Source organism: Vibrio sp. THAF190c, from assembly GCF_009363355.1.
Classification (GTDB): domain Bacteria; phylum Pseudomonadota; class Gammaproteobacteria; order Enterobacterales; family Vibrionaceae; genus Vibrio; species Vibrio fortis_A.
Genome location: NZ_CP045338.1, coordinates 461,374 through 576,716 on the forward strand (window position 1 = coordinate 461,374; position 115,343 = coordinate 576,716).

Here is a 115,343-nt window from a genome sequence, read left to right on the forward strand (position 1 = left end):
GGTGGAAGTGGAAGTCAGTAAATTAGAAGCTGGCCAAATGGTTCGTGTCGAATGGCAAGGTAAACCTGTATGGGTTGTACGCCGTGCTGAATCGGTACTAGAAAACTTGAAAACCATTGGTGGTCAACTTCGAGATCCTCAATCGGAAGCTGAACAACAACCTGAATACGCTCAAAATGAGTTCCGCTCAATTAAGCCGGAATTCTTTGTTGCGGTTGGTTTCTGTACTCACCTAGGTTGTTCTCCAACTTACCTACCTGATTCTTTCGCAGAACAAGTACAAGGTGTTAAGTCTGGTTTCTTCTGTCCATGTCATGGTTCGAAATTTGATATGGCTGGTCGAGTATTCCAAGGCGTACCTGCACCGCTAAACCTTGTTGTGCCAAAGCATATGTATTTAAGTGACACCAAGATCCTGATCGGTATTGACGAGGGAGATGCATAATGCAAGGACTACTAGATTGGGTAGAGAAACGTATACCCGCGATGAATGCTTATAAAAAGCACTTATCTGAATACCCAATGCCTAAGAACTTTAACTTTTGGTACCTTTTTGGTTCTTTAGCAATGTTAGTTTTGGTTAACCAAATCCTTACAGGTATTTGGCTAACAATGAACTACGTACCATCTGGTGAAGGTGCGTTCGCATCTGTTGAATACATCATGCGTGATGTAGAATACGGCTGGCTACTGCGTTATATGCACTCAACGGGCGCATCTGCGTTCTTCGTTGTTGTTTACCTGCATATGTTCCGTGGTCTGATTTACGGTTCTTACCAAAAGCCTCGTGAGCTACTTTGGATCTTCGGTATGTTGATCTTCCTAGTGCTAATGGCTGAAGCCTTCATGGGTTACCTACTACCATGGGGTCAAATGTCATACTGGGGTGCTCAGGTAATCATTTCTCTGTTTGGTGCGATTCCAGTTATCGGTGATGACCTAACGCTTTGGATCCGTGGTGACTACATCATCTCTGGTGCAACGCTTAACCGTTTCTTCGCGCTACACGTTATTGCTCTGCCAATCGTACTTCTGCTGCTTATCGTTCTTCACGTTCTAGCACTGCACGAAGTAGGTTCGAACAACCCAGACGGTATCGAGACTAAGCTTCCTAAAGGCACAATGGGCGACGACTACAAAACTCAGTTCCCATTCCACAAGGATTACACGAAGAAATACGACATCATTGACTCTATTCCTTTCCACCCATACGGGACTGTGAAAGATATGGTTGGTGTTGCTGGCTTCTTGTTCTTCTTCTGTTACGTGCTGTTCTTCAACCCAGAAATGGGTGGATTCTTCCTTGAGCCGCCTAACTTTGAAGCTGCGAACCCGCTGAAGACTCCTGAGCACATTGCTCCGGTATGGTACTTCACACCGTTCTACGCAATCCTACGTGCGGTTCCTGATAAGCTGCTAGGTGTTGTAGCAATGGGCGCATCTATTGTTGTGCTATTCCTACTGCCATGGTTCGACCGTTGTAAAGTACGTTCGTACCGTTACCGTAGCAAACTGCATTTGATTAACATCATCCAATTCACAATAAGCTTTATTGCGCTTGGTATTCTTGGTGCGCTTCCAGCAACACCAACGTACACAATACTTGCACAAGTATTTAGCTTAGGTTACTTCATGTTCTTCGTACTACTGTGGTTCTACAGTAAGAATGAAGCGACGAAACCATTACCAGAAAGGGTGACATTCAAATGAAAAAATGGATTGTAATTTTATTTGCTATGTTGCCGTCATTAGCTATGGCAGCGGGCGCAAATGTTCCGCTAGACAAAGCGAACAATGACTTAACGGACCAAGCTTCACTGCAAAACGGTGCTAAGCTGTTCATGAACTACTGTTTTGGCTGTCACTCTACGCAGTACCAGCGTTACGAGCGAGTTGCTAACGACCTTGAGATCCCTGTGGATCTAATGAAAGAGAACCTAGTCTTCGATCCTGAAGCGAAGATTGGTGACCTGATGGTTAACGCAATGCCTGCGAAGCAAGCGGCAAACTGGTTCGGTGCTCCGCCACCGGATCTAACACTGGTTGCTCGTGTTCGTGGCGCAGACTGGCTATACACTTACCTTCGTACTTTCTACGAAGACCCATCTCGTCCATTTGGCGTAAACAACATTGTTTTCCCAAGTGTTGGTATGCCGCATGTGCTTGAAGAGCTACAAGGTATCCCAACGCCAATCTACGAAACTCACATCGTAGATGGTGAAGAGGTAGAGGTAGTTGTAGGTACTGAAACTGACGGTTCTGGTGAACTAAGTTCAGGTGAGTACGACGAAGCTGTACGTGATTTGGTTAACTTCCTAGTTTACTCTGGCGATCCAGTTCAACTTGAGCGTCACGCTCTAGGTTGGTGGGTAATGGCCTTCTTAGTATTGTTCACTATCGTTGTGATTCTACTGAAGAAAGAGTATTGGCGTGATGTGCACTAATTGTGCTATAATACCGTGCTAATTCCCAAATTATGTTAATGTACAATGGAGGCTTAGGCCTCCATTGTTTTTATTTAAAGTGTACTGGAGGGCTCCATGGCTGTAGCTGCCAATAAACGTTCTGTGATGACTCTTTTCTCAAGTGCTTCTGATATGTATAGCCATCAGGTGCGCATTGTTCTTGCTGAAAAAGGCGTAAGTGTTGAAGTTGAGTTGGTTGATGAAAATAATCTTCCAGCAGAGCTTGTTGAACTGAACCCGTACAAATCAGTACCCACTCTAGTTGATCGCGAGTTGGCTCTATACGACTCAAAAATCATCATGGAATACCTAGATGAGCGTTTTCCTCATCCACCATTGATGCCTGTTTACCCTGTTGCTCGTGGTAACAGCCGTCTAATGATGTACCGTATCGAACGTAACTGGTACTCAGTTGCTGAGAAGATTGTAAAAGGCAATGCAGAAGAGTCTGAAGCAGCACGTACTAAACTGCGTAACGACCTACTAACTCTGGCTCCTATCTTCGCAGAGTACGAATACTTCATGAGCGAAGAATTCAGCCTAATCGATTGTTACCTTGCTCCGCTACTATGGCGTCTTCCTGAGCTAGGTATCGAGCTAATTGGCCCGGGTTCTAAAGAACTGAAAGTTTACATGAACCGTGTATTTGAGCGTGATTCATTCCTAGCTTCTCTAACAGAAGCTGAGCGCGAGATGCGACTGGCTCGTTAATCGTTATGGATATCTCAACGATGACGCCACGCCGTCCATATATGCTTCGTGCATTTTATGATTGGCTGGTTGATAACGAACTGACACCACACCTTGTTGTTGAAGCAACATTGCCGGGTGTTCGTGTACCAGAAGAGTTTATTCAAGATGGTCAGATCATCCTGAATATTGCTCCTCGTGCGGTAGGCAATCTTGAGCTTGGCAACGAAGCGGTGACATTCAGTGCCCGCTTCAGTGGACGTCCTCACTCTGTGATCGTACCGCTTTATGCTGTTCAAGCGATCTACGCTCGTGAAAATGGCGCTGGTACTATGTTTGAGCCTGAAGAGGCTTACATGGATGTGCTTGAAGAAGGCATTGAAGAGGGGCCGTTTGAAGCTCCGGAGCAAGGTCCTTCACTGAGTGTTGCAACGGCAGAGGTTGAAGTTGATGCGGAAGATTCAGACCCTGAGCCTGAACCACCGCGCCCAACTAAAGGCCGACCAAGCCTCCGAGTTATCAAGTAACCGAATGACATTAAAAAAGCAGCGATGATTCGCTGCTTTTTTTATAATTCGATTTTTATTGGAGTTTATATACTTGGATGAAGTTAGTTCACGACAGTTTCTGCTTCAGTTTCAGCGGCCGCTTCAGCCTTCACCGTTGCCTCATCACCATATTCGAATGCTCGAATGACTTGTTTGACCCCAGAGATATTACGAGCAACATCGGTTGCAATATCAGCATGCTCACGAGTTACAAGACCAAGTAGGAACACTTCACCATCTTCGGTAATAACTTTAACCTTGATGCCATTCAGTTCGGCATTGGCTAGTAGAGCGGATTTTACCTTGGTCGTGATCCAGCTGTCTTTGCTGATCTCACTTACGCTCAATGGTGGCTTAACGCGTACTTGGTTATGGACATTGTTCACACCAGCTACTTTTCTTGCTTCACTCTCAAATGAGCGGCGCTCTGCCTCTGTTGATGCTTGTCCCATCAGTACCACTGTGCCACGGTAAGAGCTGGCAGTGATTCGAACATTACCGCGATATGGAGCCTTGTTAGTGATGGCTGCAACTTCGAACTCGATATTGTTGTCATTCCAAATCTCTTTGGTGGTGCGAGTATCGGTGACCAGGTTTGCTGTCGTTGCTGCGCCGGCAATGAACAGCCCAGCACATCCAGACAATGATAGCGTCAGCAGTGAAACGCTGAGCAACTTAACAATAGAAAACTTCATGTTACTCCAATTACTCCTCGTGAGCTGGGAATAGGACTTGGTCAATGAGATCGCACAAGCAATGTAGTGTGACCATATGAACTTCATGGATGCGAGCGGTGCGATGTGATGGGATTCGAATCTCTACATCGTGTTCGCCTAGAAGACCTGCCATCTCACCACCGTCTTTACCGGTAAAAGCGATGATGGTCATATCACGGGTTACTGCCGCTTCCATCGCCTTGATGATATTTTTGCTGTTACCACTGGTCGAGATAGCAAGAAGGATATCGCCAGTTTGACCAAAAGCACGTACCTGTTTTGAGAAGATCTCTTCGTAGTGGTAGTCGTTTGCAACTGCAGTTAGCGTAGTGTTGTCGGCGGTTAGCGCCATTGCAGGCAGGCTAGGGCGCTCGGTTTCAAAGCGATTAAGTAGGCAAGAGACAAACTGCTGTGCGTTCGAAGCTGAGCCACCGTTACCACAACATAAAATCTTATTACCATTAAGCAAGGTTGCAACCATGGCTTGAGCGGCATGGGTAATAGCATCTGGCAGGGCTTCTGCTGCCGCGATTTGGATCTGAATACTTTCTGTAAAACTTTCTTTGATGCTATCTAGCATGTTTATCCTTGGGTAATTGCATTTTCTATCCAGTTGATTTGTTCACTTGGCCCTTCAATAGCCACAACATCAAACCGGAAGTTAGTCGAGTGTACCGACATGCCTTGCTTCATCAGCCATAAATTGGCTGTGTTGATCAGCTTTTTCGCCTTACTGGCGGTGACCATTTCTGCTGCATGCCCATAACGTGTCTGTTTTCGGTATTTGACCTCAACAAACACAATAGTCTGTTTGTGGTGCATTATAAGATCAATTTCACCACATTTTGCTACGAAGTTTTGCTCTATTAAAGAGAGTCCGTGGCCTTCGAGGTGCTCTTTGGCCACGCGTTCGTATCTATCGCCCACTTGTCTGTGGGCGTTGAGTTTTTGTATCAGTTTGGTTCGGCTAAAGAGCCCCATGCTCAGCCCAGCTGATTTGACGCTGTACCACACAGTTATTGTCGATGGTCAGTACACCGGTTTCACCAGAAATACTGTGTCCTTCAACGGCTTTCATCTGTGGTAGTGCGTCCATTAGGTAGTACGCATCCATCCCTAGTGCTTGTAGACGTTTTTGACCATTAGAGTGTGATGGCCAAAGCTCGTTTAGCTGCCGGTTTAGCTCGCCTTTACCCTCTACAAGCAGAGGAATATCGCTGTAGAAAACGCCGGTTAAGTCTTCATACTGCTTGTCGCCACTGTTACTGCGAGAATTCGAGAATAACGCAGGCTGCTTCGCATCCGGGTTAATAGCTACCTCAATGAAAGGTTTGATCAGCGTGAGCTCAGAGTTCTTGGCTACGATGTATACCGCATCGACGTCGCGACGGCTGCGTGGTTCCGTTTCTAATGGCAAGTCAATCAGGTTATCCATCTGAGCAATGCGCTGTTGGCTCTCTTGCAGACCAAATATCTGATTCACATTGCGTTGCAGTTGGCGTTTATCAGCAAAGAAAGAGGTCGCGACCTCGTTACTGCTGTATTTCGACCACTCCTCTTTGAAGGCTTCTTGTACACGATCGCCCAGTCGGCCTTTCGGCGCCAAGATAAGTGGGTATTTGTAACCTTGCGTGAAGAGATGTTTAGCAGCTTGTGCGACTTCTTGCTCTGGTGATAGCGCAAGGTAACAGAGCTTAGTATCTGCCTCTAATTGATCGGGAATGTTCAGTGCAAGAGCTGGAATGGCATCTTCGTGACCTTTCTGAGCTTCCTGCAGCTTAGTAATATTGCTCTTAATCAGTGGGCCGACGATAAAGTCGACTTTATTATCAACCAGCGTTTGTTTGATCTCTTCTGCACTTTGCGTGTTGGTATCTAAAACCGTTAGCGTTGCGTCTTCTTCACGCTCTTTATCGTTCATCATCGCAAAGATGAAGCCATCACGAACCAACTGTGCCTGCTTGCTGTACTTACCAGTCAAAGGCAGTAGCAGGGCAGTGCTGGTTGGTTTACTGATCTCTAGCGCTAAGATGTCAGTGATCGCTTGCGGTGTATACTTCGCTGCTGGGTGATACGGGTTATCTGCCAACCAATCTTGTAGTGTGCTTTGCAGCTCAGGCAGATTACCGTTAAGAGTTTTCAAATAGATAGAAAGCTGTAACCAACCGGCCAAGACGTCTTCGTCTGGCGCCGTTTTCAGCGCTAGCACTTCATATTGCGAGTAGCTGCTGAGGTTTTGCCAGATACGGTCAGCGATCAACTGTTGGTCTTGGTTGTCATCAAATTCTTCAAGCTTGGTGAGCTCACGGCTCGCTTCGAAATATTGATTCAATACCTCAAGAATATCAGCGCGCAGGTTGTGGTAGTCTTTCCACTGCTCATTCGGTAGCTTCCACCACGGTTGGAAATTCAGTTGTTGGTACGCTTGCTCAGTCTGTTGATTGTTGAACAGCAGTTGCGCACGCGCTAATTGCCACTCAGCCTGTTGGGTTTCTGTGAGTGGTTGCTTTGCTAAACGCTTGATCAGCAAAGTCGCTTGATCGGTTTTGCCCGCTTGCACCGACGATTTAAGTGCCATGATCAGCCAGTCATTTTGCAGACTGCCTTGGCTGCTGTCGGCTTGCATCATATAACTTTCTGTCGATTGTGTCGGATCAAGTGTAATATCAACACGCGTCGGGGCTTGTGGCGTAGAAGAACAAGCCGCCAATGAAATTGCTAATGCAATTGGAGTTAGTAAGCGTGGTACACTGAGTCTCTTATGGTTCATTGTTGCCATGAGTTCTTTTTAATTCCGTATAAATTTGTATCTATATTAATCGTTGAAGTGATGGTAAACAAATGACAGATAACAAAACCTTGCTCACAGAGAGCCCAACTCTCTATATTGTGCCGACTCCTATCGGAAATTTGGGAGACATCACTCAAAGAGCAATTGAAGTATTATCAAGCGTCGATGTTATTGCAGCGGAAGACACACGTCACACGGGTAAGCTGCTTGCTCACTTCAATATATCCACCAGAACGTTCGCCTTACATGACCATAATGAGCAAACTAAGGCGCAAGTTCTAGTAGAAAAATTATTAGAGGGTCAGTCTATCGCATTAGTCTCAGATGCTGGAACCCCTTTAATCAGTGATCCAGGTTACCACCTTGTATCACAATGTCGTCAGGCTGGTGTGAGAGTTGTACCACTTCCAGGTGCATGTGCTGTCATCACTGCGTTAAGTGCGTCTGGCTTGCCTTCGGATCGCTTCAGTTTTGAAGGCTTCTTACCACCTAAGAGTAAAGGTCGTAAAGATAAGTTCCTTGAGATCGCGAAAGCGGAACGTACTTGTATTTTCTACGAGTCACCACACCGTATCTCAGATTCTCTACAGGATATGCTAGATATCTTAGGCCCGGAGCGTGAAGTTGTACTAGCGCGTGAGCTAACGAAGACCTTCGAAACCATTCAAGGTATGCCATTGGGCGAGCTGATTGAGTGGATTGAAGAAGATGCTAACCGCAAACGCGGTGAAATGGTGCTATTGATTCACGGTCACCGCGAAGAAGCAACAACCGACTTACCGGACGAAGCAACGCGTACTCTGGCTATTCTGACTAAAGAGCTACCACTAAAGAAAGCGGCGGCAATGGCTGCTGAGATCTACAACCTGAAGAAAAACGCACTCTACAAATGGGGTCTAGAGCACCTAGATAACTAATACTTGTTTAGTTACACAATTCAGATACAGATAAGCCAGTACTGAGCCGTTTATCTGTATCTCTACTTTGTTCTTAACTCTTTTCTCATCTCGAACCTCACTACTCTTATCTTCTTTTAGATCTTTTCGAATCTCGCATCCCGCCACCAGTATCTACTCCTCAGTCTCTTCGCATCTCGTCACTCGTATCCGCTCTTTCGCTCAATTCCCCACCAGTTAACACCCTGATTGCATCATATTTGTGATCTCGCTAGACACGTCTCTTTAATCTCTATACAATCCGCCCTCGGAGTTGACTGGGTAGTCGCTGCTTTGTTGATGTCCTTCGGGAGACTGACGCTGAAGTCCTTTGGGAGACTGGCGTTGACGTCCTTCGGGAGACTGACAAAGGGGAGGAAAGTCCGGGCTCCATAGAGCAGGGTGCCAGGTAACGCCTGGGGGGCGCAAGCCCACGACAAGTGCAGCAGAGAGAAGACCGCCGATGGCCTTAAGGCACAGGTAAGGGTGAAAGGGTGCGGTAAGAGCGCACCGGACGGCTAGTAATAGTCCGTTGCAGGGTAAACTCCACCCGGAGCAAGACCAAATAGGCCTCCACATTGCGTTGCTCGCGTAAGGAGGCGGGTAGGTTGCTTGAGCCAGTGAGCGATTGCTGGCCTAGACGAATGGCTACTACCGCGCAAGCGGAACAGAACCCGGCTTATATGTCGACTCCACCTATTCCAAGAACCCATCATTACTTAACAGTAGTGATGGGTTTTTTGCTTTATATTGACGTAAATTATTTAGATTTCCTTAAAATCCGCTTTTCTTGTAAAGACTTGGGTTAAAAATCCCAACTCGCTACACACAATGTAGTGGAGATAACGTGCGAAATCAGTACACTAAAACGTTAACAGAATCATTTGTAGCCGAACTAAAGGCTTAATCCACTCACTGAGAAGACTATGACAGAAGCGTTCAAACATATTTCAGTATTGCTTAACGAATCAATTGACGGACTGGCGATCAAACCTGATGGTACCTACATTGACGGTACTTTTGGCCGTGGTGGTCACAGCCGTACAATCCTGTCTAAACTGGGCGAGAATGGACGACTATTTAGTATCGACCGCGATCCACAAGCGATCGCTGAAGCACAAAAAATTGATGACCCGCGTTTTACTATTATTCATGGCCCATTCTCTGGCATGGCGGAATACGCTGAGCGCTACGATCTAGTGGGTAAAGTAGACGGCGTGCTTCTCGATTTAGGTGTGTCTTCACCACAATTGGATGATGCAGAGCGCGGCTTTAGCTTTATGAAAGACGGCCCATTGGATATGCGAATGGACCCAACTTCAGGTATGCCTGTGTCACAGTGGCTAATGGATGCAGAGCTAGATGACATCACTTGGGTTATCCGTGAGTTTGGTGAAGACAAGCATGCCCGCCGTATTGCTAAAGGCATCGTGGCTTACCGTGAGAACGAAGAGAACGAACCACTGACGCGCACAGGTCAACTGGCGAAGCTTATCTCGGATGTCGCACCAAAGAGTTTTAAAGAGAAAAAGCACCCAGCAACGCGTGCATTCCAAGCATTTCGTATTTATATCAATAGTGAGCTGGATGAGATCGCGACTGCACTAAAAGGTGCAACCAGCATTCTTGCTCCGGAAGGTCGTCTGTCAGTCATCAGCTTCCACTCTCTAGAAGATCGCATGGTAAAACGTTTTATCCGTAAAGAGAGCCAAGGCCCACAAGTACCACACGGTCTACCTCTTACTGAAGAGCAAATTAAAGCACTAGGCAGTGCAGTTCTTAAACCTGTGGGTAAAGCGATTAAGCCTTCAAAGAGTGAAGTGGATGAAAACACGCGTTCGCGCAGCTCAGTACTTCGTCTAGCCGAAAAGCTGTAATTAATGAAGACCGCTAAGCCAAACCTAGCCAAGATTATCTTCTTTGATCTGATTTCAGTGGGCCGTGTCCCGCTGTTATTGCTCATTGCTATCTTCGCGAGCGCTATGGCGGTTGTTCTTACTACACACATGTCTCGCCAAGCCATTACTAAGAAAGACATGGCTTTGGTGGAGCGCGAGCAGCTAGATGACGAGTGGCGAAATCTGATGCTTGAAGAGACCGCACTCGCCGAACACAGCCGAGTTCAAGCCTCTGCAATTAAAGAGCTTGATATGAAGCGTCCAGACTCAGACAAAGAAGTTGTGATCTCACTGAAATGACCGCTAAAAAGGAAAAAGCATCTGCGAAGAAAGCTGAAGCAGCCGCTTCCAAGGCAACCGCAGTGAATGAAAAGGACTCCGATCCTATCTTGATCAAATGGCGCTTTAACCTTGTTATTGCGTTTGTCTTCCTCGCATTTGCAGCACTTGTCTCACGTGTTGCTTACATTCAAATCATCGAACCCGATAACTTGATTCGCCAAGGTGACCTGCGTTCGGTTCGCGTCAAAGAGATCCCTTCTGCGCGCGGTATTATTTCTGATCGAAACGATGAACCTCTCGCTGTCAGTGTCCCTGTTGAGGCTGTCTGGGCCGATCCGAAAACCATTTTTGATAAAGATGGCCTCGCGCAGATTGATCGTTGGTATGCCCTTGCGGATGTATTGGGGCTAGAGCGTCAATCGATGATCGATAAGATCTCAGCCAATAAAAAGCGTCGTTTTATCTACCTCCAGAGGCAAGTGAGCCCAGCGATGGCGAAGTATATTCGCGATCTTAAGCTGGTGGGCGTTGGCCTTAAAGCGGAATCTCGTCGCTACTACCCTGCGGGCGAAATCAGCGCACACCTTATCGGTGTAACGGGTATTGATGGTCACGGCTTAGAGGGCGTTGAACGCAGTTATGACCAGTGGTTAACCGGTGAAGCGGGTAAGCGTACGATTCGTAAAGACCGCTATGGGCGTGTGGTTGAAAATATTGCCTTAGAAGAGCGTGAGCAAGGTAAACCTCTCACCTTGACCATAGATCAACGTTTACAAGCGATTGCCTATCGTGAAATCAAGCAAGCGGTAGCCGATCACCGAGCAACCTCTGGCTCGGCGATTCTTCTTGATGTCAAAACCGGTGCGGTGTTAGCCATGGTCAATGCGCCATCGTATAACCCAAACAACCGAGCCGACCTGCAAAGCTTTAAGATGCGTAACCGAGTACTGACGGATGCGATGGAACCCGGCTCTACCGTTAAGCCATTTGTTGTATTGGCAGCGCTAGAGAACGGTGCTGCGACTCCAGACACCGTGATAAACACCGGAAATGGCATCATGCAAATCGGCGGTAGCCGCGTGCGTGACACCTCCAAAGTCGGTAAGGCTGGCCTAGCCATGATCCTCAAGAAGTCAAGTAACATCGGTGTTGCGAAGCTGGCATTGGATATGCCGTTGGAAGCGCTGCTGGGGCTTTACAGTTCAGTTGGTCTTGGCGAAATGTCTGGCTTGAACTTAGTCGGTGAGACAACAGGTATCTTCCCAAATCGACGCCGTTGGTCAAAGTTTGAAATTGCCACCCTATCTTTTGGTTACGGCCTATCTGTAACCCCAATTCAATTGGCTCATGCTTACGCAACACTGGCGAATAAAGGTGTGTACGAGCCGATCCATATCATTGAAAACAACGAGCAAGATTTTTCTAAGCAGATCATTGATAGAGACAATGCGCAGCTTGTTTTAGAGATGCTTGAAGGGGTAACCCAAAAAGGCGGCACAGCAACGCGCGCGGCGGTACCGGGTTATCGCGTCGCGGCTAAAACAGGTACGTCTCGTAAAGCGGAAGCGGGTGGTTATAGCGATGAGTATATTGCGATTACTGCAGGTGTAGCACCTGTAAGCGACCCTCGCGTATCACTGGTTGTAGTGGTGAATGAGCCGCAAGGCGATCTCTACTACGGCGGTTCTGTTGCTGCACCGGTATTTTCAGAAATCATGAAGGGTGCACTGCAAATTCTTAATGTGCCAGCTGATGAAAACAAGTTTCAAGAATAGAACGAATCAGGATTCGATATGAGTAATAGCCTAACACTGTCTAACTTACTGAGCCCTTGGGGGCCATTTGACTGCGCTGAACTAGCGGAAGTCGAGGTCACGCACCTTGAGTTAGATAGCCGAGCGGTAAGTTCGGGGGACATTTTCGTTGCTGTTATTGGCCATGCTGTTGATGGACGCCATTTTATCGACAAAGCCATCGACTTGGGTGCCAGCGCTGTCATTGCTCAAGCGTGCGAAGAGCATGTTCATGGCAGTGTTGAGTTACGTAATGGCGTCGCTATCGCTCATGTCCAAGATCTGAATCAAGAGCTCTCTGCTCTGGCTGGTCGTGTCTATCAATCAGATGCGACTCAGCTGATTGGCGTGACAGGCACCAATGGCAAAACCACAATTACTCAACTTATCGCTCAGTGGCTTGATTTAGTTGGTCAGCGCTCTGGTGTTATGGGCACGACAGGGAATGGTTTTCTTGACGACCTGCAAACCGCAAAAAATACCACGGGTAGCGCGATTGAAATTCAACGTACTTTGAGTGAATTATCGGCTCAAAATGCGGCCTATACTGCAATGGAAATCTCATCACACGGCTTGGTTCAAGGCCGTGTTAAAGCACTCAAATTCGCAGCCGGTGTTTTTACCAACCTGAGTCGAGACCACCTTGACTATCATGGCACGATGGAAGAGTACGCGTTAGCCAAACAGAGTCTGTTTACCAAGCATCACTGCCAGCACGCCATCATTAATGCCGATGACCCAGTGGGTTTGGCGTGGTTATCAGAATTACCCGATGCCGTAGCAGTATCGCTGAGTCCAATCTCTGACTGTGCCAATGCAGTGTGGGCCTCAAACGTGGCTTATGCTGAAACTGGCATCTGCATGGATTTCGATGGTGCGTGGGGCACGGGGTCGCTGCAGGTACCTTTGATTGGTCAATTTAATGCATCTAATGTTTTGGTGGCGTTCGCAACACTGCTTGCTTTAGGTATTGATAAACAACAACTGGTTGATAGTGCACCCAAGTTACAGCCTGTGATCGGCCGTATGGAACTATTCCAAGCGCCGCAAAAAGCCAAGGTTGTGGTTGATTATGCGCACACGCCTGATGCACTGGAAAAAGCATTAGCTGCACTGCGCGTGCATTGCTCTGGTAACTTATGGGCCATTTTTGGTTGCGGTGGCGATCGAGATAAAGGCAAGCGTCCGATGATGGCGGAGACAGCGGAACAGTTCGCCGACAAGATCATTATCTCTGATGATAACCCTCGCAGCGAAGACCCGGCGGAAATCGTCAAAGATATGCTGGTGGGGCTTAAGCAGCCTCAAACCGCATACGTTGAGCATGATCGCTATCAAGCGGTGAAGTTTGCCCTTGAGCAAGCTGGTAACAATGACATTATCCTACTGGCAGGTAAGGGCCATGAGGATTACCAAGTATTAAAAGATGAAACTGTGCACTACTCTGACCGAGAGTCAGCACTGCAATTATTAGGTATTCACAATGATTGATGTATCACTAGAACAGGTCTGTCAGGCAGTTAATGGTGAACTAATTGAATCAGCGGAAGCAGGGAAGGCGACCATGATTCATTCGGTATCTACAGATACACGTACCGTTCAAAGTGGTGCTCTGTTCGTGGCTTTGGTTGGCGAGCGATTTGATGCGCATGACTTTTGCCATCAAGCGGTCGAAGCACAAGCCAGCGCGTTGTTAGTCGAACGAAAACTTGACCTAAATATTACTCAAGTGGTTGTTGAGGATACTAAACTTGCGTTGGGTCAGTTGAGTGCATGGGTACATGCTCAATGTGAAGTGCCAACCATGGCTATCACAGGTAGTTGTGGCAAAACCACCGTCAAAGAGATGGTTGCTAGCATTCTACAACAGCGCGGAAAAGTACTGTTTACCGCGGGCAACTTCAATAATGATATTGGGGTACCTCTGACGTTACTGCGCAGCGAGCCAAGTGATGACTTCGCTGTGATTGAGCTTGGTGCTAACCACATCGGTGAGATTGCTTACACGACACAACTTGTGAAGCCGCAAGTGGCGGTGGTAAATAATGTTGCCGCAGCGCACCTTGAAGGCTTTGGCTCAATGGATGGTGTTAAGCAAGCCAAGGGTGAAATTTACCAAGGCCTCTCTGCTGGTGATACCGCCATCGTCAACTTAGAGAGTAATGGTGGTGCATATTGGGAAGAAGTCTTGGTAGATAAGTCGGTGCTTACCTTTTCAGATGTAAACCCTGAGGCCGATTACTTTGCCGATGAAGTTGAGCTTAATGAGCAAGGCGAAGCCTGTTTTACAATGCACACCCCACAAGGGGGTATCGCTATTGAGCTAGGTATCATAGGTCAACATAATGTGGCAAATGCGCTTTGTGCAGCTGCATTAAGTATCCAGTTTGGTGCGAGTTTGAATGACATTCAGACTGGTTTAAAAAACTTAAACTCAGTAAAGGGCCGCGTTGAGGTTCAACAGCTGAGTGAACAAATTAAGCTAATTGACGACAGTTACAATGCCAGCGTGCCTGCGATGAAGGCGGCGGCAAAACTGTTGTCGAGCTTTAAAGGGCAGCGTTGGCTGATTTTAGGCAATATGGCTGAATTAGGCGATGAAAGCCTTGCACTTCACCGTCAAGTCGGTGAATATGCTGCCCCATTCGCTTTTGAGCATGTACTCACTTACGGTGATGATACAAAGGTGATCAGTGAGGTCTGCAACGGCATTCACTTCGCCACGCATCAAGCGATGATCGCACATATAGAGCAGCAGTTAAGCTTGCCAAATAATGCGTCGCACACACTGTTAGTTAAAGGCGCAAACAGTGCAGGAATGAGTAAAATTGCCGCTGCTTTAAAGGAGAACTTTTCATGATTATTTGGCTTGCAGAGCTGCTACAGCCACACTTTTCGTTTTTTCGTTTGTTTGAATATCTTTCGTTTCGAGCAATCGCGAGTATTTTAACGGCTCTATGCTTGTCACTGTGGATGGGACCTCGTTTAATCGAGCGTCTACAAATGCTGCAAATCGGTCAAGTTGTTCGTAATGACGGTCCTGAATCTCACTTCAGCAAACGCGGTACCCCAACCATGGGGGGGGTGATGATCTTGGCTGCGATCATCATTACTGTCCTGTTGTGGGCAGATCTTTCTAACCCTTATGTATGGGCTGTGATGGCAGTACTTGGCGGTTATGGTGCGGTCGGTTTTGTTGATGACTATCGTAAAGTTGTCCGTAAGAACACCGATGGCCTAATTGCTCGCTGGAAGTACTTCTGGCAATCAGCGATTGCGCTGGTTGTGGCGTTTGCATTGTACGCACACGGTCAAGATACAGCAGCGACTCAGCTAGTAGTACCTTTCTTCAAAGATGTGATGCCACAGCTTGGCTTACTCTACATTGTGTTGACGTACTTTGTTATCGTGGGTACCAGTAATGCGGTTAACCTAACAGATGGTCTAGACGGTCTAGCAATCATGCCAACGGTAATGGTAGCTGCTGGCTTTGCGGTTATTGCATGGGCGACGGGTAACGTTAACTTTGCTGAATACCTACATATTCCATATATCCCGTTTACGTCTGAGCTGGTTGTTGTATGTACCGCTATTGTCGGTGCTGGCCTTGGTTTCCTATGGTTTAACACCTACCCAGCGCAAGTATTCATGGGCGATGTCGGCTCTCTAGCACTCGGTGGTGCTTTAGGTACTATCGCGGTATTGGTTCGCCAGGAGTTGGTACTGGTTATTATGGGCGGTGTATTTGTAATGGAGACGCTATCAGTAATCTTACAGGTAGGCTCTTACAAGCTACGCGGTCAGCGTATTTTCCGTATGGCACCAATTCACCACCACTACGAGCTGAAAGGCTGGCCAGAACCGCGTGTAATCGTGCGTTTTTGGATCATTTCAATGGTTCTTGTTTTGATTGGTCTAGCGACACTGAAAGTTCGTTAATTCCACTTTAAGCCTCGTTAATACGGGGCTTTATCCACATTAAGAGCGTCTTGTTTAAATGGAACCTTGGCAAAATATTCAAAATGTAGTGGTTGTAGGGCTCGGTATTACCGGGCTCTCTGTCGTTAAACATCTTGTAAAATATCAGCCTCACTGCACGGTGAGAGTGATCGACACTCGCGATAATCCACCGGGCAAAGAGTCACTGCCTGATGGTGTTGCTCTGCATTCTGGGAGTTGGCAAAACGAATGGTTAGCACAAGCCGACCTTGTCGTTGCAAACCCAGGTATCGCACTGGCAACACCAGAGATTCAAACTGTGTTGGCACGCGGTGGTGCTGTTGTGGGTGATATTGAATTATTCGCTTGGGCAGTTGAGAAGCCTGTCGTGGCAATCACGGGCTCCAACGGTAAGAGCACTGTGACAGATCTTACCGGTGTGCTTGCCAAAGCTGCAGGTCTTAAGGTGGGCGTTGGTGGTAACATCGGTGTACCAGCTCTGGATCTACTTGAACAAGATGCCGAGCTCTATGTCTTAGAATTGTCGAGCTTCCAGTTAGAGACCACATCAAGTCTTAAATTAGCGGCAGCAGCGTTCTTGAACCTCTCTGAAGATCACATGGATCGCTATCAAGGCATGGCCGACTACTGTGATGCTAAGCGCCGTATCTTCAAACATGCGCAATACGCACTAGTAAACCGTGATGATCGCGAAACCTATCCACTGGATTCACAACAGGTCGTAAGCTTCGGATTTGATAACCAAGAGTTCGGCGTTGATGTGATTGATGGCGAAGAGTGGCTCATTGATCATGGTGCGCCAGTTATTCGCAGCCAAGACCTCACTCTGGTAGGTCGACACAATGTATCAAATGCCTTGGTTTCTTTGGCACTACTCAAACTGGCAAACATCGACTACGCCAACAGTCTTGATGCATTGAAAGCATATAACGGCCTGACTCATCGTTGCCAAGTCGTCGCAGACAAGCGCGATGTGAAGTGGGTTAATGATTCTAAGGCGACCAATGTTGCCAGCACGTTAGCGGCTTTGTCTGGTCTAGAGTGCGCAGGAACACTTTATTTGTTAGTCGGTGGTGTGGGTAAAGGGGCAGACTTCAGTGAACTTGCACCGGTACTTAACAATATCGCACGCGTTAAACTGTGCTGTTTTGGTGAAGATGCTGACCAGTTTATGCCTCTGCATCCATCGGCACAAAAGTTTGACACCATGCAGCAGATTATCGAAACCGTTTCACCAAAGCTAGTAGCGGGAGATATGGTGATGTTGTCGCCTGCGTGTGCAAGCTTCGATCAGTTTAGTAATTTCATGGCAAGAGGTGATGCATTCACCGAGCTTGCTCAAAAGTACGCATAATCGTTAAAGGACTGGAACCCAGTGCAGAAAGTGAGACAGCTCAACCACTCAATTTGGCAATGGCTTAACCGCTCTACGCCAGAGGCGCTTTATGATCGTCAATTGGTCTGGATCGCGCTTGGGCTGATGCTGACTGGGTTGGTAATGGTGACGTCTGCTTCGTTCCCAATCAGTGCTCGTTTAACCGATCAGCCTTTTCACTTTATGTTCCGCCATGCGATCTTTTTGCTGCTCGCGTTGGGAGTATCCAGTGTGATATTGCAAATCCCGATGAAGCGCTGGCTTCAATACAGTATGTATCTACTGGGATTATCCTTTTTCTTGTTGATAGTGGTATTGGCTGTTGGTAAGTCGGTGAACGGCGCATCGCGTTGGATTCCTTTGGGGTTATTCAATCTCCAGCCTGCCGAAGTGGCAAAACTGTCGCTGTTTATCTTCATGGCCGGTTACTTGGTTCGTAAGCAAGACGAAGTGAGAAAGACCTTCTTCGGTGGTTTTGCTAAACCCATTATGGTGTTTGGTGCCTTTGCAGTGTTGCTACTCGGCCAGCCCGACTTAGGTACGGTGGTTGTAATGCTGGTGACTCTGTTTGGCATGCTGTTCATTGCCGGTGCAAAACTGTCGCAGTTTATCGCTCTTATGGTTGCTGGTGTGGCTGCGGTTGTTGGCTTGATTGTGATAGAGCCTTACCGTGTGCGACGTGTGACTTCATTCTGGGAGCCCTGGAATGATCCATTTGGTAGTGGCTACCAGTTAACACAATCTCTGATGGCATTTGGTCGTGGGGATTGGATGGGGCAAGGCTTAGGCAACTCGATTCAAAAACTTGAGTACTTACCGGAGGCGCATACCGACTTCGTATTCGCTGTACTTGCCGAAGAGCTCGGTTTTGTGGGTGTGACCTTGGTATTGATGCTGATCTTCAGTCTGGTTTTCAAAGCGATTTTTATTGGTAAGAAAGCCTTTGAAAACGATCAGGTGTTTAGCGGTTATCTCGCTTTTGGCATCGGTATTTGGTTTGCTTTCCAAACCTTGGTTAACGTTGGTGCGGCATCGGGTATCGTACCGACCAAGGGCCTGACTCTTCCACTGATCAGTTATGGTGGCTCCAGCTTGATCATCATGTCAGTCGCGGTATCTATGTTGCTGCGGATTGACCATGAATGTCGCCTAATAGAACAACAGGATGCTGAGCATCAGAACGAACTAAATGAATAGTAACAGCATGAAAAAGAACAAAAGATTATTGGTGATGGCTGGTGGTACCGGCGGTCACGTTTTTCCAGGCTTAGCGGTCGCTAAAAAGCTACAGCAACAAGGTTGGGAGATTCGCTGGCTAGGTACGGCTGATCGTATGGAAGCGGATCTGGTGCCAAAGCACGGTATCGAGATTGATTTCATTAAGGTGAAAGGGCTGCGAGGCCAAGGCATCGCTAAGTTAATTAAAGCGCCTTTCCAAATTATTAATGCCATACTTCAAGCAAAGCAACACATTAAGGCGTGGCAGCCAGATGTGGTGCTTGGCATGGGTGGCTATGTGAGTGGTCCAGGTGGCATCGCAGCTTGGTTATCGGGTATTCCAGTAGTGCTGCATGAGCAGAATGCAGTGGCCGGTTTAACCAACCAATGGCTATCTAAGATCGCGAAAAAGGTGTTTCAAGCGTTCCCGGGCGCATTCCCTAGCGCGGATGTTGTGGGTAACCCGGTACGTGAAGATGTTGTTGCATTGCCTGAGCCAAGTGAGCGCATGGCGCAACGTGACGGTGATATCCGTATCCTAGTTATGGGCGGTAGCCAAGGTGCCAAGATCCTCAATGATACCTTACCAGTGGCTTTGGGCCAGCTTGGTGAAGGCTTCACAGTGATGCACCAAGCAGGCAAAAACAATCAACAGCAAGTGATTGAACAATATAATTCTCATTCTGTGAACAATGTTCAAGTGACTGAATTTATTGATGATGTAGCGCAAGCCTATGCATGGGCAGATCTATTAGTGTGTCGTTCAGGTGCGTTAACAGTGTCTGAAGTCTCTGCTGCAGGTGTTGGCTCTATCTTTGTGCCTTTCATGCATAAAGACCGCCAGCAAGCGCTTAATGCCGATCACTTAGTTGATTGCGGCGCTGCGTTGATGATCGAACAGCCAGATCTAACGGCAGAAAAGCTAGCGAATACTATCGCTCAGCTAGACAGAAATGAATTAAAAACGATGGCAACAAAGGCACGCCAAGCGGCGAAGCTGGACGCTGATGTGACCGTCGCTAAAGCCATTCAAGCTTTAGCAAAATAACGAGATAAATTTGATGACGATTGAACATACGCAAGACTTAGCGCAGATCCGTGCAATGGTGCCAGAGATGCGCCGAGTGAAATCTATCCACTTCATCGGTATTGGTGGCGCAGGTATGAGCGGGATTGCTGAAGTCTTGCTAAACGAAGGCTACCAGATTACGGGTTCTGATATTGCTCAAAACCCAGTAACAGAGCGTTTGGTTAGCAAGGGTGCAACGGTCTACATTGGCCATCAAGCGAGTAATGTTGCTAACGCAAGTGTGGTGGTTGTTTCGACTGCAATCAACGAAGAGAACCCAGAGATCGTTGCGGCTCGTGAAGCACGCACACCGATTGTACGTCGTGCAGAGATGCTCGCAGAGCTAATGCGCTTTCGTCATGGTATTGCCGTGGCTGGTACGCACGGTAAAACAACCACGACGGCTCTGGTTACACAGATTTACTCTGAAGCGGGTCTTGATCCAACCTTCGTTAACGGCGGTCTGGTAAAAAGTGCGGGTACTAATGCTCGTCTAGGCTCAAGCCGCATCTTGATTGCAGAGGCTGACGAGAGTGATGCATCATTTTTACACCTGCAACCTATGGTAAGCATCGTGACCAACATCGAAGCTGACCATATGGATACCTACGGTGGTGACTTCGAAACGTTAAAGCAGACCTTCATCGACTTCCTACACAACCTGCCGTTTTACGGTCAGGCTGTCATGTGTGTTGATGATCCAGTGGTACGTGAGCTTATCCCTCAAGTAAGTCGCCAAGTGATCACTTACGGTTTCTCTGAAGATGCTGATGTGCGTATTGAGAACTACCGCCAAGAAGGTCAACAAGGCAAATTCACGGTAGTTCGTGAAGGCAAAGCGAATTTGGATATCACACTTAACATCCCAGGACGCCACAATGCATTGAATGCATCAGCTGCGATTGCTGTAGCTACAGAAGATGACATCAGCGATGAAGCAATCCTGAAAGCAATGGCTGGCACTCAGGGTACTGGTCGCCGTTTTGATCACTTAGGTGAATACGAAACTGGTAAAGGTGTGGCAATGCTGGTAGATGATTACGGTCATCACCCAACTGAGGTCGACGTGACCATTCAAGCAGCACGCAGTGGTTGGGAAGATAAGCGTCTGGTTATGATATTCCAACCGCACCGTTATAGTCGCACCCGAGATCTGTTCGATGATTTTGCTAACGTTCTTGAGCAGGTTGACGTTTTAATTTTGCTTGATGTCTACTCAGCAGGTGAAAAACCGATTGCTGGCGCTGATGGCCGTGCGTTGAGCCGAACCATTCGTGGCCGCGGTAAAATCGACCCTATTTTTGTCTCAGACATTACTGCGCTACCTTCGACGTTAGCCAATGTTATCCAAGGTGGTGACCTCGTGTTAACACAAGGCGCAGGCGATGTTGGCCGTGTAGCGAAACAGCTTGAAGCGCTGCAGTTAGACATTAATAAAATGCAGAGCGCTTAATAGAATAAGTTCTCACATACTGTGGTCGAGCGCTCACTTCTTGCGCTTGACCCAAATTTAACCAAAAATCTGATTATCAACGTTTGATAGTTTGATTTTGCTCAGTATAATTCATAGGTTAAAGTAAGTGCTTTTACCTCTATTACGAAAAGATAGGGAATAGAATTGCGAACCAACGACAGGGACTGCGGGTTTTGGTAGAAAGTACTTTCAGCGAAAACCGCCACCTATTCAGCTTACCATCGTTAAAGAAACACGCCCTTGGTGGTTCTTTTCTGATTTTGGTAGTGCTTTTCATTGGGTTTCTTTTCTATACCACTCTGAGTTGGATGTGGGACGATCAACGATTGCCCCTCTCTAAAATTGTACTTCAAGGCGACTTAACATATGTCTCCGCCAGTGATGTTCAGCATGCGTTTAGCCAGCTTGAACATATTGGAACCTTCATGTCTCAAGACATTGATGTGTTACAAGACAGTTTAGAGGCACTTCCTTGGGTATCTGTTGTCTCTATTCGTAAGCAATGGCCTGACACGATTAAAGTTTTTCTGACTGAGCATCAAGCTGCCGCGATTTGGAACGGCAACATGCTGCTAAACGAAAATGGCGATGTGTTTAATGGAGATATAGGCCAACTTGAAGGTGACAGAGTCAAACTCTATGGCCCTCAAGATTCGAGTCAAGAAGTGATCGCCAAGTGGCGTCAGATTACCCCGCTGATCAATAGCGTGGGATTGAGTGTCACTTCATTGGTTCTGAATGAACGTAGAGCATGGCAAATCATCCTAGACAACGGCATTCGCCTAGAGCTAGGTAAAGATTCTTTAGATGAGCGTGTTGAGCGCTTTATTTCGCTTTATAACGAGTTAGGTGATAAAGCGAATCGAGTGAGCTACATCGACCTCAGGTATGATACGGGAGCCGCTGTAGGCTGGTTTCCAGAGCAAGAGTTAGAAGAGAGTACAGATGACTAAGGCCGCAGATGACAACATAATTGTTGGTCTTGATATAGGCACTGCAACCATATCAGCTCTAGTAGGTGAGGTACTGCCTGATGGTCAAATCAATATCATTGGATCTGGGCAGAGCCCATCCAGAGGTATGGATAAAGGCGGTGTTAACGACCTAGAGTCGGTAGTGAAATCGGTTCAGCGTGCTATTGATCAAGCGGAACTGATGGCTGAATGCCAAATCAGCAATGTATTTATCTCACTATCGGGTAAGCACATCGCAAGCCGAATTGAAAAAGGCATGGGCACCATCTCGGATGAGGAAGTGTCACAAGACGATATGGATCGAGCAATCCATACCGCGAAATCAATTAAAATAGGTGACGAGCAGAGAATTCTGCACGTGATTCCACAAGAATTTACCATCGATTACCAAGAGGGAATTAAGAACCCACTTGGCTTATCTGGGGTTCGAATGGAAGTGAGTGTTCACCTGATTTCTTGCCACAGCGATATGGCGAGAAACATTATTAAAGCTGTTGAACGATGTGGTCTCACAGTAGAGCAGATCGTGTTTTCAGGGCTTGCCTCAAGTAATGCGGTAATCACTGAAGACGAGAGAGAGCTTGGAGTGTGTGTGGTTGATATTGGTGCAGGGACGATGGATATCTCCATTTGGACCGGTGGTGCACTGCGACACACAGAAGTCTTTTCCTACGCAGGAAATGCAGTAACCAGTGATATTGCCTTCGCATTCGGTACACCCGTAAGTGATGCCGAAGAGATCAAAGTAAACCACGGTTGCGCTCTGAGTGAACTCGTAAGCAAGGATGACTCAGTTAACGTCCCAAGTGTTGGTGGTCGACCATCTCGTAGTTTGCAAAGACAGACACTTTCTGAGGTGATTGAACCACGTTATACAGAATTAATGGGGCTTGTTAACCAAACTATTGATACTGTTCAACTACAGTTAAGAGATGAGGGTATTAAACATCATCTTGCTGCCGGTGTAGTTTTAACTGGTGGTGCTGCACAGATTGAAGGATTAGTAGAGTGTGCGGAACGCGTTTTCCGCAATCAAGTTCGAGTGGGTAAGCCGTTAGAAGTTAGTGGCTTAACCGATTATGTTAAAGAGCCGTATCATTCTACGGCGGTTGGTTTACTTCATTACGCAAGAGACTGCCAAATAAACGATGAAGGCGATTACAGCGAACCAAAGCGTAGCGCGCCTTCGATGACAGGTTTGTTCGGTAAATTGCGTAATTGGATACAAAAAGAGTTTTAACCTGAGTTGCAGGAAAAACGGAGATAACACATGTTTGAACCGATGATGGAAATGTCTGACGATGCAGTAATTAAAGTCGTTGGAGTTGGTGGCGGTGGCGGTAACGCTGTTGAGCACATGGTACGTGAGTCAATTGAAGGTGTTGAGTTCATTAGCGTAAACACTGATGCTCAAGCACTTCGCAAAACTAGCGTGAGCAGCGTGATCCAAATTGGTGGTGACATCACTAAGGGTCTGGGCGCTGGCGCAAACCCACAAGTTGGCCGTGATGCAGCTCTCGAAGACCGAGAAAGAATTAAAGAAGTTCTAACTGGCGCCGATATGGTATTTATCGCAGCTGGTATGGGTGGTGGTACAGGTACTGGTGCCGCTCCAGTGATTGCTGAAGTAGCAAAAGAGCTGGGCGTACTAACAGTCGCTGTTGTAACTAAGCCATTTAGCTTCGAAGGTAAAAAGCGTCTAGCGTTTGCTGAACAAGGTATTGAAGAGCTTTCTAAACATGTGGATTCATTGATTACGATTCCAAATGAGAAGCTACTGAAAGTACTGGGTCGTGGTGTAACACTACTAGAAGCATTCGCAAGCGCGAACGATGTTCTTAAGAACGCGGTTCAAGGTATTGCTGAGCTAATTACTCGCCCTGGCATGATTAACGTCGACTTTGCGGACGTACGCACTGTAATGTCGGAAATGGGTCATGCAATGATGGGTAGCGGCATCGCGAAAGGCGAAGACCGTGCAGAGGAAGCGGCTGAAACGGCAATTTCTAGCCCATTACTAGAAGACATCGACCTAGCGGGCGCTCGTGGTGTGCTTGTTAACATCACAGCTGGTCTAGATATGCGTCTAGATGAGTTCGAGACCGTAGGTAACACAGTTAAGGCCTTTGCTTCTGATAATGCAACAGTAGTAATCGGTACTTCTCTAGACCCAGATATGACGGACGAAATCCGCGTAACTGTGGTAGCAACAGGTATTGGCACTGAGAGAAAGCCAGACATTACGTTAGTTGCTGGTGGTAAAGCAAAAGTGGCTTCGGCGCCTCAACCACAAGCTGCAGTACAAGCTACACCAAAAGTGGAAGAGAAAGTGGCACAGCCATTGCAAGAAAAAACTGAGGTTAAACCTCAAGTGAAACCACAGCCAACAACGTCACCTGTTTCTTCAGGTACAGGCGCTAGCCAAAGTGCAGCACCTAAGCCAGAAAAAGAGAGTGGGTACTTAGATATTCCAGCATTCTTACGACGTCAGGCTGATTAACAAACAACCAATATTTGACTATAGTCAATTTAGTGGTAAAATTCGCGGTCGGTAAATACTGGCCGTGATTTGTAGCACTGATAAGAGGCAGGCAGATGATCAGACAACGTACTCTGAAAGAAATTGTGAAAACAACTGGTGTGGGTCTCCACTCTGGTCGTAAAGTCACACTTACTCTTCGCCCGGCAGCTGCAAATACAGGCATTGTATATCGTCGTACCGATGTAAACCCTCCTGTAGATTTCCCAGCTGATCCAGCTTCAGTTCGTGACACTATGTTGTGTACAGCGCTTGTAAACGATGCAGGTGTGCGTATTTCAACGGTTGAACACTTGAATGCAGCATTAGCAGGTATGGGTATCGACAACATCATTGTTGAAGTAGATGCTCCTGAGATTCCAATCATGGACGGTAGTTCAAGCCCGTTTGTGTATCTAATCCAGCAAGCTGGTGTGGAAACTCAAAATGCAGCGAAGCGTTTTATTCGTATCAAAAAGCCAGTACGCTTTGAAGACGGTGATAAGTGGGCAGAGTTTGTACCATTTAACGGCTTCCGTATGGACTTCGAGATCGACTTCAACCACCCAGCGATTGAAGCTGATGAGCAGCGTCTTCTGTTTGACTTCTCTTCACAAGGTTTTGTTAAAGAGATTTCTCGCGCTCGTACTTTCGGCTTCATGCGTGACATCGAATACCTACAATCTCAGAACCTAGTTCTAGGTGGTAGCTTTGATAACGCTATCGTGCTTGATGAGTACCGTATTCTTAACGAAGAAGGTCTTCGTTTTGATAACGAGTTTGTTACTCACAAAGTGCTGGATGCGATTGGTGACCTTTACATGTGTGGACACGCTATCATTGGTGAGTTCCGTGCATACAAATCGGGTCACGGTCTAAACAACCAACTTCTACGTGCAGTTCTTGCTGATGCAGAAGCTTGGGAATGGGCAACATTCGAAGAAGAAGCAGGCTCACCAGTTGCCTTTGCAGAACCAGGAATGGTTTTAGCATAAAACTGCAATCAAAGATTTTAAAAACCAGGCAATGCGCCTGGTTTTTTTGTATCTGTAATAAAGCTAAAGTGCGATAAAGCATTGGAATAAGCGTTAGGCTAGCCTTGAGGTTGTTTATTCCATCGGCAATTGGTAATAAAAGTTCAAACCACATCAAACAAATGACCTCATAAATGGTCGTTGAGGTGAAAATTACTTACACTAGATGCCAATAATTTTAACTCAAGCCTTGAAAACTCTACTCTCCAACACAATATCAGAGGTACTAGATTTATCTCAGTATCCTTGGTTCGTAACTAACACTAGTTCACAACTGGTAGAGACTGACGGCATTTAAAATAGATCGCGGACGATCTGAGAACGAAGAGATTCCAAGCACATGATTACTAAGCTGCTGACAAAGGTAATTGGCAGTCGCAATGACAGAACACTGCGCCGCCTTAGAAAGATTGTAAAAGAAATTAATAACTACGAACCAACGTTTGAGGCTCTGTCTGATGAAGAGCTAAAAGCAAAAACTGTTGAGTTCCGTGAGCGCTTAGACAAAGGTGAAACACTAGACCAACTTCTGCCAGAAGCATTCGCAACAGTACGTGAAGCATCTAAGCGTGTTTACGGCATGCGTCACTTCGACGTTCAGCTGATTGGTGGTATGGTTCTTAACGCTGGTCAAATCGCAGAGATGCGTACTGGTGAAGGTAAAACACTAACAGCGACTCTACCTGCTTACCTAAACGCACTTCCAAGCAAGGGTGTTCACGTTGTAACGGTGAACGACTACCTAGCGAAGCGTGATGCTGAGACAAACCGTCCTCTATTTGAATTCTTAGGCATGACCGTTGGTGTTAACGTACCAAACATGGCTCCACCTGAGAAAAAAGCGGCTTATCAAGCGGATATCCTATACGGCACAAACAACGAATTCGGTTTTGACTACCTACGTGACAACATGGCTTTCCGCGCGGAAGACCGTGTACAACGTGAACGCTTCTTCGCAGTTGTCGATGAAGTGGACTCAATCCTAATCGATGAAGCTCGTACTCCTCTTATTATCTCTGGCCCAGCCGAAGATAGCTCAGATCTTTACACTCGAATCAACACACTGATTCCTCACCTAGAACTTCAAGATAAAGAAGATTCAGAAGAGTACCGTGGTGAAGGTCACTACACCATGGACGAGAAGTCTAAACAGGTTCACCTGACTGAAAACGGTCAGGAATTTGTTGAAGAGCTAATGGTGAAAAATGGTCTAATGGAAGAAGGCGACACGCTTTACTCTCCAACCAACATCAGCCTACTACACCACGTTAATGCAGCACTGCGTGCACACGTATTGTTCGAGAAGAACGTAGACTACATCGTTACTGAAGAAGGCGAAGTGGTTATCGTTGATGAACACACTGGCCGTACTATGCCTGGTCGTCGTTGGTCTGAAGGTCTGCACCAAGCGGTTGAAGCGAAAGAAGGCGTTAAGATTCAGAACGAAAACCAAACTCTGGCTTCGATCACTTTCCAGAACTTCTTCCGTCTATACGAAAAACTGTCAGGTATGACAGGTACGGCAGATACAGAAGCATTCGAATTCCAATCGATCTACGGCTTAGAAACAGTGGTTATCCCAACCAACAAGCCTATGGTTCGTAACGATATGCCTGACGTGGTTTATCGTACTGAAGCTGACAAGTTCAATGCCATCATTGAAGACATCAAAGAGCGCGTTGCCGCAGGTCAACCATCGCTGGTTGGTACGGTTTCTATCGAGAAATCTGAACTGCTGTCGAACGCTCTGAAAAAAGCCAAAATTAAGCACAACGTACTGAACGCGAAGTTCCACGAAAAAGAAGCAGAAATCGTAGCGCAAGCAGGTACGCCAGGTGCAGTGACTATCGCAACTAACATGGCTGGTCGTGGTACCGACATCGTGTTAGGTGGTAGCTGGCAAGCAGAAGTTGAAAAACTACAAGATCCAACTCAAGAGCAGATCGACAAGATCAAAGCAGATTGGAAAGTGGTTCATGACAAAGTACTAGAGTCTGGTGGTCTACACATCATCGGTACTGAGCGTCACGAATCTCGTCGTATCGATAACCAGCTACGTGGTCGTTCTGGTCGTCAAGGTGACGCAGGTTCTTCTCGTTTCTACCTATCAATGGAAGACTCGCTACTGCGTATCTTTACATCTGATCGTATGGCTGGTCTTATCCAGAGCGGTATGGAAGAGGGTGAAGCGATTGAATCTAAGATGCTATCTCGCTCTATCGAAAAAGCACAACGTAAAGTTGAAGGTCGCAACTTCGATATCCGTAAACAGCTTCTAGAATACGATGACGTAGCGAACGATCAGCGTAAAGTGGTTTACGAACTGCGTGATGAGCTAATGAGCTCTGAAGACATCAGCGAGATGATTGAACACAACCGTGAAGACGTGTTCACATCGGTTATTGATGAATACATCCCGCCGCAATCACTAGAAGACATGTGGGATATCCCAGGTCTTCAAGATCGTCTGAAGAACGATTTCGACCTAGACTTTGATATTCAAGGTTGGTTAGACGAAGACGATAAGCTATACGAAGAAGCGTTACGTGAACGCATCCTAGGCATGGCTGTTGATGTTTACAAACAGAAAGAAGAAGTGGTCGGTGAACAAGTTCTGCGCAACTTCGAGAAGTCTGTCATGCTACAAACTCTTGATGGTTTGTGGAAAGAGCACTTGGCGGCAATGGATCACCTTCGTCAAGGTATTCACCTACGTGGTTATGCACAGAAGAACCCGAAACAAGAGTACAAGCGCGAGTCGTTTGAGCTGTTTGAAGGTCTACTAGAAGTGCTTAAATCTGACGTGATTACTATCCTTTCGAAAGTTCGAGTTCAACAACAAGAAGAAGTAGAGAAGATGGAAGCGCAGCGTCAAGCTCAAGCGGAAGAGGCTGCGCGTCGTGCACAAGCTCAACACGCTTCAGCTGAAAACCAACTATCTGATGGTGAAGAGTCAGCAGAAGGGCATCAGCCAGTTGTACGTGATGAGCGCAAAGTTGGCCGTAATGAGCCATGTCCATGTGGCAGCGGCAAAAAGTACAAGCAATGTCACGGTAAAATCGCGTAAGTTTAATGAATCGTTGCTGTAGCGCATGATAGCTGCGTTGGTGGTACTCACTTACAGTCGTAAGCTCCGTGCCACCGCCTTGCTCTCAAGCACTACAACTTAGCTTCATAAAACTGACAAATAGAATATAAAGAGTCGCTTAGGCGGCTCTTTTTGTATGTGAAAATAATAAGGTTTCGATAGCGTCATCCTCGAGAGTGAGGGACGAGCGAGTCGGGGATCTTTCGAACTAACAAAAGAGCAGATTCCCTATCTAATTCGTTCCTCATTGTAGGGAATGACGGTAGAGACATAGAAGGAACACCATCAATGAAAAGAATCCATATTGTAGCGGGCATTATCTTCAATCAGGATAAATCGGAAATCTTTATTACCAAACGTCCGAGTGACAAACACAAAGGTGGCTTTTGGGAGTTTCCAGGCGGTAAGGTTGAAGAGGGCGAGACCATTGAACAAGCCATGGTTCGTGAGCTAGATGAAGAGATCGGAATTACAGTGACAGAGCAGAGCTTGTTTGAACACCTAGAGTTTGATTATCCAGAAAAGTCTCTTAAATTTGATTTCATCTGTGTTACTGCTTTCGAGCAGGAGCCTTATGGCAAAGAAGGACAACAAGGACAGTGGGTTTCTATTGAAGCATTGCCAAACTACGAATTCCCAGAAGCAAACGTGCCGATTTTACAGCGTGTAGTAAAAGAGTACTCGTAAGGGCTAGCCTGAGTCTGAGATTGTTGTTAGTTTAAAGAGATAGTGAACTTGAGTCGTTCTGCGAATGTATGCAGGGGACAAACCAAACAATGGAGATAAATGCAGTGGTAAGAATTGCAATTGCAGGAGCAGCAGGTCGCATGGGCCGTAACTTGGTGAAAGCTACTCACCAAAACAAAGATGCGACGGTTGGTGCTGGTTCAGAGCGCCCAGAGTCATCGCTGGTCGGTGTCGATATCGGTGAGCTGTGTGGTGAAGGTCGTTTTGAGGTTGCCCTAGTTGATGATCTAGCAAAAGTGGTAGAAGAGTTTGACGTGATCGTCGACTTTACTGCGCCTGTCAGCACTCTAGCGAACATTGAACTGTGCAAGAAGCATGGCAAAAAGCTCGTGATTGGTACAACCGGCTTCTCTGAAGAAGAGAAACAAGTGATTGCCGCTGCGTCTAAAGAGATGCCAATTGTTATGGCTCCTAACTACAGTGTTGGTGTGAACCTAGTATTTAAGCTGCTTGAGAAAGCGGCAAAAGTAATGGGTGATTACTGTGATGTTGAAATTGTTGAAGCGCACCATCGTCATAAAGTCGATGCGCCATCAGGCACTGCGATTGGTATGGGCGAAGCGATCGCGGGCGCTATGGGTAATGATCTGAATGACGTTGCGGTTTGGGCTCGTGAAGGCATTACCGGTGAGCGCACTAAAGATGAGATCGGTTTTGCAACCATTCGTGCCGGCGACATCATTGGTGAGCACACAGCAATGTTTGCAGATATCGGTGAGCGTGTCGAAATTACCCACAAAGCAACGGATCGTATGACTTTTGCTAACGGTGCGATAAAGGCGGCGGTTTGGTTGGATAGCAAGCCAGCAGGCTTTTATACCATGACAGATGTGCTTGGTTTGAACGAACTGTAAATAGATAATTATGCGCTGGCAATTGCCGGCGCTTTGTTTATTTAGCCAATTCTAATGATAATTAAACTTAACTAAGGTGGTGGAAATACGCTTAGTTTATTGTGTTTTTTGTCTTGTTTTGGTTGTTTTTTGTTTGAGATTGCCTTTATTTCTTGTTTCCTCTTGTTATTTAACGTTTGCGCTTTCTTATCAATATTTCTATCACTCTAACTTAGAGTGAAATGATAACGAGAGTTGAAAAAATCTCAATTTCCCCTCGTCACCCCTGTAAAACTAGTACTTTTGAAGCTTTAAAAGAGAAAGTTGGATAAGTGGCTACAAATGTTTAATTTCTTTTGCGTTAAATGTTGACACAAATCACGGGCATCACTAAAATACCGCCAATTTGTCTAATTTCCATAAACACGCAGTTTTGGGTGTTGCAGGAAGGTAGATTTGCAAATTAAATCAATTTTAATGCATTTTTATTTCTGGAGGTTGTCTTGAAAAAGTCAGCATTGCTAGTCCTAGAAGATGGGACAGTATTCCACGGTGAATCCATTGGCGCAGACGGTTCTGCTGTTGGTGAAGTCGTTTTTAATACCTCGATGACGGGGTACCAAGAAATCCTCACTGATCCTTCCTATTCTCAACAAATTGTAACTCTTACTTACCCTCACATTGGCAATACCGGAACCAATTCCGAAGACGAAGAATCCTCTTCAATCCACGCTCAAGGCCTTGTGATTCGCGATCTCCCTCTTATCGCTTCTAACTTCCGTAATGAACAATCCCTTTCTGATTACCTAAAGTCGCAAAACGTTGTTGGTATCGCTGATATCGATACTCGTAAGCTGACGCGTATTCTTCGCGAGAAGGGTGCTCAAAACGGTTGTATCGTAGCGGGTAACAACATCGACGAGGCTCTAGCGCTGGCTAAGGCTAAAGAATTCCCTGGCCTAAAAGGTATGGACCTTGCGAAAGAAGTTACAACAAAAGAAGCGTATCAATGGAAACAAGGTTCGTGGACGCTTACGGGTGGACTTCCTGAAGCGAAAGCAGACTCAGAATTGCCATATCACGTTGTTGCCTACGACTTCGGTGCAAAACGCAACATCTTGCGCATGCTTGTTGACCGCGGCTGCCGCCTAACAGTTGTTCCAGCTGAAACATCAGCGGAAGAAGTTCTAGCACTGAACCCAGACGGTGTTTTCCTTTCAAATGGCCCTGGTGACCCAGAACCATGTACTTACGCGATTGAAGCGACAAAAGTATTCCTAGAGAAAGGTCTACCAATCTTTGGTATCTGTCTTGGTCACCAAATCCTAGCGCTAGCTTCGGGTGCTAAGACGGTGAAGATGAAGTTTGGTCACCACGGTGCAAACCACCCAGTTAAAGATTTAGATCGTGATGTTGTGATGATCACTTCACAAAACCACGGTTTTGCTGCAGATGAAGAGACGCTGCCTGAAAACCTACGTGCAACGCACAAGTCGCTATTTGATGGTTCTCTACAAGGTATCCACCGCACAGATAAGCCAGCATTCAGCTTCCAAGGTCACCCAGAAGCGAGCCCAGGTCCAGAAGACGCGGCACCGCTTTTCGACCACTTCATTGAACTAATTAAACAGCACACAGCGTAATTCGGAGTAGTAGACAATGCCAAAACGTACTGACATTAAAAGTATTCTAATTCTAGGTGCTGGCCCGATCGTTATCGGCCAAGCATGTGAGTTCGATTACTCTGGTGCTCAAGCTTGTAAAGCGCTTCGCGAAGAAGGTTACCGAGTTATTCTAGTTAACTCGAACCCAGCGACCATCATGACTGACCCTGATATGGCTGATGCAACTTACATCGAGCCAATCCAATGGGAAGTTGTTCGCAACATCATTGCGAAAGAGAAGCCAGACGCAGTTCTACCTACAATGGGTGGTCAAACGGCTCTTAACTGTGCACTAGATCTTGAGAAGCACGGCGTTCTTGAAGAGTTCGGTGTAGAGATGATTGGTGCAACGGCTGACGCTATCGATAAAGCGGAAGACCGTTCTCGTTTCGATAAGGCGATGAAGTCTATCGGCCTTGAGTGTCCACGTGCTGACACTGCGAAAACCATGGAAGAAGCTTACGCTGTTCTAGATATGGTTGGCTTCCCTTGTATCATCCGTCCATCGTTCACTATGGGTGGTACTGGCGGTGGTATCGCATACAACAAAGAAGAGTTCGAAGAGATCTGTCGTCGCGGTTTAGACCTTTCTCCAACAAACGAACTTCTAATCGATGAATCTCTAATCGGTTGGAAAGAGTACGAGATGGAAGTGGTTCGTGACAAAGCGGACAACTGTATCATCGTATGTGCGATTGAAAACTTCGACCCAATGGGTATCCACACGGGTGACTCAATCACAGTTGCACCAGCACAGACTCTAACAGACAAAGAATACCAACTGATGCGTAACGCATCTCTAGCGGTACTGCGTGAGATTGGTGTTGAAACAGGTGGCTCAAACGTACAGTTTGGTATCAACCCGAAAGATGGCCGTATGGTTATCATCGAGATGAACCCACGTGTATCTCGCTCTTCTGCTCTAGCTTCTAAAGCGACAGGTTTCCCAATCGCTAAGATTGCAGCGAAACTGGCTGTGGGTTACACATTAGATGAACTGCAAAATGACATCACGGGTGGCGCAACACCAGCATCATTCGAACCAACAATCGACTACGTAGTAACTAAGATTCCTCGTTTTAACTTCGAGAAATTTGCAGGTGCTAACGACCGTCTAACGACGCAAATGAAGTCTGTTGGTGAAGTTATGGCTATCGGCCGTAACCAACAAGAATCGCTACAAAAAGCACTTCGCGGCCTAGAAGTTGGCGCGACTGGCTTTGACGAAATGGTTGACCTAGATGCGCCAGACGCACTAACAACAATTCGTCACGAACTAAAAGAAGCGGGCGCAGAGCGTATTTGGTACATCGCGGATGCATTCCGTGCGGGTATGTCTGTAGATGGCGTATTCAACCTAACGCAAATCGACCGTTGGTTCCTAGTTCAAATCGAAGACATCGTTAAGCTTGAGCAAGAGCTTAAAGCGAAAGGCTTTGCTGGATTGAACAAAGACGAGCTTAACAAGCTGAAGCGTAAAGGTTTTGCTGATGCACGCCTATCTAAGATTCTAGGTGTTGCGGAAAGCGAAATCCGTCGTCTACGTGACCAATACGACATCCACCCAGTGTACAAGCGCGTTGATACGTGTGCGGCTGAGTTCTCTTCTGATACGGCTTACATGTACTCATCTTACGATGACGAGTGTGAAGCGAACCCAACAGACAAAGACAAGATCATGATTCTTGGTGGCGGTCCAAACCGTATCGGTCAAGGTATTGAATTTGACTACTGTTGTGTACACGCATCACTAGCTCTACGTGAAGATGGTTACGAAACTATCATGGTTAACTGTAACCCTGAGACAGTTTCAACGGACTACGACACGTCTGACCGTCTGTACTTCGAACCAGTAACACTGGAAGACGTACTAGCAATCGCTCGCGTTGAGAAGCCAAAAGGCGTTATCGTTCAGTACGGTGGTCAAACACCACTGAAACTGGCTCGCGCACTTGAAGCAGCTGGCGTGCCAATCATCGGTACTAGCCCAGATGCAATCGACCGTGCAGAGGACCGTGAGCGTTTCCAAGTTGCAGTTGACCGTCTAGGTCTTCTACAGCCAGAAAACGCGACAGTAACGACGATGGAGCAAGCGGTAGAGAAATCTCGTGAAATCGGTTACCCACTGGTTGTACGTCCTTCTTACGTACTTGGTGGTCGTGCGATGGAAATCGTATACGACGAGCAAGACCTACGTCGCTACTTCAACGAAGCAGTAAGCGTATCAAACGAATCTCCAGTTCTACTAGATAGCTTCCTAGACGACGCAGTTGAAGTCGATATCGATGCTATCTGTGACGGTGAGCGTGTGGTTATCGGCGGTATCATGGAGCACATCGAGCAAGCGGGTGTTCACTCAGGTGACTCAGCATGTTCTCTTCCTGCATACACGCTAAGCCAAGAAATCCAAGACGTAATGCGTGAGCAAGTTGAAAAGCTAGCATTCGAGCTAGGTGTTCGCGGTCTAATGAACACGCAGTTTGCTGTGAAGAACAACAAAGTATACCTAATCGAGGTGAACCCTCGAGCAGCGCGTACAGTACCGTTCGTATCTAAAGCAACAGGCGCGCCAATCGCTAAGATTGCAGCACGTGTTATGGCGGGTCAATCTCTAGAAGCCCAAGGCTTTACTAAAGAAATCATCCCACCATACTACTCTGTTAAAGAAGTAGTACTACCGTTCAACAAATTCCCTGGTGTTGACCCACTGTTAGGCCCAGAAATGCGCTCTACAGGTGAGGTTATGGGTGTTGGTGCAACGTTCGCAGAAGCATACGCAAAAGCAGAACTAGGCTGTGGCAATGTTTACCCTGAAGGTGGTCGTGCGCTACTTTCTGTTCGCGCTGGTGATAAAGAGCGTGTTGTTGACCTAGCATCTAAGCTGTCTAAGCTAGGTTACCAACTAGATGCTACACACGGTACTGCGGTTATCCTAGGCGAAGCGGGCATCAACCCACGTCTAGTGAACAAGGTACACGAAGGTCGTCCTCACATTCTTGACCGTATCAAGAACAACGAGTACACCTACATCGTGAACACTGCAGCTGGCCGTCAAGCGATTGAAGACTCTAAAGTACTTCGTCGTGGTGCTCTAGCAGAGAAAGTGAACTACACAACAACGCTAAACGCAGCGTTTGCAACGTGTATGGCTCACACAGCTGACGCGAAAACAACGGTAACTTCAGTACAAGAGCTACACGCTCAGGTTAAAGCTTCTGAAGCATAATCGCTGTTAAACGGATATAAATGTCGCAAAGGCCGCTCAGTTGAGCGGCCTTTTTTATGTGAGGTGTACGAACTAAGAGCGTGAAAGTAACGATGAAAAAATGGAATAGGTCACTGTCTTGTGTTTCGTTGTTTTCATTTTTATTTCAGTGGTAATTTGTGCTCTCAACGTTAAGGAGTGAGACACATGGACATTACCATTGAGATTCTAGCCATACTGTTTTTTGTGGCGACAGCTGCAGGCTTTATTGATGCGATGGCTGGTGGTGGTGGACTGTTGACACTCCCAGCGCTTCTGGCCGCAGGCGTTCCGCCGACTCAAGCATTGGCGACCAATAAACTGCAGAGCTCGTTCGGCAGTTTTTCCGCAAGCTGGTACTTTGTGCGCAATGGTATCGTGAGTATCAAAGAGATGCGTTTCGCTATCTTGTGTACCTTTATCGGCTCCGCGATTGGTGCCGAGTTAGTCCAATACATCGATGCGAGTTTGCTCACTAGCTTGATCCCACTGCTACTGATTGCGATCTCACTCTATTTCCTGTTAGCCCCACAAACTAAGAGCAGCGAAGGGAAGCAACGTATCTCGGAGGCGATGTTTGCGCTGTGTGTTGGTGGTGGTGTGGGCTTTTATGATGGCTTCTTTGGACCGGGTACCGGTTCTATCTTCACGGTCTGCTTTGTCGCAATTGGTCACTTCTCTTTAGTTGATGCGACTGCGCGCACCAAAGTGTTGAACTTTACATCGAATATTGCCGCACTGATCTTCTTCATTATTGCTGGCCTACCAATCTGGGAGCTTGGATTAGTGATGGCTGTTGGTGGCTTTATTGGTGCACAATTAGGTGCCAAGGTAGTGGTCACTAAAGGACAAAAGTGGATTCGTCCTTTGGTGATTGTGATGTCAATGTTGATGGCTTCTAAATTGCTTTGGGAACAGCATCAACAATGGATTCTATCAGTGCTTTAACTCGCGGTGATTGATAGCTATTTGGTCGCACACAGATGTGAATCGGGCGAATCAAGTTTTTGAGCTCTTCAAAACTAAACAGATATTGAGGGGCAATATTGAGGGTTTTGACGATTGATAGAGGAATCAGTGCAGGGCCTGTTCCACCAAGCGCCAGCTGTGCGGCTGCGGTATAAGCATCCATCTCCATTAGCGGTTTAACACCAAACTTCTCAAGCACGGACAATTGATAGCTATTGGCTGGATTGGTCATGTCATTAGTGATGACACGCTCTGGTAGACACTCTAAATGTGTTGAACTCACAATGTAGAATGGTTCGTCGAATAGATGAAAGGTCATCAATCCGTGATGAGGGGGAAGTACCCCGGCACACAACCCCAGAGTCGCTTTCCCTGATTGCACTCGTTCTATGATCCGTGGTGTGTGGTTGGTGGTGATGGTGATGTATTTATCATGTTGGATAAAGTCGCCCATCATTTTACCTAAGTAGCCAGCAATCAGTGATTTAGAGCTATCTAAGGTGATTAGCGTGGTGTCTTCTAGCTCTTGCTGTTCATAGATCAGTCCGCGTAACTCATTAAACGCAGGGCCGATACTCTCGATAAGAGCAACGCCATCTGGAGAGAGTTTAATCTGTCGCCCATTGGGTTCGATCAGCTTTTTACCTAACTTCTTTTCTAAATTAGCAATGCGTTTGCTGACTGCAGATTGACTGATGTACAACAAGCTACCAGTGCGGCTCATGGTTTTTGCTTTGCTGAGCACCAGCAGTGTTTCAATACCTTCAAGTAGCATAGAGTTATTGATGAAAGTTGGGAATAATACCCCCCAACTTATCTCAATCAGACCTTGGGCTCTACTCTTTACTTGTCAGTTCTTGAACTAGCGTTGCGATTCTGGTGCCGTAATATCGAGCAGTGAGTAGGTCATTGCCATTAACGCTCTCCTCCCCATCATCGATACTCGACACCAAACCGATGTTAGAGCCTGTACGATTGAGGCCTAAATCATCGGTATGCTTAGAGGCATCGAGTCCAATCCATAACATTCCATGCTGACACGCCAGTGTGAAGAAACTCAATAGTGTTTGTTGTTGCTCTCCATTGAGACTGCCGCCCGTGGTAAAGCCTGCGGCGAATTTATTACGCCAAGCTTTAGCACAGTAGGGCTCACTGCTGGCGTCCATAAATGCCTTAAATTGCGCCGCTGGGCTACCCATGTAAGTTGGGGAGCCAAATACAATTGCATCGCACTCTCCAAGTCGCTTGAGCTTCTGTTCGTTGATGTAGCGACCCTCTACAATTTCACTGGGTAGCACCTCAATCATGGTGACGGATTGAGATTGAGCCTCGACACCTTCGGCGAGGGCATGGGCGACAGCTTTCGTTGCACCACACTTAGAGAAGAAAACAATACCGATCTGACTCATTGGTTAATCCTCGTAGCGATTTTTGTTTTCAGCATCCTGAGTAAGGTACTCAATGAACTCCCACTCAACACCGCTTGCATCGTAAAAATAGACGCGCTTGCGAAACGGATTGTCCTCTCCGATATCATTCTGTTCATAACCAGCAGCTAATAAGCGTTTCTGAACACGATCAACGTCATCAACAACGATACCAATGTGATTGATGCCTACGTCTAGATAAGGGGAGCGATCGGTTTGCTCTCTTGCAACGACCTCTTGAAGTGCAATGTAGCTGTCGTCAGTACCGATATGGCACCAGCGATAATTTGTTTGTCCACGGTGGCGCTCTTTAAATTCAGGGATCGCGGTTTGGATAAATTGGATGGCGTCATCAATGTTACTGACGGTGATATTTGCGTGTTCAACATAAGCCTGCATGGGAACCTCCAGTGTTCTCTAATTAGTAAATAAATAACTTTATAAAGCTATTTGTTTACTAATATAGTTCAAAAAATGACTAAGTAAATAAAAAACTTTATTTAATCTGCTTTGTTTTGCTAAGAGCAAGTTTGAGTGACGGAAGAGGATCGACAGGCACAAAAAAGGCTCCGGAGAGCCTTTGATTTTTGTTATGAGGTTCAAGCGCTTAGAGTACTATTTGTTGAGGGCAAATGTTGGCAGAGATAGGTGCCATCGAATTGCTCCTAGACGAATCAATAGGGTAGAGAAGACACCGGCTAGGAAAGCTGTCTCGGAGTCTTGTCCCATGCTAAGAGCCGTTGTGTGGAATACACCACCGATGATACATGCTGTTGCGTACACTTCGCTTCGTAGGATCATTGGTACTTCTCGAGCCAGTACATCGCGGATAATACCGCCGCCACAGCCAGTAATCACACCCATGATGATCGCAACCAGTGCTGAGTCTTGATAGCTCAACGATTTATCTACACCAATGCCAACAAACACAGCTAAACCGATAGCATCACACACAGGCAGAATCCACCATGGGAGACGTTTCGGACGTCTTACGATGATCATTGTCAGCAGACAGGTAATAAGGATAACCCACAGATACGTGGTATCGGTGATCCAGAATACGGGAGTCGCACCCAACGCCATGTCGCGAATAGTACCGCCACCAATAGCAGTCACACTGCCTAGAACGGCGACACCAAATGGGTCCATTTTCAAGCGGCCAGCGACAAATACGCCTGAGATGGCAAAAATAGCCGTACCGAATAAGTCGATAAAGTAAAGCAGCATGGAGTCCATGATACTGATGCTCTTAAAGTTTAAATTGTAGGGACAGGTATACGGCGAATTGTACGAAAAATCGCATCAAATAGTTAGCGATTTTGACGTGCTTTATCAAAGTAATCGCACACCTGTTGGATAGCTTGTAGTGTTCGTGTTGTAGGGCGGTTTATCCAGTCAGAATTGAGTGACCAAATCTGCTCTTTTTCAACTGCTGGGATCTCATCACCCCAATCGCTCCACATGGTGCCGTTCTCAATGGCATGGCGAGAGGTGAAGATAACCTCAGGCTTTTTCAGTACCACTTGTTCAATGCTCACTTGCGGGTAAGAGGTCGCAGCGTCTTCGAAAATGTTTTGGCCGCCACAGAAATCAAAGACCTCACTTGGCCAATGACCTTGTGCAACAGTGATGATCGGTTTCTCACTCAACTGGTAGAAGTATTGAACTGGCTCGGCGTCTTGATACTTAGCCCTGAGCTGCTCAAGCTGTTCCCGATAAGCTTTGGCGTTGCTGAGTCCAACGCTAGGGTTGCTAGAATATTGGCTGAGGTGCTCAATATTACTGGCGATACTGTCTAGGCTCTTGGTTTGTGAGTAGTAGATCTCTAAGCCAAATTGTTTGAGCTTCGCAAGCTCTCTCGGTGGATTGCCTGCGGGCCAAGCCAGAATCAGATCGGGTTGAAGCGCGATGATCTTTTCGACTTTTATCCCTTGATAGTTGGCGACCTTAGGCAGTTTATCAGCTTCGGGTGGGTAGTCGCTTCTTTCGCTCACTGCAATCAAGTTGTCACCCAGTCCAGCACTGTAAGCCAACTCTGTGGCGTGCGGGGCAAGACTAACGACACGCTTTGCTTCGCTATGAGTTTCTGCCTGTGCACTGGATTGCCATAAACAGAGTGAAAGTGCAGAAATAGCTGCACAAGAGAAAGAAAACTTCACATTAAATCCCTTGGTGAATAATCAGTAATAGAGCACTTTGAATCAGTAGCCACGCCAATATCCGCCAAGCGAGCATTTTTTGCAGTTGGGCTAAGTGCAGCGCTGATGGTGCAATTCGACCACCCAGTTTGGCTCTTACCGCTTTAACATTGTCATAGATTGCTGGACCACCCAGGGATAGTTCGAGTTTATTGCCCGCTGAAGTGATAAGCCAAGCAGGGCCTGGCAGTGGCCAAGAACGACTCTGAGTCAGCATCATCGAGAAGGTATTACTTGCGTTGTGCCCAACCACAATCATCAAGGCAAACAGTCGTAATGGAATAAACTCTAGAACCGCGACCACTTTCACTACGCTTGAACCAAATGGAGCAAAGCGTTGTCGGCTTGGTGACCAAGCGCGTGCCAACTCTGCGGTCAAACGATACATGAGCGCCGCAATGCCTCCACCAATGGCGTACCAAAAAAGCACGCAGATGACGTTGCGACCGTAACCCATAATCAGAGTTTCGGCAGAGGCTTTTCCAAGTCCCAATGTAGACAGCGTATCGGTTTGTCGATTAACCACAGGCGCGAGCAGTTTGCGTGCTTGCGGCTTATTATCCTGACTGAGTGCGCGAATCAGTTGGCTTGCAAGCTTCTCGTTGTTGCGCCAATCGATGGCAAGCAACAGAAGGGCAAGTTCAAATAGTTGCGGCTGCCACATCAGAGGCTTGAGGGCGATAAGCAGAATGAGAGCAGGAAAACACATCAACAACCAAGCTAAGGTTCCAGAGATTAAGCTCTGCGAGTAGTTGCGATTGTTGTTTACCTTGTCAGCGAGCAGTTCAGCGAACTTGTGCCAGAGAGTAACTGGGTGAGCGCTGTGAGGAATCGGTAAGATTAAATGAAAGAGCAGTGCCCCCCACATAACGAGGAGCACGCCATTTGCAAATACCTGATCAAACAGTGTTTGCATCTTGAGTGACTTATTTAAGTAGGTCTACCATCTTAATCACCATCTCAGAAGAGCTCTTCGCTGCTAGCGGTAGGAACTCTTCAAAGCTCATTGGTGACTCTTTGTCTGCTACGTCAGAGATGGCGCGAACGACAACAAACGGTACTTCGAATTGGTGACAAGCTTGTGCGATTGCAGATGCTTCCATCTCAACTGCTACTACAGATGGGAAGTGCTTGCGGATGAACTCTTGGCGCTCAGCCGTGCAAACGAAAGCATCACCAGTACAGATTAGGCCGCGCACTGCGTGTGTGTCTTCCATTTGTGCTAGTGCTTTCTCAGCAACGTCCATTAGCTTTGCATCTGCTTGGAATGCTGCTGGTTGACCTGCCATTTGGCCGATCTCGTAACCAAATGCTGTCACGTCTGCATCGTGGTGACGAACTTCAGTAGAGATAACCACATCGCCTAGGTTAAGCGTTGAATCAAAACCGCCTGCAGAGCCAGTGTTTAAAACCACGTCTGGTTGATATTCACTTAGCAGGATAGAAGTACCTACCGCAGCCGCTACCTTACCAATACCAGATTGCAGTAACACAACATCAACACCATTTAACTGACCTGAGAAAAAGGTACAGCCGCCTTTTTTCACTTCTGTCATCTCTGTGATTGCTGATTTTAGGATCGCAACTTCTTGCTCCATTGCGCCAATGATGCCGATTTTCATGTGTAGTCTCTTAATAAGGTTGTTTTTACAATAGGGTGAAATTGTAGCATGGAAGAGAAGCATCAAGCGACAGCACTTGTGCACTTCTCTTCGGTATCAAAAATAGTGGGTATGATTACTTAATTAGCCCAGCTTTTGTCAGCTCTGCTCGTAAGGTATCCACGCGTTTGCGGTTCACGCCAAAGTCCGAGTGACCGGTACGAGACTCTGAACGAACCAAAAGGTTATTGCCTTCAACTTTGAGTTCTAAGTCATCGACAAAACGCATGATCTTGCTAGTAAATTCAACACGTAAGTAATCGTCATTCTTTACGGCCGTTTTGGTTCTAGGCTGCTGCAAGATGACCGCTTCAATCTGAGACAGGCTGACGCCATCAGCGAGAGTAAATGGAGCAATGTTGTGTTGTTCACGAGAGTCTTGAGTTGAGACACAGTTAGGCTTGTCGCCACATGGGTTGTTGGTTCTGTCTTCCATTGTTTGATTTCCTTGACTACAGCCTGCGAGGCCGATAAGAAGGGTGGAGAGCAAGACGATTTTTTTCATTGTTTTTTCCTTTGTCTTTAATGGGAGTATACGGCTTACCCATTGATGATCGTCATAATACTAAGGGTTAATTATATGACTTAAAAAGGAAAAAGGATCCCTAATGAGATCCTTTTATTTTTAATGTGTTAGCTAGAACTTAAAGACCTATAGCAAAAGACCTAGTAAACATCACGGACGTAGCGTTTCTGTTTTTTGAGCTGATTGACGTACGCTTTAGCGCCATCATCATCGAGACGACCATGTTCAGCAACAATCTCATGCAGTGCTTTATCGACGTCTTTCGCCATGTAGTAGGCGTCGCCACAGACAAAGAAGTACCCGCCACGCTCTAGCCAAGCAAATAGCTCAGCGCCGCTGTCGCGCATCTTATCTTGTACATACACCTTCTGTTCTTGGTCACGTGAGAACGCGAGATCAAGTCGCGTCAGTACCTCTTTCTGTTGCAAAGCTTCGATCTCTTCTTGGTAGATATAATCGGTAGCGCTATTGCGGTCACCAAAGATCAACCAGTTGTCACCAGGAGACGCTTGCACCTCACGCTCTTCAAGGAAAGCGCGGAATGGCGCGATACCTGTCCCTGGACCTACCATAATCATTGGCGCTTTATCATCTTCAGGAACTGCAAAGTTTTTGTTTGGTGCAAAGTAGCAAGGGACTTTCTTACCCTCTTCAACGAGGTCTGCAAGCCATGTCGAACAAGTACCGTTGTAGTCTCGTTCACCACTGTTATAACGCACGCTGCCAATGGTGAGGTGAACTTCATCGTTATGTTTGTTTAAGCTTGATGAGATCGAGTAAGCGCGTGGTGCAATTGGTCTTAGCAAAGATAAAATCTCAGCCAGTGACAACGACACGGTTGGATAAGCTTTTACAAGATCGAGGATATCTTTACCCCATAGGAAGTCGTTCAGTGCACTGGTATCGTCACTGCCTAACATCTGGATCACTCGGTGATCGCTGGCTGCTTCTGCAAGAGCTTTGACTAGCTCTTTTGATGGCGTTCGGATATCTAGGTAACTGGTGAACAGCTCACGCAAGCTGTGGTTTTCGCCATTCCATGATGGCTTCTCATCACCGCTGAACTGGAAGTGATCGAGTAGCGCGCTCACTAACTCAGGTTGGTTTTCTGGGATCACATTAAGAGCATCACCCGGTTTGTAGAACTCGCCCGAGCCCTCTAGTGAAAGCTCATAGTGTACGATCTCTTTACTTGAGCCTTGTTTGGTCAGCATACGCTTATGTTTAAGTGTTGCTTGCAGAGGGTTCTTACGACCGTATTTGGATTTTTGCTTTGCTGCCGGTGATGAGCCAGATACCGCTTCGCTATCCACCCCCTGTGCTGCGATAGCTGGTAGGGTAGCGATCATCCACTCTTCTGCAGGTTGTTCAAAGTCGATGTCACAGTCGACACGGTCAGTTACACGTGTTGCCCCAAGCTCAACCAATCGCTCATCCCACTCTTTACCTGCCAAACAGAAATCGTCATAGCTGGTGTCACCCAGAGCCAGAACCGAGAAGTAGGTGTTACTAAGTTGAGGTGCATTGTCACTGCTCATGGTTTCCCACAAAGTCTCTGCATTATCTGGATGTTCACCCTCGCCGTAGGTACTGGTGACAATCAGAATACGCGATGACTTAACAAAGACTTGCGCGTCAACGTCATCCATATCTTGAACGGTGGCAGTTAAGCCGTACTCTTTAGCTTTCTCTGCAGTGTCATAAGCAACGCTCTCTGCGTTACCTGTTTGTGAACCATAGAGGATGGTTAGCCCTTTTACTTGAGGCTTAGACTCCGCATGTACAACGGACTCTTCTTTAACCAAAAGGCGTGAATGAAGGCCTGAAAAGAAGCCCGCCAACCAAGTCTTTTGGTCTTCATTAAATGGTATATCTTGTGGCAAATGAGGTACTTTCATTTTTCTTCCTATCTAATACTTCGCCTATCCCTTAGGCGATAATACTCGTCATATTTGAATCTACAGCGTTGTTAACTGCTCACGTTCACCCTAATCACATAACAAAACTATGCTCATAGGGCTGAACGTGCTTGTTGCCTAGCTGTAGACCCTATTATTTTGAGTATGGGCTTCTTGTTCTGCTTGTTCGATCTGCTCGCGGATCACATCGGCAAAGGTGTAGCAGTAGAGCGTTGCTAGGCGCTGATTGATTGGCTCAATCGCTTTCATCTCTTTGCTAATATCTTGTTCTCTCGCCATGATCCACACAGTTGTGCCGCGGCTGTGGGTATCCCACACATCGCGTCTCTCGAGTGACGCCTTGTAGTCTTGAATGCGTTTGTTAGCGAGCAGTACTGACAGTTCATCGTCGCTGTAGTTCGAGACCGCTTCCTTAACGTCTTTAAGCAGTTGGTCGTAGAGCTTTTTATCTTTCAGCTCAAACATACGTTGGATCACTTGAGCATCACCGGCGCTGTTTTTAGCGAGTTGGTGAGCGCGATGCAGCACGCCACTGTGGGTTAATAGATCACAGATGAGTGGTGTATCCATATCGCCATATTGTGGGCTCAATCCATTAGCCAGAGCCTTTTGATCACGGTAGGCAAAATGCACCGCTTCGATCAGGTTATTGGCTTGGCCTTGGATGAGTTCTTCCAGCATCTGCTTACGCGTGTGAGAGGTCAGAATACTCTCTGGGTGTTGGCTATGTAGCAGAGCAAATGGAACCACAAGCGTGAACAAGGTGCGACTGGTCGGCCAATCTTTGAGGATACGCTGCGCCTTGAGTGAACCAGTAAAGCGAACGTGCTGTTCTAGGTGCCACTTAAGTGCTTCTTCATATCCCGGGTTTTGTTCAATCAATGGCACGGTGAGTACCGAGTCGGCGCTGCAGCTATTTACGAATTGACCGTCGATGTCGTACTGGTAAGCAATACCACCAGACATGCCGTTGCCGAAGCCTTTACCAAAGCCTCCAAGGTTGATCACTGAGCCGTTAGTCATGTATTCACAACAGAAGTCACCAACCCCCTCAACGACAGCAACAGCACCAGAGTTACGTACTGCAAAACGGTCGCCCGCTTCGCCTTGAACAAAGGCTTGGCCGCCAGTTGCGCCAAACAGTGCAAAGTTGCCGATAAGGACGTTGTTGCCTGCTTTCAGTTTACGTTGACTTGGCGAGCGAACCACAATATGACCGCCACTTGAGCCTTTACCGACACCGTCGTTACAGGTACCAGTGTGCTCCATAACCAGACCGCTGTTATTAAATGCAGCGTAACTTTGACCGGCACTGCCGTGGCTTTTCACAACGATAGACTCGGCATCAAAGAAACGACGACCATTAGCCGCTGTGAGTGTTGCTGGGTGTTGTAGCGCCTTGCTTTGGTAGTTCAGTGCACGCTCGATGTCGATAGAGAGTTGACCACCTGTTGATTTGTTGCGGTTATTGAGCTTACCCGCATCCAGAACAATGTTGCGTTCTTCTTGTTCAAAGTAGTCAGCGAGTAACTGTTCAATAAGGTTGTCATCTGGCGTGAAGTCAGCTTCTAGATAAACGGGTTTCGCAACCTTAACAAGGTCGACTTCGCGCAGTAGGCCGGTGACATTGAGTTTACCAACAATGCTGTGGTGGTTAGCAAGGTGAAGCAGCTCACTCTTACCACGGATCTCTTGCAAGCTGCTGTAGCCGAGGCGAGCCAAGATCTCACGAACCTCGTGGGCAACGTTTAGGAAGTATTGAGCAAGGGCTCGTGGATCGCCTTGATACAGCTCTGGGTTGGTCGTCAGGCCGGCTGGACATTTAACATTACAGTTCTTAGCCATGACACACTTGAGCATCATCAGTGCTGTGGTACCGAACTCGAACGAGTCACCACCCATGATGGCAGACTTAATCACGTCGATACCGGTTTGGTGTGCGTTTGAACAACGCAGTATGACCTTATCGCGCAGGCCATTTTCACTTAGAGCCTGATGCACCTCGGCGATACCGATTTCTGCAGCTCGGCCAGTATTCTTCAAACTGGTTACTGCAGCAGCACCTGTACCGCCGGTATTACCCGCCACGTTGATGATGTCTGCGCCAGCTTTGGCTACACCAACGGCGATGGTACCAATACCTTCAGACGATACGAGCTTAACTATCACGCGTACACGTGCGGCTTTAGCGTCATGGATTAGTTGGCCTAAATCCTCAATCGAGTAGGTATCGTGGTGGGGCGGTGGGCTGACAAGTTCCACACCCGGCGTACCACCACGCGCAGCGGCAATTTCTACCGTTACTTTTGGTGATGGCAGCTGACCACCTTCGCCTGGTTTCGCCCCTTGTGCGATCTTTATTTCGATCTCTTCAAGCTGCGGATCTGCAAGGTAGCCGACCCAAACACCAAAACGACCTGAAGCAAACTGTTTAATTTTGCTCGATTTGATGGAGTTAAAGCGAGAAGAGTGTTCACCGCCTTCGCCCGAGTTACTCATCGCGCCAGCGATGTTAGTGCCTTGCGCAACGGCTTGGTGAGCGTTGGCATTCAGGGCACCGTGACTCATTGCGCCAGAAGCAAAGGCTGGCGTAATAAGGTGAGCGGGTTCGACTTGCTCAAGGGCAATTGGCTGCTTTGTCGTCTTAACGCGAGATAAGAAGGATTCAAGAACGGGCTTAGCAGTGAGCTCGATGGTTTCATTGACGACTGCGACATGTTCAATTTTATCTGACCAAGTGGTCTCAATCGCAATTCGTAGTGAGTTAACCAGCTCTCGGTTGTTGAGTGTCAGAATGAAGTGATTCGCGACGTCTGAAGAAGCTTGCACCTCTAGCCCTGACCACAAGTAGTTTACGTTGCCTTCAAAATGGAAGCGGTCGAGCAGGTGAGAGAACTCATCGGCACTTTGCGCCTGATTGAAGTTCAGAGGCAGTAATAAGATATCACGCAGTGTTGCAGGGCGAGTTTCACGCTCACGATACAAGTTGTCAGCAAAGGCGTGATAAGCAGGTGTTACTTGGAACTTATCGATCTCTTTAGAGCTGAGTTTCTCATAGCCAGTCTGCTTGTAGGCGATATCTTCGCTGGTGGCGACGGTGGATTCAAGCGCTTGCTCAGCAACAGGATCAACGTAGCGCACCTCTTCCTGCGTCATGTTGATGTATTCACGAACCGCGGTATTACCGAAGCTATGACCAGCGCCATCTTGACGTTCTTTAAACAGACCCAGTAACGGGATCTGATTTTCTTCGTTGATCGCTAGGGCTTTAAAATGCCACTTTGCTGAGCTCCACGCGAGATCATCAAACTGTGCACCGCCAACTGGCGAGCTGATATTCGGGAAGAAACTGTTGAGCTGTTCTGAGTCGGTATCAAGGAAGTTAGACTCGAAGAACTCACCACCGATATAACTCTCTACCGTACAAAGACCAAATTTACCCATGGTCTTCATCAGCGATTTTTCACAGGCTTTTTGGAAGTTCTTTAAGCCTTGCTCAATCGATTGGTTGTTACATAGCGTTTTGGCGCGGTGGTAGACAGAGATAGGGCAGACGGCTGAGATACCAAAACCTAATAGGCAGGCGATGTCATGGCTACTTGCTGCCTGACCCGTTTGATAAATCACGCTGGCATCGAAACGTAGACCGCGTTTGATAAGTCTTTGGTTGACGGCGGTAGCGACAAGAATCGCGGGTAGTGCAGCCTTACCATTGCCAATCTGTTTATCGCTCAGCACCACAATATTGGTGCCGTTCTCAACCGAAGCCTGAATCTGGTCACAGAGTTCAGTAAGTGCTTCCTCAACGCGCGCGGAATTATCTTCCCTGCTATTTAAAGTTGGATTGAAAAGGGCATCAAATGTTTCAACTTTGATTCGATCTTGCGAGAAAATTTGTTCAAGTTGTTGAGGTTGTAGAATTGGCGAGTTGAGAACCAGTTGTACGGTTTCGCTTGGGCTGAAATTAGGCTTCGCACCAAGAGCGACACGCAGCGTCATACCATCCGATTCACGTAAAGAGTCGAGAGGTGGGTTGGTGACCTGTGCAAAACGTTGGCTGAAGTACTTAGACATGCCACCTTCTTCATCGGTCAGCACGTTTGGTGCTAGGCCAAAGCCCATCGCCGTGATCTTCTCAGCGCCGTGCTCGATCATAGGATCGAGGAAGAATTTAAAGCTCTCTTGGTTCAGAGAGTAGGCCACATGACGGCTGTAGGCGCTGAAGTTTTCGTTCTCAGTCACGCTATCTAAAGATGCTGCCTCAAGATCGCCAAGGGTAATACGAGCCGACTCAAGTAGAGCGCCATAGTTACGCTCTTTAGCCAGAGTTTCGAGGATCTCGTTGGTCTCGTAGCTACGACCTGTCGCATGATCGAAGTAGATCATGCCACCGGCTTGAATTCGTCCAAAGCGCACAATCTCTTCTGCAGGAAAGTCGATCTGACCGGCTTCACTCATCACTGCAAGGTAGCGGTCTGTTTCAACACTACGCAGTGGACGCAGTCCTAGTCGGTCTAATCGAGCTCCGACTTTTTGGCCATCGGAGAAAATGAGAGCTGCTGGACCATCGTTTTTCTCTTCAGAAAGACTGAAGTACTCAAGCATCGCTTTCACTTCAGGAGAGAGACGCTCATCGTTTTCCCATGCTGGTGGCATCATCGCCAATACAGCGGTAACAATGTCTAGCTCATCTTCAACCACGCGGCGCGCCAGTGTTTGGTCGAGTCGAGCTGAGTCTGACTGACCTTTTGGAAAGATCACTCGCTTCTGTTGTTGACGTGCAATGGCATCTTCACTGAGTCGGTTTTTCTTGTCCGTGTTCAATTCACCGTTGTGCGCCATACGACGGAAAGGCTGAGCCATCATGGTAGCTGGCGCAGTGTTGGTTGAAAAACGTGTGTGGAAGAATAGGGTCGTGATGTGGTGCTCAGGGTGGCTGAGGTCACTAAAGTAGGGTACGACTTCCCACGAGTTTAGACGTCCTTTGTAAACCTGAGTTTTTGAACTCATCGACAGTGGATAGAAACCAGATAGAGCATCATCGGTGAAGCCTACAGATTCAATTTCACCCAACGCTAGGTTGATCTGATGTTCGAAAAGATCTGCGTTGCGAGACAAGTCACCATTTAAAAATACCACTTGCTGGATCGATTGCTGAACTTGGCGTGACGCATCGTTAACCGCAGATGGGTCGATAGGGACCTCTCGCCATAGCGCAATATCCAGTTGATACTTAGATAGATTTTCTTCTATGAGTTGTTTTGCTTGAGCATGGTGTTCACGATTGAAAGGAAAGAAGAAGTTCGCAACACCAAAGTCGCCAGACTCAAGGTTTGAGGATTTGAGTAGATGACGATAAAAGTTAATCGACAGGTCAATGTTGACCCCAGCGCCATCACCAATACCTTCTGCATTCATACCTCCACGATGTGGAATAGTACACAGAGCTTGGTGGGCCAGAGACAGCAGTTGATGGGTTTGTTCACCAGTTTTATCGGTGATGAAGCCCACCCCACAGCTGGAGTGTTCATGCTCGCGGTCATAAAGCGAGCGATATTCCTGATTCATTCGATCATTTCCTTGATTGCTTGCAGTTGAGACTGCGGGTTCCTTTGGCATGTATCACTACAGTGCCGAAGCCTCAGCTTATATCCCAATCGTGAGTGAAGCCTTTCACAACATCGAATGGGGAAACCAACTAGACTGCTCCTGCAGAAAATGTTGGTTTTCTTATTTGAACGATTCTTGTTCTTTTAAAGCGATCTCCATACTTATCATGTTAAAAAATTGATAGCAAGTAGTTGGTTTTCTAGCTAGGGGGATTTTGAATAGTTAATTAATCTGTAAATGCGCGCTAAAAATGACCAAGTTGTGATTTTTTCTATTGTTTTGTCGTGTTTTCTAGACTTATTAACCCAGTTGATAATGATTATTAATCATTGTTGTTACATGTCATTTTTTCGTCTTAATTCATAAAAAATGGATAAATAGATAAATAACAAGCGTACTGTATTGCAGAAACAAAAAAGGCCAACACAGAGTGTTGGCCAAAAGTTTGGAAGGAATTGTTATTAAAATTCTATGCAGAAAGCATCAAAGAGTCTGCTTTCGCTTCTAGGTTTGAGTTGCCCATTAGGAAGTCATCGATAGCAATAGCACATTCACGACCTTCGTTGATACAACGTACAACCAGAGATTGACCCGTACGCATATCACCCGCTGCAAACACACCTTTTTGGTTGGTTGCGAAGCCGTCAGTTGCTACGTTGCCGCGATCATCCAGTTTGATGTCCAATTGAGCAAGTACACCTGTTGGTTCTGGGTGTAGGAAGCCCATTGCTAGGAATGCCATGTCACATGGAATAACACGCTCTGAGTTTGCTACTTCTTCAAACCCTGGGCGCTCACCAGGCTTAGCATCTTGCCAAACGATGTCTGCGATACGTAGACCAGTGACTTCGCCTTTATCGTTACCGATAAACTCTTTAGTCAGAATGTTCCAGTGACGCTCACAACCTTCTTCGTGAGAAGTCGTTGTTTTCATGATCATTGGATACTGAGGCCAAGGCATGTTTGCAGGACGCTTCTCTGGTGGGATCGGCATGATCTCAACCTGAGTAACGCTTGCTGCTTTATGACGGTTAGACGTACCCACACAGTCGGAGCCCGTATCACCACCACCGATTACTACAACATGCTTGTCTTTCGCGTGAATTTCTTCACCTTTAAGATCCATGTCATTTGCGCGGCGGTTGTTCTGACCAAGGAATTCCATTGCGAAGTGAACGCCTTTCAGTTCACGACCTGGAACTGGAAGGTCACGTGGAACCGTTGAGCCACCTGTTAGCAGTACCACATCGAACTCTTGACGAAGCTGTTGTGCATTCACATCAACACCGATGTGTTGGTTTACTTTGAACTCAACACCCGCTTCAGCCATCAGGTTGATCTTACGATCAATCACGTCCATGCCCAGTTTGAAGTCTGGGATACCGAAGCGCAGTAGGCCGCCCACTTTCTCATCACGCTCAAATACCGTCACTGAGTGACCCGCACTGTTTAGCTGCTCAGCTGCTGCAAGACCTGCAGGGCCTGAACCGATGATCGCGATCGTTTTACCTGTGCGAGAGCGAGGTGTTTTAGGTTTTGCGTACCCTTCACGGTACGCAGTTTCTACAATCGTCTTCTCGATATTACAGATAGTGATTGGGTCTTGGTTGATACCAAGAACACAAGCGCTCTCACAAGGAGAAGGGCACACACGACCTGTGAATTCAGGGAAGTTGTTGGTAGAGCTTAGAATGTTCCAAGCCTCTTCCCAGCTGTCACGGTAAACCGCGTCGTTAAATTCTGGGATGATGTTACCAATCGGACAACCGCTGTGACAGAAAGGGACACCACAGTCCATACAACGAGAAGCTTGAGTATTGATCTTGTCGCCAAACTCTTCGTTAAGTACGAACTCTTTGTTGTTTTCGATACGAACTGATGGGTCGAGCTTCTTTGGAAGCTCACGACCATGCTCTAAAAATCCAGTAGGCTTACCCATTATACTGCCTCCACTTGTTCCGTTTGTGCTTGCTCTGCTTCAGCCTTACGCTTTTGAAGTACCGCTTTGTAGTCGCGCGGCATAACCTTAACCATTGAGGCTAGGCTTACTTCAAAGTTGTCTAGGAAAGACTGAGCAACTTCACTTCCTGTGAATTGAACCTGCTTAGTTAGCATCTCTTTCAGTAGTTCACGATCTTCTTCTTCGATTGGATCTAGGTCTACCAACTCAGGGTTTAGCTTAGTTTCGAAGTCACCAGACTTATCCCAAACGTAAGCCACACCGCCACTCATACCTGCCGCAAAGTTACGACCTGTTGAGCCAAGGATTACTGCGACACCACCAGTCATGTATTCACAACCGTGGTCACCAACACCCTCTACAACCACTTTCGCGCCTGAGTTACGTACACAGAAACGCTCACCCGCCATACCGCGGATGTATGATTCACCAGAGGTCGCGCCGTAGAAACATACGTTACCTACAACGATGTTATCTTCAGCAACGATGGTTGATTTCGCATCTGGGTAAAGTACTAGCGTACCGCCAGATAGGCCCTTACCCCAGTAATCGTTCGCATCACCTTCCACTTCGAACTTCACGCCCTTAGCAAGGAAAGCACCGAAAGATTGGCCTGCAGAACCATTGAACTTCACGTTCATTGGTTGAGGTAGACCTGCGTCTTTGTAAACCTTTGATATTTCGTTCGACAGCATGGTACCCGCAGAGCGGTCCGTGTTGATGATAGGGAATTCCGCATCTACGGCTTCGCCTTTTTCAAGTGCTGGAATCGCAGCTTGAATCAACTTACGGTCGAGAACTTCTTCTAGGTTGTGGTTCTGCTGTGTTTGGTTGTAAACACCATCTTCATCACGAGCTTGCTCAATGTGAAGCACAGGAGACAGATCTAGGTTTTTGTATTTCCAGTGTTGGATGTCTTCACGCACTTTCAGTTTGTGCGATTGACCTACCATCTCATCGATAGTGCGGTAGCCAAGCTCAGCCATCACTTCACGTAGACCTTCAGCCATGTACTGGAAGAAGGTCACTACGTCTTCTACGCGGCCGTCGAAGCGCTCACGTAGCGTTTTGTTTTGTGTTGCGATACCAACAGGACAGGTGTTCTTATGACACTTACGCATCATGATACAGCCTTCAACAACCAACGCTGCTGTCGCTACACCCCATTCCTCAGCACCCAGAAGTGTTGCTACTGCAAGGTCGCGAGGAGTTTTCATCTGACCATCAGATTGAACCACGATACGGTTACGTAGGCCGTTCTTCAGAAGCGTTTGGTGCGTTTCTGCTAGACCTAGCTCCCAAGGTAGACCTGTGTGACGGATTGACGACATTGGTGATGCACCTGTACCGCCATCGAAACCAGCGATAAGAACTACGTCGGCTTTCGCTTTCGCTACACCTGATGCGATGGTACCTACACCCGCTTCCGATACTAGCTTCACGTTAACGCGGCCAGCACGGTTTGCGTTCTTCAAGTCGTAGATCAGCTGAGCCAAATCCTCGATTGAGTAGATATCGTGGTGCGGTGGTGGCGAGATTAGACCTACGCCCGGAGTCGAGTGACGTGTTGCACCGATCCAGTCATCAACCTTATCACCTGGTAGTTGTCCACCTTCACCTGGTTTCGCGCCTTGAGCCATCTTGATCTGTAGCTCGTCTGCGTTCGTTAGGTAGTAAGACGTCACACCGAAACGACCTGAAGCAACCTGTTTGATTGCAGAGCGCTCCCAGTCACCGTTCTCTTTGCGCTCGAAACGCATTGGGTCTTCACCACCTTCACCAGAGTTCGATTTCGCGCCGATGCGGTTCATCGCAACTGCTAGTGTAGAGTGTGCTTCGTAAGAGATAGAACCGAATGACATTGCACCTGTCGCGAAACGCTTAAGGATGTTTTCGATTGGTTCTACTTCTTCTAGCGGAATTGAACCTGCTGGGTTCTTAACAAAGTCTAGCTGGCTACGTAGTGTTGCTGCGTTATCGCCTTGGTCGTCTACCGCTTTCGCGTATTTCTTGAACTGAGCGTAGTCTTTGTTGCGCGTTGATTCTTGTAGCAGTGAGATAGTCTCAGGGTTAAACAGGTGTTTTTCACCACGCTGTTTCCACTGGTAAACACCACCCACATCTAGAACTTGTACTGGGATTTCACGAGTCGGGAAGCCGATACGGTGACGTACTAGAACTTCCTTAGCGATATCATCGATCGTTAGACCTTGGATACGTGAAACTGTACCTGTGAAGTACTTATCAACCACAGACTTGCTGATACCCAATGCTTCGAAGATCTGTGCACCGTGGTAAGACTGCAGTGTTGAAATACCCATCTTCGAGAAGATCTTCAGAAGACCGCCATTGATTGACTTACGGTAGTTTTCGAACAGCTCGCGAATGTTTGTTTCCGGATCAAGCTTCTTCGTACGCTGCAGGTCAACCATAGTTTCGATAACTAGGTATGGGTTCACTGCGTTTGCGCCGTAACCGATCAGAGTTGCGAAGTGGTGCGTCTCACGAGCATCACCTGTCTCAACCACAATGTCACACTTCGCACGTAGACCCTTACGGATTAGGTGGTGGTGAACTGCGCCAACCGCCAGCATTGCTGGGATTGCAGCGTGGTTCGAGTTAACCGCGCGGTCTGTTAGAAGGATGATTGAGTAACCATCGATAACGGCATCTTCTGCGTACTGACAGATACGCTTAAGTGCACGCTCTAGTTTGCCTTCGTCTTCGCTTGCTTGGAATACGATGTCTAGCGTCTTCGCTTGAAGGTGCTCGTTATCGATAGCACGTAGCTTCTCAAGTTCAGAGTTAGATAGAACTGGCGACTCAAGCTCTACTTTTTGACAGTGCTCTGGAGACTCGGCCAGTAGGTTCTGATCTTTACCTAGGTAAGTGTTCAGAGACATAACCATACGCTCACGAATCGGGTCGATAGGTGGGTTAGTTACCTGAGCAAACAGCTGCTTAAAGTAGTTTGATAGATGTTGTGACTGGTGCGAAAGAATCGCTAGTGGCCAGTCGGCACCCATTGCAGAAAGTGGCTCTTTGCCGTCTTTCGCCATAGGTACAATGATTTCGTTAACTTCCTCTGAGCTGACACCAAACGCTTGTTGCTTGTGCAGAAGTTTCTCTGGTGAAGGCTGGCTGAATTCGTTGCTCGCATCTGGCAGTTTCTTCAGGCTCAGTAGATTCTCTTCAACCCATTTCTCGTAAGGTTGTGCTGATGCAATGCCGTCTTTCACTTCTTCATCAGAGATGATGCGACCTTGCTCTAGGTCAGCGACGAAGATACGACCTGGTTGTAGACGACCACGGAACTCAACGTTTTCTGGTTCGATTTCAACAACACCAGACTCTGAAGCCATTACTAGGAAGTCATCTTTGGTCACTGTGTAGCGAGAAGGGCGTAGACCGTTACGGTCAAGGGTTGCACCTACTTGAACACCGTCAGTGAAACATACAGATGCTGGGCCATCCCACGGTTCCATTACGTTCGCGTGGTACTGGTAGAACGCGCGACGAGTTGGATCCATGTTTTTGTTTTCTTGCCATGCTTCAGGGATCATCATCATCAATGCGTGTGGCAGGCTGCGACCAGATAGAACTAGGAGCTCAAGTGCCATATCGAAGTTAGATGAATCCGAGCTGCCTTCCTGACAGATAGGCAGTAGCATGTCGATCTCTGCCTGAGTGAACAGGTCAGATTCGATGATCGCTTCACGGGCTTTCATCCAGTTCAGGTTACCGCGAACTGTGTTGATTTCACCGTTGTGAGCGATGTAACGGAAAGGCTGCGCTAGACGCCAGCGAGGGAATGTATTGGTAGAGAAACGAGAGTGAACCAGCGCAAGAGCACTTACCATCGTTGGGTTTTGTAGGTCTAGGAAGTACTGAGGTACTTGTTCAGTGGTTAGCTGACCCTTGTACACAACCGTCTTGTAAGACATAGAGTTGATGTAGAAGTCATCACCAATGTTAGACACACTCTCAAGGCATACTCGAACCGTGTAGTTACGTAGAACGTACAGTTTACGCTCTAGCTCTTCAGGTGTGAGACCTGGACCACCAGAGATAAATACATGCTCGAATTGAGGCTCTGTGCTCAGTGGATCTGCGCCGATCATTGAGTTATCAGTTGGCAACACACGGTAACCGATCACTTCTAACTCTAGGCGTTGTGCATTGCGTTCCAGAATGTCGCGACATTGTGCACGTTTGTGTTCGTCTTTAGGGAAAAGTACAACACCAACACCGTATTTTTCAAAAGATGGCAGCTTAATACCCAGCTTTACCGTCTCTTCAAGTAGAAACTCGTGTGGTTTTTGCAGCAAGATACCTGCGCCATCACCTGAACACGGATCGCAGCCTTGGCCACCACGGTGTTCCATTCGAGCTAGCATATCTAGTGCTTGGGTCACTACTTCATGAGACTTACGGTTTTTGAGGTGAGCTACAAAACCGATACCACAAGCGTCATGCTCCAATTCAGGAGTATACAGACCCTGTGAGTTCTGCTCTTGATCTACCATAGATACATCCTTCCAGTTAAATCTAGGCGTAACTAGTTTGCACTTCGTCAGCCTTGTCCTTTTATATTTATGAGTCTAAACCTGCCCTGTGTTGGCGGTTTGAGTCCTTTCTGTCTCTCGCAGGAAAAATTTTGCGAGAAAAACAATCCTTAGTGATATCCGTTTTTTTTTGACCACAAACTAGTGGTTTATATAGGTGGGATTTGGATAACACCGATTTATTAGCAAGTTTGAGCTGTAATAAAATACTCAAAAAATGCCAATATGTGTAAGTATCCTACAATTTTGTTAAGGATAATTGCAATGAAAGTTGAACGATGTAGACCATTTTTTTCGTTTTGAATTGAATTTTTTGCATAACATTTGTGCAACATTAGGCAAATAGAGCCGTTTTTTTGCATTTTTATTGATATTTGTTAGGTGTCTCGCAAACGCTTTTCAGTAAGCTGCCCGGCTTAATTTATGAAATCCTGTAATTAACTTTCATAGATGAAATTGATATTCATTCTTATTTAGCTTGGTGCACCTCTCATGCAATTACACGAACTGGTCAATACGATTGGTCAAGATCTCCAGCGTCGCTATGGCGAAAAGGTCCATAAACTGACTTTACATGGTGGTTTCAGTTGTCCTAACCGTGATGGAACGATAGGGCGAGGAGGCTGTACTTTTTGTAACGTTGCGTCGTTTGCAGACGAAGAGACTCAAGTCCAAAGTATTGCAGCTCAACTCAACGATAGAGCGGGCGAAATTGCACGAGCTAAAAAGTATCTCGCTTATTTTCAGGCGTACACCAGTACCTATGCAGAAGTTCAGGTGTTGAAGAATATGTATGAAGAGGCGCTTAAAGCACCGGGTGCTGATATCGTTGGATTGTGTGTTGGAACGCGCCCTGATTGTGTGCCGGATTCCGTATTAGATCTGCTCGCTGGTTATGTAAAACAAGGCTACGAGATCTGGTTAGAATTGGGACTACAGACCGCAAATGATCAAACGTTAAAGCGTATCAACCGTGGTCACGATTTCGCTATCTATGAGAGTATCACCAAGCGTGCTAGGGCATTAGGTATCAAGGTGTGTACCCATTTGATCGTTGGTTTACCTAAAGAGACTAAAGTTGACAACCTTGAAACATTAGATCGTGTTTTAAACGTTGGTACGGATGGAATCAAACTGCACGGCTTGCATATTGTTGAGGGCAGCACTATGGCTAAAGCGTGGAAAGCCGGCAAGTTAGAGGCACCATCTTTAGAAGAGTATGTCGATATTGCTACGGATATGATTCAGCGTACTCCGGCTGAGGTGATTTATCATCGAGTCTCTTCTGCAGCGCGTAGACCAACTTTGTTGTCGCCATTGTGGTGTGAGAACCGTTGGCTCGCCATGACCGAGATTGGTCGTTCGCTAGATAAAAGTGGCGCTCAAGGCTGCAAGAATGGCGAGGCTTTTGTCTACACTTTGCCACAGCTAAACCCGACACCGAATTAACCTACAGCGGCTTGTAGAGATAAAAAGATCAATTAGTGATAAGATCGGCCCTTATTAGAGATGTATATAGACAGAGGGTAGATGGAACCATTGATGACTTGGTTGTGGGACAATGCGATTTGCTATGGATCGTTTATTGTTACCCTTCTGCTGTTTACCTTGTTCGGCTGGTATCTCTATTCCCGTTATCAAGCGCATATCGAACATCTGCTGCTCGCCACGCCTGCACCTTTGTGTATGGTCGATGTTAAGAGTGGCGAAATCGTGCATGCGAATCGTCAGGCTATGCAATTATTGGGTATCCGTCAGATGGGTACTCATTTCCGCTACCCAACCAATGACTGTCAAACAACCTTTTCTGAAAATCTTTCTAATCATCAAAGTAGCCACTCTTTTGAACAATGCCTGATGTGGGCGTTGTCTGAGTTCGAATCTCGCAAGGTCAACATGCTAGGGCGCAAGATGATCTTTCGCGGTAAACGTGTATGGATGCTCTACGCAACGCCGCATAAACACTCCAGTGAAGAGCAATCTCAAGAATTGCGAGAGCTTAATGTTGCTCGTACCGCTTTGGATTCGCTGTCTGAATTGATTTATGTAAAAGATCAAAAGGGCGATCTCGTGGCGAGTAACCGATCGTTTAAGAAGTTTTGGCATGGTCGTCTAGAAGAGGGCACGCTGAGTGTATCGAGTGGCGCATTAAAAGGGCGAGTCAGCCAACGCAGCTGGACGACCGATCAAGAAGGAAAGAGCTGCCTGCTTGAGACCTATCAAAGTGTGTTGATTGATGGAAATGGGGAGAGGATTGGTACCCTCTCCATCAGCCATGATGTGACCGATTGGCATGACATGCAGCAACAACTGCGCGATGAGATGGAAAAGCGTAAAGACACTGAAGTGGCGTTAGCACAGAGAGACACCATTCTTCAAAACATCTTAGAGGCTAGCCCAGATTCGATCGGCATCTTCAATGAGAATATGGTTTATCAGGCGTGTAATAAGCCGTTTGTTGCCGCATTAGGGATTTCTGAGGTGAGTGACTTAGTCGGCAAGCGCCTACAAGACGTTGTGCCAAACAGCATGTACTTACGCCTTTCAGATTCTGATCATCAAGTGCTTCATCAAGGAAAATCACTGCGCTACATCGATAAGGTCGTCTCAAGTGATGGTGAACAGACTTGGTACGATGTGGTGAAATCTCCATTTAAAGATCCAGCATCAAGCACTAGCGGTGTGCTGATCATGGCGCGTGATATTTCAGAGCGTTACTTAGCAGAGCAGAAACTAGAAGAGGCGAACTTAGAGCTAGAGCGCTTGAGTTTCTTAGATAGCCTGACTCAAGTTTCTAACCGCCGCCGTTTTGATGAGCAACTTTCTACCTTGTGGCATTTCCATGTTCGAGAAAGGCAGCCACTCACCATCATGCTGTGTGATATCGACTACTTTAAAGGTTATAACGATTTCTATGGTCACCAACAAGGTGATGATGCACTGATACAGGTGTCAAAAGCCTTTAAACGAGTGCTGAACCGATCGTCTGACTGTGTTGCGCGTTACGGTGGTGAAGAGTTTGCCTTTATACTGCCAAACACTGCAACTGAAGGTGCTCAGCTAGTCGCGCAACGTATTCATGATGAGATTCAAAGCCTTGGCATTGTTCACGAAAAGTCACTGGTTTCTGAGTGGGTGACAGTGAGTATTGGGGTGGTTTCTTACATTCCAACGCTCGATGATGAGATGGAATCGGCGGTTGCATTGGCTGACAGTGCCCTCTATCAAGCTAAAGCGGATGGACGTAATCAAACCAGTGTTCATCCTAGCTCAACAGGGCGTCTTCATACCTTGGGTTTATGAGCCATCAACAGACACCAAGATAAGCGTAATTAAATGCCCGCATGGCTGTTGCATGTGATGTGGCTAGCTTACCTCCCTTGTCTAAACAGGGTAGAATATTGCTAGTCTTATCGCATGGAGCGCTAAATGAAACCCATGAAAAATCTCGCCCAGTATTACGTTGATCTTCTCGTAAAGCTGGGAATTGTCCGATTCTCTATTCTCCTCGCATTAGCACTGGTCGCACTCGCGGTCGTGGTTCAAGTTGGTATCACTCTGGCTCTCAAAGGTAATGTCGATGATATCGATATTGTCCGCTCTGTCTTCTTTGGTTTGGTTATCACTCCTTGGGCTGTTTATTTTCTCTCCGTCGTTGTTGATCAGCTGGAAGAGTCTCGTCAACGCCTCGCTAAATTGGTCTCTAAACTTGGGGACATGCGCGAGCGTGACCAAGAGCTAAACAACAAATTACAGCTCAATATCGAGAAGCTTAACCAAGAGATTGAAGAGCGTGAAAAGGCTGAAGAGGCGCGTGCTGAAGCAATGCATGACCTAGAGAACGAAGTCTTTCAACGCGAACGCACTCAGCTTGAATTGGCGGAGCGAACCGCTCTTTTGCGTTCTTTCATTGATGCTTCTCCTGACCTTATCTATTACCGCAACGAAGATGGCGTATTCTCTGGGTGCAATCGAGCCGTTGAAGAACTGACAGGTAAAACAGAGAAAGACTTGGTTGGCTTAACACCTTGGGATGTCTACAGCAAAGAGGTGGCTCAGCAAGTGGTTGAGACCGATGAGAAGGTCTTTGCTGACAATCAAGCTGTCACTTATGAGCAGTGGTTAGAGTACCCAGATGGGCGCAAGAACTACTTCGAACTGCGTAAGGTTCCTTTCTACAGCAAAGATGGTCGTCACCTTGGCTTGGTGGGTTTTGGACGTGATATCACTGAGCGTAAAGAACACGAAGAGTCGCTTGAGAAAGCTAGTCGCGATAAGACCACGTTCATTTCAACCATCAGCCATGAGCTGCGCACCCCGCTTAACGGTATTGTCGGTTTAAGTCGCATGCTACTCGATAGTCAATTAACGACTGAGCAGCGTAAACATATGCAGACTATTAAGGTTAGCGCTGTGACGCTTGGGAATATCTTTAACGATATTATCGATATGGATAAGTTCGACCGACGCAAGCTTGAGCTCTTCCCGACGCCAATTAACTTTGAAGACTTTGTTTCTGAGATGGAGAGCATCTCTGCATTGATGGCGGAGCAGAAAGGATTGAGATTCGACCTCGAACGATTATCTGATCTGCCAACAGCAGTAGAAGTTGATGGTACTCGCTTGCGCCAAGTGCTGTGGAATCTGGTTAGTAACGCGATGAAGTTCACCAAAGATGGTGGTGTGGTAATGACGGTGAGTGCGGATATCGAAGATGACTTCGCGCATATCACGATGGAAGTGGAAGACACCGGTATTGGTATTCCAGAGAGTGAAATCGACAAGATCTTTGCGATGTATTACCAAGTGAAATCCGGCTCTGATAATTTGCATGCCGTTGGGACGGGAATTGGATTAGCCGTCTCGAAGCAGTTGATTAACATGATGGACGGCGATATTACCGTAAGCAGTGAAGAGGGCTTCGGCAGTACCTTCACAGTCTCGATTCGTGTACCTGTTAATCACGATACTCAAGCTCTAGTGAAGACGCCAAGAAAGCAGTCGCAATTGAATATCTTTATGGTGGAAGACATTGAACTCAATGTTACGGTTGCCCGCTCGCTGCTTGAGAGTTTAGGTCACAAAGTGACGGTGGTCATGACCGGTAAAGAGGCACAGATTGCGTTCAACCCGCAAGAGTTTGATCTGGTTTTGCTAGATATTCAACTTCCAGACATGACCGGTTTTGATATCGCTAAGTACTATCGTGAGAAGTACGCAGAGTTACCACCGCTGGTAGCGTTGACGGCCAATGTGCTTAACAACAAGAAAGAGTACCTCAACAAAGGGATGGATGATGCCATCAGCAAGCCGCTATCTGTGAAAGCGATTCAAGATGTGATTGCTAAGCTGATAGAGAGCGAGCAACCGGATAAACCACAAGTGATTGAAGAGGCACAAGTGGTGGAACCGAAAACTACGTCCATAGACACCAGCTTGCTTGATATTGAGATGTTAGAGTCTTATGTTGATATTGTTGGCCCTAAGCCTGTGCTTGATAGCATTGCGATGTTTGAAGATATGATGCCTGACTACATGGATATCCTAAACTCAAACATGGTGGCAAAAGACCAAACCAATATCGTTTCAGAAGCACATAAGATCAAGGGTGCTGCGGGCTCAATTGGTTTGAAACGAATTCAACAAGTGGCGCAAAAAGCGCAATCACCGGATCTACCTGCATGGTGGGAGAACATCTCAGATTGGGTCGATGAAATTAACAACGAATATCAGAACGACATTGAAGTCTTAAAGAGTTGGTTAAATCAAAGGTAGAAGAATAATGAAAAAATTAGCATTCGCCGCCTGTGTCGTGGCATTAGCGGGTTGTTCTGCACCACAAGTAGAATGGCAACAAGACAACCAAGTCGAAGTTTCTACTACGACCATCACGATGAAAAGTAATCTTTGGCTAAATAAGATGCCAACCATTGGTGAAGCACAAGATAAGACACTGCATGGTGCCATTTACCTTGAATCAGATTCTCAATTACCAGCGACACTGGCTGTTGAGAGTGTCACTGTTAAACAGGGCGCGGACACGCTACTTATTACTGGTGATGACCTAGACCTAAGAACGCACAATGAAACGCAATGGGAAGTGGCGTTTGTGTGGCAGCTAGAGATCGACAGCGAACAACCTGTTGATGTTGCAGTGGAGCTGAAAGATGGTGAAGCGGTGAAGTGGCTAGTTGAGAAAGACGTTAAAGTGGATACGGTTTACTAAATAAGCGCTTCGTAAATCAAGAATAGCGTGCTCCGGCATGCTATTCGTGCCGCGTGAAACGGGTATTAAAAAAGGGAGGATGCTGAGCATTCTCCCTTTTTCTATTCACTGTGATGGTGTGAATTAGTCTTCTAGATCACCACAGAAACGGTAGCCTTCACCGTGAATCGTAGCAATGATTTCTGGCGTACCAGATACTGATTCAAAGTGCTTACGAATACGACGGATAGTTACGTCTACTGTACGGTCATGTGGCTTAAGCTCACGGCCAGTCATCTTCTTAAGAAGATCTGCACGTGTTTGGATCTTGCCTGGGTTCTCACAGAAGTGCAGTAGTGCACGGAACTCAGAGCGAGGCAGCTTGTAGCCTTCGCCATCTGGGCTTACTAGAGAGCGGCTGTTGATATCCAAAACCCAACCGTTGAATTCGTACTTCTCAACGCTGCGCTTCTCTTCTTGAACAGAGCTTGTGCTCATTGAACGGTTCAGAAGGTTGCGTGCACGGATAGTCAGTTCACGAGGGTTGAAAGGCTTAGTGATGTAATCATCTGCACCAATTTCTAGACCAAGGATTTTGTCTACTTCATTATCACGACCAGTTAAGAACATTAGCGCAACATTTGCTTGCTCACGTAGTTCACGAGCAAGTAGAAGGCCGTTCTTACCAGGTAAGTTGATGTCCATGATAACAAGGTTCACTTGGTTGTCAGACAGCACTTGGTGCATCTCTTCACCGTCGCTAGCCTCAAAAACAGCATATCCCTCTGCTTCAAAAATACTCTTAAGAGTGTTACGAGTTACTTGCTCATCTTCTACGATAAGAATCTGCGGGGTTTGCATTTTGGCGGTACCTAAATTTGTGACGAAACTGTGCTAATAGAATAAATTCTAGGCAAAAACATAACATACAGGTAATGTAATTTTGATGATAACTCAAAGTTTTCAAAAATACACTTACTTCCAGCTGTCTGCCTTCCTTGAAGTATTGCCAATAACGTAAATCCAGTACGCCTTTTAATCATTCTGTTAGTGATTGCTGAGAATTCTATAATGTTAACAGCATGCTAACAACGCGATAATGTTAATTCCATTCACTTTGTTGATTTATATCAATTGCTGTCTGGTATCAAACTTGATTAGTATGAGCTACTGCTTAATCAACACTATAAATGATTAAATAGCCATAAATATGGAATGGCTATTCGCACTGGCTCGTATATTTTGCTTTCATAGTCACACTTACCTACATCAAGAGTAGGCTGTGGGACCTAGGAAGCGATAAGCTGTCTTTTAATTATAGACGTATTGAAAACAAAGGATTTATTTTTACTTTAAGCATGGGACTCGCGGCATGGGCTGCCTGTCTCGCTCATGGAGGATATATGCACGATATAACACCGGACTTATGTGATGAGTTCGAAAGCAAAGTGACGCTACTCAATCTCCCTTTACAGAACTACGGCCAACGTGCTGCGTTCTGGGGCGAAATTGTAACAGTGCGTTGCTATCACGATAATTCTAAGGTTCGTGATGTGTTAGAAGGTGACGGAAAAGGTAAGGTACTGGTAGTCGATGGAAACGGCTCTTGCCAAAAAGCCTTGCTGGGTGATCAACTTGCCATATTGGCGATTGAGAATGGCTGGGAAGGCGTGATCGTTAATGGCGCTATCCGTGATGTCGGCATGATGTCGCAGATGGATCTTGGTGTTCAAGCTCTAGGATCTTCACCGTTCAAAACTGAGAAACGTGGCAGTGGCCAAGTGAATGTGACGCTGACGATTCATAACCAACTGATTCAGCCTGGTGACTACATCTATGCTGATTGGAACGGAGTGCTCCTCTCTTCAGAGCTTCTGATCAACCCGTAGCTAGCGATTTTTAAGTGGAAACGGGAAACAGATTGGAAGTTGAGGTGACCTAGAACCAGCAATCTGCTTAAAAACGGAAACCAATCCCAACTTCCACACCTTGCTGCCACTCTTCGTAATCGAGGGTGGCATGCAGGTCCAGGTTATCGGTCAGTTGAACTCGACTGGTCACTTCAGCTGCAATCGACTTTTCTTTTCCTTGCTCAACATCTTCTTCATTACTGTAGGTATGCAGGGTACTGTTGAAAGAGATGCGATCACTCAGTTGATAGCTTACGCCACTAAGGAATCCATTTTCATGCCTTAGAGCATCGCTATTGATACGAGCACCTACGAACAGATCGACGTTCTTAAACACCGAGTATGAGTAGCCACTGTCGACTTTCCAAACATCGAATGATTCATTGGTTGAACTTTGGCTAGAGATAAAAAACTTGTGTGCAGAGGTGTCGAGTTGGCTCGGTAAGAGAGGCAACGAATTCGCGTTACAAATAACAGGCATAGCAAAGGCTAAAAGAAATAGTAATCTTTTCACTTCCCACTCCTGATGTCGTTATTATTTGTTATATACGCTTGTCGTCTAATTAAAGCACAGATCTTGGTGGTTAGCTGTACGAACCAGATACCTTTTTGCTCAGAATTAATAAGCAACAGGTTGCTTTTGCGATCTAGAGCAAACTCTGTTCATTTTTTATGCCTTGCATTTCATGGCTACTTTCTGCTCTAAATAACGTCTTACTATGAAAAATGTCGTGAATGCGAAAAAAAAGTAACTTTTCATTGACGAGATGTAGCAAAACTTGATACACGTAGAGATAAGCAAACGCAGAGAATTGAATATGCAGCACTCAAGCCACCTAGTAATGACCACAACCATTATTATTACCGACATTACAATTGTTGGGGCAGGCTGCTAACTAACGGATTTACAAATAAAGGCCTGTATCCCACAAGATACAGGCCTTTTTTTATACCATTTTTACGACTTATGGAGAGGAAGGGATGCGAGTTTTAAAGTTTGGAGGTTCATCATTAGCGGACGCCGATCGTTTTTTGAGAGCGGCGGATATCATCGCTAATAATGCCCAGCAAGAAGAGCTAGCGGTCGTGCTATCAGCACCGGGCAAAACAACGAACAAGTTAGTTGCGGTGATTGAGTCGGCACTTAAACATGGTGAAGCGGAATCTCAAATCAAAGAGATTGAGTCCTCTTTTGTAGCACTATTTTCTGACATCAAAGCATTGGTTCCGGGCGTGGATGGGACGGCTTTCCAAGAGCAAGTTGAGACATCACTGACTCAACTACGTCAGTTTGTAAACGGTATTGACCTATTAGGCATGTGTCCTAACCATGTTAATGCGCGCATCATCAGTAAAGGTGAGCGTATCTCTATCCAGCTAATGAAGGCTGTATTAGAAGCAAAAGGTCAGCCAGCGAATCTTATCGACCCGGTTCAGTACCTATACGCGAAAGGTGATCACCTAGAAGCGATGGTTGATGTTGATGTCTCTACGCAGAACTTCCGTCAAAATCCTCTTCCTCAGGGACACGTTAACATTATGCCTGGCTTTACTGCCGGTAATGAAAAAGGTGAGCTAGTTACACTAGGTCGAAATGGTTCTGATTACTCAGCAGCGGTATTGGCAGCGTGTCTGCGTGCTGATTGTTGTGAGATCTGGACGGATGTAGACGGCGTTTATAACTGTGACCCTCGTCTTGTTGATGATGCTCGTCTTCTTAAGTCATTGAGCTACCAAGAAGCGATGGAGCTTTCATACTTTGGTGCTTCTGTTCTTCACCCGAAAACCATCGCACCGATTGCTCAGTTCCACATTCCTTGCTTGATCAAAAATAGCTTTAACCCTCAAGGTGCGGGCACACTGATTGGCCAAGACACTGGCGAAGACAACCTAGCGATCAAAGGCATCACTACCCTGAGTGACCTAACAATGGTTAACGTTTCAGGCCCAGGCATGAAGGGCATGGTGGGCATGGCGAGCCGCGTATTCGGTGCAATGTCTTCTGCTGGCGTTTCAATTGTTCTTATTACTCAATCCTCATCTGAGTACAGCATCAGCTTCTGTATCGAATCTGCAGATAAGCAGAAAGCGCAACAAGTATTGTCTGAAGCGTTTGAGCTTGAACTGAAAGATGGCCTACTTGAGCCAGTAGAGTTCATGGATGACGTAGCTATCGTTACTTTGGTTGGTGACGGCATGCGTACTTCACGCGGTGTTGCTTCTCAATTCTTCTCTTCACTGGCAGAAGTGAACGTAAACATCGTCGCGATTGCACAAGGCTCTTCTGAGCGAGCAATCTCTGCAGTGATTCCTGAAGATAAAATCTCAGAAGCGATTAAAGCGTGTCACGAAAACCTATTTAACTCTAAACACTTCCTTGATGTCTTCGTTGTTGGTGTTGGCGGCGTTGGTGGCGAGCTGGTGGATCAAATTAAGCGTCAGCAAGGTAAATTGGCAGAGAAAGGCATTGTTATCCGCGTATGTGGTTTAGCAAACAGTAAAGGCCTACTGCTTGATAGTGAAGGTCTACCTCTAGAGCATTGGCGTGACCGCATGAACAGTGCAACAGAAGAGTTCAGCCTGCCGCGTCTTGCTGCTTTGGTTCAACGTAACCACATCATTAACCCAGTACTGGTTGATTGTACTTCAAGCGAAGCGATTGCAAACCAGTATGCTGATTTCCTAGCGGCGGGTTTCCACGTTGTTACACCGAATAAGAAAGCAAACACAGCAAGCATGGCGTACTACCATCAACTTCGTGAAGTTGCACGAAACTCACGTCGTAAGTTGATGTACGAGACAACAGTAGGTGCTGGCCTTCCGGTTATCGAGAACTTGCAGAACCTTATCTCTGCGGGTGATGAACTTGAGAAATTTAACGGTATCCTATCGGGCTCTCTATCTTACATTTTCGGTAAGCTTGATGAAGGTATGACTCTGAGCCAAGCAACTAATATCGCGAAAGATAACGGCTTTACAGAACCAGACCCACGTGACGATCTATCGGGCATGGATGTGGCGCGTAAGCTCCTTATCTTGGCGCGTGAAGCGGGTATGGCTTTAGAGCTTGAAGATGTAGAAGTTGACCAAGCACTACCACCAGGTTTTGATGACTCAGGTAGCGTAGAAGAGTTCATGGCGCGTCTACCAGAAGCGGATGCTTACTTCCAAGAGCAGTCAGCAAAAGCGGCTGAAGAAGGCAAAGTGCTGCGTTATGTGGGTGAAATTGCCGATGGTAAATGTAAGGTTCGCATCGCTGCAGTTGATGGCGATGACCCAATGTTCAAGATTAAAGATGGTGAGAACGCGCTAGCATTCTACAGCCGTTACTACCAACCAATCCCACTAGTACTGCGTGGTTACGGTGCGGGTACTGAGGTAACAGCAGCGGGTGTATTCTCTGATGTAATGCGTACCCTTGGCTGGAAATTAGGAGTATAAGAATGAGTTCAAGTGATATGGATGTTGTAGTTTACGCTCCAGCTTCAATCGGTAACGTCAGCGTTGGTTTTGATGTCCTTGGTGCAGCTGTGTCGCCTATCGATGGCACACTGCTTGGTGACCGAGTGATGGTTAAAGCAGGTGATGAACCATTCTCTCTAAAAACAGCAGGCAGCTTTGTTTCTAAGCTGCCAACAGAAGCAAAAGAGAACATTGTTTACGACTGTTGGACAGTGTTTGCTCGTGAAATCGATAAGAAGGGTGTTGCTCTTAAACCACTAGAGATGACACTTGAAAAGAACATGCCGATTGGCTCTGGTCTAGGATCAAGTGCATGTTCGATTGTTGCCGCACTGGACGCTTTGAACCGTTTCCATGGTCAGCCACTAGACGAGACTGAATTGCTTGCGTTAATGGGTGAGATGGAAGGCAAGATTTCAGGTGGCGTTCACTACGATAACGTGGCTCCATGTTACCTTGGTGGCGTGCAATTGATGTTGGAAGAGCTGGGTATTATCAGCCAAGAAGTTCCTTGCTTTGATGACTGGTACTGGGTAATGGCTTATCCGGGGATTAAGGTATCGACGGCTGAAGCGCGAGAGATCCTACCATCTCAATACCGTCGCCAAGATATCATTGCTCATGGTCGTCACCTTGCGGGCTTTATTCACGCTTGCCACTCTGGTCAGCCAGAGCTTGCTGCAAAAATGATCAAAGACGTGATCGCAGAACCATATCGTGAGAAACTGCTACCAGGTTTTGCTGACGCCCGTAAATACGCGTTGTCAGCGGGAGCGCTTGCTACGGGAATCTCCGGCAGCGGTCCGACCCTATTTAGCATTTGCAAAGAAAAAGATGTCGCTGAGCGTGTTGCACGCTGGCTAGAACAAAATTACGTACAAAATGAAGAAGGATTCGTCCATGTTTGTCGTTTGGACAAGCAAGGCTCGATCGTTACAGGAAGTGAGTTATGAAGCTGTACAACATCAAAGAAAATGATGAACAAGTCTCTTTTGGCCAAGCCGTTCGCCAAGGTCTAGGTCGTAACCAAGGTCTATTTTTCCCATCCGAGCTACCAAAGTTTGATGATATCGATGCACTACTTGCAGAGGACTTTGTCCCTCGTAGCGCAAAGATCCTATCGGCACTGATTGGTGATGAACTACCAAAAGAGCAGATCGATCAAATGGTAGATGCAGCATTCCAATTCCCTGCACCTATCAACCAAGTGAAAGATGGCGTTTACGCACTTGAGCTGTTCCACGGTCCAACGCTAGCATTTAAAGATTTTGGTGGCCGTTTTATGGCGCAATCTTTAGCAGCTGTTTCAGACGGCGGCAAGATTACCATCCTTACGGCGACATCAGGTGATACGGGCGCAGCCGTTGCGCACGCGTTCTACGGTATGGAAGACATCAACGTTGTGATTCTTTACCCGAAAGGTAAGATCAGCCCACTGCAAGAGAAGCTGTTCTGTACACTAGGTAAAAACATCCACACTGTTGCTATCGACGGTGACTTCGATGCGTGTCAGGCACTGGTTAAGCAAGCATTTGATGACGCAGCACTGCGTGAAGAGATCGGTCTTAATTCAGCGAACTCTATCAATATCAGTCGTCTAATGGCGCAGATCTGTTACTACTTTGAAGCGGCTTCTCAACTGACTAAAGAGCAGCGTGAAAACCTAGTGGTTTCAGTACCAAGCGGTAACTTCGGTAACCTAACTGCGGGTTTATTGGCGAAAGCGTTAGGCCTACCAGTGAAGCGTTTCATCGCTGCGACCAATGAAAATGACACAGTGCCACGTTACCTAGAAACGGGCGAATGGGCTCCAAAGCCGACTGTTGCAACCACATCAAACGCAATGGATGTGAGCCAACCGAACAACTGGCCTCGTATCGAAGAGCTTTGCCAACTGAAAGGTTGGGGCTTGGATACACTGGGTAAAGGTAAAGTATCTGATGAGCAGAGCGCAGAATCAGTACGTGACCTAAAAGCACAAGGCTACCTATGTGAACCACACGGTGCTATCGCTTACCGTCTACTAGACGAGCAGCTGCAAGACGGTGAAACAGGCCTGTTCTTATGTACGGCTCACCCGGCTAAATTCAAAGAAGTGGTTGATGACATTCTAGGCTCAGACATCGATCTGCCAGGTCCGCTAGCGAAACACGCTGCGATGGAGCTGCTGTCTGAAGACCTTGCGAATGACTTTGATGCTCTTAAAGAAGTATTGCGTCGAGTTCAGCCATAGTTCTGAATACGCCAATTCTGATAAGAGTATGACAATGACAAACCAATGACGGTTTTGTTAGATTAAACGAAAAGGTGAGTGCCATGGGTATTCACCTTTTTTATTGGCTATTGATACGAGGAGAAGGTATGCACTTTTTGGTGTTTCTAGGCTCAGTACGAGAAAGCACGCCACCGAAACCTGCACGAGTGGGGGAGCGAGTCAGTCAGGCGTGTTTGAAGCTTTTGAATAAAACTTACCCTGAGCACACGGTGGAGATCATCGACCCTCTTGATTATGAGCTCGGGCCGATATTCAAGCCGGAGTTTTCTTACCGACGCTCCCAGGTGCCAGCTTCGTTAAGTGAGTTAGCGGAGAAGATAAAACAAGCTGATGGTTATGTGATGGTGAGTCCTGAATACAATCACTCGATGAGCCCAGCACTAGCAAATATTCTGAATCATTTTGGGAGTTCGCTGTTTTCTTATAAACCGAGTGCGATAGTGACCTATTCTGCGGGGCAGTGGGGAGGCGCTCGCGCAGCGGTATCGATGAGAACCTTCTTATCAGAGCTAGGATGTTTACCCGTGTCGGCGATGATTCATCTACCTAGAGCGCAGCAAGTTTTCAATGAAGAGGGAAGTGTGGCGGATGTATCAGAGCAGGATCAATGGGATGAATACATGAATCGAACTCTGCACCAGTTGGTGTGGTGGGCAAAAGGGGCTGCTCAGCAGCGAGATAAACTCGACCCTACCACGTTAGCCAAAGCGTTTCGCAAAGATCCTTCCCAAAGGAATGCGCCGTAAATGATAGACATAAAAAAAGCTTGGTCAGTAATGACCAAGCTTTTTAAATTTGGTTACGCTTAAGCTCTAAATTATAGAGACTCAGTGAACGTACGTGCGATAACATCACGTTGCTGTTCAGTCGTTAGCGAGTTGAAACGCACAGCGTAGCCCGATACACGGATAGTCAGCTGAGGGTAGTTCTCTGGGTGAGCAACTGCGTCTTCTAGCGTTTCACGCTTAAGAACGTTTACGTTTAGGTGTTGACCACCTTCGATGCGAGGTGCAGTTTCGATTGCAACTTCACGGCTCTCGTACTCACCTAGATCAGCAGCTGGGATAACTTGGTCAGCTTCGAAACCAGCAGTTGCTGCAACACAACGCGCTTCGTTCTTTTCGCTATCTAGTAGCCAGATTGAGTTAAGTAGTTCGTCGTTTGCTGCTTTAGTAATTTGAATACCTTGGATCATCACTATCTCCTAGTCCACTGAATGTGGTTTGATTTATGGTGTTAACTTTCGAATTTTGTTGAGCTGGCTTATATATACCTATTTTTAGCTAGTTTAATATTGATTTAAGTCAAAAAACAACCAAAAACCTTAATTTTTTAATGGTGATTATTTTGAGTTAAATCAATAAAAGCTTTGAAAACAATATAGTTACAAAATATTTTAAACTATAAAAAATATTTAACGGTCATTTTTGTTGTAAATTTACTACAAAAATAGGGCTTTTATTGAACTGATGCGGATATAAACAAGTATTTATCCGCCATTCTGTAAGTGTGAAGTGATTTAATGACAAACAGTAATTCTCTGGAAAAAAACGCCCCAAACTCTCGCCAAAAATTCATAGGTGCTCATGTTTCTGCGGCTGGCGGTGTCGATCAAGCTCCGATGCGTGCACGAGAAATTGGCGCCAACGCATTTGCGCTATTTACTAAGAATCAGAGACAGTGGGCGGCAAAACCTTTGGAGCCAAAAACCATCAGTGCATTTAAAGCCAACTGCAAGATGTTGGGTTTTGGCGCGGAGCACATTCTTCCTCACGATTCTTATTTGATTAACCTAGGTGCCCCAGAAGAGGAGAAGCTCGAAAAGTCTCGCGCGGCGTTTATTGATGAGATGGAGCGTTGTAACCAACTTGGTCTGACGCTACTTAATTTCCATCCTGGGAGTCATTTAAAGAAAATTTCTGAAAGTGACTGTTTGGCGCGCATCGCGGAGTCTATCAATATTGCTCATCGCGCGGTACCGGATGTGATCGCCGTGATTGAAAATACGTCTGGGCAAGGGACTAATTTAGGTTGGAAGTTTGAGCACTTAGCGGAAATCATCGATCAGGTTGAAGATAAAACTCGAGTGGGTGTTTGTTTAGATACTTGCCACACCTTTACAGCCGGTTACGACTTGAGAACCAAGGAAGCTTGTGAAGCGACCTTTGCTGAGTTCGATCGTATTGTTGGTATGCACTATCTGAGAGCAATGCACATCAATGATTCAAAAGCTGAGTTCGCAAGCCGTGTCGATCGACACCATTCGCTAGGGCAAGGGGAAATTGGTTGGGCGTGTTTCGAGTATATCGCGAGTGATTCGCGCTTTGATAACATGCCGCTGATCCTAGAAACGATCGATTCTTCGATTTGGAAAGAGGAAATTCAACAGCTTAGAATGTACCACCACGCATCTGTGAACGCAGAGTGATCATTGAGAACAGTAAACCTTAAAAAAGTTGTGGCTAAATGAGATTGTTGGCACCTTTCTTTCATAGTGTTTAATGAATATGTATTTCACTATGTAATAGAGGAGGGTGCCATTATGTATTCGACCACTTACACACCTAAAGCTAATCTTCATGTCTCGACGATTCATGCGACCCCACGCTTGCCGACTCCGAATCGTCATATTCACAGTCACGGTCATCATCGAACGCCTCAGAAAGGTCAATCGTGATTCCCTTCTTTTTATTCAGCGGTGAGTATCGATGAATCTCTATCTGCGAATTTGGACAATGATGTCTATTAATAGCGGTATGAGGTATAACTAGGCTTTACAGTCACAGTTATCACTCATACCGCTATTTTTATCTGAGCAACTCGCTTGTGTCATTTACTAGCGTTACTTGAGTGGCATAGTTCGGGAGCAATTCAATGAGTTCGTCGCAGACTTGGCAAGAGATTATTCGTCAGCAACAGAGCCAAGCTTACTTTCAGCACATCAACGACTTTGTAGAAAAGCAAAGACGAGATGGTAAGGTCATCTATCCACCCCAAGATCAGGTATTCAGCGCCTTTGATATGACGCCCTTTGAAGATGTGCGTGTGGTGATTCTTGGGCAAGACCCATACCACGGTGCTCAGCAGGCGCATGGGTTGGCCTTTTCTGTACTGCCTGGGGTTAAGATCCCACCTTCTCTGCGCAACATGTATAAAGAACTTGCCGATGATATTGAGGGTTTTGAGCCACCCACACACGGTTATCTTGAGTCATGGTCGAAGCAGGGCGTATTGATGCTTAATACTGTTCTCACAGTAGAAGAGGGTAAGGCACATTCGCATGCTAAATGTGGCTGGGAGACGTTTACCGATCATATCATCGCGCAACTTAACGAACGCAATGAACCGATTGTCTTCTTATTATGGGGTGCGCATGCTCAGAAGAAAGGGCAAGCTATTGATGAGAATAAGCATTTTGTCTTGAGTGCTCCGCATCCATCTCCACTTTCTGCGCGACGCGGCTTTTTTGGCTGTAAGCACTTTTCTCAAACCAATCAGCTGTTGAAGTCACAAAACTTGCCTGCAATTGATTGGTGTTTACCATTTGACGTCTAGTTTGATGGTTTTCTGAGCAGTATCAAACCAGATTATCCTATCTTCATATACACTTACAAAGAGTAGGTGTAATGGAGTGCAATACTATGATGATAGAAAGGATAAGAAGAGAGCATGGTTACATGGCTCGTCTGCTCATGATTTTAAAGACCAAACTTGAGCTTCTACAGAAAGAGCGAGCGATAAACTACAGCCTAGTGGCGGAAGTGGTGCACTATTTAATGAACCACTCAGATAAAGTGCATCACCCGAAAGAAGATATTATCTACCGTCACTATTTAAAACATTACGGTAAACAGCAGGCCATCGAAGATCTGGAACTTGAACATCAGCTGTTGGCGGAGAAGACCGCTGACTTCTTAGATGTGGTTGAGATGATTCTTCAAGATGCGGTGGTTCCTCAGCAGGTGTTTATTGATCAGCTTGCAGCATTTATAGAAGCGCAGCGAAAGCACATGGAATATGAAGAGAAAGTTATTCTACCGATTATTGTCGGAGCTTTTTCGGTGCAAGACTGGCGTAGTGTTGAAGAGCTTTGGCAACAACCAGAGGATGATCCTGTCTTTGGTGACACGATTGCCGATCAGTACCGTCAGTTGGCGATTCGAGTTCGCCAAAGTGAAGAAGAGTGTGTTTAGCTCTCTATAATAGTTGTAGAAAGAGAAAAGGCACCCAGTTGGGTGCCTTTATTTTATTTATCGTGTCTATTAAAGCTTAATATCGTCGAGGTCGAAATCTAAGCCAAGATTCATGTCCATGAGTTCCTTTTGAAGGCGTCGACGATCGTTAATCTCCTCAATCTCACGCCATTTACGCTTTAGAGGCTTTGAACGCGCTTTCTGCGTTGCACGAGGTAGATCAAGTTCAGTCATTTCATCGTATTGAAAGTTATCCATAAGCTATATCTCCTTCCGTGGGAATAGTCCTTTCGGACCCATTAAATACCATAATTAATGCCACCATAACTTTGATTTGTTTCTCATTTGTTTCATATTCATGAAGGTTTCGTGTGGTTTTTTGACTTACCATCACACATGCGGCTCATATTTGTGTTCAAAAATTAGGCAAACAAACTTAGGAAAACGATTAAATTCACTGTCTGAGAATGTTAATTCATTGTGCGAAGCTTATGCTCCTTTCGTTACAATGCAACCAAGCACTTATCAATGAGGTAGGTAGGAGTTTTACTTGATACTTCCAAAAACGGTGATTGTTCACTATACCTTGTAAAACCTAGGCTGATGGTTATTTTATGGGATGCTGTTCAGGTTAAGGAGAGATACTGTCCATTGTTGAGCTTATGTCCCGATAATGTGACTTTTATGAGGTGTTGTTGTTGCGGTTTGTGTTAACAAAAGGTGATTTTTTAGTGAAATGTCACTTTTATATGTGATTTTTTGCATATTGATTTTTGCTAAATCTCACTGCATTATCCGCCCGTCAAAAATACACTGATACGTAAAATGGATGCATGAAGCGACATTTACAGTCTCAATCGCCGCAAGAACATAACAACGAATGCCGACACAACATTGACAGAGGCATAGGCGATTAAGAGGAAGGCTAGGAAGCATGATCGGTGCTTAAACTCAATACGAGGTTCACGTGACAGATTTAATCAATTTAATGAACGATCTTCTTTGGGGATCAATCTTAGTTTACTTGCTCGTTGGTGTAGGTATCTACTTCACCGTACGACTAGGCTTCATTCAATTCCGCCACTTTGGCCACATGTTCTCTGTTCTGAAGAACAGCCGTAAAGCAGACAGCGCTGGTATCTCATCTTTCCAAGCTCTTTGTACTAGTCTTGCTGCTCGTGTTGGTACAGGTAACATGGCTGGTGTTGCTGTTGCTCTTACTGCTGGTGGCCCAGGTGCTATCTTCTGGATGTGGTTAATTGCGATGCTAGGTATGGCAACGTCGTTTGCAGAGAGCACACTGGCTCAGCTGTACAAAACGCGCGATAACGACGGTAACTACCGTGGTGGTCCTGCATACTACATGGAGAAAGGCCTAGGCATGCGTTGGATGGGGGTTTTATTCTCTATCTTCCTAATCATTGCATTCGGTCTTGTTTTCAACGCGGTACAAGCAAACGCGATTGCAAGCGCTATGAACACAGCGTTTGACTTTGAGCGCAGCTACACAGGTGTTGCGATTGTGGTTATCTCTGCATTCGTTATCTTCGGTGGTATCCGTAAGATTGCACGCACTGCTGAAATCATCGTACCGATCATGGCGCTAGCTTACCTTGCTATTGCTCTGTTCATCATGTTTGCGAACATCGAGAAAGTGCCAGAAGTCTTGGCTCTTATCTTCAAGAGTGCATTTGGTCTGCAAGAAGCAGCAGCGGGTGGTCTAGGCTACGCAATCGCTCAAGCAATGATCAACGGTATCAAACGTGGTCTATTCTCGAACGAAGCAGGTATGGGTTCTGCGCCAAACGCAGCGGCATCAGCAACGCCTTACCCACCGCACCCTGCGTCTCAAGGTTACGTTCAGATGCTAGGTGTGTTCATGGACACTATCGTTATCTGTTCAGCAACAGTTGCGATCATCTTAATGTCGGGCGAATACGTTCCTCATGGTGAAGTAACAGGTATCGAACTGACTCAACGTGCACTAACAGCACAAGTAGGTTCATGGGGTGGTATCTTTGTAGCGGTAGCGATCTTCTTCTTTGCTTTCACTTCAATCATCGCGAACTACTCGTACGCTGAAACAAACCTAATCTTCCTTGAGCACAACAACAAGAAAGGCCTAGTGCTTTTCCGTGTTATCGTTCTAGGTATGGTTATGTTTGGTTCAATGGCAACATTGCCAACAGTATGGGCATTGGCTGACGTATCTATGGGTCTAATGGCGATTGTTAACTTGGTAGCGATTATCCTGCTATCCGGTATCGTGATTAAGCTTGCGAAAGATTACAACCGTCAACTAGACGCGGGTAAAGTTCCAACATTTGATGCGAACGATTTCCCAGAGCTTAAGTCTCAGCTAGAAGATGGTATTTGGGACGGCAACAAGAAGTAGTCTTATGATGCGACGCTGAGCAATATAGAGCGTCCATCGTTTCTCAAATTGAAAGGCTAAGGTAGTGATACCTTAGCCTTTTTTATTGTGTGGACATTAGTGGAATAGGTGTTTATCTATCGAAGTAATAGGAAGAGTCATAAAGACAAATTGATGTTTTTTCTATACTCTATCAAGCATAAAGTTAGATAACCGATTAGGGTAAAGTTATGTTAGTTGTCGTATCACCAGCAAAGACATTAGATTATGAATCACCATTGGCTACCGAGCAGTTTACTCAACCAGAGTTTATTGAACACTCTGCCGAGCTGATTGAAGAGTGCCGTAAACTAACGCCTGCAGATGTTTCGGCGCTAATGAAGGTGAGCGATAAGATTGCCGGCCTTAACGTGGCGCGTTTTGAGCAGTGGAGCGAAATCTTCACTCAAGAGAATGCTCGCCAAGCTATTCTGGCATTTAAGGGCGATGTTTACACCGGGCTTGAAGCGGAAACTCTGACGGACGCGGATTTCGAATACGCACAAAAGCACCTACGCATGTTGTCAGGCCTGTATGGTTTGCTTAAGCCGTTGGACTTGATGCAACCTTACCGCTTAGAGATGGGTACACGTTTAGCGAATGCTCGTGGTACTAACCTTTACCAGTTCTGGGGCAACCTGATCACTGACAAGATCAATGAGACGCTAAACGCTCAGGGCGATAATGTGCTTATCAACCTCGCATCGAATGAATATTTCAAAGCAGTGAAACCAAAGAACCTAGATGGTCAGGTGATCACGCCAGTATTTAAAGACTGCAAGAATGGTCAATACAAGGTGATCAGCTTCTACGCTAAGAAAGCACGTGGCATGATGGCTCGCTACATTATTGAGAACAAAGTGGACTCAATTGAAGCGCTAACCAAATTTGACACTGCGGGCTACTACTTTGTAGAAGAAGAGTCGAACGCAAAAGAGCTAGTGTTCAAGCGCGAAGAACAGAACTAATCTTCGTTTTATCTCAATGACTAAAAAGCCCCTGACAGCGTTGCTATCAGGGGCTTTTGTTATTCTGTAGAGTGGGTTAGGTCACCGAATGAGTGACCCAAAGCGGCTACTTCTTCTTTTTCTTAGCGGCTTTTTTAGCTGCGCCTTTCTTATCGTCCTTCTTCACCTTTTTCTTCTTTTTGAAGACAGGTTTTTTGTGTGTAGGACGCATACCTTCGATGAAGCGCTCTTTGATGCTCTCTTTAGTATAACGCGCAACACGCTCAATCATTGGTTGGTCGTGCGCTTCGATTAGTGAGATAGCATTACCTTTCTTACCAGCACGAGCGGTACGGCCAATACGATGCAGGTAAACGTCAGCGGTACGTGGCATGTCGTAGTTAATTACGTGGCTCACGTCTGGTAGGTCGATACCACGAGCTGCTACGTCAGTTGCCAGTAGTACATTCACAGTGCCATCACGGAAGCGAGCAATCGCATTGTTACGGCGATCTTGTGGCATTTCACCTTGAATCCAAGCACATGGGATCTGTGCACTCTCTAATTGAGCTCGAAGGTCCGCTAGGCGCTCACGTGTTTTTAGGAACACGATAGTACGCTCTGCTTGTTCAGTGATGATGTGCTTAAGAAGATCCAGCTTGTGCTCAGCTGTGTCTGCGCGGTGGTACCACTGAGTGATCTTTTTACGCTCACGTAGAGAAGATTTAGCATCGATCTCTGCTGGGTTGTTTAGTAGATCTTCAGTGAAGCCTTCAACGCCTTTACCTTCTAGAGTTGCCGAGAATAGTAGCGTTTGTTTACGCCAGCGACACTCTGCAGATAGACGGTCAACGACTGGACCAAAGCCCATGTCCAGCATGCGGTCTGCTTCGTCTAGGATCAGCCATTCGATAGCACGGCAATCAAAGCGTTCTGCTTCGATGTACTCCATTAGACGACCTGGAGTTGCAACAACGATATCTTGAGTCGTGCCTAGGATATCCGCGTGCTCTTGATACATCACACCACCAGTAATGGTGAAGATATTAAGGCTGGTGTATTTTGCAAGATCACGAGCTTGGTCTGCGATCTGCATTGCTAGCTCACGTGTCGGCGTTAGGATCAGCATACGTGCTGGGCCCGCTTTCTTACGTGGGAAGTCCAGTAGGTATTGAAGTGCTGGTAGAACAAATGATGCAGTCTTACCAGTACCTGTTGGTGCAGAAGCTAAAACGTCTCGTCCATCTAACGCTTGTGGGATTGCTTCAGCTTGTATCTGTGTTGGGCGTTCGTAACCCATCTCGTCGATTGCTTTAAGCAGCTCTTGTTCTAGATCGAGTTCTGCAAAGGTTCTGATCACTGTTGTTTCTCCACAAGCAATAAATGTGTCTGCACGTCGTTGGCAGACGATAAAAAAGAGTAGTCGGACATTATAGAAGCATTAGTGATTAGGATCACATGGTATTTGCTACATCTTGAGATAAAAATCTTGGGTTAGGGCGATAAACGCCTCGCTGTAACCATTTTGATCGTGAATTAATAGCTGCTGGTGGTCGAGTTGCACATCGGGATCTTTAGATAGCTCAAACAAAAGACGTGTAGGCTGCTTTCTGGCGGTGGTTCTCACATCCAATCGGCGCGATAAGTGCCATCCACCCTGTTTGGCGAGCTCAATAAACTGTTCCCCTTCAACCATCGGCAGAATAAAGCTCGCAGTGGCCGATTCGGTCGTGAGTTCGTAGCAGCGTACAGCCAGCGCTTTGTGGTCAAGGCTGGCGGTATGACGAGCCGTAGCGCGTTGGCTATGTGCTGCTTGCTCTCCGGAATTAAAGTAGGGTGGATTACAGATGATGGCGTCGAATTGCTCTGGTAATTCAACCTCTAGCACGCTACCAAAATAGAGCTGTAGACGATCGCTCCAAGGGGAGTGGTCGAAGTTAATCTTAGCGGCATGAATGGCGTCAGGGTCGATATCTATTGCTGCAAGGTTTACCGAAGGGTAACGCTGCGCCAGCATCAGTGTTAACAAGCCAGTACCGGTACCAATATCCAGAACGTTTTGTTGGCGACTAAGTTTTGTCCATGCACCCAGTAGTACGCCATCGGTGCTGACAGGCATTCCACTCTGCCCACCATAAATAGAAAACTGTTTAAAATTAAAGCTTTTTGTCTCTAGCGTTTTTTCTTTCATAAATCTGCAGGTACCGGAATTTTTAACTATTTAGCTTTGTTGTTGATCTTTTGTACAGGCTTTTGTTCTGATTTGGTTTTAATTGTTGCAACTTATGAGTAGTTTATAATTGTGGCTAATTTTTCAAAACTAGTGAAATAAACTGCTTTTCGTATGAAATTGCAAATTAATATGGTGTTTTTCTGCGGTAGCTTGCAGCTGACTGAGTGTTTCGTCATTATGCGCGACTATTTTATAGATTGAATGGCAGTTTTTAGCTGTAACATTCACGCAAGCACAACATCATTTCAAAAATATAATTAAGGATTATCTGTGAAACAGAGTCTAAAACTAACAGATATTATGGCATTGGGCTTTATGCTTTTTGCGTTTTTCTTAGGTGCGGGTAACATCATTTTCCCACCTCTCGCCGGTCAATTAGCGGGCGAAAATGTCATTCCAGCGATGTCTGGTTTTCTTTTAACTGCGGTAGGTCTCCCTTTAATTACGATTGTTGCTATCGCGGTTGCTGGTGGTTCTTGGGGCCATCTAACTAAAGATCTTCCAAAACAAGCAGCGACGATCATGGCGGTGTTGATCTTCATCATCATCGGCCCAGCATTCGCAGCGCCACGTACTGGCCTAGTGGCGTACGAGATGGCGGTTAAGCCGTTCTTCATCGATGCAGCTCAAGCACACCTAACGATCTTCTCGATTGCATTCTTTGCGATTGCGATGTTCTTTGCATGGTCACAGGGTAAACTGATCGATGTGATTGGTAAGGTACTGACGCCGGCACTATTCATTGGTCTAGTGATTCTAGCGATTGCTGTTTTTGTTAACCCACAAGGCGAGATCGTTGCAGCACACGGTGATTACCTAACTCAACCTCTAACCAAAGGTTTCCTTGAAGGTTACAACACCATGGATACTTTCGGTTCTCTGATGTTTGGCATGCTGATCGTGGATGCGATTCGTAGCAAAGGCATCACGGATCGTGCAGCGACAACTAAGTACCTGATCAGCGCAGGTTGTATTGCGGCTGCGGGTCTAGCGTTTGTTTACATCTCGCTATTCTACCTTGGCGCGACAAGTGCTGCGGTAGCTTCTGGTGCAGATAATGGCGGTGTGGTTCTAAGCCAATACGTTCAATCTCTATTTGGTCCTTCAGGTCAGATCGTTCTGTCTGTGATTGTACTGCTAGCGTGTTTGACGACGGCTATCGGCCTTATCTCTGCATGTTCTGAGTACTTCAGCTCTCTAACACCGATGTCTTACAAAACTTGGGTAATCATCAACGGTGTAGCGTGTGCTACGGTTGCTAACGTTGGGCTAGCTCAGCTTATCTCGCTGTCAGTACCGGTTCTATTTGCACTATACCCAGTAGCGATTGCATTGGTAGCACTGACTTTCCTACGCAAGAAACTACCAAACCCTCAAATGGCATACCGTGTAGTTATCCTAGTGTCTCTATTGTTCGCTCTGATTGATGCAGCGAAAGTAGCGGGTGTAGATGTATCTGCACTGAAGATGCTACCACTGTTTGAAATTGGTATGGGTTGGTTACTACCAACAACAGCAGCTATCATCTGCATGTTCTTCGTAGGTAAATCGACAGCACCAGAAATGGCTGAAGAGACGGTTTAATCTCTGAGAGTTAATCTGTTTTCGAACTAAATAGAAAAGGCCCCGCGACTGATTAGTCGCGGGGCCTTTTTACATTCGCTGGTTTTAATGCTCATTACTCACGTGATAGCGAGTGGTTGATGAGTTAGATCTTTTCGCTGTATTCAACCAGAACTTGCTCAACCCAAGCTGCGATTCGCTCATCGCTCAGCTCGTATTGTGAGTCTTCATCAAGAGCAAGGCCTACAAACTGTGATTGGTCTTCTGTTAGGGCTTTTGATGCTTCAAACTCGTAACTGTCGTCGTTTGGCCAGTATCCAACAAACTCCGCACCTACGGTTTTTAGTTCGTCGTGTAATAGACCCATCGCATCAAGGAACCATTCGCCATAGCCTTCTTGGTCACCCAGTCCGAACAGTGCCACGACTTTGCCTTTTACTGGTGTGGTTGCTAGGTCATCCCAGATTTCATTCCAATCTTCTTGGATTTCACCAAAGTCCCAAGTTGAGATACCCAGTAGCAGTAGGTCGTAGTCGGCCATCAATGAAAGTGGCGTCTCTTTTACATTGTGAATGTCGACTAAGTCTTCGCCGATGATGCCGCGAATCTTTTCTGCAGCCATTTCTGTGTAACAGGTGGTTGAGCCGTAAAACAGTCCAATTTTCATAGCATGTGTTCGATTTTTATTTTGAGATGGCGAATTCTAACCATAAATTGAATTCGATTGCAGCGATTATCCGCCCAAGTCGTAATTTTTATAGCTTTCATCAGGTCTGTAGCTTAATCTCAAAACAGTTTCCAATATGATGAGAATAGCTATGCAGTCGCCTCAAGGGCAGAACGCCGATCATGGTCTTGTTGAACAATTTTTAGATGCGATGTGGATGGAGAGAGGGCTTTCGGAAAATACGCTCACCTCCTATCGTACGGATCTTGCCAAGCTACTTGATTGGATGGAAAAGAATAATTATCGCTTGGACTTCATTAGCTTATCCGGCTTGCAGGATTATCAGAGTTGGTTGGTCGATGCGAACTTTAAACAGACTTCGCGTGCACGTATGCTGTCGGCGATTCGTCGTCTATTTCAATATCTGCATCGTGAAAAGGTAAGGGCAGACGACCCGAGCGCTTTATTGGTGAGCCCAAAGCTGCCTCAGCGCTTACCCAAAGATCTCAGTGAAGAGCAGGTTGATGCCTTACTGGATGCTCCAGATCCGAACGACCCAATTGAGCTTAGAGATAAAGCGATGCTGGAGCTGCTATACGCAACCGGCCTTCGTGTTACTGAGCTGGTCAGCCTAACGATGGAGAACATCAGTCTAAGACAAGGTGTGGTGCGGGTTATTGGTAAAGGTGGTAAAGAACGCTTGGTTCCAATGGGTGAGAATGCCGTAGACTGGATCGAAACCTTTATTGAGCAAGGTCGTCCTCAGCTGCTTGGAGAGAATAGCTCGGATGTGGTTTTCCCGAGTAAACGTGCCAAGCAGATGACCCGACAAACCTTTTGGTACCGTATTAAGCACTACGCGGTGATCGCAGGTATAGATACAGAACTGCTGTCTCCGCACGTGTTAAGACATGCGTTTGCAACACATTTACTGAACTATGGCGCCGATCTCAGAGTCGTACAGATGTTATTGGGACATAGTGACTTATCGACAACCCAAATTTATACTCACGTGGCAACGGAAAGACTGAAGCAAATTCATGCTCAGCACCACCCACGAGCTTAGATTCAAATAATTTTAAGGTGAACTTAATGAGCGTATTACGCCGTCTTCCTCTATTAGCACTGCCTTTTGTCATCACTGCTTGTAACGCATCTGAAGAGAATGTTGAGCAGGTTAAGACTGCAGTAGAGGCAGCACCCACTCAAGCTTACGATATTAAGGCTTTGACTCAGCGTTTCGAAAAGATTGGCGTCAAAGTGACGGATGTTGTGCCATCGGATATCGATGGTCTCGTCGAGGTTCAAACCAATAGCGGTATTATTTTCTCGTCTCCATCGGGTGATCACTTTATCGCAGGTACGCTTTACTCATTGGATGAGAACGGCAAATTCAGCGACGTATTAGCGGAGCGTCAGGCTCCTATCAATGCAGCTAAGATTGCAGAGATGGCAGACTCGACCATCGAATACAAAGCGGATGATGAAAAATACGCGATTACGGTCTTCACAGACATCACCTGTGGTTACTGTGTGCGTTTACACAGCCAAATGCAGGGCTATAACGATTTAGGTATTACGGTTCGTTACATGGCTTACCCACGTCAAGGGGCAACTGGCCAAGTCGCTAACCAAATGGCGGCTATCTGGGGTTCAGATGACCCGAAAGCGGCAATGCACGATGCGAAAGTGAATCGTCAAATGCCAGACTCTGCGAAAGCAACGTCTGAAACCAAATCTGTGATTGCTAAGCAATACCAATTAGGTCGCGAGCTTGGTATCAGCGGCACGCCAGCTATCTTCTTACCAAGTGGTGAGCTTGTGAGTGGCTACCTGCCTCCTGCGCAACTTATCCAACGCTTAGAGCAGTAATTCGCTGCTTAGCAACACGCATTTCCAAATTTACACATAAGGAATGGCCCAACTTGGTTTGGGCCGAATAGGTCATGATTGAGATACAACGTCGCCCTGAAGTCGATACCTCCGTTCTTCCTGCTGATTTGCCAGAACTACTCAAACGTATCTACGTGAGTCGTGGAATCAATAGCCCAGCTCAGTTAGAGACGGCAGCCAAAGGCTTACACTCGTACCAAAAGCTTGGCGGGATCGATGCGGCAGTTGAGTTGCTATTCAAAGCTATCCAGCAGCAGAAACGCATTATTGTCGTGGGCGACTTTGACGCGGATGGCGCGACCAGCTCTGCACTTTCTGTGTTGGCGCTGCGTATGCTTGGCAGTAATAACGTTGACTACTTGGTGCCAAATCGTTTTGAAGACGGCTATGGTCTGAGCCCGGAAGTGGTAGAGCAGGCGATTGAGATTGGCGCGGAAGTGATCATGACCGTGGATAACGGTGTCTCATCGATTGAAGGGGTGCGCTTTGCCAAAGAGAAAGGCTTAGATGTACTTGTTACCGACCACCACTTACCGGGACATGAGTTGCCGATGGTGGATGCCATGGTCAACCCAAACCTAGAGAGTTGTGCGTTTCCTTCTAAAGCTCTGGCAGGAGTGGGGGTTGCTTTCTACCTGATGATGGCGCTATGCGTTCACATGCGAAAACTCGGTTGGTTTGCCCAGCAAGGCATGGCTGAACCGAAACTTATGGAACTGATTGACCTCGTAGCACTTGGCACTGTAGCTGATGTTGTCCCTCTTGATGAGAATAACCGTATCTTGGTACACCAAGGCCTACAGCGTATTCGTGCAGGCAAGGCGCGTCCGGGAATTCAGGCGTTGATTGAAGTGGCGAAGCGCGATGCTCGTCGTTTGGTTGCGTCTGATTTCGGTTTTGCTCTTGGGCCACGTATCAATGCTGCTGGACGCCTTGACGACATGTCATTTGGTGTGGAACTGCTCATGAGTAATAACATCCACGCGGCGCGTCGTATGGCGAGTGAGTTGGATGGCCTGAACCAAACTCGTAAAGAGATTGAAGAGGGCATGAAGCAGGAAGCGATCGCTTTCTGTGAACGTCTGGAGTTTGGCGAAGCAGATCTACCGTGTGGTTTAGCACTGTTCCAACGTGATTGGCACCAAGGTGTGATTGGTATTTTGGCATCACGCATCAAAGATAAATATCACCGCCCAGTGATTGCGTTTGCTGATGGTGGAGAGGGCAGCATTAAAGGCTCTTGTCGCTCGATTCCTGGCTTGCACATGCGTGATACTCTGGACCGTATTGATACGCAGAACCCAGGTCTGATTGTTAAGTTCGGTGGCCACGCAATGGCAGCAGGCTTAACCATCATGGAAAAAGATTTCGAACGCTTTAGCAAACTGTTTGATGAAGCGGTCAAACAAGATCTTGGTGAAACGGCACTCAAAGGCATTATCTTGTCGGATGGAGAGCTGCTTCCTGAAGAGTTTTCGATGCATACCGCTGAGTTTTTGCGTGCTGGTGGTCCTTGGGGACAAGCCTTCCCAGAACCTATCTTTGATGGTGAATTTAAAGTGCTTCATCAAAAGCTAGTCGGTGAGAAGCACCTGAAATTGATGCTGGAGCCACTTTACAAAGGTCACCCGACCAATGTGATGATTGATGGTATTGCTTTTAATGTCGATTTGCGTCGCTGGCCAGATGCATCGGTTAAAACCGTGCACCTTGCCTATAAGCTCGATATCAATGAGTTCCGCGGCAATCAATCTCTGCAGTTGATGATCGACAATATCGAAGCTAAGTAGCGACCAATTCGTTTACGCTAAAAGCAAAATTGAACGCGTGCCCCAGCTCCTTTGGGGCGCGTTATTGTTGTTTTTAACCTCATGTTAACCCCATTCTTATCTCGCTGATTTCCTTTTGCGCATTCATCAGCGATTGTTCGACTTTCTTATCTAAAAATTCCTGTATCTCCGTCACACTTTTGAGTACAATTCTTCGGTTAAATTCTACTCATAAATGATGAGCTAAAATGTTTGAAATCAATCCAATCAAAAACCGTCTGCAGGATGTGTCTGAGCGCACAAATATCCTGAGGGGGTACCTTTGACTATGACGCTAAACAAGAGCGTCTAGAAGAAGTAAACGCAGAACTAGAACAACCGGATGTATGGAACGAGCCTGAGCGTGCGCAAGCACTGGGTAAAGAGCGTGCATCACTGGAAGCTGTGGTAGAGACTATCGACCAACTTGACCAAGGTGTTGAGGATGTGGAAGGTCTACTTGAGCTAGCGGTTGAAGAAGAAGACCAAGAGACATTTGACGAGATCGAACCTGAACTGGCTGAGCTAGAAGCTAAGCTAGAGAAGCTAGAGTTCCGTCGTATGTTCGCAGGCGATCACGACGCATCTGATTGCTACATCGACCTACAATCAGGTTCAGGTGGTACAGAAGCGCAAGACTGGACTTCAATGATGCTACGCATGTACTTGCGTTGGGCTGAAGCGAAAGGCTTCAAGACCGAAGTAATTGAAGTTTCTGAGGGTGAAGTTGCTGGCCTGAAAGGGGCTACGGTTCGCATCTCAGGTGAGTACGCTTATGGCTGGCTACGTACAGAAACGGGTGTACACCGTCTGGTTCGTAAGTCTCCATTTGACTCAAGCGGTCGTCGTCATACGTCATTTGCTTCTGCGTTTATCTACCCAGAGATTGATGACAACATTGATATCGACATTAATCCTTCTGATCTACGTATTGACGTATACCGTGCATCTGGCGCGGGTGGTCAGCACGTAAACACCACGGAATCGGCGGTTCGTATTACTCACGTTCCAACCAACACTGTGGTGCAATGTCAGAATGACCGTTCTCAGCATAAGAACAAAGACCAAGCGATGAAGCAGCTTCGTGCAAAACTGTTTGAATTAGAGATTCAAAAGCAGAACGCAGAGAAGCAAGCGAACGAAGATGCTAAATCTGACATCGGTTGGGGTAGCCAAATCCGCTCTTACGTACTGGATGACTCGCGCATCAAAGATCTACGTACTGGCGTTGAAAACCGCAATACTCAAGCGGTTCTTGATGGCGACCTAGACAAATTTATTGAAGCTAGCCTGAAATCAGGTCTGTAAGCTTTTCACCGAAAAACAATTTTCATAAAGAAAGACAGGATACATCGAAAATGACTGATGCTGTTCAAAACGAAAACGCACAAGAAGAGAATAAGTTGATCGCCGAGCGTCGTAGCAAGCTGGATCATATCCGCAAGAGCTGCAAAGCAAACGGTCACCCAAATGATTTCCGTCGTGAGCACCTAGCTGGCGACCTTCAAGCGGAATTCGGTGAAAAGACTAAAGAAGAGCTAGAAGAGCTAAACCACGTTGTTGCAATCGCTGGCCGTGTAATGGCTAAGCGTGGTCCATTCCTAGCAATTCAAGAAACATCTGGCCGTATCCAAGCATACGCTGCGAAAGATGTTCAAAAAGAGCTTAAAGAGAAATACCAAGGCCTAGATATCGGTGACATCATCGGTGTTAAAGGTGCACTTCACAAGTCAGGTAAAGGTGACCTTTACGTGAACATGGAGTCTTACGAGCTGTTAACTAAAGCACTTCGTCCACTTCCAGAGAAGTTCCACGGCCTGACTGACCAAGAGATGCGTTACCGTCAGCGTTACGTTGATCTAATCGTGAACGAAGACTCTCGCAACGCATTCATCGTGCGCTCTAAGCTTGTATCTTCAATCCGTAACTTCATGAGCTCAAAAGGCTACCTAGAAGTTGAAACGCCAATGATGCACGTGATCCCTGGTGGTGCGACTGCTCGTCCATTCATCACTCACCACAACGCACTAGACATCGACATGTACCTACGTGTTGCTCCTGAGCTTTACCTGAAGCGTCTAGTTGTGGGTGGTTTTGATCGTGTATTCGAGATCAACCGTAACTTCCGTAACGAAGGTCTATCGCCACGTCACAACCCTGAATTTACAATGATGGAATTCTACCAAGCGTACTCTGACTACAAAGATCTAATGGATCTGACTGAAGAGATGCTAAGCACAGCGGCTATGGACGTTCTTGGTTCTACTTCTATGCCTTACGGTGACGAAACAGTAGAGTTCGGTGGCAAGTACGCTCGCATGAGCATGTTTGATGCAATCAAGCACTACAACCCAGAGCACGCAGAGATCCAAGCGCTAACAGAAGCAGATCTACAAGACCGTGAGAAGATGGTAGCTATCGCGAAATCTGTACACGTAGAAGTAGAAACGTTCTGGACATGTGGTCAACTTCTAGAAGAGATCTTTGGTGAAACGGCTGAGCCTCAGTTAATTCAACCAACGTTCATCACTGGTTACCCAGCGGACATCTCTCCTCTAGCACGTCGTAGCGATGACAACCCATTCTTCACAGACCGTTTTGAGTTCTTTATCGGTGGTCGTGAAGTAGCAAACGGCTTCTCAGAGCTAAACGACGCACAAGACCAAGACGAGCGTTTCAAAGCGCAAGTTAACGCGAAAGATGCAGGTGATGACGAAGCAATGTACTACGATGCAGACTACATCACAGCACTTGAGCACGGCCTACCGCCAACAGCAGGCCAAGGTATCGGTATCGACCGTCTAGCAATGCTGTTCACTAACACGCACACAATCCGTGACGTGATCCTATTCCCAGCGATGCGTCCACAAGCGTAATCTTTCGCTTTCGCATTTAGCGTGAATTCTAAAAGCCACCTTCGGGTGGCTTTTTTATTTCTAGGCGTATCAAAACCTTACCTACTCCGCACTCTGAGTTCGAAAAATCATTATTTGTGACATAGTCTTACTATTGAGACGAAGAATCTTAGATAGTCTCACTACTAAACGTCTTTGGCGTGAATATGAACTTGCTTGCGCAGTGAATTTCCCATATATAGGGAAGAGCAATAGTTAGTACTCGGCCAAATAAATAGAAAATTGAATAAGGAAGAAGGATGGGAACTCAATTTAAGATGGATTCCTTACCAGGCTCTCTTATCGTCGTTGGTGGTGCGTACGAGCCTTGGTTATCTGTATTAGAACAAGTGGGTTGGCAATGCACTCAGTGTGCTGACCTACGAAAGGCAGATGCACTCTTTACGGAAACCGGTCCTTGTATTGGGATCGTTGATCTAAGTCATGATGAGTTTAGTCTTAATGGCGTCGCTAATTTAGTGAGTAATAACAAACAGGTAAGATGGTTAGCTCTGATTCGTGAATCACAATTAAGTTCAGACACTATCTGCCAGTTTATCGTGAATTTCTGTATCGACTTCTTCACGACTCCGATCCCGGATGCTCAGCTACTTAGCACGATAGGGCACCAGTTAGGCATGTTAAAGCTTGAGAAGAAGGTGTGGCCAAATTACGGTTTGAACAGTGATATGGGGCTTTTAGGGGACTCTGTAGCAGTCAAACGACTGAGAGACCAAGTTAAGCGAATTGGTCCGACAGACGTTAGTATCTTGATTTCAGGAGACCGTGGGGCAGGCAAAGAGACCGTTGCCCGTTCAATTCACAGACACTCTTCTCGTGCTAAGCACCCTTTCTTGACTGTGAACTGTCGTGCGCTTTCAGAGTCAAGAATCGAAAGTGAACTGTTTGGCTTGGCAGGTAAAACAGGTGATACCCCATGTATGCTCGAAGAAGCGGATGGTGGAACGATACTGTTTAACGATATCTTAGCCATGCCTAGAAATCAGCAGATGAACCTGCTTAAGTTTTTGCAAGATGGTAAGGTTGAGACCTCAAAAGGTCTGCGCTCAGTGGACGTGCGTATTCTGGCCTCAAACTCTTCAGATATAGAAAAGGCCTTGATTGAAGGGGACTTTAACGAGGAGCTTTATCATTACATTAATGTGTTGCGAATCCATGTCCCTAGCTTGAAGGAACGTGTCAGTGATATCCCTATCTTGGCAAACCACTTCTTGCATGATTACTCCAAAGAGTTCAACGCACAGGCTAAGAACTTTTCAGAGTCGGCAGCCACTGCATTGTCTCGTTATCATTGGCCAGGCAATGTGCGTGAGTTGATGAATCAAATTAAGCGTGTGGTATTGATGTCTGACTCGATCATTATTGATGAGGAGCATCTTGATTTACCAAAGCAACAAGATGAGAAACGCAGCTTGAAGAGTATCCGAGAGCGCTCTGAGCGTGATGCCTTGATCGTCGTATTAGAGTCGCACGCGGGGCAGGTTTCGTTGGCAGCCAAGGAGTTGGGTGTTTCACGCGCTACCATGTATCGCTTGCTCAATAAGCACAGCCTGATATCTGAAGGACTAGTCTAAGCAATACCATTATTTGAAAGCCACGCACTGCGTGGCTTTTTTTGTTTTTGGTCGAAGCTTTCTATCTGACTGAAAAGTTTGAACAGAGATAAGCTCTACAGATTTATATAATCATAGTGAATATCTTATGCTTGATGTTATATGCAACTATGATTTTAGGTGAATGCTTTGTTTTCAGATTGTTAATAGATAAGTGGTTGAATAATGTTCTCATTTGGATAGAATTTAACCGTGAAAGCAATGGTTTAATATCAAACCAAAAGCATTCGAATCACATCTTTTTGGATTAATTAATTAGCTTGGAGGCGCAAATGAAACATTTCGATTTTATTCAGCACATTTGCGCGTCGTTTGATCCTAGCACTGACATGGTGGCCGCTATGCCACGTCTATCAGTGATGGCCGATCGCAACACCCAAGATAAATCTAACTAATTAATCCGTATCCTTACTTGGCTGCGGAAAAATAGCAGCTAAGACATCTCTATCTCTTATTTCACGCTATTTTTCCCCAGTTTAATTCCACTACTGGAGAATTCATTATGCGTCACTCAGTTTACCTAAAATTAGCCACAGTCCTTATTCGCGCCGATCTTCGTCATGAAGAGCGAGCCTGGAAACGGAAAGTTCGTCGTAGTGCTTACGATCTTCCATGGGAGAACGCACACTTACTTAAAGATATCGGTCTAGAAGCCGATGGACGACCAATCGGATTTTCAGAGCCTGAAGCTGTCACTATTGAACGTCGTGTTCGTCACCTTCGTCGTGTTCTAAGTGCGCGAATACTGACGTAATCAGAGGGAGTGATGGCACCTGTCACTCCCTAGGATAATGAAATAGGTGCTGGTTATGGCGTCGGAGGGAGATCTCTGAATCAGTACCGCTAAAAAGAGGAGCAATAGGCTCCTCTTTGCATATTTTTTAAAGGGTTATTTAGCAAACAAAAGCAGTTCGACTAAGCTAAAGATATTGAGGGAGGTGAGGTATGCAAAAGCATCAACTAGATATGTGGTTGCATGGCGATCACAAAGACTCTTATCGAACACCTAAGGTTTATGTTATCGGGTGTTCCGATATCCCAGAGTATCTACTAGCAGTGGAATATAAGCATAAATTAGAGCCAGTGAAGCAAGGTGGAGAACCAGTACATTTTGGATCACTTGATCAAGTCAAAGAGGAGCTCCTCAGACTTGGTTTCGATAAGGCCTATTTACGCCTCCACAACACGTATGACGAGTTTGGTAGTGAGCCAAGTCAACGCTATTGCGATATAGAGTTAGCGCTTAATCCACATTAAACACAAGTAGTTGCAAAGTAGCTCGTTATCAAGCGTAGTGTTTTGTCAGTAGCTGATGAGTAAACTGAGTTCTCAGATAGAAGCCGCGTGGCTTGGTCTTAATTGGCTTGCCACTCGCGCCGTACGCCTCAGTTAAGACTCGGCTGTGCGCTGCTTTTGGACGAAGATGCAATGCTTCACCGTGACGTGCAGTGATCTGCTCGACGTTACCTAAAACGATCAACTCCATCAGTTCTTCCCAATCTCGCTTGAGAATCTCTTCTTCCTCTTCACTTGGTGTCCACAACAGTGGTGATCCTACGTGACGATCTGCCAACGGGATCTCACGCTCTCCCTCAACTGGGATCCACAAAACTTTGGATAACTTGTTGCGAACATGACTGGTTTCCCAGGTCAGGCCTTGAACGCCCATCAAAGGTGCCACACACACAAAAGTGGTCTCTAATGGCTTGCCACTGTAACTGATCGGAATGCTTTTAAGCTCAATACCTAGATGCGCGAAGTCCTGCTCTGGTTTACTCCCAGCGGGGGCGCCTAGGTGCCACTCCAATAGCTGCCCAACCCACCCTTTATCTCGCTTAAGATCTTTAGGCATGGTCATTTCAGCTTCCTCTGCCAGTTCTTGAAAGGTCATACCGGCAATGGCGTAGGCTCGGTCTAGCAGCTCAGCTTCAGTTTGTGGTTCAGGTTTCATAAGACTTCGAGTTGGTAAAACGCCGATTTTATCAGATTCAACTGAAAATGCAGTGTGGTTAATAAATGATCACAGTGGCGATTTACGGATCAATCCTACGGTTATCCACAGGCTGAGAGGCTAAAATCCAATAAAAACAAACTAATGGATAAATAAACAGGGGTTTTAAGGGGATAAAATGCTTGCTAAATGGCGTGCAAAATGAATCTTTTAGTGATGAGTGTGGATAAAGCTAAGGGTGGTTGATCTTTAACCATGTTGAGTTTTTAAAAGATCATTTGAAAAATGTAATTTTTGTTTAGCGTGATATTTTCTTTAAGTTCATGATTATTATGTTTTATTTACTTTGGTTGGTTGCAGCTTGTTTTGGTTGTTGACGAAAGTATGGATTAAAAAAAACGTTTGCGGTGAATTCTTCACATAGTTATTCACAGAAAAGGTGAATAAATGTGGTCTATGTCTCACTATTGTGTGGGTAACTATTTTATGAGCAAAAGTTATCCAGTTTTAAGAAATTATTCATAAATATCGCCCTAATCACGTCACGAAGTTTGCTCCGCTTGGGGATATGTGGAAAAATCAGTGTAATTAAAAATTTAAATAGAGGTTGGCCAGTGATAGATGGCGATGGTTACCGATTAAACGTTGGTATTGTAATCTGTAACAACCATGGTCAGGTCTTCTGGGCTAAACGATACGGGCAACATTCATGGCAGTTCCCTCAAGGGGGAATCGATGAAGGTGAAACTCCGGAACAGGCAATGTACCGTGAGTTATATGAAGAGGTTGGCCTTACCAAAAAGGATGTAAAGATCGTCGCGACAAGTCGTCATTGGTTACGCTATAAGCTACCCAAACGACTGGTTCGATGGGATTCAAAACCTGTCTGTATTGGACAAAAACAGAAGTGGTTTCTTCTGCGCTTAGACTGCGATGAATCGCGTATTAACATGCAGCGCGGAAGTACACCTGAGTTTGATGGTTGGCGTTGGGTAAGTTACTGGTACCCAGTTCGACAAGTTGTTTCTTTCAAGCGAGATGTTTATCGTCGTGCAATGAAAGAGTTCGCTTCTTTAGCTATGCCATTTAAAGAGCGAAAAATAAAAGGAAAACGCAAACAGCGTAGAGGTTAAGCATGCTCAGTCAACTAAGGGAAATAGTTGAACACGTATCTAGGGTTGAAGATGTCTCAACCGCATTGGATATTTTAGTTAAAGAGACGTGCAGCGCGATGCAGACTGAGTGCTGCACTGTGTACTTAGCCAACAATGATATGCAGCGCCTTGAGTTGATGGCAACTCAAGGCCTCATTTTTGAAGGGAACAGCATCCATATTGGGTTTAACGAGGGCTTAGTCGGCTTGGTTAAACGCAGTGCTGAGCCTATCAACCTAGCGCAAGCTTCTGCGCACCCTGCTTATAAGTTTTTCCCAGAACTCGGGGAAGATGTTTATCACTCATTTCTTGGTACTCCTATCATTCACCGCAAGCAAGTGCTTGGGGTTCTGGTCATTCAGCAAAAGTCACCACGCTTGTTCAGTGAAATGGAGGAGTCGTTTCTCGTTACTCTCTCTGCACAGCTGGCGGTCATTGTCGCTCACGCGCAAACGCAAGGTCTGTGGCTGCTTGAGCATCAAGATCAACCATCGACTAAAGGTATCGCTGCTTCATCAGGTGTCGCCATTGGTGAGTTGTGGTGGGATAACACCCAGCCAGAGTTAACCGATGTTTACCCTGCTTCAACGCTTGATATCGAACGCGAACATGAATTGCTAGCGGTCGCAGTTGAGAACGCACTGAATGACTTTAAGCGCATGCGTAAGCGTTTAGACAGTGATATTAACAAAGACGCTCTGGCGATTTTCGACCTGTTTACTCACCTTTTGAATGACCCTATGCTGCGAAATGATCTCAAGGCACAGGTTCAGAAAGGGGATAAAGCCGATTGGGCACTGAGACAAGTGGTGGAGAGCTACTCAAGTCGTTTTGCTCGTATGTCTGATCTCTATCTGCGTGAACGAGCGCAAGACATTAGAGAGCTTGGACAGCGTCTGCTCTATTTCTTACACAACTCAGAGCAAGAGCAGCGTTCTTTAGAGAAGCCTATCGTATTGGTTGTACGTGAACTCACCGCCTCTGTGTTGGCTTCGATCCCGAAAGAGAAGCTGCTTGCGGTGATCTCGCTAGAAGGTGCGGCTAACTCTCACGCTGCGATTTTGTCACGAGCATTAGGCATTCCATCGGTGATGGGGGTGACTCTTAATCTTGCTAATGTGAATGGCAAGCAGGTGATTGTTGATGGCTACAGTGGCGAGATCTTCATTGAGCCTACCCAGAATCTACTGAAAGAGTACCGAGAGCTGATCCTTGAAGAGACTGAACTCTCTTCAATGGTGAACCGTGATATTCACCTACCAGCCAAAACGCAAGACGATCATCAGGTCGAGATTCTCCTAAATGCTGGCTTGAGTGCCGATACCAACATCGCGCTCAATCAAGGGGTTGATGGTGTCGGTTTGTATCGAACTGAGATCTCTTTCCTTCTGCAACAGCGTTTTCCTTCCGAAGATGAACAAGTAAAGCAGTATCAATCGGTACTCGAGAGTTACCCGGATAAACAAGTGGTGATGCGTACTCTGGATATCGGTGGTGATAAGGCTCTGCCTTACTTCCCGATTGAAGAGGACAACCCATTCTTGGGCTGGCGTGGTATTCGATTCACGCTCGACCATCCAGATATCTTTATCATTCAGCTAAGAGCCATGCTGAGAGCCAGCTGTGGTAGTCAGAACCTCAGCATTCTTCTGCCGATGATTTCTGGTGCTCGCGAGCTTGATGATGCATTGCAGCTTATCGAGCAGGCTTACGAAGAGGTGCATGAGCTTGATAAGCGTGTTCGTATGCCACGTATCGGAATAATGCTTGAAGTTCCGTCAATGCTCTACTTGTTGCCATTGATTGCTGACCGTGTCGACTTCGTATCTGTCGGTACCAATGATTTAACCCAATATTTATTGGCGGTTGATCGGAACAATTCTCGTGTCTCTGATGTCTATGAATCCATGCACCCTGCAGTGATCATGGCGCTCAAGCAGATTCATGATACTTGTAAGCAGTATCAACTGCCGGTGTGTATCTGTGGTGAGTTAGCGGGTGACCCGATGGGCGCGCTGTTATTGATCGGTCTTGGTTATCAAACCTTGAGTATGAACACCTCGAACGTGGCAAGAACCAAATATTTGATACGTCAGTCCTCATTGAGTGATTTACAAGATTTAGCAAATAATGCACTTGTACAGCCGTACGGCAGTGACATCTATAGTATGATGCTGTCCTATTTCGAACAGCGTGAATTTACCGGCTTTATCAGAGCGGGCAAAAAATAGGATTAAACGTGTCATACGAACTCATTGGTTTGCTAGCGGGCCTTGGCGCCGTCGTTGGTGTATTGGCTGGCTTATTGGGCATTGGCGGTGGCTTATTGGTAGTCCCTGCATTGTTGTTCTTACTGCCTAAGGCGGGTATCGCTCAAGAGATTGCGATGCAAATGGCGCTGGCAACTTCCTTGTCGACCATTATTGTCACTTCTGGCTCTTCAGCATTGAACCACCTTAAACTTGGCAATGTTGAGATGTTCGTGGTGAAGTGGTTGATGCCTGGCGTTGTGGTTGGCGGCTTTATGGGTTCTTTTATTGCCGATTCGATTCCGTCTCAATATCTACCTAAAGTGTTTGGCATCATCGTGTTGCTACTGGCATTACAAATGCTGCTGTCGATACGTTCTCGCAGTCAAAAGACTATGCCTGCACCAGCAAAAACGGTCGCGTGCGGTGGCGGTATTGGAGTGGTCTCGAGCTTAGCTGGAATCGGTGGTGGTTCATTGTCTGTGCCTTTCCTCAATCACCATGGAGTTGAGATGCGCAAGGCGGTCGGCTCTTCGTCGGTCTGCGGTTGTGTGATTGCTATATCAGGTATGATTGGCTTTATTTGGCACGGTTCGTCGGTTGAATCTTTGCCTGCGTACAGCTTGGGTTATGTTTACGTACCTGCGCTGGTGGCTATCTCTTGTACTTCGGTTCTCACCACTCGCATTGGTGCTAAGTTAGCAACACAACTGCCAACGCCCGTATTAAAGAAAGTGTTCGCCGTCTTTTTAATGTTTATAGCCGCAACCATGCTGCTGTAGTGTATTCCTCTTAGCCGTTGGCTAATTCTTTTATATTAGATAGAGAGCTAAATATGTCTCAGGGTTTTATCGAATTCCCCAATATCGATCCTGTTCTGATTGAACTAGGGCCAATTTCTGTTCGTTGGTATGGCTTGATGTACCTTGTCGGTTTTGTCTTTGCGATGTGGCTGGCTAATCGTCGTGCAGACCAACCAAACAGCGGCTGGACTCGTGAGCAAGTATCAGATCTGTTGTTTGCTGGTTTCTTAGGGGTTGTCATCGGCGGCCGTGTTGGTTACGTGCTGTTTTACAACTTCGACCTTTTCTTAGCGGATCCTCTGTATCTCTTTAAAGTATGGACTGGCGGCATGTCATTCCACGGTGGTCTGCTAGGCGTTATCACTGCAATGTTCTGGTATGCGAAAAAGAACGGTCGAACCTTCTTTGGCGTAGCCGACATGATCGCGCCATTGGTGCCGTTTGGCTTGGGTATGGGGCGCTTAGGTAACTTCATGAACAGCGAGCTGTGGGGCCGAGTGACGGATGTGCCATGGGGTGTCGTATTCCCGAATGGTGGTCCGCTGCCTCGCCACCCATCTCAACTGTACGAAATGGCGCTTGAAGGTATTGTCCTGTTCTTCATCTTGAACTGGTTTATTAAGAAGCCTCGCCCATTAGGTTCGGTTTCTGGCCTGTTCCTTGCGGGTTACGGAAGCTTCCGTTTCCTAGTAGAATACGTGCGCGAACCTGATGCTCACCTAGGTCTGTTTGGCGGATTTATCTCGATGGGGCAAATCCTGTCTCTACCTATGGTCATTATCGGTGTTCTTATGGTGGTTTGGGCTTACAAGCGCGGTCACTACAAAGATGAAGTCCCACAACAAACGAAGTAAGGAATTGGTGTGAAGCAGTATTTAGAACTCTGTCAGCGAATCGTTGATGAAGGCACGTGGATTGAAAACGAGCGTACAGGCAAACGCTGCCTAACGGTGATCAATGCAGACCTGACTTACGATGTTGGCAACAACCAGTTCCCACTTGTGACGACGCGTAAGAGCTTTTGGAAAGCGGCAGTCGCTGAGCTGCTAGGCTACATCCGTGGTTATGATAACGCGGAAGACTTTCGTAAGCTGGGTACCAAAACATGGGACGCGAACGCAAACCTCAATGAGGCATGGCTGAACAACCCTCACCGTAAAGGTGAAGATGATATGGGCCGTGTTTACGGTGTTCAAGGTCGCGCATGGGCAAGGCCTGACGGCGGGCACATCGATCAGTTAAAGAAGATTGTCGATGACCTAACGCGTGGTGTTGATGACCGCGGTGAGATCCTAAACTTCTACAACCCTGGCGAATTCCACATGGGTTGTCTTCGTCCGTGCATGTACAGCCATCACTTCTCGCTACTCGGTGATACTCTGTACCTGAACAGCACACAGCGCTCTTGCGATGTACCTTTAGGCCTTAACTTCAATATGGTTCAGGTTTACGTATTCCTAGCGATTATGGCGCAAATCACAGGCAAGAAAGCGGGTGTGGCTTATCACAAGCTAGTGAATGCTCACATCTACGAAGACCAGCTTGCGCCAATGCGTGATATCCAGTTGAAGCGTGAACCTCTAGCACCAGCAACCTTCCACATTAACCCTGAGATTAAGTCTCTAGAAGATTTAGAAACATGGGTAACACTGGACGACTTCTGGGTAGAAGGTTACGAGTGCCACGAAGCAATTAAGTACCCATTCTCGGTATAACTCGCTCATGAAACGATTTGAAAGGCTGCCATGGTGCAGCCTTTTTTGTATCTGAAGGGCAGCGGAAAGATACGAGTAAGCGAGATGCGGGATGAGAAGAGCTAAGGGGGAAACGAGTCAGCGAAATTAGGGATACGAAGAGCAAGCGCATTCTAAGTGAGTGATGCGTTGGAGACTAAATATGACGAATCACAGTTAATGCTTTTCGTTACTCGCTCACACCTAATCCGCTACGGGCTCTTCGCTACTCGTTCACTCGCATCCCGTATCTGCTTTTGCCCCGTCATTCCCTAGACTGACGAAGGAAGGAGTAGGGAATCTCTTTCGTTGCACGTCTGTAAGATTCCCTATCACGCTCGTCCCTCGCTGTAGGGAATGACGGTTCTTTTAGATAAGAGTAAACGTGATTCGAGATGCGAAGAGCTAAGAGCGGATACGAGTAGACAAGATTAGGGATACAAAGAACGTGTTCAATCTGAGTGAGCGAAACGTTAGAAACTAAATATGACGAATCACAGTTAATGCTTTTCGTTGCTCGATCACACCTAATCCGCTGCGGGCTCTTCGCTACTCGTTTACTCGCATCCCGTATCTGCTTTTATCTCTTCGCCACTTGTTTACTCGAATCTCATGTTTGCTTTTATCTCTTCGCCACTCGTTCACTCGCATCTCGTATCCGCTCTTAAATACAAAAAAGCCCGCAACTCTCGTTGCGGGCTTTGATTATGCGATGGACTTTTTGCTTAAGCAGTTAGCGCTAGGATAGAACCTGGTAGCACTAGGAAAACAGCGATTAGGTAACCTGCTACGACTGCTTTATTCTTCACAGCCATGTCTGAAATCATGTCTGCTGCTTTAACTGGTAGTTCACGTAGGAACGGAATACCAAAGATGAATACTGTTGCCATGATGTTGAACACTAGGTGTACTAGAGCAATCTGTAGTGCGAATACTGCGAACTCACCAGATACCGCTGTTGCTGCTAGTAGTGCTGTGATACACGTACCGATGTTTGCACCTAGAGTGAACGGGTAAACGTCACGTACTTTAAGAACACCTGAACCTACTAGTGGAACCATTAAGCTTGTTGTCGTAGAAGAAGACTGAACAAGAACAGTAACGATTGAGCCAGAAGCGATACCGTGAAGTGGACCACGACCGATAGCGTTCTTTAGGATTTCACGAGCGCGGCCTACCATTAGGCTCTTCATTAGTTTACCCATCACTGTGATAGCAACGAAGATAGTTGCGATACCAAGAACGATAAGTAGTACGCCACCTACAGTATCACCGAATGTAGATAGTGGCTCTTTGATTGCACTTACTACAGGCTTAGTGATTGGTTTGATGAAGTTCAGGCCTTTCATGCTCATGTCGCCAGTTGCAAGCATTGGCGATACCAACCAGTGAGATACTTTCTCAAGAATACCAAACATCATCTCTAGCGGTAGGAAGATCATTACAGCTAGTAGGTTGAAGAAGTCGTGAATCGTTGCACTTGCAAACGCACGCTTAAACTCGTCCTTACAACGAACGTGGCCAAGACTTACAAGCGTGTTAGTTACCGTTGTACCGATGTTTGCACCCATGATCATAGGGATAGCAACTTCAACAGGTAAACCACCCGCAACTAAGCCAACGATAATAGATGTCACGGTGCTTGATGATTGGATAAGTGCTGTTGCAACCAAGCCGATCATTAAGCCTGCAACTGGGTGTGAAGCAAATTCAAAAAGAACCTTTGCTTGCTCGCCTGTTGCCCATTTAAAGCCAGTACCTACCATTGATACAGAAAGAAGTAGTAGGTAAAGCATGAATGCCAAGTTAGCCCAGCGTAGCCAGCGAGTAGTGCTCGAGATTGGCGCTGCTGCAGTAGTAGCTTGGTTCATAATGTTTTCTCCATGGACCGTTAAAGTCTGTGTTTGGTCTGTTAGTTAATCTGAGCGTGATGTTAGAGGGGAAATATTTCAGTAATATTACATTTTTATTGGTGCGGCTTTTTTTTGTGATGATTTGCTGTTTAAATATTTTGACAGCTGATTGTATCGATCTAAGTTTTTGTGTTGTAGGGTTTTTATATCCTTTGGTTTATTGCGGACTTGATCGAAAAAAATGAAAAAAAATCGATTTTCTATCATCAAATATGACAGTGTGAATCTTAATGTTTCGGTAAATGTATTGGTTTTTGTGCCTAACAAGTGTAAAAACCGAAATTATTGAGGCGAGGTGTCATATTTGCTATAAAAGAGTGTCACATAACTCTATACGGCTTTAATCATGTCGCATCTTAATTACAACCACCTCTATTATTTCTGGATGGTGTGCAAGCAAGGTTCAATCACTAAAGCAGCTGAAGCGCTCTTCTTAACGCCTCAAACCGTCACCGGGCAAATTAAAGCTCTTGAAGAGCGGATGGATGGCAAGCTTACTAAACGTAATGGACGAAGTGTCGAGCCAACAGAACTTGGCCAACTGGTTTTTAAATACGCCGATCGTATGTTTGGTCTGAGCTATGAGATGCTGGATATCGTTAATTACAGCCAACACTCCAATATTTTGTTTGATGTCGGCGTTGCAGATGCGCTGTCAAAAAGGCTTGTCAGTAAGATCTTAATGTCGACCATTCCTGAAGATAACAGTATCCACTTACGCTGTTTTGAATCGACCCACGAAATGCTATTAGAACAGCTGTCTCAACATAAGCTCGATATGATCTTATCCGACTGCCCAGTTGACTCAAGCCAGAGCCCAGGGTTATTCAGTAAGAAACTGGGTGAGAGTGGTATGAGCTTTTTCTGTACAGGTAAGGTCGACAATGTCAGTTTCCCTGCAGTACTCGAACAGAGAAAGCTATTAATACCAGGTAGCCGCACTTCGATGGGGCGTAAGGTTTTGCAATGGTTTGATAGACAGGGTCTAAAACCGGATATTTTGGGCGAGTTTGATGATGCCGCATTAATGAAAGCCTTTGCGCGTTATCACCACGATGCCATTTTCTTAGCACCGACACTCTACTTATCTGAAGTAGAAGAGGATACCTCGCTACAGATGTTGGGTGGTATTGATGAGCTGAAAGAAGAGTACTATGTCATTTTTGCTGAGAGGATGATCCAACATCCGGCAGTTAAAAATGTATGTGACGCAGATTTTAGTAATTTGTTCGAGTGAGTTAGTTTGTTAATGAATTGATATCGATTATCATAACTCTACAATATGCCGTAATTAGTACTGATAGCCCGTAGTTGGCGTTGAAGGTAGTAGGGAGCCAAACTATGAACTTGAAAGAAATGGAGAAAAACTCGGCACAAGCCGTTGTGTTGTTGAAAGCGATGGCTAACGAGCGCCGCCTACAGATTTTGTGTCTATTACATGATAGCGAGTTATCGGTAGGTGAGTTGTGCAGTATGTTAGAGCTGAGCCAATCGGCTTTATCGCAACATTTAGCATGGCTAAGGCGAGATGGTTTAGTTGAAACACGTAAACAAGCTCAAACGGTTTACTACACATTGAGTAGTGAAGAGGTGAAGGCAATGATTACGTTACTGCATGGTATCTATTGTAAGAAATAGAGCGGTGTTGGATGTGAGTTTCAGAACACATGGATGTGTGTCATCACGACCATTAAGAGAAAACGGCAAATCGCAGACATAAAAAAACCGGCCAAGGCCGGTTTTTTTCGTTTTGCTTTGAAATCAAGTATCTATTAAAGAGCTTTGATTGCAGCAGCGAAACGAGACTTATGACGAGCAGCTTTATTCTTGTGAATAAGGCCTTTAGTCGCCATGCGGTCTAGAAGTGGTGTAACTTCTACGAAAGCAGCAGTTGCAGCTTCTTTATCGCCAGCTGCGATAGCTGCGATAGTTTTTTTCATGTAAGTGCGCATCATAGAACGACGGCTAGCGTTGTGCTGGCGACGTTTCTCAGCTTGGATAGCGCGCTTCTTAGCAGATTTACTGTTTGCCAAGGGTCTAACTCCCAAAAACTTAGTTCGGTGACAATTTAAGGGCGAGGACTATCCCTCATTTGCGCTTAATTGTCAAATGATTTGTGCAAAAACCAATCGTAGCCAAACAAATTTTGGAATGGAAAGGTTATCGCGGTTAAGATGGCGGGGATTCTAACAGCATTTTTAGACCAATGCTAATAAATATGCTTCTAACGATCGGATAGTATTTATCCTCGCTTAGAACTAATCAATCAGTGTCAGAGGTTTTTGTGAGTAAACGACTATTAAAGTCAGGCATGATAGTAAGTGCGATGACTTTTGTTTCCCGTGTATTGGGACTTGTGCGCGACGTTGTCGTGGCCAATTTGATGGGTGCTGGGGCCAGTGCTGATGTCTTTTTCTTCGCCAATAAGATCCCTAATTTCCTACGTCGTCTGTTTGCTGAAGGCGCCTTCTCACAAGCCTTTGTTCCTGTTCTTACTGAGTACCACGCTGCGGGAGATAAAGATAAAACTCGCGAATTGATAGCTAGGGTGTCTGGTACGCTCGGAGTGCTGGTCTCAATTGTCACTCTTGTTGGTGTGATTGGTTCTGGTGCCATTACAGCGCTATTTGGTGCGGGTTGGTTTATCGACTGGCTTAATGGTGGCCCGTCGGCTCATAAATTTGAGTTAGCCAGTTTGATGCTCAAAATCACCTTTCCTTATTTATGGTTCATTACCTTCGTTGCTTTATCTGGGGCGATTCTTAATACCTTAGGTAAGTTTGCGGTCTCTTCTTTTACACCTGTGTTCTTGAACGTCATGATCATAGGCTCTGCACTGTTCATTGCGCCGAATCTAGAGCAACCTGAAATTGGATTGGCGATTGGTGTCTTTTTAGGCGGTTTGGTTCAGTTTCTGTTCCAATTACCTTTTTTAATTAAAGAGGGCGTTTTAGTTAAGCCTAAGTGGGGTTGGCGCGATCCTGGCGTTGTTAAGATCCGTACTTTGATGATCCCTGCGCTGTTTGGTGTGTCAGTTAGCCAAATTAACTTGCTGTTTGATACCTTTATTGCCAGTTTCCTAGCTACAGGCTCTATCAGCTGGCTTTATTACTCTGACCGCCTTTTAGAGTTTCCATTAGGCTTGTTTGGTATTGCTATCGCAACCGTGATTCTGCCTGCGCTATCTCGTAAACATGTCGATGCACAAGGTGAGGGCTTTGCTCATACTATGGATTGGGGGGTGCGCATGGTTCTGTTGCTGGGTATTCCTGCTATGTTCGGCTTGATTGTGCTAGCGAAGCCTATGTTGATGGTGCTGTTCATGCGTGGTGAGTTTAGCCCTCATGACGTAGAGCAGGCTTCGATGTCTCTGGTCGCTTATGCGTCGGGTCTTCTTAACTTCATGTTGATTAAGGTGCTAGCGCCGGGTTATTACTCACGCCAAGACACTAAAACTCCCGTTAAGTACGGTATTATCGCAATGGTTAGCAATATGGTGTTTAATGCCATCTTTGCTTATTTCTATGGTTACGTAGGTTTGGCGATTGCGACCGCGCTGTCGGCCTTTGTCAATATGGCACTGCTATATAGAGGCTTACATTTAGCTGGTGTTTACCACTTAACGAAAACAACCTTAGTCTTTAGCGGAAAGCTATTACTTGCGGGTGGCGCAATGGTTGCTGTGATTTTATGGCAACTAGAGAGTATGCAACAGTGGCTAGAGTGGAGCTTCAGTTACCGAGCGCTTATGCTCACTGGCTTGATTGCACTTGGCGGCTTTGCTTATATTGTCTCTGTGTTCGCTTTGGGTATCCGAGTAAAACATTTAAAAGCAGCGACAGAGTAATACTGATTAGTATATAATCCGTCGGTTTCACACAATGAATGATGCAAATAACAGATTTTAGCTGGTCGTAATGGAACTAATCCGAGGCATTCACAATATTAAAGCGCAGCATCACGGCTGTGTATTAACCATAGGCAACTTTGACGGTGTACATCTAGGACATCAGGAAGTACTGAGCCAGGTATCCAAGCAAGCTGCGGCATTGGGCTTACCCTCTGTCGTGATGACGTTTGAGCCTCAGCCTATGGAACTGTTTGCTCGTGACAAAGCCCCTGCACGTTTAACTCGTTTAAGAGATAAGTTCGTGCAGCTGAGTAAGCTGGATATTAGCCGTTTATTGTGTGTCAATTTTAACCACTACTTCGCGAACCTATCGGCGGATGCTTTTATTAAAGATCTGTTGGTGGACAAACTTGGTGTGAAGTTTTTGGTGGTGGGTGATGATTTCTGCTTCGGTAAAGGTCGCACCGGCAATTTCGCTATGCTTAAAGAAGCGGGTGAAAAGTATGGTTTTGAGGTGGTTAGTACCCAAAGCTTCTGCTTAAACCAGCTGCGTGTAAGTAGCACTGAAATACGCAATGCTCTGGCGGTTGACGATTTAACCTCTAGCGCAGCCATGTTAGGCCGTGATTACAGTATCAGTGGTCGTGTGTCTCATGGGCGTAAACTGGGAAGAACTATAGGCTTCCCAACGGCGAATATCCCACTTAAACGTTGTGTCTCTCCAGTCTCTGGGGTGTATGTTGTTGAAGCAGTCGACATCGATGGTTCACCTGTCGGTGGTGTTGCAAATATCGGACAACGACCAACCGTAAATGGAGTTCGTCAGCAACTAGAAGTGCATTTTTTTGACTTTAAAGCCAATTTATATGGTAAACAGTTAGAAGTACGTCTTTTGCACAAATTGCGCGACGAGAAAAAGTTTGAATCGTTCGACGCACTAAAGAATCAAATAGAATTGGATGCTGAAGCAGCAAGGGTGTGGCTGCGTCAGCTAAAGAATTAATCGGTTGATTCCACCGATTAACATAATGTCTAACTTCGCCCAATATAACGGAATTAAGAATCGATGAGTGATTATAAAGATACCCTGAACTTACCTGAAACAGGGTTTCCAATGCGCGGTAATCTGGCAAATCGTGAGCCAGAAATGCTTAAGCGTTGGTACAAAGAAGATCTTTACGGCGAAATCCGTAAAGCGAAGAAAGGTAAAAAATCTTTCGTACTGCATGATGGCCCTCCTTACGCGAACGGCGATATTCACATTGGTCACGCGCTAAACAAGATTCTTAAAGACATTATTATTAAATCTAAGACTCTGTCTGGTTTTGATGCTCCATACATCCCAGGTTGGGACTGTCACGGTCTTCCAATCGAGCTGATGGTTGAGAAGAAAAAAGGCAAACCAGGTCAGAAGATCTCTGCTTCTGAGTTCCGTGAAGAGTGTCGTAAGTACGCTGCGGGCCAAGTTGAAGGTCAAAAAGAGAGCTTTAAACGTCTAGGTATCATGGGCGAGTGGGACAAGCCATACCGCACTATGGACTTCGGCACTGAAGCAAACATCATCCGCGCTCTAGGTAAAATTGCAGACAACGGCCACCTACTGAAAGGTTTCAAACCTGTTCACTGGTGTACTGACTGTGGTTCTGCTCTAGCGGAAGCGGAAGTTGAGTACAAAGATAAAGTTTCCCCATCAATCGACGTGAAATTCACAGCGGCTGATGAAGCTGCGCTAGTTTCTAAATTCAAGCTAGCTGAAGGTCACGAAGGCCAAGGCGATATCTCTATCGTTATCTGGACTACAACACCATGGACACTGCCTGCAAACCGTGCAGTATGTCTACGTGACGATCTTGAATACGTTCTAATCCAAGTAGAAGCGAATGGCGATCAAGCTGCACAGCGTATTATCGTTGCTTCTGAGCTAGCTAAAGACGTAATGGATCGTGCGGGTATCGAGCACTTCCATAACCTAGGCTTTGCAAGCGGCGCTGATCTTGAGCTAACTCAGTTCAACCACCCATTCTACGACTTCACTGTTCCTGCGATCCTTGGCGATCACGTAACAACTGATTCAGGTACTGGTGTGGTTCACACTGCACCGGGCCACGGTCAAGAAGACTTCGCGGTTGGTAACAAGTACGGTCTAGAAGTAGCAAACCCAGTAGGTTCAAACGGTGTTTACCTACCTGACACGGAGCTATTTGCTGGTCAACACGTATTTAAAGCGAACGACTCTGTACTTGAAGTACTGAAAGAGAAAGGCGCTCTACTACATCACCACGCTTATGAGCACAGCTACCCACACTGCTGGAGACACAAAACGCCAATCATCTTCCGTGCAACACCACAATGGTTCGTATCGATGGATCAAGCTGGCCTGCGTGCTAAAGCTCTTGAGTCAATCAAGGGTGTTGAGTGGATGCCTGAGTGGGGTCAAAGCCGTATCGAAGGTATGATCGAAGGTCGCCCTGAGTGGTGTATCTCTCGTCAACGTACTTGGGGTGTGCCAATCGCTCTGTTCGTTCATAAAGAGACAGCAGAACTGCACCCGAACACGCTTGAGCTTATCGAGCAAGTTGCTCAACTTGTTGAGCAGAAAGGTATTCAAGCTTGGTGGGATCTAGAAATCTCTGACCTACTAGGCGAAGAAGCAGATAAGTACGAGAAAGTACTGGATACGCTGGACGTATGGTTCGATTCAGGTGTAACACACTACTCAGTTGTGGACGCTCGTGAAGAGTACAACGGCAACAAAGCTGACCTATACCTAGAAGGTTCAGACCAACACCGTGGTTGGTTCCAATCTTCTCTAATTTCATCTATCGCGATGAAAGACGAAGCGCCATACAAGCAAGTGCTAACGCACGGCTTCGTAGTAGATGGTAACGGCCGTAAGATGTCTAAATCTATCGGTAACGTTGTTGCACCTAAAGATGTAACCAACAAGCTAGGTGCAGATATCCTGCGTCTATGGGTTGCTTCTACAGACTACACTGGTGAAGTAGCGGTATCTGATGAGATCCTGAAGCGTTCAGCAGATGCTTACCGTCGTATTCGTAACACAGCGCGTTTCTTCCTAGCGAACTTGAACGGTTTCAACCCAGAAACAGACCTAGTTCCAGCTGAAGAGATGGTGGCACTAGACCGTTGGGCTGTAGGCCGCGCACAAGCTGCACAAGAAGAGATCGTGAAAGCATACGGTGAGTACAACACTCACGGTGTAACTCAACGTCTAATGCAGTTCTGTTCTATCGAGATGGGTTCTTTCTACCTAGATGTAATCAAAGACCGTCAGTACACAGCTAAGAAGGGCGGCCACGCTCAACGCAGCTGTCAAACTGCGCTTTACTACATCGTAGAAGCTCTGGTTCGTTGGATGGCACCTATCATGTCGTTCACAGCAGACGAAATCTGGAACGAAATGCCAGGTCAACGTGACAAGTTCGTATTCACAGGTGAGTGGTTCGAAGGTCTATTTGGTCTAGCGGAAGGCGAAGAGCTAAGCAACGAATTCTGGACTGAAATCCAATCTGTTCGTGGCGCAGTGAACAAGCTTCTTGAAGATGCTCGTAAAGAGAAAACTATCGGCGGCGCACTGCAAGCTGAAGTGACTCTGTACGCAGACGATGCACTAGCAGCGAAAATCAACAAGCTAGAAGACGAACTACGTTTTGTTCTTCTAACTTCAGCTGCTGTTGTTAAGCCTCTAAGCGAGAAGAGCGATGCAGCACAAGCGACAGACCTTGAAGGTCTATTCGTTGAAGTTGCAGCGACAGAGAACGAGAAGTGTGACCGTTGTTGGCACCACACGCCAGACGTTGGCACAATCGAAGGTCACGAGAAAGTGTGTGGTCGTTGTGTGACTAACGTTGCTGGTGAAGGTGAAGTGCGTAAGTTCGCATAATTGCTCGTCATTCTTGGCATTGTAACTGTGTTGACAGCATTTACTCACTCCATCACATAGGACAACTATGCTCAGGAGCTTCGTAAATTTGTCGCCTTGTTACAACACCAATAATTTAGAGCAGTGATCAATTAATTGAACTTTGCTTAGTTTTTATAGCCCCAGTATCTACTGGGGTTATTTTTAGCTGGGATAAAATGCCGAACGATACGGCTGGTCATTTTTATGCAGTGGCGCGCAACATCAAAGCGGATGGAGTTTCAACCACCATATTGGTCTTTCATGTGTGCATCTCGCTGTATAGAATAGAGAAGTTCATAGATTTATAGGAATAAGCATGAGTGATTTTTCACTAAAGCAGTCGGGCGTACGTTGGTTATGGCTGGCTTTATTGGTCTTTCTTGCGGACATTGGCATCAAGCTGTTTGTGATGGACAACATGGGTTATGGCTGGGCAAACCGTATTGAGGTACTGCCATTCTTTAACTTCTTGTATGTTCATAACTACGGTGCGGCTTTCAGCTTCCTGAGCGATCAAGGTGGTTGGCAACGTTGGCTGTTCACAGGTATTGCGTTTGTAGTCACGGGTATGCTGACCTACTGGATGAGCAAACTGCCGGCGACAGAGAAGTGGAATAACATCGCTTATGCAATCATCATTGGTGGTGCGGTAGGTAATGTATTTGACCGAGTTGTTCACGGCTTTGTTGTGGATTACTTAGACTTCTACTGGGGCACATACCACTGGCCTGCATTTAACCTTGCTGATATGGGTATCTGTATCGGTGCTGCGATGATCATCTTAGATGGATTCCGCAAAAAGGATGAGAGCAAATAAGCTCTACAAGTCACTTAATGACTCACAGAATATAATAGCCCTAAGCGCTGTCGGTTGATTCCGGCGGCGCTTTTTGTTTATCCTCTGTGAGGAAAAATAATAATTGATACAACCCAAGGAAAGTAACGTGACAGCAATTAAGAATGACTCAGCAGTAACACTTCATTTTACGATTAAGATGAAAGACGGTTCCGTTGCTGACAGTACTGAAAACATGGGCAAGCCAGCTAAATTTGTAATGGGTGATGGTAGCTTGAGTGAGAACTTTGAGCAGTGCCTATTAGGACTAGAAGCAGGCACGCAAAAGTCGATTGATTTAAAGGCAGAAGATGCGTTCGGTTTGCCTAACCCAGATAATGTTCATCACATGGATCGCGCACGTTTTGCTGGCGACACTGAGATTGAAGTCGGCACTATCATGGCTTTCTCTGGTCGTGATGGTATGGAAATTCCAGGCATCATTACGGACATTGCTGGCGACTCTGTCACTGTGGACTTTAACCATCCACTGGCAGGCCAAGACGTGACGTTTGACGTTAATATCTTAGCGGTAGAATAGACGGCGATTCATCTTTGCCAACAATTCGAAGCTTCACTGTCTTTGCGCTTCCCTGTAGAATGCCCGCTTCGCTAAACGCGAACTGTAGAATGATCTTGGTCGCGCTGTAAGCGATTCGCAATAAAAGAACTGAGCAATAAAATGAAAATAATGTTAGCTAACCCGCGTGGATTTTGTGCCGGTGTTGATCGAGCGATCAGTATCGTAGAACGCGCACTGGAATTGTATCAACCACCGATTTATGTTCGTCATGAAGTGGTGCATAACCGTTTTGTTGTCGAAGGTTTGAAACAACGCGGTGCGATTTTCGTGGAAGAGCTTCATGAAGTGCCAGACGATAACATTGTTATTTTTTCTGCTCACGGTGTGTCTCAAGCGGTTCGTAAAGAAGCTAAAGAGCGCGACCTAACGGTTTTTGATGCGACTTGTCCTCTGGTAACCAAAGTACATATGGAAGTGGCTCGTGCGAGCCGTAAAAATATGGAAGTGGTTCTGATTGGTCACGCAGGTCACCCTGAAGTTGAAGGCACTATGGGTCAATACGCGAGCGATACTGGTGGCATGTACTTGGTTGAGAAACCAGAAGATGTGTCAAAGCTAGTGGTCAAAGATCCAAGCAACCTTCACTATGTAAGCCAGACGACACTGTCTGTTGATGAGACGGCGGATGTGATCGAAGAGTTGCGTCGCGTGTTCCCTGAGATCCAAGGCCCACGTAAAGACGATATCTGCTATGCAACACAAAACCGTCAAGATGCGGTTCGTGATATGGCGAACGATGTTGATGTGGTGATTGTTGTTGGTTCTAAGAACTCATCAAACTCAACACGCTTGAAAGAGCTGGCTGAGAAGCTCGGTACTCCAGGCTACTTAACGGATTGCCCAGAAGACATTCAACCAGAGTGGGTTGAAGGTAAAAAGAAGGTCGGCGTGACGGCGGGTGCTTCGGCGCCAGAAGAACTGGTTAATCAAATTCTAGATCGTATCCGCGAGCTAGGTGCTGAAGGTATCGAAGAGATCCAAGGCCGCGAAGAGAACATGTTCTTCGAAGTACCAAAAGAGCTTCAGATTAAACAAGTTGATTAATCATCGCGTTTGATGAAAGTTTTGAACTAAAAAGCCAACCTTTGCGGTTGGCTTTTTTGATCTTGTTGTAAGTGAGTTGAAGTACATTGAATGAAAAGGTTAGTGGATACCAAGCTGCTCTTTGAGAGTCTTCAGATAGCGACGACTAACAGGTACCTCAAAGCCAGTTAGAGTGATGATCTCCGCAAGACCGTTTTCCAGAAGCTTGATCTCTTGGATCGCCTTTATGTTGATCAAATATTGGCGATGACAACGGATCAGATCGGTTTTCTCTTCTAAGACTTTTAGAGTCAGTTGAGAAGAGGCGGTTTGTGACGCGCTGCGAACGTGAACACCACTCAGGTCAGAATAGGCGCACTCGACCGTTTGGCTTGCCATGATCACAATGCGGTTGTGACCGATACACGGAATCTGCTCCAAGTGTGATGGCGCAATAGCATTGATGTCTTGTTCAGGCGGTTGTTGGCTCTGCTTAATCACCTTACATAAACGTGAAACGCTTTTGTTTAGTCTGCATGGTTCAACCGGTTTGAGGAGGTAATCGAAGGCGTTATCCTCAAAGGCTTGAATCGCATATTGGTCGTAAGCGGTAACGAACACCACGTAGGGCATGTTCTCAGGGTCGAGCATACTCAGTAGCTCGATACCGGTGATCTGCGGCATTTGAATGTCTAAATAAACGACGTCTGGCTTGAGGTGGTTGATCTGCTTTAGCCCTTCGATGGCATTACTCGCTTGACCTATCACATCCACTTTTTCTGTTTCAGTGAGCAGCTCAATCAACTCTTCACGAGCGAACAGCTCATCATCTATGACTAATGCCTTTAACATCCAAATACCTTAATTCCAATCTACTGTGTCAGTATACGCTGTTATGTTGAATCGCGCGTTACAGCGCCTTTGGAATGATAAAGCTCATACGCGTAAATTGCTGTGGCTGAGATTCTATTTTTAGAGCTGAGTCTTGTCCAAAGAAATTGGTTAGGCGTTTGTCCACGATCTCCATACCTAAGCCTACATGGTCGCTACTTGGCTTTTCGTAGCTACCTGCGTTGTCTTCCACGGTGATTCGGTAGTTGCCTTGATAGAGTTCGCTGTAGATCTTCACTTTACCTCCCTCGAGAAGATTAGATATCCCGTGCTTAATGGCGTTCTCAACCAGAGGCTGAAGGGTAAAGCTTGGTAGTTCAACTTCATAAAGTAGGGGATCAATATCCCATTCAATTTCCAAGCGGTCGGTAAAACGTGCTTTCTCGATCGTGAGGTAGGCATTAACGTGCGCTAACTCATCTTTCAGTTTGACGGTGTTGATGTTTTGTTTGAGGTTGCTTCTAAAGAAGTGTGATAAATGCTGAATCAGCTCTCGCGCTTTATCTGGTTCACGCCTTGTGACTGCACTGATGGTATTCAGAGCATTAAACAAGAAGTGTGGATTGACTTGCGCATGCAGTAGTTTAATTTCAGCCTGCGTCAGCAAGGTTTGCTGTTGTTGATAGTTGCTAAACAGAATCTGGCTCGATAGCAGCTGAGCGATACCTTCGCCCATCGACATATTGATGGTCGAAAAGAGTTTAAGCTTAGGTTCGTAGAGTTTGATGGTTCCGACAACCTCGTTCCCCGCACGCAGTGGGATAATCAAAGCAGAACCTAACTTACAATCTGCTGAGAGAGAGCACTGATATGGGTTCTCTTTACCATCTAAGTAGATGATGTCGTTCTTCTCCATTGCCGTTAAAGTGCTTTGAGACGAGATCGGAGTATTAGGGATATGGTGCTCATCGCCAATACCAACAAACGCGAGAATCTTCTCTCTATCGGTAATTGCCACTGCGCCAACGTTGGTCTCTTCATAAATAATACGGACAATCTTTTGTGCGTTGTCTGAGTTAAAGCCGCCATGAAGAATACCAACCGAACGCTCGGCAATGGTCAGTGCGCGGCGCGAAAAGGTCGCAGAGTATTTTTCAAAGATGGTTTTTCTATCTTGGATGATGCTCATGAACAGCGCAGCACCGACTGAGTTTGCAATGATCATTGGCGCTGCAATGTCAGACACCAGTGCGTACGCTTGGGCGAATGGCTTAGCGACTGCCAATAGAATCAGCATCTGAATGATTTCAGCAAACAGGGTCACGGAAAACACCACCATCGGATTGAACAGCTGACTCGCTTTGTTCTTACGCACCAGATAGACGTGCAGTAAGCCACCGATTAGGCCCTCTGCGGTGGTCGATATGGCACATGCAAGGTCTGTGAATCCACCTAAGGTGTAGCGATGGATACCGCCAGTTAAACCGACGGCAAAGCCAACTACAGGCCCACCAAACAGGCCGCCCATTACCGCCCCCATTGCGCGCGTGTTAGCGATGGCATCGTTGATCTGCAAGCCAAAGTAAGTGCCCATAATGCAGAACAGTGAGAACAGGATATAACAACTGACTTTATGACTGAGTCGTGAAGAGATACTCAGCAGTGGCAGGATCAGCGGTGTTTTACTGATCATATAAGCCAATACCAAATAGACACAGGTTTGTTGAAGTAACGAGAGAATCAGTTCCATATATCCACTAATAAAAAGTTCTGCATGGGTTAAGGCGAAGCGACATAAGCTTTAAGCACTAGGTAATACCGTATTAGTTATAGGTATAGTTTAAGGGCCATCTACCCAGTAACGCAAAGCCCATCACTAGGATGGGCTTTGTAGAGTTTCCAACCTTAATTTAAGGTGGAGCAAGCGAAGGGGTTTGACCCCGATAAGCTAGGCTGTTTTTGTTACGCCTTTTGTTTCTTTTTCTTCATCAGCAAGGTCAGTTTCGCCTTTGCCTTTTGAAATCTTGATTACGTAAGCCGCAACACCCAGAGCACTGATCACACCAACGATAGTTGAGATTTGCATTGGTAGACCGAAACCAAGTTGGCTGTTGTTCAGGATGAATGTGATACACACAGACGTCATGAAGATTGCTGGAACTGTCGTTACCCAGTGCAGTTTGTTGTGACGTAGTAGGTAAGCTGACGCTGTCCACAGCATCATTACTGCTGTTGATTGGTTAGCAAAACCGAAGTAGCGCCAGATGATGCCGAAATCGACTTGAGTCAGGATACCACCGATAACGAACAGCGGTAGCGCCATCAGTAGGCGGTTGCGCAGTGTCTTCTGTTCCATGTTGAAGTATTCAGCAAGGATAAGACGGCTTGAACGGAATGCAGTGTCACCAGAAGTGATTGGTAGGATAACCACACCAAGGAAAGCAAGGATACCGCCAAATACACCCAGTAGGCCAAATGAAGCGCTGTATACCACGTTACCTGGACCACCATTTGCTACTGCTTCAGATAGTGACTCAACTGAACCGAAGAACGATAGTGCAAGAGCACACCAGATAAGAGCGATGATGCCTTCACCAATCATTGCACCGTAGAATACGAAGCGACCGTTCTTCTCATTTTCCATACAACGCGCCATTAGTGGAGACTGAGTTGCGTGGAAGCCAGAGATAGCACCACAAGCGATAGTGATGAATAGAGCAGGCCAAAGTGGTAGGTCGTTCGGGTTCATGTTAGTGAACATGTCGCTGATTTCAAAACCACCCATGATTTGGTGTTCATCAGAGAAGCCAATTGCTGTGATTAGGCCAACAGACATAAAGATAAGTAGTGCGCCGAACAGTGGGTAGAAGCGACCAATGATTTTATCAACAGGGACAATTGTTGCGATGATGTAGTAAGCGAAGATAACCACAACCATCGTTGTTGCAGACATCGCGAAGTCAGTTTGGTCGTTTACTAGGTTAGTGATCATGCCTGCTGGAGCTGATACGAATACCACGCCCACAAGAAGAAGCAGAACAATGGCAAAGATATTCATAAAGTGTTTTGCGCCATTGCCTAGGTAACGTCCTGTGATGGTTGGAACCGAAGCTCCGCCATTACGGATAGATAACATACCTGAGAAGTAGTCGTGTACGGCACCTGCGAAGATACAACCTAGCACGATCCATAGCATTGCTGCTGGGCCGTATAAGGCACCCATGATAGGGCCGAAGATTGGACCAACACCTGCAATGTTAAGCAGTTGCACAAGGTAAACCTTTGGTGTCGACATTGGAACGTAATCCACACCATCTTGTTTTGTATGAGCCGGAGTTTGGCGTTTTTCGTTTATGCCGAACACCTTCTCAATGAAAGTGCCATAAAGAAAGTAACCGCCGATGAGTGCCGCAACACAGGTTAGAAACCACATCATAATCTGTTATCCCTGAATGTATTAATTAAGTCAGGGTGGATAATAAGCGAGCAGTTGGCGAGAAGCTTGTGCTTAAGAGGTTAGTGGTCGTATAGCGATTTAAGTGGCGCTGTGGTTGGTTGAGTGGTTTTCAGCTTTGTTAAGCGGTTGGGTGCCAGGTTAAGCGGTTGGGTGTCAGGTTAAGTGGTTTTGTCTCGAACTAAGCGGCGACTTAGGGGAAGCAGTGGACATTTTAGCGGGTTAAGCGGAGAATCGAGATACGTCGGCTAGTGATAGCACCTAATGAATAATAAGAAGATAAGGGATTCCAATGAAGAAAGTAACCGTAGCCTTGCTATTGGCTCTAGGTATGACAGGCTGCGCGACAAACGTACAAGACTTAGCAGCAGAGGGAAATTGGCAAGAGATTGGCTACCGTGATGGCGTAAGAGGTAATACTCAGCGTTCCTATTCTGAGATGAGCAAGCTGGGCGCTGTCGATCAAGCCGCATACAGCGAAGGTTACTACCAAGGTGTCAGTGAATACTGTAACCCTAATCATGCTTATCAGATCGGTCTTTCTGGTCAGGTTTATGAAGGTGTCTGTTCTGGTACTGAAGATGCGCAGCGCTTTCGTATGGAGTGGCAACGGGGCTGGGATGAATTCTCAAACGAGCACTAAGCTGACACACATCATCAAAAAAGCACCGATTCGTCGGTGCTTTTTGTATTCAGCCTTTGCTAGTTAGACTGGTTATGTTCAACCGCTTTACGAAGGAATCCATCTTGTTTCTTAAGTTGTTGCTTCGCGACTTCTAGGTCTAGTCCGG

Annotated in this window: 95 protein-coding genes, 1 other RNA gene and 1 other annotated feature (2 of these 97 only partly in view); of the genes, 66 read left to right on the top strand and 30 right to left on the bottom strand. The window is 46.3% G+C overall.

From position 1 onward, the window contains the following. The 5 genes from petA to sspB form a co-directional block, all read left to right on the top strand. Positions 1 to 445 carry the 3' portion of a ubiquinol-cytochrome c reductase iron-sulfur subunit gene (gene petA, locus FIV04_RS02085; protein ID WP_032553103.1) on the top strand. 146 nt of this gene lie to the left of the window's left edge, so 445 of the gene's 591 nt are visible here — the last part of the coding sequence; its start codon lies off the left edge, out of view; the stop codon is at positions 443 to 445. Beyond that, on the top strand, positions 445 to 1,710 hold the full coding sequence (locus FIV04_RS02090) for a cytochrome bc complex cytochrome b subunit (protein WP_032553104.1): 1,266 nt from the start codon (positions 445 to 447) through the stop codon (positions 1,708 to 1,710). The genes petA and FIV04_RS02090 overlap by 1 nt, the downstream gene beginning before the upstream one ends. Continuing rightward, a complete protein-coding gene (locus FIV04_RS02095) occupies positions 1,707 to 2,444 on the top strand; it encodes a cytochrome c1 (RefSeq protein WP_032553105.1) in 738 nt (245 codons plus the stop codon). The genes FIV04_RS02090 and FIV04_RS02095 overlap by 4 nt, the downstream gene beginning before the upstream one ends. A gap of 96 nt (positions 2,445 to 2,540) precedes the next feature. Then, on the top strand, positions 2,541 to 3,176 hold the full coding sequence (gene sspA / locus FIV04_RS02100) for a stringent starvation protein SspA (protein ID WP_032553106.1): 636 nt from the start codon (positions 2,541 to 2,543) through the stop codon (positions 3,174 to 3,176). A 20-nt stretch (positions 3,177 to 3,196) separates the two neighbouring features. Further along, on the top strand, positions 3,197 to 3,682 hold the full coding sequence (gene sspB, locus FIV04_RS02105) for a ClpXP protease specificity-enhancing factor (protein ID WP_172974259.1): 486 nt from the start codon (positions 3,197 to 3,199) through the stop codon (positions 3,680 to 3,682). Between the two features lie 83 nt (positions 3,683 to 3,765). On the opposite strand, the gene FIV04_RS02110 is transcribed toward sspB, so the two are convergent. From FIV04_RS02110 to FIV04_RS02125, 4 genes are read right to left on the bottom strand one after another with little or no spacing between them, the layout of a single operon-like run. Further along, positions 3,766 to 4,398 carry a BON domain-containing protein gene (locus FIV04_RS02110; protein WP_152468138.1) on the bottom strand — a complete coding sequence of 211 codons (633 nt, stop codon included), beginning with the start codon at positions 4,396 to 4,398 and terminating at the stop codon, positions 3,766 to 3,768. A gap of 10 nt (positions 4,399 to 4,408) precedes the next feature. Continuing rightward, positions 4,409 to 4,999 (bottom strand): phosphoheptose isomerase, encoded by a 591-nt coding sequence (locus FIV04_RS02115; protein WP_004729817.1) that lies wholly within the window; start codon positions 4,997 to 4,999, stop codon positions 4,409 to 4,411. 2 nt (positions 5,000 to 5,001) lie between these two features. After that, a complete protein-coding gene (locus FIV04_RS02120; RefSeq protein WP_152469513.1) occupies positions 5,002 to 5,400 on the bottom strand; it encodes a YraN family protein in 399 nt (132 codons plus the stop codon). Beyond that, positions 5,387 to 7,198 carry a penicillin-binding protein activator gene (locus tag FIV04_RS02125; RefSeq protein WP_150870869.1) on the bottom strand — a complete coding sequence of 604 codons (1,812 nt, stop codon included), beginning with the start codon at positions 7,196 to 7,198 and terminating at the stop codon, positions 5,387 to 5,389. The genes FIV04_RS02120 and FIV04_RS02125 overlap by 14 nt, the downstream gene beginning before the upstream one ends. Positions 7,199 to 7,260: 62 nt before the next feature. On the opposite strand from FIV04_RS02125, the gene rsmI reads away from it, so the two are divergent. The 22 genes from rsmI to FIV04_RS02240 all read left to right on the top strand — a co-directional run bounded on the left by rsmI (position 7,261) and on the right by FIV04_RS02240 (position 36,264). Then, positions 7,261 to 8,127 (top strand): 16S rRNA (cytidine(1402)-2'-O)-methyltransferase, encoded by an 867-nt coding sequence (gene rsmI / locus FIV04_RS02130; RefSeq protein ID WP_150895845.1) that lies wholly within the window; start codon positions 7,261 to 7,263, stop codon positions 8,125 to 8,127. Between the two features lie 288 nt (positions 8,128 to 8,415). After that, positions 8,416 to 8,843, top strand: an RNA gene (rnpB, locus tag FIV04_RS02135) — RNase P RNA component class A. A 228-nt stretch (positions 8,844 to 9,071) separates the two neighbouring features. Further along, complete coding sequence (rsmH, locus tag FIV04_RS02140; protein WP_150870873.1) at positions 9,072 to 10,022, top strand: 16S rRNA (cytosine(1402)-N(4))-methyltransferase RsmH; 951 nt, start codon at positions 9,072 to 9,074, stop codon at positions 10,020 to 10,022. 3 nt (positions 10,023 to 10,025) lie between these two features. Then, positions 10,026 to 10,343, top strand: coding sequence for a cell division protein FtsL (gene ftsL, locus FIV04_RS02145; RefSeq protein WP_152468139.1), 318 nt, complete (start codon positions 10,026 to 10,028; stop codon positions 10,341 to 10,343). Next, on the top strand, positions 10,340 to 12,100 hold the full coding sequence (locus FIV04_RS02150) for a penicillin-binding transpeptidase domain-containing protein (RefSeq protein ID WP_152468140.1): 1,761 nt from the start codon (positions 10,340 to 10,342) through the stop codon (positions 12,098 to 12,100). The genes ftsL and FIV04_RS02150 overlap by 4 nt, the downstream gene beginning before the upstream one ends. Positions 12,101 to 12,118: 18 nt before the next feature. Then, complete coding sequence (murE, locus tag FIV04_RS02155) at positions 12,119 to 13,609, top strand: UDP-N-acetylmuramoyl-L-alanyl-D-glutamate--2,6-diaminopimelate ligase (RefSeq protein ID WP_152468141.1); 1,491 nt, start codon at positions 12,119 to 12,121, stop codon at positions 13,607 to 13,609. Next, positions 13,602 to 14,978 (top strand): UDP-N-acetylmuramoyl-tripeptide--D-alanyl-D-alanine ligase, encoded by a 1,377-nt coding sequence (murF, locus tag FIV04_RS02160; RefSeq protein ID WP_152468142.1) that lies wholly within the window; start codon positions 13,602 to 13,604, stop codon positions 14,976 to 14,978. Before murE ends, murF begins: the two co-directional genes overlap by 8 nt. Next, positions 14,975 to 16,057 carry a phospho-N-acetylmuramoyl-pentapeptide-transferase gene (gene mraY / locus FIV04_RS02165; protein ID WP_032553116.1) on the top strand — a complete coding sequence of 361 codons (1,083 nt, stop codon included), beginning with the start codon at positions 14,975 to 14,977 and terminating at the stop codon, positions 16,055 to 16,057. Before murF ends, mraY begins: the two co-directional genes overlap by 4 nt. Positions 16,058 to 16,115: 58 nt before the next feature. Beyond that, positions 16,116 to 17,432, top strand: a complete 1,317-nt coding sequence (murD, locus tag FIV04_RS02170; protein ID WP_152468143.1) for a UDP-N-acetylmuramoyl-L-alanine--D-glutamate ligase — start codon at positions 16,116 to 16,118, stop codon at positions 17,430 to 17,432. A 21-nt stretch (positions 17,433 to 17,453) separates the two neighbouring features. Beyond that, positions 17,454 to 18,650, top strand: a complete 1,197-nt coding sequence (gene ftsW, locus FIV04_RS02175) for a cell division protein FtsW (protein WP_150895840.1) — start codon at positions 17,454 to 17,456, stop codon at positions 18,648 to 18,650. 7 nt (positions 18,651 to 18,657) lie between these two features. Further along, complete coding sequence (gene murG / locus FIV04_RS02180) at positions 18,658 to 19,719, top strand: undecaprenyldiphospho-muramoylpentapeptide beta-N-acetylglucosaminyltransferase (protein ID WP_152468144.1); 1,062 nt, start codon at positions 18,658 to 18,660, stop codon at positions 19,717 to 19,719. A 13-nt stretch (positions 19,720 to 19,732) separates the two neighbouring features. Beyond that, positions 19,733 to 21,193, top strand: coding sequence for a UDP-N-acetylmuramate--L-alanine ligase (gene murC / locus FIV04_RS02185; protein WP_152468145.1), 1,461 nt, complete (start codon positions 19,733 to 19,735; stop codon positions 21,191 to 21,193). A gap of 194 nt (positions 21,194 to 21,387) precedes the next feature. After that, entirely contained in the window at positions 21,388 to 22,167 is a 780-nt protein-coding gene (locus FIV04_RS02195; protein WP_032553120.1) for a cell division protein FtsQ/DivIB, read from the top strand. Continuing rightward, positions 22,160 to 23,428, top strand: a complete 1,269-nt coding sequence (gene ftsA, locus FIV04_RS02200; RefSeq protein WP_032553121.1) for a cell division protein FtsA — start codon at positions 22,160 to 22,162, stop codon at positions 23,426 to 23,428. The genes FIV04_RS02195 and ftsA overlap by 8 nt, the downstream gene beginning before the upstream one ends. Before the next feature lie 30 nt (positions 23,429 to 23,458). After that, positions 23,459 to 24,688 (top strand): cell division protein FtsZ, encoded by a 1,230-nt coding sequence (gene ftsZ / locus FIV04_RS02205; protein ID WP_152468146.1) that lies wholly within the window; start codon positions 23,459 to 23,461, stop codon positions 24,686 to 24,688. A 95-nt stretch (positions 24,689 to 24,783) separates the two neighbouring features. Continuing rightward, entirely contained in the window at positions 24,784 to 25,701 is a 918-nt protein-coding gene (lpxC, locus tag FIV04_RS02210; RefSeq protein ID WP_032553123.1) for a UDP-3-O-acyl-N-acetylglucosamine deacetylase, read from the top strand. Positions 25,702 to 26,080: 379 nt separating this feature from the next. After that, entirely contained in the window at positions 26,081 to 28,807 is a 2,727-nt protein-coding gene (secA, locus tag FIV04_RS02215; protein WP_032553124.1) for a preprotein translocase subunit SecA, read from the top strand. Between the two features lie 309 nt (positions 28,808 to 29,116). Further along, positions 29,117 to 29,515, top strand: a complete 399-nt coding sequence (gene mutT, locus FIV04_RS02220) for an 8-oxo-dGTP diphosphatase MutT (RefSeq protein WP_152468147.1) — start codon at positions 29,117 to 29,119, stop codon at positions 29,513 to 29,515. Positions 29,516 to 29,604: 89 nt separating this feature from the next. After that, on the top strand, positions 29,605 to 30,429 hold the full coding sequence (gene dapB, locus FIV04_RS02225) for a 4-hydroxy-tetrahydrodipicolinate reductase (RefSeq protein WP_172974216.1): 825 nt from the start codon (positions 29,605 to 29,607) through the stop codon (positions 30,427 to 30,429). A 482-nt stretch (positions 30,430 to 30,911) separates the two neighbouring features. Then, a complete protein-coding gene (gene carA / locus FIV04_RS02230; RefSeq protein WP_032553126.1) occupies positions 30,912 to 32,051 on the top strand; it encodes a glutamine-hydrolyzing carbamoyl-phosphate synthase small subunit in 1,140 nt (379 codons plus the stop codon). Between the two features lie 16 nt (positions 32,052 to 32,067). Then, complete coding sequence (gene carB / locus FIV04_RS02235; protein WP_152468148.1) at positions 32,068 to 35,298, top strand: carbamoyl-phosphate synthase large subunit; 3,231 nt, start codon at positions 32,068 to 32,070, stop codon at positions 35,296 to 35,298. Between the two features lie 186 nt (positions 35,299 to 35,484). Next, positions 35,485 to 36,264 carry a TSUP family transporter gene (locus FIV04_RS02240; protein WP_152468149.1) on the top strand — a complete coding sequence of 260 codons (780 nt, stop codon included), beginning with the start codon at positions 35,485 to 35,487 and terminating at the stop codon, positions 36,262 to 36,264. On the opposite strand, the gene FIV04_RS02245 is transcribed toward FIV04_RS02240, so the two are convergent. From FIV04_RS02245 to gltB, 12 genes are all read right to left on the bottom strand, one after another. Continuing rightward, positions 36,215 to 37,060 (bottom strand): LysR family transcriptional regulator, encoded by an 846-nt coding sequence (locus tag FIV04_RS02245; RefSeq protein ID WP_152468150.1) that lies wholly within the window; start codon positions 37,058 to 37,060, stop codon positions 36,215 to 36,217. The genes FIV04_RS02240 and FIV04_RS02245 overlap by 50 nt on opposite strands. A gap of 61 nt (positions 37,061 to 37,121) precedes the next feature. After that, on the bottom strand, positions 37,122 to 37,694 hold the full coding sequence (locus FIV04_RS02250; RefSeq protein ID WP_152468151.1) for a flavodoxin family protein: 573 nt from the start codon (positions 37,692 to 37,694) through the stop codon (positions 37,122 to 37,124). A gap of 3 nt (positions 37,695 to 37,697) precedes the next feature. Beyond that, entirely contained in the window at positions 37,698 to 38,111 is a 414-nt protein-coding gene (locus FIV04_RS02255) for a VOC family protein (protein ID WP_152468152.1), read from the bottom strand. 216 nt (positions 38,112 to 38,327) lie between these two features. After that, a complete protein-coding gene (locus FIV04_RS02260) occupies positions 38,328 to 38,948 on the bottom strand; it encodes a TRIC cation channel family protein (RefSeq protein ID WP_032553131.1) in 621 nt (206 codons plus the stop codon). Between the two features lie 74 nt (positions 38,949 to 39,022). Further along, complete coding sequence (btuF, locus tag FIV04_RS02265) at positions 39,023 to 39,844, bottom strand: vitamin B12 ABC transporter substrate-binding protein BtuF (protein WP_253895393.1); 822 nt, start codon at positions 39,842 to 39,844, stop codon at positions 39,023 to 39,025. Between the two features lie 28 nt (positions 39,845 to 39,872). After that, positions 39,873 to 40,826 carry a cobalamin biosynthesis family protein gene (locus FIV04_RS02270; RefSeq protein WP_152468154.1) on the bottom strand — a complete coding sequence of 318 codons (954 nt, stop codon included), beginning with the start codon at positions 40,824 to 40,826 and terminating at the stop codon, positions 39,873 to 39,875. A 10-nt stretch (positions 40,827 to 40,836) separates the two neighbouring features. Further along, on the bottom strand, positions 40,837 to 41,532 hold the full coding sequence (mtnN, locus tag FIV04_RS02275; RefSeq protein ID WP_032553134.1) for a 5'-methylthioadenosine/S-adenosylhomocysteine nucleosidase: 696 nt from the start codon (positions 41,530 to 41,532) through the stop codon (positions 40,837 to 40,839). 115 nt (positions 41,533 to 41,647) lie between these two features. Further along, positions 41,648 to 42,076 (bottom strand): DUF1499 domain-containing protein, encoded by a 429-nt coding sequence (locus FIV04_RS02280; protein WP_152468155.1) that lies wholly within the window; start codon positions 42,074 to 42,076, stop codon positions 41,648 to 41,650. A 161-nt stretch (positions 42,077 to 42,237) separates the two neighbouring features. Beyond that, entirely contained in the window at positions 42,238 to 43,995 is a 1,758-nt protein-coding gene (locus FIV04_RS02285; protein ID WP_152468156.1) for a sulfite reductase flavoprotein subunit alpha, read from the bottom strand. A gap of 138 nt (positions 43,996 to 44,133) precedes the next feature. Continuing rightward, positions 44,134 to 49,584 (bottom strand): glutamate synthase-related protein, encoded by a 5,451-nt coding sequence (locus tag FIV04_RS02290; protein ID WP_152468157.1) that lies wholly within the window; start codon positions 49,582 to 49,584, stop codon positions 44,134 to 44,136. A 511-nt stretch (positions 49,585 to 50,095) separates the two neighbouring features. Continuing rightward, the gene (locus FIV04_RS02295) at positions 50,096 to 51,565 is read right to left on the bottom strand and encodes a glutamate synthase subunit beta (protein WP_152468158.1); all 1,470 of its coding nucleotides are present in this window, start codon (positions 51,563 to 51,565) and stop codon (positions 50,096 to 50,098) included. Continuing rightward, the gene (gltB, locus tag FIV04_RS02300; protein WP_152468159.1) at positions 51,565 to 56,112 is read right to left on the bottom strand and encodes a glutamate synthase large subunit; all 4,548 of its coding nucleotides are present in this window, start codon (positions 56,110 to 56,112) and stop codon (positions 51,565 to 51,567) included. The genes FIV04_RS02295 and gltB overlap by 1 nt, the downstream gene beginning before the upstream one ends. A gap of 531 nt (positions 56,113 to 56,643) precedes the next feature. Here gltB and FIV04_RS02305 point away from each other — a divergent pair. The 4 genes from FIV04_RS02305 (at position 56,644) to FIV04_RS02320 (ending at position 62,377) form a co-directional block, all read left to right on the top strand. Next, positions 56,644 to 57,600 carry a TIGR01212 family radical SAM protein gene (locus FIV04_RS02305; RefSeq protein WP_152468160.1) on the top strand — a complete coding sequence of 319 codons (957 nt, stop codon included), beginning with the start codon at positions 56,644 to 56,646 and terminating at the stop codon, positions 57,598 to 57,600. 81 nt (positions 57,601 to 57,681) lie between these two features. After that, a complete protein-coding gene (locus tag FIV04_RS02310) occupies positions 57,682 to 59,454 on the top strand; it encodes a diguanylate cyclase (protein WP_152468161.1) in 1,773 nt (590 codons plus the stop codon). Between the two features lie 126 nt (positions 59,455 to 59,580). Beyond that, on the top strand, positions 59,581 to 61,926 hold the full coding sequence (arcB, locus tag FIV04_RS02315) for an aerobic respiration two-component sensor histidine kinase ArcB (protein ID WP_152468162.1): 2,346 nt from the start codon (positions 59,581 to 59,583) through the stop codon (positions 61,924 to 61,926). Between the two features lie 7 nt (positions 61,927 to 61,933). Continuing rightward, the gene (locus FIV04_RS02320; RefSeq protein ID WP_032553143.1) at positions 61,934 to 62,377 is read left to right on the top strand and encodes a hypothetical protein; all 444 of its coding nucleotides are present in this window, start codon (positions 61,934 to 61,936) and stop codon (positions 62,375 to 62,377) included. Positions 62,378 to 62,500: 123 nt separating this feature from the next. Here the strand turns inward: FIV04_RS02320 and arcA are convergent, their stop codons facing one another. Next, positions 62,501 to 63,217 carry a two-component system response regulator ArcA gene (gene arcA / locus FIV04_RS02325; protein WP_004741534.1) on the bottom strand — a complete coding sequence of 239 codons (717 nt, stop codon included), beginning with the start codon at positions 63,215 to 63,217 and terminating at the stop codon, positions 62,501 to 62,503. A gap of 542 nt (positions 63,218 to 63,759) precedes the next feature. Between arcA and FIV04_RS02330 the strand changes: the two genes are divergently transcribed. Further along, entirely contained in the window at positions 63,760 to 64,245 is a 486-nt protein-coding gene (locus tag FIV04_RS02330; RefSeq protein WP_032553144.1) for a putative 4-hydroxy-4-methyl-2-oxoglutarate aldolase, read from the top strand. Between the two features lie 67 nt (positions 64,246 to 64,312). Here the strand turns inward: FIV04_RS02330 and FIV04_RS02335 are convergent, their stop codons facing one another. Continuing rightward, a complete protein-coding gene (locus tag FIV04_RS02335; protein ID WP_152468163.1) occupies positions 64,313 to 64,780 on the bottom strand; it encodes a ribonuclease regulator in 468 nt (155 codons plus the stop codon). 320 nt (positions 64,781 to 65,100) lie between these two features. Beyond that, positions 65,101 to 65,216 (top strand) — a sequence feature (Thr leader region). Between the two features lie 31 nt (positions 65,217 to 65,247). Between FIV04_RS02335 and thrA the strand changes: the two genes are divergently transcribed. The 4 genes from thrA to FIV04_RS02355 all read left to right on the top strand — a co-directional run bounded on the left by thrA (position 65,248) and on the right by FIV04_RS02355 (position 70,749). After that, positions 65,248 to 67,707 (top strand): bifunctional aspartate kinase/homoserine dehydrogenase I, encoded by a 2,460-nt coding sequence (gene thrA, locus FIV04_RS02340; protein ID WP_150870947.1) that lies wholly within the window; start codon positions 65,248 to 65,250, stop codon positions 67,705 to 67,707. Between the two features lie 17 nt (positions 67,708 to 67,724). Then, positions 67,725 to 68,681 (top strand): homoserine kinase, encoded by a 957-nt coding sequence (gene thrB, locus FIV04_RS02345; RefSeq protein WP_032553216.1) that lies wholly within the window; start codon positions 67,725 to 67,727, stop codon positions 68,679 to 68,681. Further along, complete coding sequence (thrC, locus tag FIV04_RS02350) at positions 68,678 to 69,961, top strand: threonine synthase (protein ID WP_152468164.1); 1,284 nt, start codon at positions 68,678 to 68,680, stop codon at positions 69,959 to 69,961. The genes thrB and thrC overlap by 4 nt, the downstream gene beginning before the upstream one ends. 128 nt (positions 69,962 to 70,089) lie before the next feature. Then, on the top strand, positions 70,090 to 70,749 hold the full coding sequence (locus FIV04_RS02355; RefSeq protein WP_152469514.1) for an NADPH-dependent FMN reductase: 660 nt from the start codon (positions 70,090 to 70,092) through the stop codon (positions 70,747 to 70,749). A gap of 71 nt (positions 70,750 to 70,820) precedes the next feature. On the opposite strand, the gene grcA is transcribed toward FIV04_RS02355, so the two are convergent. Further along, positions 70,821 to 71,198, bottom strand: a complete 378-nt coding sequence (gene grcA / locus FIV04_RS02360) for an autonomous glycyl radical cofactor GrcA (RefSeq protein ID WP_150895821.1) — start codon at positions 71,196 to 71,198, stop codon at positions 70,821 to 70,823. 327 nt (positions 71,199 to 71,525) lie between these two features. On the opposite strand from grcA, the gene nfo reads away from it, so the two are divergent. The 4 genes from nfo to FIV04_RS02375 all read left to right on the top strand — a co-directional run bounded on the left by nfo (position 71,526) and on the right by FIV04_RS02375 (position 74,196). Further along, positions 71,526 to 72,431, top strand: coding sequence for a deoxyribonuclease IV (gene nfo, locus FIV04_RS02365; RefSeq protein ID WP_152468165.1), 906 nt, complete (start codon positions 71,526 to 71,528; stop codon positions 72,429 to 72,431). A gap of 114 nt (positions 72,432 to 72,545) precedes the next feature. Next, the gene (locus tag FIV04_RS27300; protein ID WP_263641665.1) at positions 72,546 to 72,680 is read left to right on the top strand and encodes a hypothetical protein; all 135 of its coding nucleotides are present in this window, start codon (positions 72,546 to 72,548) and stop codon (positions 72,678 to 72,680) included. A gap of 197 nt (positions 72,681 to 72,877) precedes the next feature. After that, positions 72,878 to 73,558: a uracil-DNA glycosylase gene (ung, locus tag FIV04_RS02370; protein ID WP_152468166.1), complete on the top strand. Its 681-nt coding sequence runs from the start codon at positions 72,878 to 72,880 to the stop codon at positions 73,556 to 73,558. An 86-nt stretch (positions 73,559 to 73,644) separates the two neighbouring features. After that, positions 73,645 to 74,196, top strand: a complete 552-nt coding sequence (locus tag FIV04_RS02375; RefSeq protein WP_150870955.1) for a hemerythrin domain-containing protein — start codon at positions 73,645 to 73,647, stop codon at positions 74,194 to 74,196. 69 nt (positions 74,197 to 74,265) lie between these two features. On the opposite strand, the gene FIV04_RS02380 is transcribed toward FIV04_RS02375, so the two are convergent. Beyond that, positions 74,266 to 74,454, bottom strand: a complete 189-nt coding sequence (locus FIV04_RS02380) for a DUF3545 family protein (protein ID WP_152468167.1) — start codon at positions 74,452 to 74,454, stop codon at positions 74,266 to 74,268. A gap of 709 nt (positions 74,455 to 75,163) precedes the next feature. On the opposite strand from FIV04_RS02380, the gene FIV04_RS02385 reads away from it, so the two are divergent. Then, entirely contained in the window at positions 75,164 to 76,591 is a 1,428-nt protein-coding gene (locus FIV04_RS02385; protein WP_032553154.1) for a sodium:alanine symporter family protein, read from the top strand. Between the two features lie 209 nt (positions 76,592 to 76,800). Beyond that, the gene (gene yaaA, locus FIV04_RS02390) at positions 76,801 to 77,577 is read left to right on the top strand and encodes a peroxide stress protein YaaA (protein ID WP_152468168.1); all 777 of its coding nucleotides are present in this window, start codon (positions 76,801 to 76,803) and stop codon (positions 77,575 to 77,577) included. Positions 77,578 to 77,683: 106 nt separating this feature from the next. Here yaaA and srmB read toward each other — a convergent pair whose 3' ends face one another. Together srmB and FIV04_RS02400 are read right to left on the bottom strand one after the other, a co-directional pair. Then, positions 77,684 to 78,916, bottom strand: a complete 1,233-nt coding sequence (gene srmB / locus FIV04_RS02395; protein WP_032553156.1) for an ATP-dependent RNA helicase SrmB — start codon at positions 78,914 to 78,916, stop codon at positions 77,684 to 77,686. 108 nt (positions 78,917 to 79,024) lie between these two features. Further along, positions 79,025 to 79,747, bottom strand: coding sequence for a tRNA1(Val) (adenine(37)-N6)-methyltransferase (locus tag FIV04_RS02400; protein ID WP_152468169.1), 723 nt, complete (start codon positions 79,745 to 79,747; stop codon positions 79,025 to 79,027). A 312-nt stretch (positions 79,748 to 80,059) separates the two neighbouring features. Between FIV04_RS02400 and brnQ the strand changes: the two genes are divergently transcribed. Further along, a complete protein-coding gene (gene brnQ / locus FIV04_RS02405) occupies positions 80,060 to 81,373 on the top strand; it encodes a branched-chain amino acid transport system II carrier protein (RefSeq protein ID WP_150895816.1) in 1,314 nt (437 codons plus the stop codon). 124 nt (positions 81,374 to 81,497) lie between these two features. Here the strand turns inward: brnQ and fldB are convergent, their stop codons facing one another. Then, positions 81,498 to 82,019: a flavodoxin FldB gene (gene fldB / locus FIV04_RS02410; RefSeq protein WP_150870967.1), complete on the bottom strand. Its 522-nt coding sequence runs from the start codon at positions 82,017 to 82,019 to the stop codon at positions 81,498 to 81,500. Positions 82,020 to 82,170: 151 nt separating this feature from the next. Between fldB and xerD the strand changes: the two genes are divergently transcribed. From xerD to FIV04_RS02455, 9 genes are all read left to right on the top strand, one after another. Continuing rightward, positions 82,171 to 83,085, top strand: coding sequence for a site-specific tyrosine recombinase XerD (xerD, locus tag FIV04_RS02415; RefSeq protein WP_032553160.1), 915 nt, complete (start codon positions 82,171 to 82,173; stop codon positions 83,083 to 83,085). Between the two features lie 26 nt (positions 83,086 to 83,111). Further along, positions 83,112 to 83,891, top strand: a complete 780-nt coding sequence (locus tag FIV04_RS02420; RefSeq protein ID WP_032553161.1) for a thioredoxin fold domain-containing protein — start codon at positions 83,112 to 83,114, stop codon at positions 83,889 to 83,891. Between the two features lie 74 nt (positions 83,892 to 83,965). Further along, positions 83,966 to 85,702: a single-stranded-DNA-specific exonuclease RecJ gene (gene recJ / locus FIV04_RS02425; RefSeq protein WP_150895813.1), complete on the top strand. Its 1,737-nt coding sequence runs from the start codon at positions 83,966 to 83,968 to the stop codon at positions 85,700 to 85,702. A 227-nt stretch (positions 85,703 to 85,929) separates the two neighbouring features. Continuing rightward, positions 85,930 to 87,028 (top strand): peptide chain release factor 2 gene (gene prfB, locus FIV04_RS02430; RefSeq protein ID WP_150895812.1). Its coding sequence is split into 2 segments (ribosomal slippage): positions 85,930 to 86,004 and positions 86,006 to 87,028, totalling 1,098 coding nucleotides; the frame shifts between segments, so codons are not numbered across the junction. A gap of 50 nt (positions 87,029 to 87,078) precedes the next feature. Beyond that, positions 87,079 to 88,596, top strand: a complete 1,518-nt coding sequence (gene lysS, locus FIV04_RS02435) for a lysine--tRNA ligase (protein ID WP_152468170.1) — start codon at positions 87,079 to 87,081, stop codon at positions 88,594 to 88,596. A 278-nt stretch (positions 88,597 to 88,874) separates the two neighbouring features. Further along, complete coding sequence (gene vpsR / locus FIV04_RS02440; RefSeq protein WP_152468171.1) at positions 88,875 to 90,209, top strand: cyclic-di-GMP-binding transcriptional regulator VpsR; 1,335 nt, start codon at positions 88,875 to 88,877, stop codon at positions 90,207 to 90,209. Positions 90,210 to 90,520: 311 nt separating this feature from the next. Further along, entirely contained in the window at positions 90,521 to 90,643 is a 123-nt protein-coding gene (locus FIV04_RS27305) for a hypothetical protein (RefSeq protein ID WP_263641666.1), read from the top strand. A gap of 107 nt (positions 90,644 to 90,750) precedes the next feature. Next, positions 90,751 to 91,002, top strand: a complete 252-nt coding sequence (locus FIV04_RS02450) for a hypothetical protein (protein WP_032553167.1) — start codon at positions 90,751 to 90,753, stop codon at positions 91,000 to 91,002. Between the two features lie 191 nt (positions 91,003 to 91,193). Next, positions 91,194 to 91,505: a DUF6482 family protein gene (locus FIV04_RS02455; protein WP_032553168.1), complete on the top strand. Its 312-nt coding sequence runs from the start codon at positions 91,194 to 91,196 to the stop codon at positions 91,503 to 91,505. Between the two features lie 28 nt (positions 91,506 to 91,533). Here FIV04_RS02455 and mutH read toward each other — a convergent pair whose 3' ends face one another. Further along, positions 91,534 to 92,199, bottom strand: a complete 666-nt coding sequence (gene mutH, locus FIV04_RS02460) for a DNA mismatch repair endonuclease MutH (protein WP_032553169.1) — start codon at positions 92,197 to 92,199, stop codon at positions 91,534 to 91,536. A 614-nt stretch (positions 92,200 to 92,813) separates the two neighbouring features. Here mutH and rppH point away from each other — a divergent pair. Genes rppH through FIV04_RS02485 form a run of 5 tightly spaced genes read left to right on the top strand, consistent with a single transcriptional unit; the run spans position 92,814 to position 98,120 of the window. Beyond that, positions 92,814 to 93,332, top strand: coding sequence for an RNA pyrophosphohydrolase (rppH, locus tag FIV04_RS02465; RefSeq protein WP_032553170.1), 519 nt, complete (start codon positions 92,814 to 92,816; stop codon positions 93,330 to 93,332). Positions 93,333 to 93,334: 2 nt separating this feature from the next. Beyond that, complete coding sequence (gene ptsP, locus FIV04_RS02470; protein WP_152468172.1) at positions 93,335 to 95,584, top strand: phosphoenolpyruvate--protein phosphotransferase; 2,250 nt, start codon at positions 93,335 to 93,337, stop codon at positions 95,582 to 95,584. 8 nt (positions 95,585 to 95,592) lie between these two features. Further along, positions 95,593 to 96,384, top strand: coding sequence for a sulfite exporter TauE/SafE family protein (locus FIV04_RS02475; protein WP_152468173.1), 792 nt, complete (start codon positions 95,593 to 95,595; stop codon positions 96,382 to 96,384). A 53-nt stretch (positions 96,385 to 96,437) separates the two neighbouring features. Further along, positions 96,438 to 97,259 (top strand): prolipoprotein diacylglyceryl transferase, encoded by an 822-nt coding sequence (lgt, locus tag FIV04_RS02480; RefSeq protein WP_032553173.1) that lies wholly within the window; start codon positions 96,438 to 96,440, stop codon positions 97,257 to 97,259. A 9-nt stretch (positions 97,260 to 97,268) separates the two neighbouring features. Beyond that, positions 97,269 to 98,120: a thymidylate synthase gene (locus FIV04_RS02485; RefSeq protein ID WP_152468174.1), complete on the top strand. Its 852-nt coding sequence runs from the start codon at positions 97,269 to 97,271 to the stop codon at positions 98,118 to 98,120. 743 nt (positions 98,121 to 98,863) lie between these two features. Here FIV04_RS02485 and FIV04_RS02490 read toward each other — a convergent pair. Then, on the bottom strand, positions 98,864 to 100,009 hold the full coding sequence (locus tag FIV04_RS02490) for a Na/Pi symporter (RefSeq protein WP_150870991.1): 1,146 nt from the start codon (positions 100,007 to 100,009) through the stop codon (positions 98,864 to 98,866). Positions 100,010 to 100,397: 388 nt separating this feature from the next. Here FIV04_RS02490 and nhaR point away from each other — a divergent pair, with 388 nt between their 5' ends. Further along, positions 100,398 to 101,288 (top strand): transcriptional activator NhaR, encoded by an 891-nt coding sequence (nhaR, locus tag FIV04_RS02495; RefSeq protein WP_032553176.1) that lies wholly within the window; start codon positions 100,398 to 100,400, stop codon positions 101,286 to 101,288. Positions 101,289 to 101,392: 104 nt separating this feature from the next. Next, the gene (locus FIV04_RS02500; protein ID WP_150870993.1) at positions 101,393 to 101,689 is read left to right on the top strand and encodes a metalloregulator ArsR/SmtB family transcription factor; all 297 of its coding nucleotides are present in this window, start codon (positions 101,393 to 101,395) and stop codon (positions 101,687 to 101,689) included. Between the two features lie 134 nt (positions 101,690 to 101,823). On the opposite strand, the gene rpsT is transcribed toward FIV04_RS02500, so the two are convergent. Beyond that, positions 101,824 to 102,084, bottom strand: a complete 261-nt coding sequence (gene rpsT / locus FIV04_RS02505) for a 30S ribosomal protein S20 (RefSeq protein ID WP_032553178.1) — start codon at positions 102,082 to 102,084, stop codon at positions 101,824 to 101,826. Between the two features lie 251 nt (positions 102,085 to 102,335). On the opposite strand from rpsT, the gene murJ reads away from it, so the two are divergent. From murJ to ispH, 6 genes are all read left to right on the top strand, one after another. Continuing rightward, positions 102,336 to 103,898 (top strand): murein biosynthesis integral membrane protein MurJ, encoded by a 1,563-nt coding sequence (murJ, locus tag FIV04_RS02510; RefSeq protein WP_032553218.1) that lies wholly within the window; start codon positions 102,336 to 102,338, stop codon positions 103,896 to 103,898. A gap of 70 nt (positions 103,899 to 103,968) precedes the next feature. Further along, on the top strand, positions 103,969 to 104,904 hold the full coding sequence (ribF, locus tag FIV04_RS02515) for a bifunctional riboflavin kinase/FAD synthetase (protein ID WP_150895806.1): 936 nt from the start codon (positions 103,969 to 103,971) through the stop codon (positions 104,902 to 104,904). Between the two features lie 63 nt (positions 104,905 to 104,967). Continuing rightward, entirely contained in the window at positions 104,968 to 107,805 is a 2,838-nt protein-coding gene (gene ileS / locus FIV04_RS02520) for an isoleucine--tRNA ligase (protein ID WP_150871002.1), read from the top strand. Positions 107,806 to 108,142: 337 nt separating this feature from the next. After that, positions 108,143 to 108,643, top strand: a complete 501-nt coding sequence (lspA, locus tag FIV04_RS02525) for a signal peptidase II (RefSeq protein ID WP_032553182.1) — start codon at positions 108,143 to 108,145, stop codon at positions 108,641 to 108,643. A gap of 127 nt (positions 108,644 to 108,770) precedes the next feature. After that, positions 108,771 to 109,202 (top strand): FKBP-type peptidyl-prolyl cis-trans isomerase, encoded by a 432-nt coding sequence (fkpB, locus tag FIV04_RS02530; RefSeq protein WP_150895804.1) that lies wholly within the window; start codon positions 108,771 to 108,773, stop codon positions 109,200 to 109,202. A gap of 150 nt (positions 109,203 to 109,352) precedes the next feature. Continuing rightward, positions 109,353 to 110,288, top strand: coding sequence for a 4-hydroxy-3-methylbut-2-enyl diphosphate reductase (ispH, locus tag FIV04_RS02535; RefSeq protein ID WP_235201771.1), 936 nt, complete (start codon positions 109,353 to 109,355; stop codon positions 110,286 to 110,288). 99 nt (positions 110,289 to 110,387) lie between these two features. On the opposite strand, the gene btsR is transcribed toward ispH, so the two are convergent. From btsR to FIV04_RS02550, 3 genes are all read right to left on the bottom strand, one after another. Next, entirely contained in the window at positions 110,388 to 111,119 is a 732-nt protein-coding gene (gene btsR, locus FIV04_RS02540; RefSeq protein WP_032553185.1) for a two-component system response regulator BtsR, read from the bottom strand. 58 nt (positions 111,120 to 111,177) lie between these two features. Continuing rightward, complete coding sequence (locus FIV04_RS02545; RefSeq protein WP_152468175.1) at positions 111,178 to 112,848, bottom strand: sensor histidine kinase; 1,671 nt, start codon at positions 112,846 to 112,848, stop codon at positions 111,178 to 111,180. A 198-nt stretch (positions 112,849 to 113,046) separates the two neighbouring features. After that, a complete protein-coding gene (locus tag FIV04_RS02550; protein ID WP_152468176.1) occupies positions 113,047 to 114,534 on the bottom strand; it encodes a carbon starvation protein A in 1,488 nt (495 codons plus the stop codon). Between the two features lie 310 nt (positions 114,535 to 114,844). Between FIV04_RS02550 and FIV04_RS02555 the strand changes: the two genes are divergently transcribed. Further along, entirely contained in the window at positions 114,845 to 115,195 is a 351-nt protein-coding gene (locus FIV04_RS02555) for a DUF2799 domain-containing protein (protein WP_152468177.1), read from the top strand. 59 nt (positions 115,196 to 115,254) lie between these two features. On the opposite strand, the gene murQ is transcribed toward FIV04_RS02555, so the two are convergent. Further along, a protein-coding gene (gene murQ / locus FIV04_RS02560) for an N-acetylmuramic acid 6-phosphate etherase (RefSeq protein WP_150871016.1) crosses the window boundary here: on the bottom strand, positions 115,255 to 115,343 show its 3' end. It continues 838 nt past the right edge of the window; the window shows 89 of its 927 coding nt (coding positions 839-927); its start codon lies off the right edge, out of view — the gene reads right to left on this strand; its stop codon occupies positions 115,255 to 115,257.

Bases quoted from the DNA above. Each gene is read 5' to 3' on its own strand.
- ribF (WP_150895806.1), top strand. From the start codon at position 103,969: ATGGAACTAATCCGAGGCATTCACAATATTAAAGCGCAGCATCACGGC.
- FIV04_RS02090 (WP_032553104.1), top strand. From the start codon at position 445: ATGCAAGGACTACTAGATTGGGTAGAGAAACGTATACCCGCGATGAAT.
- lysS (WP_152468170.1), top strand. From the start codon at position 87,079: ATGACTGATGCTGTTCAAAACGAAAACGCACAAGAAGAGAATAAGTTG.
- murE (WP_152468141.1), top strand. From the start codon at position 12,119: ATGAGTAATAGCCTAACACTGTCTAACTTACTGAGCCCTTGGGGGCCA.
- FIV04_RS02550 (WP_152468176.1), bottom strand. From the start codon at position 114,534: ATGATGTGGTTTCTAACCTGTGTTGCGGCACTCATCGGCGGTTACTTT.
- arcB (WP_152468162.1), top strand. From the start codon at position 59,581: ATGAAACCCATGAAAAATCTCGCCCAGTATTACGTTGATCTTCTCGTA.
- FIV04_RS02260 (WP_032553131.1), bottom strand. From the start codon at position 38,948: ATGGACTCCATGCTGCTTTACTTTATCGACTTATTCGGTACGGCTATT.
- sspA (WP_032553106.1), top strand. From the start codon at position 2,541: ATGGCTGTAGCTGCCAATAAACGTTCTGTGATGACTCTTTTCTCAAGT.
- FIV04_RS02400 (WP_152468169.1), bottom strand. From the start codon at position 79,747: ATGAAAGAAAAAACGCTAGAGACAAAAAGCTTTAATTTTAAACAGTTT.
- FIV04_RS02290 (WP_152468157.1), bottom strand. From the start codon at position 49,584: ATGAATCAGGAATATCGCTCGCTTTATGACCGCGAGCATGAACACTCC.
- thrA (WP_150870947.1), top strand. From the start codon at position 65,248: ATGCGAGTTTTAAAGTTTGGAGGTTCATCATTAGCGGACGCCGATCGT.
- mutH (WP_032553169.1), bottom strand. From the start codon at position 92,199: ATGAAACCTGAACCACAAACTGAAGCTGAGCTGCTAGACCGAGCCTAC.
- ftsL (WP_152468139.1), top strand. From the start codon at position 10,026: ATGAAGACCGCTAAGCCAAACCTAGCCAAGATTATCTTCTTTGATCTG.
- ptsP (WP_152468172.1), top strand. From the start codon at position 93,335: ATGCTCAGTCAACTAAGGGAAATAGTTGAACACGTATCTAGGGTTGAA.
- mraY (WP_032553116.1), top strand. From the start codon at position 14,975: ATGATTATTTGGCTTGCAGAGCTGCTACAGCCACACTTTTCGTTTTTT.
- thrB (WP_032553216.1), top strand. From the start codon at position 67,725: ATGGATGTTGTAGTTTACGCTCCAGCTTCAATCGGTAACGTCAGCGTT.
- FIV04_RS27305 (WP_263641666.1), top strand. From the start codon at position 90,521: ATGAAACATTTCGATTTTATTCAGCACATTTGCGCGTCGTTTGATCCT.
- FIV04_RS27300 (WP_263641665.1), top strand. From the start codon at position 72,546: ATGTATTCGACCACTTACACACCTAAAGCTAATCTTCATGTCTCGACG.
- carB (WP_152468148.1), top strand. From the start codon at position 32,068: ATGCCAAAACGTACTGACATTAAAAGTATTCTAATTCTAGGTGCTGGC.
- FIV04_RS02295 (WP_152468158.1), bottom strand. From the start codon at position 51,565: ATGGGTAAGCCTACTGGATTTTTAGAGCATGGTCGTGAGCTTCCAAAG.
- FIV04_RS02095 (WP_032553105.1), top strand. From the start codon at position 1,707: ATGAAAAAATGGATTGTAATTTTATTTGCTATGTTGCCGTCATTAGCT.
- FIV04_RS02305 (WP_152468160.1), top strand. From the start codon at position 56,644: ATGCAATTACACGAACTGGTCAATACGATTGGTCAAGATCTCCAGCGT.
- yaaA (WP_152468168.1), top strand. From the start codon at position 76,801: ATGTTAGTTGTCGTATCACCAGCAAAGACATTAGATTATGAATCACCA.
- ung (WP_152468166.1), top strand. From the start codon at position 72,878: ATGAGTTCGTCGCAGACTTGGCAAGAGATTATTCGTCAGCAACAGAGC.
- FIV04_RS02255 (WP_152468152.1), bottom strand. From the start codon at position 38,111: ATGCAGGCTTATGTTGAACACGCAAATATCACCGTCAGTAACATTGAT.
- rsmI (WP_150895845.1), top strand. From the start codon at position 7,261: ATGACAGATAACAAAACCTTGCTCACAGAGAGCCCAACTCTCTATATT.
- rsmH (WP_150870873.1), top strand. From the start codon at position 9,072: ATGACAGAAGCGTTCAAACATATTTCAGTATTGCTTAACGAATCAATT.
- mtnN (WP_032553134.1), bottom strand. From the start codon at position 41,532: ATGAAAATCGGCATCATTGGCGCAATGGAGCAAGAAGTTGCGATCCTA.
- nhaR (WP_032553176.1), top strand. From the start codon at position 100,398: ATGTCGCATCTTAATTACAACCACCTCTATTATTTCTGGATGGTGTGC.
- FIV04_RS02285 (WP_152468156.1), bottom strand. From the start codon at position 43,995: ATGAAAGTACCTCATTTGCCACAAGATATACCATTTAATGAAGACCAA.
- grcA (WP_150895821.1), bottom strand. From the start codon at position 71,198: ATGATCCAAGGTATTCAAATTACTAAAGCAGCAAACGACGAACTACTT.
- thrC (WP_152468164.1), top strand. From the start codon at position 68,678: ATGAAGCTGTACAACATCAAAGAAAATGATGAACAAGTCTCTTTTGGC.
- vpsR (WP_152468171.1), top strand. From the start codon at position 88,875: ATGGGAACTCAATTTAAGATGGATTCCTTACCAGGCTCTCTTATCGTC.
- murF (WP_152468142.1), top strand. From the start codon at position 13,602: ATGATTGATGTATCACTAGAACAGGTCTGTCAGGCAGTTAATGGTGAA.
- arcA (WP_004741534.1), bottom strand. From the start codon at position 63,217: ATGCAAACCCCGCAGATTCTTATCGTAGAAGATGAGCAAGTAACTCGT.
- sspB (WP_172974259.1), top strand. From the start codon at position 3,197: ATGACGCCACGCCGTCCATATATGCTTCGTGCATTTTATGATTGGCTG.
- lpxC (WP_032553123.1), top strand. From the start codon at position 24,784: ATGATCAGACAACGTACTCTGAAAGAAATTGTGAAAACAACTGGTGTG.
- FIV04_RS02240 (WP_152468149.1), top strand. From the start codon at position 35,485: ATGGACATTACCATTGAGATTCTAGCCATACTGTTTTTTGTGGCGACA.
- FIV04_RS02125 (WP_150870869.1), bottom strand. From the start codon at position 7,198: ATGGCAACAATGAACCATAAGAGACTCAGTGTACCACGCTTACTAACT.
- FIV04_RS02280 (WP_152468155.1), bottom strand. From the start codon at position 42,076: ATGAAAAAAATCGTCTTGCTCTCCACCCTTCTTATCGGCCTCGCAGGC.
- FIV04_RS02120 (WP_152469513.1), bottom strand. From the start codon at position 5,400: ATGGGGCTCTTTAGCCGAACCAAACTGATACAAAAACTCAACGCCCAC.
- FIV04_RS02455 (WP_032553168.1), top strand. From the start codon at position 91,194: ATGCAAAAGCATCAACTAGATATGTGGTTGCATGGCGATCACAAAGAC.
- FIV04_RS02355 (WP_152469514.1), top strand. From the start codon at position 70,090: ATGCACTTTTTGGTGTTTCTAGGCTCAGTACGAGAAAGCACGCCACCG.
- fldB (WP_150870967.1), bottom strand. From the start codon at position 82,019: ATGAAAATTGGACTGTTTTACGGCTCAACCACCTGTTACACAGAAATG.
- ispH (WP_235201771.1), top strand. From the start codon at position 109,353: ATGTTAGCTAACCCGCGTGGATTTTGTGCCGGTGTTGATCGAGCGATC.
- FIV04_RS02420 (WP_032553161.1), top strand. From the start codon at position 83,112: ATGAGCGTATTACGCCGTCTTCCTCTATTAGCACTGCCTTTTGTCATC.
- FIV04_RS02375 (WP_150870955.1), top strand. From the start codon at position 73,645: ATGATGATAGAAAGGATAAGAAGAGAGCATGGTTACATGGCTCGTCTG.
- ileS (WP_150871002.1), top strand. From the start codon at position 104,968: ATGAGTGATTATAAAGATACCCTGAACTTACCTGAAACAGGGTTTCCA.
- secA (WP_032553124.1), top strand. From the start codon at position 26,081: ATGATTACTAAGCTGCTGACAAAGGTAATTGGCAGTCGCAATGACAGA.
- gltB (WP_152468159.1), bottom strand. From the start codon at position 56,112: ATGGTAGATCAAGAGCAGAACTCACAGGGTCTGTATACTCCTGAATTG.
- FIV04_RS02545 (WP_152468175.1), bottom strand. From the start codon at position 112,848: ATGGAACTGATTCTCTCGTTACTTCAACAAACCTGTGTCTATTTGGTA.
- dapB (WP_172974216.1), top strand. From the start codon at position 29,605: ATGGAGATAAATGCAGTGGTAAGAATTGCAATTGCAGGAGCAGCAGGT.
- btsR (WP_032553185.1), bottom strand. From the start codon at position 111,119: ATGTTAAAGGCATTAGTCATAGATGATGAGCTGTTCGCTCGTGAAGAG.
- ftsZ (WP_152468146.1), top strand. From the start codon at position 23,459: ATGTTTGAACCGATGATGGAAATGTCTGACGATGCAGTAATTAAAGTC.
- FIV04_RS02250 (WP_152468151.1), bottom strand. From the start codon at position 37,694: ATGAGTCAGATCGGTATTGTTTTCTTCTCTAAGTGTGGTGCAACGAAA.
- FIV04_RS02110 (WP_152468138.1), bottom strand. From the start codon at position 4,398: ATGAAGTTTTCTATTGTTAAGTTGCTCAGCGTTTCACTGCTGACGCTA.
- ftsA (WP_032553121.1), top strand. From the start codon at position 22,160: ATGACTAAGGCCGCAGATGACAACATAATTGTTGGTCTTGATATAGGC.
- murG (WP_152468144.1), top strand. From the start codon at position 18,658: ATGAAAAAGAACAAAAGATTATTGGTGATGGCTGGTGGTACCGGCGGT.
- FIV04_RS02330 (WP_032553144.1), top strand. From the start codon at position 63,760: ATGCACGATATAACACCGGACTTATGTGATGAGTTCGAAAGCAAAGTG.
- mutT (WP_152468147.1), top strand. From the start codon at position 29,117: ATGAAAAGAATCCATATTGTAGCGGGCATTATCTTCAATCAGGATAAA.
- FIV04_RS02310 (WP_152468161.1), top strand. From the start codon at position 57,682: ATGGAACCATTGATGACTTGGTTGTGGGACAATGCGATTTGCTATGGA.
- FIV04_RS02270 (WP_152468154.1), bottom strand. From the start codon at position 40,826: ATGCAAACACTGTTTGATCAGGTATTTGCAAATGGCGTGCTCCTCGTT.
- FIV04_RS02150 (WP_152468140.1), top strand. From the start codon at position 10,340: ATGACCGCTAAAAAGGAAAAAGCATCTGCGAAGAAAGCTGAAGCAGCC.
- FIV04_RS02320 (WP_032553143.1), top strand. From the start codon at position 61,934: ATGAAAAAATTAGCATTCGCCGCCTGTGTCGTGGCATTAGCGGGTTGT.
- murC (WP_152468145.1), top strand. From the start codon at position 19,733: ATGACGATTGAACATACGCAAGACTTAGCGCAGATCCGTGCAATGGTG.
- FIV04_RS02490 (WP_150870991.1), bottom strand. From the start codon at position 100,009: ATGAACCAAGCTACTACTGCAGCAGCGCCAATCTCGAGCACTACTCGC.
- FIV04_RS02500 (WP_150870993.1), top strand. From the start codon at position 101,393: ATGAACTTGAAAGAAATGGAGAAAAACTCGGCACAAGCCGTTGTGTTG.
- FIV04_RS02115 (WP_004729817.1), bottom strand. From the start codon at position 4,999: ATGCTAGATAGCATCAAAGAAAGTTTTACAGAAAGTATTCAGATCCAA.
- murD (WP_152468143.1), top strand. From the start codon at position 16,116: ATGGAACCTTGGCAAAATATTCAAAATGTAGTGGTTGTAGGGCTCGGT.
- lgt (WP_032553173.1), top strand. From the start codon at position 96,438: ATGTCTCAGGGTTTTATCGAATTCCCCAATATCGATCCTGTTCTGATT.
- FIV04_RS02245 (WP_152468150.1), bottom strand. From the start codon at position 37,060: ATGCTACTTGAAGGTATTGAAACACTGCTGGTGCTCAGCAAAGCAAAA.
- FIV04_RS02450 (WP_032553167.1), top strand. From the start codon at position 90,751: ATGCGTCACTCAGTTTACCTAAAATTAGCCACAGTCCTTATTCGCGCC.
- FIV04_RS02380 (WP_152468167.1), bottom strand. From the start codon at position 74,454: ATGGATAACTTTCAATACGATGAAATGACTGAACTTGATCTACCTCGT.
- lspA (WP_032553182.1), top strand. From the start codon at position 108,143: ATGAGTGATTTTTCACTAAAGCAGTCGGGCGTACGTTGGTTATGGCTG.
- recJ (WP_150895813.1), top strand. From the start codon at position 83,966: ATGATTGAGATACAACGTCGCCCTGAAGTCGATACCTCCGTTCTTCCT.
- nfo (WP_152468165.1), top strand. From the start codon at position 71,526: ATGACAAACAGTAATTCTCTGGAAAAAAACGCCCCAAACTCTCGCCAA.
- FIV04_RS02555 (WP_152468177.1), top strand. From the start codon at position 114,845: ATGAAGAAAGTAACCGTAGCCTTGCTATTGGCTCTAGGTATGACAGGC.
- xerD (WP_032553160.1), top strand. From the start codon at position 82,171: ATGCAGTCGCCTCAAGGGCAGAACGCCGATCATGGTCTTGTTGAACAA.